Annotated in this window: 90 protein-coding genes, 1 rRNA gene and 1 pseudogene (2 of these 92 cut by a window edge); 89 read left to right on the top strand and 3 right to left on the bottom strand. The window is 46.1% G+C overall.

Features of this window, described 5'->3' with window-relative positions:
- The 38 genes from rrf to BR63_RS11835 all read left to right on the top strand — a co-directional run.
- A 5S ribosomal RNA gene (gene rrf / locus BR63_RS12020) occupies nucleotides 1-109 on the top strand; it begins 6 nt to the left of the window's first position.
- A 152-nt stretch (nucleotides 110-261) separates the two neighbouring features.
- The gene (locus BR63_RS12015; protein ID WP_034420404.1) at nucleotides 262-1,107 is read left to right on the top strand and encodes a class II fructose-bisphosphate aldolase; all 846 of its coding nucleotides are present in this window, start codon (nucleotides 262-264) and stop codon (nucleotides 1,105-1,107) included.
- A gap of 29 nt (nucleotides 1,108-1,136) precedes the next feature.
- Nucleotides 1,137-2,351: a 6-phosphofructokinase gene (locus BR63_RS12010; protein WP_034420403.1), complete on the top strand. Its 1,215-nt coding sequence runs from the start codon at nucleotides 1,137-1,139 to the stop codon at nucleotides 2,349-2,351.
- A gap of 131 nt (nucleotides 2,352-2,482) precedes the next feature.
- A complete protein-coding gene (locus tag BR63_RS12005) occupies nucleotides 2,483-2,998 on the top strand; it encodes a hypothetical protein (RefSeq protein ID WP_034420402.1) in 516 nt (171 codons plus the stop codon).
- A 159-nt stretch (nucleotides 2,999-3,157) separates the two neighbouring features.
- On the top strand, nucleotides 3,158-3,922 hold the full coding sequence (locus BR63_RS12000; RefSeq protein WP_034420401.1) for a GntR family transcriptional regulator: 765 nt from the start codon (nucleotides 3,158-3,160) through the stop codon (nucleotides 3,920-3,922).
- A gap of 344 nt (nucleotides 3,923-4,266) precedes the next feature.
- A complete protein-coding gene (locus BR63_RS11995) occupies nucleotides 4,267-5,373 on the top strand; it encodes an ABC transporter ATP-binding protein (protein WP_034420400.1) in 1,107 nt (368 codons plus the stop codon).
- A 70-nt stretch (nucleotides 5,374-5,443) separates the two neighbouring features.
- Nucleotides 5,444-6,700, top strand: a complete 1,257-nt coding sequence (locus BR63_RS11990) for an ABC transporter substrate-binding protein (RefSeq protein WP_207724718.1) — start codon at nucleotides 5,444-5,446, stop codon at nucleotides 6,698-6,700.
- Nucleotides 6,701-6,834: 134 nt separating this feature from the next.
- Nucleotides 6,835-7,710 (top strand): carbohydrate ABC transporter permease, encoded by an 876-nt coding sequence (locus BR63_RS11985; RefSeq protein WP_034420399.1) that lies wholly within the window; start codon nucleotides 6,835-6,837, stop codon nucleotides 7,708-7,710.
- A 14-nt stretch (nucleotides 7,711-7,724) separates the two neighbouring features.
- The gene (locus tag BR63_RS11980) at nucleotides 7,725-8,594 is read left to right on the top strand and encodes a carbohydrate ABC transporter permease (RefSeq protein ID WP_081908026.1); all 870 of its coding nucleotides are present in this window, start codon (nucleotides 7,725-7,727) and stop codon (nucleotides 8,592-8,594) included.
- A 218-nt stretch (nucleotides 8,595-8,812) separates the two neighbouring features.
- Nucleotides 8,813-10,153, top strand: a complete 1,341-nt coding sequence (locus tag BR63_RS11975; protein ID WP_034420398.1) for an L-fucose/L-arabinose isomerase family protein — start codon at nucleotides 8,813-8,815, stop codon at nucleotides 10,151-10,153.
- Between the two features lie 16 nt (nucleotides 10,154-10,169).
- Complete coding sequence (locus BR63_RS11970; RefSeq protein ID WP_051965443.1) at nucleotides 10,170-11,282, top strand: M24 family metallopeptidase; 1,113 nt, start codon at nucleotides 10,170-10,172, stop codon at nucleotides 11,280-11,282.
- A gap of 118 nt (nucleotides 11,283-11,400) precedes the next feature.
- A complete protein-coding gene (locus tag BR63_RS11965; protein WP_034420397.1) occupies nucleotides 11,401-11,625 on the top strand; it encodes a MoaD/ThiS family protein in 225 nt (74 codons plus the stop codon).
- Nucleotides 11,626-11,641: 16 nt separating this feature from the next.
- Nucleotides 11,642-12,124, top strand: coding sequence for a 4Fe-4S dicluster domain-containing protein (locus tag BR63_RS11960; RefSeq protein ID WP_034420396.1), 483 nt, complete (start codon nucleotides 11,642-11,644; stop codon nucleotides 12,122-12,124).
- Nucleotides 12,117-13,922, top strand: coding sequence for an aldehyde ferredoxin oxidoreductase family protein (locus BR63_RS11955; protein ID WP_051965442.1), 1,806 nt, complete (start codon nucleotides 12,117-12,119; stop codon nucleotides 13,920-13,922). The genes BR63_RS11960 and BR63_RS11955 overlap by 8 nt, the downstream gene beginning before the upstream one ends.
- Nucleotides 13,923-14,038: 116 nt before the next feature.
- Nucleotides 14,039-15,526, top strand: coding sequence for a glycerol kinase GlpK (glpK, locus tag BR63_RS11950; RefSeq protein ID WP_034420394.1), 1,488 nt, complete (start codon nucleotides 14,039-14,041; stop codon nucleotides 15,524-15,526).
- 13 nt (nucleotides 15,527-15,539) lie between these two features.
- The gene (gene glpA / locus BR63_RS11945; protein ID WP_034420393.1) at nucleotides 15,540-17,057 is read left to right on the top strand and encodes an anaerobic glycerol-3-phosphate dehydrogenase subunit GlpA; all 1,518 of its coding nucleotides are present in this window, start codon (nucleotides 15,540-15,542) and stop codon (nucleotides 17,055-17,057) included.
- Entirely contained in the window at nucleotides 17,050-18,333 is a 1,284-nt protein-coding gene (gene glpB, locus BR63_RS11940) for an anaerobic glycerol-3-phosphate dehydrogenase subunit GlpB (RefSeq protein WP_034420392.1), read from the top strand. Before glpA ends, glpB begins: the two co-directional genes overlap by 8 nt.
- Complete coding sequence (locus tag BR63_RS11935; RefSeq protein WP_034420391.1) at nucleotides 18,320-19,504, top strand: anaerobic glycerol-3-phosphate dehydrogenase subunit C; 1,185 nt, start codon at nucleotides 18,320-18,322, stop codon at nucleotides 19,502-19,504. The genes glpB and BR63_RS11935 overlap by 14 nt, the downstream gene beginning before the upstream one ends.
- A 289-nt stretch (nucleotides 19,505-19,793) precedes the next feature.
- Nucleotides 19,794-20,753 (top strand): pyruvate dehydrogenase (acetyl-transferring) E1 component subunit alpha, encoded by a 960-nt coding sequence (gene pdhA, locus BR63_RS11930; RefSeq protein ID WP_034420390.1) that lies wholly within the window; start codon nucleotides 19,794-19,796, stop codon nucleotides 20,751-20,753.
- Nucleotides 20,754-20,779: 26 nt separating this feature from the next.
- Nucleotides 20,780-21,754, top strand: coding sequence for an alpha-ketoacid dehydrogenase subunit beta (locus tag BR63_RS11925; protein WP_034420389.1), 975 nt, complete (start codon nucleotides 20,780-20,782; stop codon nucleotides 21,752-21,754).
- 11 nt (nucleotides 21,755-21,765) lie between these two features.
- A complete protein-coding gene (locus tag BR63_RS11920) occupies nucleotides 21,766-23,079 on the top strand; it encodes a dihydrolipoamide acetyltransferase family protein (RefSeq protein WP_034420388.1) in 1,314 nt (437 codons plus the stop codon).
- Between the two features lie 11 nt (nucleotides 23,080-23,090).
- A complete protein-coding gene (lpdA, locus tag BR63_RS11915; protein ID WP_034420387.1) occupies nucleotides 23,091-24,497 on the top strand; it encodes a dihydrolipoyl dehydrogenase in 1,407 nt (468 codons plus the stop codon).
- 10 nt (nucleotides 24,498-24,507) lie between these two features.
- Complete coding sequence (locus BR63_RS11910; RefSeq protein ID WP_034420386.1) at nucleotides 24,508-25,242, top strand: SDR family NAD(P)-dependent oxidoreductase; 735 nt, start codon at nucleotides 24,508-24,510, stop codon at nucleotides 25,240-25,242.
- Nucleotides 25,243-25,273: 31 nt separating this feature from the next.
- Nucleotides 25,274-26,311 carry a zinc-dependent alcohol dehydrogenase gene (locus BR63_RS11905; RefSeq protein WP_034420385.1) on the top strand — a complete coding sequence of 346 codons (1,038 nt, stop codon included), beginning with the start codon at nucleotides 25,274-25,276 and terminating at the stop codon, nucleotides 26,309-26,311.
- A 114-nt stretch (nucleotides 26,312-26,425) separates the two neighbouring features.
- Nucleotides 26,426-27,145, top strand: coding sequence for a FadR/GntR family transcriptional regulator (locus BR63_RS11900; RefSeq protein WP_034420384.1), 720 nt, complete (start codon nucleotides 26,426-26,428; stop codon nucleotides 27,143-27,145).
- 3 nt (nucleotides 27,146-27,148) lie between these two features.
- Nucleotides 27,149-27,382 carry a MoaD/ThiS family protein gene (locus tag BR63_RS11895; protein ID WP_034420383.1) on the top strand — a complete coding sequence of 78 codons (234 nt, stop codon included), beginning with the start codon at nucleotides 27,149-27,151 and terminating at the stop codon, nucleotides 27,380-27,382.
- 5 nt (nucleotides 27,383-27,387) lie between these two features.
- Nucleotides 27,388-29,277, top strand: a complete 1,890-nt coding sequence (locus BR63_RS11890; protein ID WP_034420382.1) for an aldehyde ferredoxin oxidoreductase family protein — start codon at nucleotides 27,388-27,390, stop codon at nucleotides 29,275-29,277.
- A gap of 419 nt (nucleotides 29,278-29,696) precedes the next feature.
- Nucleotides 29,697-29,987: a UxaA family hydrolase gene (locus BR63_RS11885; protein ID WP_034420381.1), complete on the top strand. Its 291-nt coding sequence runs from the start codon at nucleotides 29,697-29,699 to the stop codon at nucleotides 29,985-29,987.
- A gap of 6 nt (nucleotides 29,988-29,993) precedes the next feature.
- Nucleotides 29,994-31,154, top strand: a complete 1,161-nt coding sequence (locus BR63_RS11880; RefSeq protein WP_034420380.1) for a UxaA family hydrolase — start codon at nucleotides 29,994-29,996, stop codon at nucleotides 31,152-31,154.
- Nucleotides 31,155-31,190: 36 nt separating this feature from the next.
- Nucleotides 31,191-32,678 carry an Nramp family divalent metal transporter gene (locus BR63_RS11875; RefSeq protein WP_034420379.1) on the top strand — a complete coding sequence of 496 codons (1,488 nt, stop codon included), beginning with the start codon at nucleotides 31,191-31,193 and terminating at the stop codon, nucleotides 32,676-32,678.
- A gap of 46 nt (nucleotides 32,679-32,724) precedes the next feature.
- Nucleotides 32,725-33,180, top strand: coding sequence for a hypothetical protein (locus tag BR63_RS11870; RefSeq protein ID WP_034420378.1), 456 nt, complete (start codon nucleotides 32,725-32,727; stop codon nucleotides 33,178-33,180).
- Nucleotides 33,181-33,254: 74 nt separating this feature from the next.
- Nucleotides 33,255-34,964, top strand: a complete 1,710-nt coding sequence (gene ilvD / locus BR63_RS11865) for a dihydroxy-acid dehydratase (RefSeq protein WP_034420377.1) — start codon at nucleotides 33,255-33,257, stop codon at nucleotides 34,962-34,964.
- Nucleotides 34,965-34,967: 3 nt separating this feature from the next.
- Nucleotides 34,968-35,741, top strand: coding sequence for an HpcH/HpaI aldolase family protein (locus BR63_RS11860; protein ID WP_034420376.1), 774 nt, complete (start codon nucleotides 34,968-34,970; stop codon nucleotides 35,739-35,741).
- Between the two features lie 31 nt (nucleotides 35,742-35,772).
- On the top strand, nucleotides 35,773-37,197 hold the full coding sequence (locus BR63_RS11855; protein ID WP_051965441.1) for an FAD-binding oxidoreductase: 1,425 nt from the start codon (nucleotides 35,773-35,775) through the stop codon (nucleotides 37,195-37,197).
- The gene (locus BR63_RS11850; protein ID WP_034420375.1) at nucleotides 37,190-38,428 is read left to right on the top strand and encodes a (Fe-S)-binding protein; all 1,239 of its coding nucleotides are present in this window, start codon (nucleotides 37,190-37,192) and stop codon (nucleotides 38,426-38,428) included. Before BR63_RS11855 ends, BR63_RS11850 begins: the two co-directional genes overlap by 8 nt.
- A 28-nt stretch (nucleotides 38,429-38,456) precedes the next feature.
- On the top strand, nucleotides 38,457-39,770 hold the full coding sequence (locus BR63_RS11845; RefSeq protein ID WP_034420374.1) for a nickel pincer cofactor-dependent isomerase, group 22: 1,314 nt from the start codon (nucleotides 38,457-38,459) through the stop codon (nucleotides 39,768-39,770).
- A gap of 168 nt (nucleotides 39,771-39,938) precedes the next feature.
- Nucleotides 39,939-41,054 carry a threonine synthase gene (gene thrC / locus BR63_RS11840; protein WP_034420373.1) on the top strand — a complete coding sequence of 372 codons (1,116 nt, stop codon included), beginning with the start codon at nucleotides 39,939-39,941 and terminating at the stop codon, nucleotides 41,052-41,054.
- Between the two features lie 146 nt (nucleotides 41,055-41,200).
- A complete protein-coding gene (locus BR63_RS11835) occupies nucleotides 41,201-42,613 on the top strand; it encodes a pyruvate carboxylase subunit B (RefSeq protein ID WP_034420372.1) in 1,413 nt (470 codons plus the stop codon).
- Between the two features lie 292 nt (nucleotides 42,614-42,905).
- On the opposite strand, the gene BR63_RS11830 is transcribed toward BR63_RS11835, so the two are convergent.
- Nucleotides 42,906-43,064: a hypothetical protein gene (locus BR63_RS11830; protein WP_153802009.1), complete on the bottom strand. Its 159-nt coding sequence runs from the start codon at nucleotides 43,062-43,064 to the stop codon at nucleotides 42,906-42,908.
- A gap of 113 nt (nucleotides 43,065-43,177) precedes the next feature.
- Here BR63_RS11830 and BR63_RS11825 point away from each other — a divergent pair, with 113 nt between their 5' ends.
- From BR63_RS11825 to BR63_RS11695, 27 genes are all read left to right on the top strand, one after another.
- Nucleotides 43,178-44,323: a sensor histidine kinase gene (locus tag BR63_RS11825; RefSeq protein WP_034420371.1), complete on the top strand. Its 1,146-nt coding sequence runs from the start codon at nucleotides 43,178-43,180 to the stop codon at nucleotides 44,321-44,323.
- A 2-nt stretch (nucleotides 44,324-44,325) separates the two neighbouring features.
- Complete coding sequence (locus tag BR63_RS11820) at nucleotides 44,326-44,988, top strand: response regulator (protein WP_034420370.1); 663 nt, start codon at nucleotides 44,326-44,328, stop codon at nucleotides 44,986-44,988.
- Nucleotides 44,989-45,111: 123 nt separating this feature from the next.
- Nucleotides 45,112-45,561: a glycosyltransferase family 2 protein gene (locus BR63_RS11815; protein ID WP_034420369.1), complete on the top strand. Its 450-nt coding sequence runs from the start codon at nucleotides 45,112-45,114 to the stop codon at nucleotides 45,559-45,561.
- 193 nt (nucleotides 45,562-45,754) lie between these two features.
- Complete coding sequence (locus tag BR63_RS11810; RefSeq protein ID WP_034420368.1) at nucleotides 45,755-45,946, top strand: Flp family type IVb pilin; 192 nt, start codon at nucleotides 45,755-45,757, stop codon at nucleotides 45,944-45,946.
- Between the two features lie 95 nt (nucleotides 45,947-46,041).
- On the top strand, nucleotides 46,042-46,560 hold the full coding sequence (locus BR63_RS11805) for an A24 family peptidase (protein ID WP_161781852.1): 519 nt from the start codon (nucleotides 46,042-46,044) through the stop codon (nucleotides 46,558-46,560).
- Nucleotide 46,561: 1 nt separating this feature from the next.
- Nucleotides 46,562-46,957 (top strand): TadE/TadG family type IV pilus assembly protein, encoded by a 396-nt coding sequence (locus BR63_RS11800; protein WP_034420367.1) that lies wholly within the window; start codon nucleotides 46,562-46,564, stop codon nucleotides 46,955-46,957.
- Nucleotides 46,958-46,967: 10 nt separating this feature from the next.
- The gene (locus BR63_RS11795; protein WP_034420366.1) at nucleotides 46,968-47,912 is read left to right on the top strand and encodes a pilus assembly protein TadG-related protein; all 945 of its coding nucleotides are present in this window, start codon (nucleotides 46,968-46,970) and stop codon (nucleotides 47,910-47,912) included.
- Between the two features lie 40 nt (nucleotides 47,913-47,952).
- Nucleotides 47,953-48,666 (top strand): Flp pilus assembly protein CpaB, encoded by a 714-nt coding sequence (cpaB, locus tag BR63_RS11790; RefSeq protein ID WP_034420365.1) that lies wholly within the window; start codon nucleotides 47,953-47,955, stop codon nucleotides 48,664-48,666.
- Between the two features lie 12 nt (nucleotides 48,667-48,678).
- Entirely contained in the window at nucleotides 48,679-49,881 is a 1,203-nt protein-coding gene (locus BR63_RS11785; protein WP_034420364.1) for a CpaE/TadZ family protein, read from the top strand.
- A 14-nt stretch (nucleotides 49,882-49,895) separates the two neighbouring features.
- Complete coding sequence (locus BR63_RS11780) at nucleotides 49,896-51,260, top strand: TadA family conjugal transfer-associated ATPase (protein WP_034420363.1); 1,365 nt, start codon at nucleotides 49,896-49,898, stop codon at nucleotides 51,258-51,260.
- 28 nt (nucleotides 51,261-51,288) lie between these two features.
- Nucleotides 51,289-52,254 carry a type II secretion system F family protein gene (locus tag BR63_RS11775; protein WP_034420362.1) on the top strand — a complete coding sequence of 322 codons (966 nt, stop codon included), beginning with the start codon at nucleotides 51,289-51,291 and terminating at the stop codon, nucleotides 52,252-52,254.
- Nucleotides 52,255-52,362: 108 nt separating this feature from the next.
- Nucleotides 52,363-52,587, top strand: a complete 225-nt coding sequence (locus BR63_RS11770; protein ID WP_034420361.1) for a MerR family DNA-binding transcriptional regulator — start codon at nucleotides 52,363-52,365, stop codon at nucleotides 52,585-52,587.
- Complete coding sequence (locus BR63_RS11765; RefSeq protein WP_187142680.1) at nucleotides 52,556-54,010, top strand: IS200/IS605 family accessory protein TnpB-related protein; 1,455 nt, start codon at nucleotides 52,556-52,558, stop codon at nucleotides 54,008-54,010. The genes BR63_RS11770 and BR63_RS11765 overlap by 32 nt, the downstream gene beginning before the upstream one ends.
- A gap of 291 nt (nucleotides 54,011-54,301) precedes the next feature.
- The gene (locus tag BR63_RS11760) at nucleotides 54,302-55,231 is read left to right on the top strand and encodes a type II secretion system F family protein (protein ID WP_034420359.1); all 930 of its coding nucleotides are present in this window, start codon (nucleotides 54,302-54,304) and stop codon (nucleotides 55,229-55,231) included.
- 11 nt (nucleotides 55,232-55,242) lie between these two features.
- Nucleotides 55,243-55,584, top strand: coding sequence for a DUF192 domain-containing protein (locus tag BR63_RS11755; protein ID WP_243270119.1), 342 nt, complete (start codon nucleotides 55,243-55,245; stop codon nucleotides 55,582-55,584).
- A gap of 245 nt (nucleotides 55,585-55,829) precedes the next feature.
- Nucleotides 55,830-56,573, top strand: a complete 744-nt coding sequence (codY, locus tag BR63_RS11750; protein ID WP_081908022.1) for a GTP-sensing pleiotropic transcriptional regulator CodY — start codon at nucleotides 55,830-55,832, stop codon at nucleotides 56,571-56,573.
- Nucleotides 56,574-56,888: 315 nt separating this feature from the next.
- Nucleotides 56,889-57,647, top strand: a complete 759-nt coding sequence (locus BR63_RS11745) for a ComF family protein (RefSeq protein ID WP_161781851.1) — start codon at nucleotides 56,889-56,891, stop codon at nucleotides 57,645-57,647.
- Nucleotides 57,648-57,924: 277 nt separating this feature from the next.
- Nucleotides 57,925-58,353, top strand: coding sequence for a hypothetical protein (locus BR63_RS11740; protein ID WP_034420357.1), 429 nt, complete (start codon nucleotides 57,925-57,927; stop codon nucleotides 58,351-58,353).
- A gap of 278 nt (nucleotides 58,354-58,631) precedes the next feature.
- Complete coding sequence (gene flgM / locus BR63_RS11735; RefSeq protein WP_034420356.1) at nucleotides 58,632-58,925, top strand: flagellar biosynthesis anti-sigma factor FlgM; 294 nt, start codon at nucleotides 58,632-58,634, stop codon at nucleotides 58,923-58,925.
- Nucleotides 58,926-58,937: 12 nt separating this feature from the next.
- Nucleotides 58,938-59,426: a flagellar protein FlgN gene (locus tag BR63_RS11730; protein WP_034420355.1), complete on the top strand. Its 489-nt coding sequence runs from the start codon at nucleotides 58,938-58,940 to the stop codon at nucleotides 59,424-59,426.
- 138 nt (nucleotides 59,427-59,564) lie between these two features.
- Nucleotides 59,565-61,013 (top strand): flagellar hook-associated protein FlgK, encoded by a 1,449-nt coding sequence (flgK, locus tag BR63_RS11725; protein ID WP_034420354.1) that lies wholly within the window; start codon nucleotides 59,565-59,567, stop codon nucleotides 61,011-61,013.
- A gap of 184 nt (nucleotides 61,014-61,197) precedes the next feature.
- Nucleotides 61,198-62,100 carry a flagellar hook-associated protein FlgL gene (gene flgL / locus BR63_RS11720; protein WP_034420353.1) on the top strand — a complete coding sequence of 301 codons (903 nt, stop codon included), beginning with the start codon at nucleotides 61,198-61,200 and terminating at the stop codon, nucleotides 62,098-62,100.
- Between the two features lie 195 nt (nucleotides 62,101-62,295).
- Nucleotides 62,296-62,850: a DUF6470 family protein gene (locus BR63_RS11715; protein WP_034420352.1), complete on the top strand. Its 555-nt coding sequence runs from the start codon at nucleotides 62,296-62,298 to the stop codon at nucleotides 62,848-62,850.
- Nucleotides 62,851-62,876: 26 nt separating this feature from the next.
- Nucleotides 62,877-63,350: a flagellar assembly protein FliW gene (fliW, locus tag BR63_RS11710; protein WP_034420351.1), complete on the top strand. Its 474-nt coding sequence runs from the start codon at nucleotides 62,877-62,879 to the stop codon at nucleotides 63,348-63,350.
- Nucleotides 63,334-63,573, top strand: a complete 240-nt coding sequence (gene csrA, locus BR63_RS11705; protein WP_034420350.1) for a carbon storage regulator CsrA — start codon at nucleotides 63,334-63,336, stop codon at nucleotides 63,571-63,573. Before fliW ends, csrA begins: the two co-directional genes overlap by 17 nt.
- Nucleotides 63,574-63,743: 170 nt before the next feature.
- Nucleotides 63,744-65,207: a flagellin N-terminal helical domain-containing protein gene (locus BR63_RS11700; RefSeq protein WP_034420349.1), complete on the top strand. Its 1,464-nt coding sequence runs from the start codon at nucleotides 63,744-63,746 to the stop codon at nucleotides 65,205-65,207.
- 152 nt (nucleotides 65,208-65,359) lie between these two features.
- Entirely contained in the window at nucleotides 65,360-66,001 is a 642-nt protein-coding gene (locus tag BR63_RS11695; protein WP_051965438.1) for an acyltransferase, read from the top strand.
- Between the two features lie 237 nt (nucleotides 66,002-66,238).
- Here the strand turns inward: BR63_RS11695 and BR63_RS11690 are convergent.
- Both BR63_RS11690 and BR63_RS11685 read right to left on the bottom strand, forming a co-directional pair.
- Nucleotides 66,239-66,580, bottom strand: a pseudogene (locus BR63_RS11690) (transposase); the annotation flags it as partial.
- A 94-nt stretch (nucleotides 66,581-66,674) separates the two neighbouring features.
- On the bottom strand, nucleotides 66,675-66,791 hold the full coding sequence (locus tag BR63_RS11685; RefSeq protein ID WP_276568903.1) for a tyrosine-type recombinase/integrase: 117 nt from the start codon (nucleotides 66,789-66,791) through the stop codon (nucleotides 66,675-66,677).
- Between the two features lie 169 nt (nucleotides 66,792-66,960).
- Here BR63_RS11685 and sigI point away from each other — a divergent pair, with 169 nt between their 5' ends.
- From sigI to BR63_RS11565, 24 genes are all read left to right on the top strand, one after another.
- Nucleotides 66,961-67,740 (top strand): RNA polymerase sigma-I factor, encoded by a 780-nt coding sequence (gene sigI / locus BR63_RS11680; protein WP_051965436.1) that lies wholly within the window; start codon nucleotides 66,961-66,963, stop codon nucleotides 67,738-67,740.
- The gene (locus BR63_RS11675) at nucleotides 67,733-69,034 is read left to right on the top strand and encodes an anti-sigma-I factor RsgI family protein (RefSeq protein ID WP_034420348.1); all 1,302 of its coding nucleotides are present in this window, start codon (nucleotides 67,733-67,735) and stop codon (nucleotides 69,032-69,034) included. Before sigI ends, BR63_RS11675 begins: the two co-directional genes overlap by 8 nt.
- A gap of 133 nt (nucleotides 69,035-69,167) precedes the next feature.
- Entirely contained in the window at nucleotides 69,168-70,154 is a 987-nt protein-coding gene (locus tag BR63_RS19570; RefSeq protein WP_051965435.1) for a copper amine oxidase N-terminal domain-containing protein, read from the top strand.
- 385 nt (nucleotides 70,155-70,539) lie between these two features.
- Entirely contained in the window at nucleotides 70,540-70,941 is a 402-nt protein-coding gene (locus BR63_RS11665) for a nucleotidyltransferase substrate binding protein (RefSeq protein ID WP_034420347.1), read from the top strand.
- Nucleotides 70,938-71,246 (top strand): nucleotidyltransferase domain-containing protein, encoded by a 309-nt coding sequence (locus BR63_RS11660; RefSeq protein WP_081908020.1) that lies wholly within the window; start codon nucleotides 70,938-70,940, stop codon nucleotides 71,244-71,246. Before BR63_RS11665 ends, BR63_RS11660 begins: the two co-directional genes overlap by 4 nt.
- On the top strand, nucleotides 71,233-71,451 hold the full coding sequence (locus BR63_RS11655; protein ID WP_034420346.1) for a hypothetical protein: 219 nt from the start codon (nucleotides 71,233-71,235) through the stop codon (nucleotides 71,449-71,451). The genes BR63_RS11660 and BR63_RS11655 overlap by 14 nt, the downstream gene beginning before the upstream one ends.
- 60 nt (nucleotides 71,452-71,511) lie before the next feature.
- The gene (locus tag BR63_RS11650; RefSeq protein ID WP_034420345.1) at nucleotides 71,512-71,877 is read left to right on the top strand and encodes a flagellar protein FlaG; all 366 of its coding nucleotides are present in this window, start codon (nucleotides 71,512-71,514) and stop codon (nucleotides 71,875-71,877) included.
- 13 nt (nucleotides 71,878-71,890) lie between these two features.
- Complete coding sequence (fliD, locus tag BR63_RS11645; protein ID WP_034420344.1) at nucleotides 71,891-73,591, top strand: flagellar filament capping protein FliD; 1,701 nt, start codon at nucleotides 71,891-71,893, stop codon at nucleotides 73,589-73,591.
- A gap of 57 nt (nucleotides 73,592-73,648) precedes the next feature.
- Complete coding sequence (fliS, locus tag BR63_RS11640) at nucleotides 73,649-74,062, top strand: flagellar export chaperone FliS (protein ID WP_034420343.1); 414 nt, start codon at nucleotides 73,649-73,651, stop codon at nucleotides 74,060-74,062.
- Nucleotides 74,052-74,555 (top strand): flagellar export chaperone FlgN, encoded by a 504-nt coding sequence (flgN, locus tag BR63_RS11635; protein ID WP_034420342.1) that lies wholly within the window; start codon nucleotides 74,052-74,054, stop codon nucleotides 74,553-74,555. The genes fliS and flgN overlap by 11 nt, the downstream gene beginning before the upstream one ends.
- 429 nt (nucleotides 74,556-74,984) lie before the next feature.
- Nucleotides 74,985-75,818: a basic amino acid ABC transporter substrate-binding protein gene (locus BR63_RS11630; protein WP_034420341.1), complete on the top strand. Its 834-nt coding sequence runs from the start codon at nucleotides 74,985-74,987 to the stop codon at nucleotides 75,816-75,818.
- Between the two features lie 126 nt (nucleotides 75,819-75,944).
- Nucleotides 75,945-76,628: an amino acid ABC transporter permease gene (locus tag BR63_RS11625; RefSeq protein WP_034420431.1), complete on the top strand. Its 684-nt coding sequence runs from the start codon at nucleotides 75,945-75,947 to the stop codon at nucleotides 76,626-76,628.
- Nucleotides 76,612-77,334: an amino acid ABC transporter ATP-binding protein gene (locus tag BR63_RS11620; RefSeq protein WP_034420340.1), complete on the top strand. Its 723-nt coding sequence runs from the start codon at nucleotides 76,612-76,614 to the stop codon at nucleotides 77,332-77,334. Before BR63_RS11625 ends, BR63_RS11620 begins: the two co-directional genes overlap by 17 nt.
- 244 nt (nucleotides 77,335-77,578) lie before the next feature.
- On the top strand, nucleotides 77,579-77,776 hold the full coding sequence (locus tag BR63_RS11615; protein WP_034420339.1) for a cold shock domain-containing protein: 198 nt from the start codon (nucleotides 77,579-77,581) through the stop codon (nucleotides 77,774-77,776).
- 178 nt (nucleotides 77,777-77,954) lie between these two features.
- Entirely contained in the window at nucleotides 77,955-78,488 is a 534-nt protein-coding gene (gene hpf, locus BR63_RS11610; RefSeq protein ID WP_034420337.1) for a ribosome hibernation-promoting factor, HPF/YfiA family, read from the top strand.
- Between the two features lie 113 nt (nucleotides 78,489-78,601).
- Nucleotides 78,602-81,271: a preprotein translocase subunit SecA gene (gene secA, locus BR63_RS11605; protein ID WP_034420335.1), complete on the top strand. Its 2,670-nt coding sequence runs from the start codon at nucleotides 78,602-78,604 to the stop codon at nucleotides 81,269-81,271.
- A 12-nt stretch (nucleotides 81,272-81,283) separates the two neighbouring features.
- A protein-coding gene (prfB, locus tag BR63_RS11600; RefSeq protein ID WP_153802007.1) for a peptide chain release factor 2 occupies nucleotides 81,284-82,394 on the top strand; the annotation gives its coding sequence in 2 pieces (ribosomal slippage) (nucleotides 81,284-81,352 and nucleotides 81,354-82,394; 1,110 coding nt in all).
- A gap of 220 nt (nucleotides 82,395-82,614) precedes the next feature.
- On the top strand, nucleotides 82,615-83,436 hold the full coding sequence (locus BR63_RS11595) for a transketolase (protein WP_034420334.1): 822 nt from the start codon (nucleotides 82,615-82,617) through the stop codon (nucleotides 83,434-83,436).
- Nucleotides 83,437-83,448: 12 nt separating this feature from the next.
- Complete coding sequence (locus BR63_RS11590) at nucleotides 83,449-84,390, top strand: transketolase family protein (protein ID WP_034420333.1); 942 nt, start codon at nucleotides 83,449-83,451, stop codon at nucleotides 84,388-84,390.
- Nucleotides 84,391-84,806: 416 nt separating this feature from the next.
- Nucleotides 84,807-85,493 (top strand): cell division ATP-binding protein FtsE, encoded by a 687-nt coding sequence (ftsE, locus tag BR63_RS11585; RefSeq protein WP_034420332.1) that lies wholly within the window; start codon nucleotides 84,807-84,809, stop codon nucleotides 85,491-85,493.
- Nucleotides 85,490-86,377, top strand: a complete 888-nt coding sequence (gene ftsX, locus BR63_RS11580; RefSeq protein ID WP_034420331.1) for a permease-like cell division protein FtsX — start codon at nucleotides 85,490-85,492, stop codon at nucleotides 86,375-86,377. The genes ftsE and ftsX overlap by 4 nt, the downstream gene beginning before the upstream one ends.
- A 292-nt stretch (nucleotides 86,378-86,669) precedes the next feature.
- On the top strand, nucleotides 86,670-87,830 hold the full coding sequence (locus BR63_RS11575) for a murein hydrolase activator EnvC family protein (RefSeq protein ID WP_051965434.1): 1,161 nt from the start codon (nucleotides 86,670-86,672) through the stop codon (nucleotides 87,828-87,830).
- A gap of 330 nt (nucleotides 87,831-88,160) precedes the next feature.
- A complete protein-coding gene (locus BR63_RS11570; RefSeq protein WP_051965433.1) occupies nucleotides 88,161-89,312 on the top strand; it encodes a S41 family peptidase in 1,152 nt (383 codons plus the stop codon).
- Nucleotides 89,313-89,325: 13 nt separating this feature from the next.
- Nucleotides 89,326-89,429 carry the start of a PDZ domain-containing protein gene (locus BR63_RS11565; protein ID WP_153802006.1) on the top strand. It continues 1,159 nt past the right edge of the window, so only the first 104 of its 1,263 coding nucleotides appear in the window; the start codon lies at nucleotides 89,326-89,328; its stop codon lies beyond the right edge, outside the window.

Genomic DNA, 89,429 nt, shown 5'->3' with positions numbered 1-89,429 from the left:
GACAATAGCGAAGGGGTCACACCCGTTCCCATCCCGAACACGGCAGTTAAGCCCTTCAGCGCAGATGGTACTTGGCCACGAGGCCTGGGAGAGTATGTCGTTGCCAGGATTATTTAAAAGAGACTCGATTTTATTCGAGTCTCTTTTTTGGTTTATATAAAGATCGAAAATAAATTCTTGACGGTTATTCTATCCAGATCTAAAATAAATATATAATATTACAACATTGCAAAATATTTTATATCGCGGGGAGGATGAATTATGGCCTTAGTAACTTTAAAAGAAATCCTGCAAAAACATGACGGAGCAGTTGGTGCCTTCAGTACATATGATTTATATACTGCTCTTGGCATAATTCAGGGAGCAGAAAAAGCAAATTTGCCTGTAATTGCCATGTTAGGTGCTCCTGTCATTAGTAAGCCGGGTAATGAATATATCGGTGAACTGCTGGTGACCCTGGCCCGGAGGGCCAGGGTGCCTGTTTGTGTCTTTTTAGACCATGCCAAAGATTTTGCTACCTGTATGAAAGCTATTAAACTGGGCTTTAGTGCTGTGATGATTGACGGCTCCCATTTAAGTCTGGCAGAGAATATTGAAATAACCAACAAAGTTGCGGAAGCTGCCCACAGTGTGGGAGTCTCGGTAGAAGCTGAAGTGGGTGCTTTAGCTGGCTTAGAGGATGGCGAAGAAGTGAAGGCAGCCAAGATGACTAATCCTGAGCATGTGTCCCAGTTCCTGGCTGCAACGGAAGTGGATGCTTTAGCTGTATCCATTGGCAATGCTCATGGACTGTATAAAGGTGAACCCAAACTGGATTTTGACCTCTTGAAGAACATCGCTGGTATTTGTAACGTTCCGTTGGTGCTGCACGGCGGTACAGGACTTACTTTAGAGCAGTTTGCCAGGGGTGTCCGGCTAGGTATTAAGAAAATCAACATCGGGACAGAAGTTAAGAAGACCTATATAGAAGCTTTCATCAAGACCCATGAAAAGAATGTGGATGCGTGGGATATGGTTGGTGTGCCCCAGGCCTGCAAGAATGAAGTAGCCGCTATGGTTCAGCAGAATCTGGAGTTCTTTGCCCATAAGTGGAAAGAATTGTGTTAAGTCTTTACAGGAAATAGGAGTGACATGATATGGCAAGATTAAAAGGAAACTTGATGGTTGGCCAGTCCGGGGGACCTACGCCTGTTATCAATGCCAGTTTGGCCGGTGTGATTAGTGAAGCAAAAAAAATACCGGAAATAGAAAATATTTATGGTCTTTTTCACGGGATAGAGGGTGTGTTTACAAAACAAGCCTATAATCTATCAAAAGAGCCTGATGAGTTAATCAATAAATTGTTATATACGCCTGCCTCCATTTTAGGCAGCTGCCGCTATAAGCTGAAGGACAATGATTATCCCAAAATCCTGGAATTTTTTAAAGCTAATAATATAAGATACTTTGTCTATATTGGCGGTAATGACAGCATGGATACCTGCAACAGGATTTCTAAGCTGGCCCAGAGTGAGAATTATGAAATGCAGGTGGTGGGTATTCCAAAGACCATCGACAATGACCTGCCTTATACCGATCATTGTCCGGGTTTTGGCAGTGCGGCCAGATTTGTGGCTCTCAGTACCATTGACTCCGGCCGTGACCTGGAGTGCATGAGTACTTTTGATGATGTGGCCATTTTTGAAGTGATGGGACGCCATGCCGGCTGGCTGGCAGCCGCCAGTGCCCTGGCCAAAAAAGTGTCTGAGGATGCACCCCATCTTATCTATTTACCCGAGCGTACTTTCTCTCTGGAGAAGTTCCTGAGAGATATCAAAGAAGTCCATCAAAACCTAGGCTATGTCTATGTCATTATTTCCGAAGGCATTAGAGACGAATCTGGCGAGTTTATCGGTGCCCAGTCGGCCGTAACCGATGCCTTCGGCCATAAGGCCATCGCCACCGGAGACGGACCAGGCAATTATCTTGCCAAAATCATTAATAAAGAATTAGGCTTAAAGACACGCTGCAATAGACCGGGAACCATTCAACGCTCCCTGGCTGCGGTAGCTTCCCGCACTGATATCGATGAAGCTTTCCGGGCGGGAAGTGCCGGTGTCCGTTATCTGGCTGAAGGCATTACCGATATCATGGTAACTCTGGAGAGAGCCCAGGGAACTGAATATTACTGTGAAACAGGATACGTGCCTCTGGAAAAAGTAGCCAATATCGAAAAATTTATGCCAGACTCCTTCATTAATCAAGAGGGGAACTTTATTACGGACGAATTCCGTAAATACTGTCTGCCACTGCTCGGTGATCCATTACCCGAGTACGCAAGGCTTATAGGCAAACCTTTTAGTTTAAAATAGAATTCCTCATCCCCAACCTCCCAATTAACCGGGACTCCAGTAAGTTATATGCTTACTGGAGTCTTTGTCTTGCCAAAAGATGAAAGTTATGGGTATATTATTCTTAACCGCGAATATAAGGAGGAGAGACCATGGGGAAAGAAGGTCGGGAAAGGATTAAAGAAAAACTACAGGAATTGTTAGACGTAATTAAAGGAGAGGTTGCCGAAGAAAGCAAAGAAATTAGAAACAATGTACTCACCACGGTAAATGAGATTAAAGCCACGGTTGAAGAAAAATGGCAGGATATTGAGGATAATTCCAAAGAGTCTCTTGACAAACTGGTCGATAAACTGGATGCCAGGGCTTTGAAAACCCTTTATACCGTTCAGGATAAATACAGCGAAGGATTAAAAATGACGGAGGAATTTAAGAAGACGGTTGTAAGTAAATGGCAGGATATTGAAGAAACCGTAAATAAGATGAAACGTGAACTGGAGGTCAAAGCTTTAAAAACCCAGTATACCATTGAGGAAAAAGTATCCCAAGGCCTGGAGAAAAAAGATGAGGTTGTGGTTAAAACTGCCGATGTCCTGGTGGATACCATTGAAAAAGTAAAATGTGCCATCACCACCGGCGGGTGTGAGGAAAAGAAAAAAGAAGAATAAAGATTCGTAATTGAGAACACCACTTTCATAAGTGGTGTTTTACTCTGCTTATATAAGCGAACTCACAAAATAATTAATTTCTTGAATTAACAAGAAAAAACAAATATAATGTCATTAGGCAATGTTGTAATATTATTATTTTTAAAAGGAGGTGGGAACATGGATATGATGAATGCAAGCCCCTTGCACTATCAAATTACCCAGGAATTGCGCGAAGAGCTAAAACAGGGACGCTGGAAGGCCGGAGAGCTTTTTCCCACCGATAAACAGTTTATGGAGAAGTATGGTGTCAGCAGCACCACTGTGCGCCGCGCCATTTACGAACTCGTGAAGGAAGGCTGGCTGGAACGCAAGCCGGGTAAAGGCACTTTTGTGAAAAGTGAAATGACCGAGACTTTACAAAGACTAACGGGTTTTTTTGAAGAAATGGTGAACAAGGGGCTAACCCCGAGTGCAAAAATTATTAAGATGCAGCCCGTTATGGTCACAGCGAAACTCCTGGAACAAGTGCCGGAACTCAAAGAGTTTAACAGGGATAAGCTTTTTTGTATTACCAAAGTTCAAAAGATGAACAATTTGCCTGTAGCTTATATTCACAGCTATTGGCCCCGCGAGATTGGGGAAGAACTGGCTAAACATGATTTAACCAAACAAGGTATGTACCAGATTGTTTCAGGTATGGGCATTATACTGGAAGAAGCAAACCAGATCATCTCTGCCACTGTTGCGAAAAAGGAGATCGCTAAAGCTTTGGAAGTAACCGAGGGCTCACCTCTCCTGGAGATGCGGCGGATTGTCTATAACGATAAGAAAACCCTGGAGGTTTCAGTAAATTATTACCGGGCCGACCGTTATAAATATCATGTTAAATTGAAATGGAATGATATTTCCAGTAAAGAAGGCATGATTTTTAATATAGAATGAGGGCTTGCCATTGATGCAGGCCTTTTTTAGTTGTTAGTTGGTAGTTGTTAGTTGGTAGTGACAGACGCTCCCCGTTTCCCGATTTCCTGCCCGAATTAGCAATATATTTTCGGGTAGCTGGTAGCGGGAAGCAATTAACTTAGTCAGAAATCGGATGTCGGATAGTCGGATATCGTTTGTTAGTTCTATATTATAAAAGTATTAATTTATACTTAATTTTTATGGTTGACGGGCTAAAACCTAAAAACTATAATAAAGATGACAAATAAGTAATATTACAATATTTCCGACGATAACACACAATACAACATACATAACAGGAATGGCCGAAGGGAGTGGATTTTTTGGCTGGGGTAAAATTAGAGGGCGTAGCCAAGCACTTTAAAGGTGCTGTAGCTGTAGCAGAATTTAACCTGGATATAAAAGACGGAGAATTTCTTGTTTTGGTTGGTCCTTCCGGATGCGGAAAGAGTACCACTCTCCGTATGGTAGCGGGACTGGAAGAGCCAACATATGGCCGCATCATGATTGGTAATAAAGATGTTACCAAGCTGGAACCTAAGGACAGGGATATCGCCATGGTCTTTCAGGACTATGCCCTTTATCCCCACATGAATGTGTACCATAATTTAGCCTTTGGCCTCAAGTTAAGAAAAATGCCCAAAAACGAGATTGAGGAAAGGGTTAAGATGGCTGCCGAGATTCTAAGCATTTCTCATCTTTTGGAGCGTTATCCCCGTCAATTATCAGGGGGCCAAAGGCAGCGGGTAGCCTTAGGAAGGGCTATTGTCCGGAATCCTCAAGTGTTTCTTATGGATGAGCCCCTCAGTAACCTTGATGCCAAGCTGCGTGTGCAAATGCGGGCAGAGCTTGTAAAACTGCAAAGAAGACTAAAGACCACCACAATTTATGTCACCCATGACCAGACAGAAGCCATGACCATGGGTGACCGGATTGTTGTAATGAAAGACGGGCACATCCAGCAGGTGGGTACTCCGGAAGAAATATATCATGAGCCCGCCAATCTTTTTGTAGCTGATTTTGTAGGGTCACCCAGCATGAATTTCCTGGAGGGCGAGCTCTGTACGGAAGAAGGGTGTACCTGGTTTAAAGCTCAGGGAATCAGGGTTAATTTAAGAAATAATTTGAATTTGGCAGAACTCAATGAAAATAAAGTAGTTCTTGGCATAAGGCCGGAAGATGTGTATCTGCACAGGCCTTTTCAGGATAAAGTTTGTGAAGAACTCCTTTGCCAGACTGAACTCATCGAAGATTTAGGGTCGGAAAAGATTGTGTTCTTAAAGATAGAGGGGCAGGAACTCCAGGCACGCTTACGTGACGGTGCCGCTCCGGTTACAGTAGGCGGGAATACCCCAGCTTATCTGAACCTGAATAAGGTTCATCTCTTTAGAAAAAGTACTGGTAAGAAAATACTGTTCAGGGGGAGGTGAGCGCCGGGGGATTTAAGGGGATAGACTTTGGTCATGAACAAAGTGAAACAAGATTGAGGGAGTGGTGAGTGTGAAACTGAGAAAAGGTTTGGTAGTATTAACGATTCTAATGTTAGTCGCTGGTTTAGTCTTAGGGGGCTGTGGACAGAAGAAGCCCGAGGCTCCTAAAGAACCGGAAAAAACCGTGATTCGTTTTGCCCACTGGCGCGGTGAAGACAAGGCCGCCTTTGAATCAATCATCAAGAAATTCGAAGCTGAGAACCCTACTATTAAAGTGGAGCAGTCCATCGAGGGTTCAGAAAAACATGATACTAAGCTGCTGGCTGAATTCCAGGCTAAGAACGGCCCAGATGTCTTCGCTGTTATGCCCGGTGCCCGTTTTGCCAACGTGGTGAAGGGCGGCTGGTTCCTGGATATTTCCGGTGAAAAGTTCCTGGATGTTGTAAAGCCTCACCTTCGTTTACCTGGACAAGACGGTGGCAAACAATACGCTGTTCCCTATCAGTTAGTATTTAATGACCCTGTTTACAATAAAGGGATCTTTGAAAAATATAAACTGGAACCTCCTAAAGACTGGAAAGGTTTCCTGGCTCTTTGTGAAACCCTTAAGAAAAATGGCATAACCCCTATTATCTTTGACAGTGAAATCGGTCCTGGCCAGTTTATGAACCCCATGCTCATGAACAATATGCCTAGTGACGATGCACTGGTGAAGGTACAAAAAGGCGAACTAAAACTTACTGAAGACTGGTTTGTTACTACTTTGAAGCAGTTCAAAGAGTTAAACGATAAGGGGTATTTCCAGAAAGACGTATTGGGTACCAAGAAAGCCGGCGCTGCAGCCCTCTTTGCCCAGGAAAAAGGTGCTATGCTGGCCCAGGGTTCTTATATGATGGCTTCCAACAAGCAAGCCAACCCCAATCTCAAACAAGGTCTCCTGGCTCCCATCACCGTGTCCGCCGATAAAATGAAGTATGAAGGTATCCACACTGCTACCTTCATGATCGCTATCAACAAAGACTCCAAGAACGTGGAAGCAGCCAAGAAGTTTATGGCCTTCCTCTTTAAGCCGGAAATTGCTGCGGAATATGCTAATGCCACCGGTCAGATGTTAACTATCAGCGGTGTTCAGTACAAAACTGAAGAGTTGATGGAACAGGCTAAGTGGCTCGAGAAAAAGACTCTCTTCCAGCCGCGTTACATGATTACCGTATCTGAAGTAGAAAAAGCCATTGTTAACTCAATTATGGACGTAATCGGCGGAATGGCTCCCGAAAAGGCCGCTCTTAAAGCACAACAGGAAGTAGACCGGGTAATTAAGAAATAGCCTGAATAAGGATAGAAAAGAGAGAGGCTTGGTCCTCTCTCTTCTTTCCTCACCAAAGATCTTTTTACACTGCCAACTAACAACTACCAACTACATATTGAGAAATGAGAATCATCTCTTAGGGGGGGAATACTATGAGGAAATACTGGCCTTTATCCTTTTTTATTTTGCCTGGCCTCTTGATGTATGTAATCTTTTTTGTTTTCCCGGCCATTTCAGCATTAGGCCTTAGCCTTACTGACTGGAATGGGATTACTCCAGAGCGTAATTTTGTGGGTTTAGCCAATTACAAAGAGATGCTGACCAATGACCCAATTTTTGCCCAGGCCTTTGGCAACAACATCAAATACATGTTGTTTGTAGTATTCTTTCAGACTTTATTTTCATTAATTTTTGCCATGATGCTGGTAAAAAACAGCCGGCTTAATGTCTTTTACCGTGCCCTTTTCTTCTTACCCACGATTATTGCTTCTATTTCCGTGGCTTTCATCTGGATTTTTGTCTATGACCCCAGTATCGGTTCCCTGAATACTTTTCTTACTAAACTTAAACTTGATTTTTTGATCCAGTCTTGGCTGGGTGATAAGAACATAGCCATTTACAGCATTGCTGTGGTACAATGCTGGGCCCACATTGGGCAGGTTATGGTTATCTTTATTGCGGGGCTGCAATCAATCCCTAAGTCCCTGTATGAAGTAGCTCGCATTGAAGGGGCTACTCCCTGGCAGACCTTCCGGCATGTTACCTGGCCCCTTTTAGCTCCTTCGGCAACCATCGTGGTGGCCTATACCACCCTCCAGTCTTTCAAAGCCTTTGATCTTATCCTGGCCATGACGGACGGCGGTCCTTCGTATGCCACGGAGATCCTCTCACTGTTTTTGTACCATCAAGCCTTTAACCACTATAAATTTGGTTATGCCTCAGCTACAGCTGTTATCTTTATGCTGATTGTGGCAAGTATTACCCTGCTGCAGTTTAAAATACTGCGGGCTAACAAAGTTAGCTATTAAGGAGGGAAGTTTTCATGAGTTTACCTACTCCAAACTTGCAAGAATCCACTCACCCCGTTCCCTCGCGGAAATGGCCTGAACTTCTGCGCCATATTCCCCTTGTTTTGTATTCCTTAATCATTATCACACCCCTGTCCTTAGTTTTCTTTGCCACTTTTAAAGACCTGTCCCAGCTTTATACTAATCCCCTGGGCTTGCCCCGTTCCTGGGACCTGGCTAATTATAGCCGGCTCTTTGCCAACGAGAACATGGCAGTCTATTTTAAGAACAGTATGATTGTTACCTTTACCTCTGTGTTTTTTATCCTGTTCTTTGGTTCCATGATCTCTTATGCCATTATCCGGATGCCCAAATGGACGGGAGCCATTCTTTTCAGTTTTATCACCCTGGGGATGATGATTCCGACCCAGGTTAACATGATTCCCACTTATGTTTTCTTTGCCAAACTGGACCTGTTAAACAAACATCTTGGTTTGATTATTGTCACAGTAGCGACGCTGCTTCCTATTTGTGTGTTTATTCTGACCGGTTTTATGAAAACCCTACCCAAGGGTCTTATCGAAGCAGCTATGATTGACGGAGCCTCCCACTGGAAAATTTATACCAGGCTGGTTCTCCCTCTATCAGGTCCTGCCCTGGCTACTGCAGCAATATTCTGTTTTGTTATTGCCTGGAACGATCTCTTATACCCATTGCTCTTCATCAAATCGGCAGAACTGAAAACCTTACCCCTGGCCCTCTTGCAGTTTCAGGGTGAATATCTGACCGATTACCCCATGATCTTCTCAGGTGTTGTTGTGGCTTCCATACCTATGGTTATCATCTATACCTTCCTGCAGAAATACTTTATTGCCGGTATGACGGCAGGATCCATGAAAGGCTAAGCACGATTAGCCGTTATCCGACTTCCGATATCCGATTTATTGGTGACAGAGACCAGTGTCCAGTGACCTTTAATCGTAAACCGTGAACAGTGAACCGTTTTTGAAAAATTTCCCAGGGGGGGGGGTCCATATTTACGGTTTGCGGTTAACTGTTAACTGTTCGCGTTAAACATTACTAACAACTACCAACTAACAACTAAAACAAGGAGGCCCCGCTTGTGAAAGACTTACGTCTTGTATTTCTACCCCTGGCCCGTACCACCTTCCATATGGAAAGTGCTGCGGATTATTATGAAAAATCCCTGGCTTTGTTAAAAGAGTTGGTGCCTGGAGTTACGGCTCCGAAAGAACTTTTGACTTCTCCGGAGATGCTCTTAGATTACTTAAGAAACATCCAGGGGACTTTGCCCCATGGGGCAGTAGTCCAGTGTACTACTTTTGTTGACTCTGTGTTTATGTCCCATGTAGCCCGCAAGCTTAATTGCCCCATTATTCTCTGGGGTGTGAGAGAGCCGGTAATAGACGGAGGACGGCTAAGACTCAATTCTTTGACCGGTGTTTATGCGGCAGGCAATATACTGGTCTCCCTGGGCAGGGAATTTGCTTATGTTTTTGGCGCTCCGGGGGAAGCGAATTTACGCAATGCACTGGCTGTTCAGTTAAAAGCCATTGATATGCAGAGGAAACTCAAAGATTTAACCATTGGTGTGATTGGCCATTTCCCTCCCGGTTTCTATTTTTCCAACCTGGAAGACGTAGATGTCATGGGGCATATCGGTCCCAGAGTGGTACGTCTGGAAGCCAGGGATATCATGAAAAGAGCTGGACTCTTCCAGGAAGAAGAGGTCAAAAAGGCCTTAACTGAAGCTAAACAGATGATCACTGGTTTGGATGCCTTTGATGAGACCACACTGGATAAGCATGCAAGGCTGCGCCTGGCCTACCAGCAGGTGGTGGATGAACATGGCCTAGGAGCCCTGGCTACCCGCTGCTGGCCTGACTTCTTTGTGGAGTATGGTGCTTCCGTCTGTGCGGCTATTTCAGGATTGACGGAGAAGGGGATTGTCTCCTCCTGTGAAGCGGATATTGGTGGAGCCATTTCTATGTATATGGCCAGGGAACTGGCAGGTTCAGCGCCTTATTTCGGTGACCCAGTCTCCCTTGATGAAGATAAGAATGCCATTACTTTTTGGCATTGCGGTGCGGGAGCCTGTTCTTTAGCCCATAAAGATACAGGGGCCCGGGCCGGTGTGCATCCCAACCGCAAACTTGGTATTACCATGGAATTTGGCTTAAAGCCCGGCCGGGTTACTGTATTGCGTCTGGGTAAAACCCCCAAGGGTTACCGTATGTACCTCCTGGGCGGAGAGGCTTTGGATGAGCCCCAGCAGTTTTTGGGCACCTCAGTGGTCATAAAGACCGACAATAAGGCAGGCGAAATTGTGGCCCAAAGTGTTGAGCAGGGCTGGGAAGCCCATTTTGTAGTGGTTTATGGAGATATAAGGGCAGAAATTAGGGCTTTGTGCCGGCTTTTAAATATTCCTGTGGTGGAATTTTAAATAGGGAGGCAGGATTATGATTTCAGCCCAGGCTGTAATGAGTGAGGTTCAGGAAAAGGAACAAAAAATATTTAAGTTAATAAATGACCAGGGGTTAGACGGGCTTGGTCTTTTTCGGGCTGTGAATTTCACCTGGTTCACAGCTGGCGGCACCAACCGGGTGGCTTTCGGTACGGAACGGGGTTGTGCCTTTATCCTCATTCTTGAGGGGAAAAAATACATGTATGCCCCTGTCAATGAAATAGAACGGATCATGACAGAGCAGGTTCCCGATCAGGATTTTATTCCCGTAACTTTTGAGTGGTATGAGAATCCCCTCAGCATCATGGAAAGGACTATTAAAGGCAAAAAAATAGGTTCCGACCTGGCTATGGCCGGAATGGAGTTTGTGGGAAATGAAGTCGATGTTTTGCGCTTTACCCTTACCCCCGCGGAAATTCTGAAAGCCCGGGAAGTAGCGGATATTTGTTCAAGGGAATTAGCCAGGTTATGTGTGGATATTCACCCCGGCATGACGGAACAGGAGATGCAGGGGATGTTGAGCGGGCGTCTGCTGGCCCAAGGTATACGTACGCCTGTATTGTTAGTGGGCACTGATGAGCGGATCCTCCAACACCGTCACCCTGTGGTTACGGAGAAAAAATTAGAAAAACATGCTCTCTTCGCCATCGTGGGCGAAAAGTGGGGGATCCATATTACTTTAACCCGTTCGGTATATTTCGGAAAACTGCCGGAAGTATTTAGAGAACGGCATGAACTGGTATGCCGGGTGGATGGTGCCATGGAAGCGGCCACGGTGGCAGGTCAAACCACCAATGCTGTCCTGGAAAGGGCGAAAGAGCGTTATGCACGCTTTGGTTACCCCGACGAGTGGAAGCGCCATCACCAGGGGGGCCTTATCGCCTATGCACCCCGGGAATTTAAAGCACCCGACCGCAATGAGGTCATAGCCGTTAACCAAATGTACGGCTGGAATCCCACCTTGCAGGGGACTAAGAGTGAAGAAACGCTTTTGATTAACAGCGAAGGGCTGCCCGTTGTCTTAACCAGTGTTCCTGCCTGGTGGCCCAAGCTGGAAATGGAGATTCAGGGGAGACGTATCACGAGACCGGCAATACTGGAAACGTAAGACCCGACTAATCGACATCCGCTATCTGATTTCCGAATAATGATAACAAGATTATATCTGCCTAAAAAGTCGGAAATTCGGAAGTCGGAAGTCGAAGACGATTTCGGAGGTCGTTAAAATGGTAACTGTAGAATTCAGTTCCAGCATGATGGCCAGTTTTAAACTTGGCACCAAGGTAAGTGTTCCCTTTCGTAATTGTACGGTAAGAGAACTGTTGACCGGCCTGGGAGTTGACTTGCGGGAAGTGGGTATAGTTTTAATAAACCAAAAAAACGCTGCCCTTGACAGCGAGATCAAGGATAATGATTCAATCTATGTACTACCCATGGTTTGTGGAGGATAGAGAAAGAGGTGATCAAATGTCCAGAAAAGTCTTAATTGCAGAAGCCAGGAAATGCGTAGGCTGCCGTATCTGTGAGCAATGGTGCAGTCTTTCTCACTTTGGCACGGTAAACCCCGCCAAGGCACGCCTGAAAATAACCCGTCTGGAGGACAGGGGAGTAAATGTCCCCACCATCTGTACCCAATGCAACAAACCGGCGTGTATTGAAGCCTGTCCCCACGGTGCCCTGGAGAAAAACCAGGCTACCGGTGCCATAAAGCTTCATAAAGAGAAATGCACCCTATGCCGCAAATGTGTCTATGCCTGTCCCCAGGGAGCCGTTTTTATTCATCCTACCGATGAATATGTCTTAATTTGTGACCTCTGCCAGGGACGACCCAAGTGTGTGGAAAACTGTCCTGAGGGTGCTCTGCAGTATGTTCCTGTGGAGGTTAGCGACAGGGCTTTTAGATGCCGGATAGTAGAAGAGGTAGTAAAGGGGGATGAATGCCGTGGTTGATGTTGGTGCTGTGCAAGGGAAAATCCTCCGGGTCAATTTAACCGATGGGCAAATCACTAAAGAAACTGTGCCCGGAGAAGTTTATACGAAATACTTAGGGGGACGGGGAGCCGGAGCATACTACCTGAATAAAGAAGTGGCTCCCGGTACTGATCCCCTGGGAGAGGACAACAAGATCATCTTCTTTAACGGACCTATGGCTGGCACTATGGCTCCGGGAAATGGCAAAATCAATGTAACGTTTAAATCACCTCTTACCAATACTTACTACTATTCCTTATGTGGCGGTCATTTTGGTGCGGAATTAAAGTTTGCGGGATTCGACGGAATAATTATAGAAGGGAACGCCTCTAAGCCAGTCTACCTCTTTATTCATAACGATGAAGCAGAGCTTAAGGACGCTCAAGCCTTGTGGGGCAAAACTATCCCCGAAACCAACAAAATCCTGAAAGAGGAACTGGGCGGAGACCATTCCTTAAAAATTGCCTGTATCGGGCCGGGCGGGGAGAAGCTTAACCGCATGGCCTGTATAACCGCCGAATTGTACCGGGAATTTGGCCGGGGCGGCGGCGGAGCTGTCATGGGGGCGAAAAACCTCAAAGCCATTGTGGTGAGAGGGACCCAAGATGTTAATGTGGCCAGTCCCGGCAAATTGGCTAATTATGTAAAAGAACTTTACAAAGAGTTTAAAGCCCATCCCAAAGTCTATGCCCGCCGCTGGTACGGCTCTGTAGAGATGCTCGAGGGCATTAATAAATTAGGTTTCTGGTCAACAAAGAACTTTTCGGAAGGGTATTTTGCTCCCGGAGAAGAGATGGTCGGTCCCAAAATGCGAGAAAAGATCGTGGTTGGCGACGGTTCCTGTTACAGTTGTCCCATTGCCTGTGGAAAAATATCCCAGGTAAATTCCGCGAAGTACGGCAAGATTCTTATCGAAGGACCTGAATTTGAAACAGTGGGATTGCTGGGACCCAACTGTGGTATCAGTGATTGGGAAACTATCCTCAAAGCCACACAAATCCTGGACCACAACGGTATAGATACAATTTCCGCCGGTGCTGTCCTTTCTTTTGCCATGGAAGCCTTTGAAAAAGGAATTATCACGGAGAAAGACACAGATGGAATAGACCTTCGTTTCGGCAATGGAGACGGTTTAATCGCCATGTTGGAAAAAATGGTGAAACGGGAAGGGTTAGGCGATCTCCTGGCAGAAGGGGTTAAGCTGGCCAGTGAAAAACTGGGAGCACCGGAATTAGCCATGCATTCCAAAGGCGCAGCTCCTGCTACTTATGATCCCCGGGGTTGTAAGGGTATGGCCCTCACTTATGCCACTTCTTCCAAGGGAGCCCACCATATGTACTCGCCGACCATGGGAGTTGAACTGGCGGGGGACCGCTTTGCCGAAAAGGGTAAAGCCAATCTTGTTCGCGATATACAAATGCAGATGGCTGTAGTTGATTCCCTGGGCTACTGCTCTACCATGCGTTTTGTTTATACCGTGGATAAACAAGTGGATTTATTCAATCTGGCCACCGGCCTCAACTACAGCAAGCAAGAGCTCCTGGAAGTAGGGGAACGCATTCTTAACCTGGAAAGGCTCTTTAATGTGCGGGAGGGCTTTAGCCGTAAAGACGATACCCTTCCCAAGCGCTTCCTGGAAGAGGCCATGAAAGAGGGACCCAGCCAGGGACAGACTATCGACCTGCAGTCTATGCTCGATGAGTATTATCAGGCCATGGGCTGGAGTGAAGACGGTATTCCCAGGGAAGAGACGATCAAAAGATTAGGACTCTATTAGCTGGCAGTTGTTAGTTCGTAGTTCGCAGTATTAAGTTGCGGAAACCCCTAATTTTCACTGCGAACTGCCAACTACGATCTGCGAACTGTTGGAAATCGAAACAAGGAGGGATTTACATGGCCCAGTATTTATTAGCCCTAGATCAGGGAACGACCAGCTCCCGGGCTATTATCTTTGATCGCCTGGGTAACCCCCTTAAACAGTGCAGTAAAGAAATTCGACAGATTTATCCCCAGCCGGGCTGGGTGGAACATGACGGTGAAGAAATCTGGGAGAGCCAGGTGACAGTAGCCCGGCAGGTTCTTACGGAGGCAGGTGTGGAACCTGGTGAGATAGCTGCCATCGGCATTACCAACCAGAGGGAAACTACCCTCATCTGGGACAAAGAAACGGGCAAACCCCTTTATCATGCTTTGGTCTGGCAGTGCCGCCGCACGGCGGAACTGTGCCAGGAATTAAACAGGAAGAACTGGGCAGAACCCATTCGCCAAAAAACAGGCCTGGTAGTTGATGCCTATTTTTCAGGGACCAAAATCAAATGGCTCCTGGATAATGTGGCGGGTTTAAGAGAAAAGGCAGAACAGGGCAAGGTACTCTGTGGCACTGTTGATACCTGGCTCATCTGGAAGCTCACAGGAGGTCGGGTACATGCTACGGATTACTCTAATGCTTCCCGCACCATGTTGTTCAATATCCACACCTTAGAGTGGGACCAGGATATCCTGAAAGAATTGGGTATACCCCGGAAGATCCTCCCTGAGGTGAGACCCTCCAGCGGAACTTTTGGTGAAACGGCACCTGAAATTTTCGGTGCCAGTATCCCCATTACAGGTGTGGCCGGTGACCAGCAGGCCGCCCTGTTCGGACAGTGCTGTTTTACTCCCGGGACGGCCAAAAATACTTACGGTACGGGCTGTTTCATGCTGATGAATACGGGGGAAAAAGCCATACCCTCGCAAAACGGCCTTTTAACGACCATTGCCTGGGGACTTGATAACAAGGTTTCTTATGCCCTGGAAGGAAGTATCTTTATGGGGGGAGCTATTATCCAGTGGCTGAGGGACGAGTTAGGTATACTTCCCCATGCCGCCCAGTCCGAGGAATTTGCCCTCAAGGTAGCGGATACCGGCGGTGTTTACCTGGTTCCGGCCTTTGTGGGACTGGGTGCACCTTACTGGGATATGTATGCCCGGGGAATCATCATAGGGCTCACCAGGGGGACCAACAAGTATCACATTACTCGGGCGGCTCTCGAGGCTATTGCTTACCAGACCAAGGATGTGTTAGCGGCCATGCTGGCCGATGCTCAGATAGATTTGCAAAAATTACGCGTTGACGGCGGGGCTGTCAAAAACAATTTCCTCATGCAGTTTCAGGCTGATATTCTCCGTGTAACTGTAGAAAGACCGCGGGTAAATGAAACCACGGCACTGGGTGCGGCTTTCCTGGCGGGTTTGGGTGCAGGTTATTACGGCTCCATTCAGGAAGTGGAAACTATCTGCCAGTTAGATCGCTCTTTTGTGCCGGAAATGTCACCCTTCCGGGCCCAGGATTTATATCAGGGCTGGAAGAAAGCAGTGGAACGTTCCAAAGCCTGGCTTTAGGAAGGAGTTCTCCATGGCAGACAAATATGATGTAGTGATTATCGGAGGGGGGGCTACCGGTACAGGGATTGTCCGGGATTTGGCCATGCGGGGTTTATCCTGTTTACTGGTAGAAAAAGAGGATTTGGCCACGGGAACCAGCGGACGTTTCCATGGGCTTCTGCACAGCGGAGCCCGTTACGCCGTCAGAGACCCCCATTCCGCCCAGGAATGCGCCCAGGAAAACCGTATATTAAAGGAGATTGCCGCTAACTGCCTGGAAGATACGGGAGGCTATTTTATTGCCCTGAAAGAAGATGATCCTGAATATATACGGGTGTGGCTGGAGGCCTGCCGTCATGGGGGTATTGCGACTCAGGAAATCTCACCGGCTGAACTCTTAAAACAGGAACCTGTACTCCATAAGGATATCGCCAAAGCTTACCTGGTACCCGATGCTGCCGTAGACGGATTTACCCTGGCCGCGGCCAATGCCCTTTCCGCTGAAAAACTAGGAGCCAAGGTGAAAAACTACACCCGGGTTGTGGGCTTTAAACGGGAGGGGCAGAGAATCGCCGGAGTTTTTCTGCGTAATGTCATCACGGGTCAGGAGTGGGAAGCAAACTGCCGCCTGGTGATTAATGCGGCGGGAGCCTGGGCCGGGCAGATCGGTGAGCTGGCCGGTGTTAACCTGAATATCATCCCAGATAAAGGGGTCTTGATTGTTTTTAACCACCGGATTACCGGTAAGGTTTTAAACCGCCTCCGGCCTCCGGGCGACGGCGATATTTTCGTTCCCCACGGCAGTGTTACCATCTTTGGTACCACCTCCCGGGCTACTGATGACCCCCAGGACAACCAGGCTGCCCGGGAAGATGTCCTGCACCTCTTAAAAGAAGGGAGAAAGATGATTCCTGACCTAGAGGAGATGCGGCTTATTAGGGCCTTTGCCGGGGTGAGACCTCTCTACCAAGCGGGTGACCAGGAGGGGAGCGGGCGCCAGGCTACCCGTGACTTCTCTCTTTTGGACCATGAAAAACTTGATGGCCTTAGGGGATTTATTTCTGTGGTAGGCGGCAAACTCACCACCTATCGCCTGATGGCCCAGGCCGCCAGCGACCTGGCGGCGCAAAAGCTGGGTAATGACAAACCCTGCCGCACTCACCTGGAGCCCCTGGCGGATTTGGGGATAGAAAGGGATAAAGACAGAAAACATCTCTGTCAATGTGAAATGATCAGCAAAGGAATGCTGGAGAAAGCGGTGGAGGGCAAGGAACAGTTCAGTTTAAGCGATATCAGGCGGCTGACACGCCTGGGCATGGGGCCCTGCCAGGGTACTTTTTGCACCTACCGGGCCACCGGTTTTTACCATGAGTTAAAGAACCTTACCGCCCAGGAAGGCAATAAACTTCTCAAAGATCATGTACAGGAACGCTGGAAGGGGGCCAGGCCCGTGCTGTGGGGCGGTCAGGCCCAGGAGATAGAGATTAACAGAGGCATCTATTTAAGCCTCCTCAATCTGGATAGATTGGATAGTGGAGACTATGTATGATGTAATTGTCATCGGAGCCGGGCTGGCCGGCTTAATGGCGGCTGCGGCAGCAGCAGAACTAAATAAAAAGGTACTGGTGGTGGCCAAAGGGCGCGGGAACTTATACTCTGCTTCAGGGTATATTGATTTTTTAGGCTATTATCCCACAGATCGCCGCCAGCCCCTGGAAAATGTCACCAGAGCTTTAGAGGATATAGTGGAGAATAACCCTCAGCATCCCTATGCCCTGCTGGGGAAAGAGAAAATTGATCAGGCTTTTCGTTTTTTTCTGGAAGTGATGAACCGTGCCGGCTATCCCTACGGGGGTTCCTGGCAAAAGAACAGGATTCATCCCACGGCGGCAGGTGCTTTAGCGCCCACCTCCCTTGTGCCCCAGAGGTCTTGTCTTGATTTAGCCTCATACCAGGATATTCTCGTAGTTGGTTTTCGTGAGATGCTTGATTTTTATCCTTTTTATGCTGCCGATAATCTACGGGAACAGTTTTACTTGCAAGGAGAGAAAAAGCTGGTTCGTGCTGTCTGGCTGGATCTGGGGCTTTCTCAAGAGCGGGAGCTTAACAGTTATGATCTGGCTGTAGCCCTGGAAGACGAGGCTGTGCGTTTTCGCCTGGCCGAGCAGTTAAGGGTTAAAGTATCAGAGCATACCCTGGTAATACTGCCCGCCGTCTTAGGCGTGCGCAAGTGGAACCGGGTACAGGACCATCTGCAGAGAATGCTGGCGTGTACTTTCCTGGAGATACCCACCTTACCTCCCTCTGTTACCGGCATGCGTTTGGCAGAAAGTTTAATGGGGTATCTGGAGCAGAGAGGTGTGGAATTCCAGTTGGGTTACCCTGTGACTGGTGCTCTCCAGGAAGGGAAAAGATGTACGGGCGTGAAAATTGCCACAGCCAGTGGGAGAATACAGGTAAAAGAAGCCCGTACCTTTGTCCTGGCCACAGGAGGTATCCTGGGCGGTGGGCTAAGGGTAAAACCCTATAGTATTACGGAAGAGATTTTCAAGATTAAAATAGAGATGCCCAAGGAGATAAGCCATCAGGACTTTTTTGCCCCACAGGGGCAGCCCCTCAGCCGTACCGGTGTTAAGGTGAATTCTTTGCTCCAGCCCATCACCGCCCAGGGGGAACCAATTCTTACCAATGTTTTTGTGGCCGGGAAAAACTTGACCGGTTATGATCCCTTTGTAGAGAAGAGCGGCAACGGGGTGGCCCTGGTGAGCGGTTATGCGGCCGGATGGCTGGCAGGGAAGGGGGCGTTTTCATATGAAGCAGTATGAAAAAAGACTTGATTACTGTCTCAAATGCAGTACCTGCCATACCCAGTGTCCCGTGCTGGAGAATTTCCTGGATTTTCCGGGGCCCAAACACCTGGGGCCGGAACTGGAAAGACTGCGGATGGCCCAGGGGCATAAAATACAGCTTCACATCGACGAAAAGCTGTCCTGCTGTACCAACTGCAAACGCTGTGACCTGGCCTGCCCCCATGGAGTCAAGCCTTCTGTCTTTAACATGCATAACCGGGCCCGCGTGCGTCTTTCCCTTAAGGAGAAAGTACGGGACTGGCTGCTGGCCCATAACGGCCGGTGGGGTGGGATTGCCAGTCACATACCTGCCTTGAGCAATCTGGCCCTGCACAATCCCCTCACCAGATTAGTTTTTGATGTGATAGGATTAGCGCCCCGTGATTTGCCCAGGTATGATACAGGTAAATTAAAGACTGGTAAAGCCCTGGGCTCTCCGAAGAAAGCAGTGTATTTCCTCGGCTGTTATGCCCGCTATAACGAGCGTTCAATAGCCCAGAGTGTGATCAATATTTTCCAAGCTCTGGGATATCAACTGGAGATAGCGCCCTTAGGCTGCTGCGGCACCCCCCTCTTCAGCAATGGTTTTCTAGCAGAAGCCAGGGGACTGGCTGAGAAGAATACCCGTGTTCTTTTAGACTATATAGAAAGGGGTTATAAGGTAATTTCCAGTTGTCCCAGTTGTACCTTAACCTTAAAAGAGGAATATCGTGACCTCTTTGCTTTACCTGAAGGGGAGAAATTAGCCCAGGGAGTTTATGATGTTTGCGAACTCCTGGTGGAAGAAGGATTATCTCTAACGGGAGTGACCAGTCCTTATGCTTCAGCATATTACCATGTTCCCTGCCACCTGAAGGCCCAGGGCATTGGTACTCCTGCGGCAGAACTCCTGGGGCAGGGAATTACACGGGAATTGACTGTAAGTGACGGGTACTGCTGCGGCATGGCAGGAACTTACGGCTTTAAGAAGGAAAAATATGAACTGTCCAAGGCTATTGGCAGTCCGGTCTTTCAGGGAATCATGGATAAAGATTATGAATTAGTGCTCACGGATTGCGGTACCTGTAAACTGCAGATAGAGCAGAATACGGGCCGGAAGGTGCTTCATCCTGTGCAGGTAATGGAAAAGTTGATAGTTGGCAGTTGATAGTTGGTAGTGTGATGAAAAGGTTCAACCAGGTTGCTGGGAGAACCTTTTGTTTTTTGTAAGGATGAGTCAAGGGGACGGTTCCTTTGACTCATTAGGTTTATCTGCAATATATAAAGAAGAATTTTTTTGAAAAAAGACTTAATACTAAAAAATTTAACAAATGATGAGAAGGAAAATAAAGGGGAAGGTAGAATATTGTTTATTGGTTAGACCAACACACCATTATACAAATAAACAAATATGAAGAATTGTGTTATGCGCCAATGATGTTAGGAGGAAAAGAGGAATGGAAATCAACAAGGATTTAATTCTGCAGATGTATGACAGGATGATGGAAATCAGAAAATTCGAGGAAAGGGCGATGGATCTGTTTACCCGCGATAAAATCCGTGGTTCCATGCACCTTTATATAGGGGAGGAAGCCGTGGCCACAGGGGTTTGTTTTGCGTTGAACAAGGATGATTACATAGTCAGTACTCACCGGGGACACGGTCACTGTTTGGCTAAAGGGGCGCGTATTGATTTAACTATGGCCGAACTTTTAGGCAAAGCCACAGGTTACTGCAAAGGGAAAGGCGGCTCTATGCACATTGCCGATTTAGAAACCGGTAACTTAGGTGCTAATGGTATTGTGGGAGGAGGCCTGCCCATTGCCGTGGGTGCTGCCTTGTCCGCCAGGCTGCAGAAAAATAACAAGGTAGCCGTGGCCTTCTTTGGCGACGGTGCTTCCAACCAGGGCACATTCCATGAAAGTATGAATTTAGCTTCGGCATGGAAGCTTCCTGTACTTTTTGTTTGTGAAAACAATCTATACGGGATTACCGTTCCTTTCAGTGAAGCCTCCGCTATTAAAGACGTTGCCGTGCGAGCCCGGGCTTACAATATGCCCAGTGTGATTATAGACGGGAATGATGTTTTAGAGGTTTACAAAACAGCTAAAGAAGCGGTAGAGAAACTTCGTAAAGGAGAAGGGCCTATGCTCATTGAAGCCAAGACCTACAGGCATATGGGCCATTATACAGGGGACCCCCAGATCTACCGTACCAAAGAAGAAGTGGAAGAATGGAAGAAGAAAGACCCCATTAAGAGATTAAGATGCTATATCCTGGAAAACAACATTGCTACGGAAGAAGAGCTGGCGGTAAGAGAAAAACGGGTTGATGATGTGATCGACCAGGCCGAACAGTTTGCCTTGAATAGTCCCGAGCCCGATGCGGCTGATCTCTTAAACGATGTTTTTGCTTAAGAATTTGAGGAAACGAGGGTTGTGCGATGAGAAGTATTTTATATGTGGAAGCTGTTAGGGAAGCCATCCGTGAAGAAATGTTAAGAGATGAGAAAGTCTTTGTCATGGGCGAAGACGTGGCCCTCCACGGTGGAATTTTTGGTGCCACCAAAGGACTCTTTCAGGAGTTTGGCGGCGAGAGGGTCCGTAATACGCCTATTTCAGAATCAGCCATTATCGGCTCGGCCATCGGCGCTGCCGTTACCGGCATGAGACCTATTGCAGAGCTTATGTATGTGGATTTTGTCTGTGTGGCCATGGACCAAATTGTTAACCAGGCTGCGAAATTACGTTATATGTTTGGCGGCAAAGCAAAGTTACCTATGGTCATCAGAACACAGCAAGGCGGCGGGCGGGGTAACGCAGCCCAGCACTCCCAGAGCTTAGAAGCCTGGTTTATGCATACCCCTGGTCTCAAGGTAGTAATGCCTTCTACTCCTTACGATGCAAAAGGGCTTTTAAAGACGGCCATCAGAGACGATAACCCTGTTCTCTTCCTGGAACACAAGCTCCTGTACTGGATGAAGGGGGAAGTTCCCGAGGAAGAATACACAATTCCTTTCGGGAAAGCCGATATCAAACGACAGGGAACTGACGTAACCATCGTCGCCCTGGCCATGATGGTGCCTAAAGCCTTGGAAGCGGCTGAAATCCTGGCGAAAAAAGGCATCAGTGTAGAAATCGTTGACCCCAGGACCTTAGTGCCCTTAGATAAAGAAACTATCTTAGAGTCTGTGAAGAAAACAGGCAGAGTCGTGGTAGCCCATGAAGCGAACAAAGTTTGCGGCGTGGGTGCCGAGATTTCCGCCATGATTATGGAAGAGGCCTTTGATTACCTGGATGCTCCGGTCATGCGTGTAGCAGGGATGAATGTGCCTGTTCCCTATAACAAGAAGCTGGAAGATATCTGCCTGCCACAAGTTCAGGATATTGTGACTTGTGTAGAAAAGTTGTTAGGTTAGGGGATGTGGATATGGCAAATCAAGTTGTGATGCCCAAACTGGGCTTGACCATGACCACGGGAACCATCATGAAGTGGTTTTTCAAAGAGGGCGACCAGGTTAATAAAGGGGATATTCTCTTCGAAGTAATGACGGATAAAGCTGCGGTAGAAGTGGACAGTCCTGTTGCCGGAACTCTGTTGAAGATTCTGGCTGAAGTAGATGCTGTGGTGCCCGTTAATGCGGTAGTGGCTTACATCGGCCAGCCTGGAGAAAAAGTTGAAGAAGTAGAATCAACGGATGTAAGTGGTGCTGGAGAAGTGAAGAAAGAGGCGGTACCTGCCCTTTGTGCTAAGCTTGAAGCAGTACAAAAAAGTGAGACGGGTAGAATATTCATTTCACCCCGGGCCCGCAAACTGGCCAGGGAAAAGGATGTTGATTATACCACAATCAAGGGTACTGGACCTAACGGGCGCATTGTGGAGCGGGATATTAAAGAATACCTGGCTAAACAAACGGTCAAGGCCACACCTCTGGCCAAGAAGGTTGCTGAAATTCATGGAATTGAGCTGGAGGGTATTACCGGAACGGGTGCTAAAGGCAAAATCCTGAAACAGGATGTACTGGGAGCATTGCGTGAGGAAACTCCCGCCGGTGAAGGGCTGCCAGAAAACTACAGTCCTTACGACGCCATTATTCCCATGAAGGGAATCAGGAAAATTATTGCCGAGAGAATGGAGCTTAGTCTTAAGACCATGGCCCAGGCCAACCACAGGGCGAAAGTGGATATGACGGAATTACTGGCCCTCAGGGAGAAATTCCAGAACAAAGTCTCTTTGAATGCCCTCTTGATGAAGGTTGTGGCTAAAGCTTTAAAGGAACATAAGATGGTAAACGCTACACTTACCCCTGAAGGGATCAGGCTTTTGGAAAAAGTGAATATCGGTTTGGCTGTTGCTGTAGACAGTGGCCTGGTTGTACCTGTGGTTAAGGACGTTGCGGCTAAGTCAGTGCTGGAAATATCCGAAGAATGCAAGATGCTCGTTGATAAGGCCAGGGATGGTAAACTCCAGCCCCAGGAAATGTCCGGGGGAACTTTTACTATCTCCAACTTGGGCATGTTTGGTATTGACAGTTTCACTGCTATCATCAATCCCCCGGAAAGTGCCATTTTAGCCGTTGGAGAGATTGTGAAGACTCCTGTGGTTATTGATGACCAGATCGTTATCAGGCCCATCATGAAGCTGAGTTTAACTTACAATCACAGCATCATTGACGGCGCACCTGCCGCCAAATTCTTGCAGCGCGTTAAACAATTAATGGAAAATCCCTACTTGTTACTATAGGAGAGTTAAGTATGAACAGCGATAAATATACCATTGGGGTCATTGGGGGAGGCCCTGGAGGGTACGTGGCAGCCATCAAGGCCGCCCAACTTGGGGCTAAGGTGCTCCTGGTGGAGAAGGGCCAGTTGGGCGGCACCTGCCTAAACCGGGGGTGTATCCCTACCAAAGCCCTCTTACGCAGCGTGGAAGTAATAGAGACAGTAGCCCACGCTAAGGATTATGGAGTCCTGGTTGATAAATTTTCCCTTGACCGGTCTCTTCTGGTTAAAAGAAAAGAAAGAGTTACTGCCCAGTTAAGACAGGGGGTAGAGGGTCTCTTAAAGGCCAATAAAGTTACCGTCATAAAAGGAACAGCTTCCTTCAAGGATGTTCATACTATTATGGTCGAAGTAGCTGCCGGCGAAACAAAAGAATATAATTGTGACAACTTTATTATCGCTACTGGTTCCAAACCTGCCATTATTAATTTGCCGGGGATTCAGGGAAGAAATATCATGACCAGCGACGAGGCGCTAGAATTGACCTATATCCCCGGGCGCATAGCCATTATCGGTGGCGGCGTGATTGGCATGGAATTTGCAACCATCTATCACGCCTTGGGTTCCCGGGTTACAGTGGTGGAAGCTATGGCCAGCATTTTGCCTGCTGTGGACCAGGAAATTTCTCAGCTCCTGGCTAAGACCCTCAAACATAAAGGGATAGAGATCCTTACGGGCGCGAAAATATTGGAGATTGGCGACAATGCCCAGGGTAAAACACTTACCCTGGAGAAAGACAATGCGCGTAAAGTCATAGAGGTTGACGCTATCCTGGTGGCTGTGGGCAGGGCGGCGGAAACCACGGGTCTGAACCTAGAGGGAATAGGTGTTAAACTGAATGGTCGCAACATTGCTGTAGATAAGTATTTAATAACTAACCTGCCTAATATTTATGCCATCGGTGATGTTATTGGCGGTATCCAGCTGGCCCATGTGGCCTCCCAGGAAGGGGAAAGGGCTGTGCTTAATATCCTCGATAAACAATTGCCTATGGATTACAGCATTGTACCTTCTTGCATTTATACCATCCCTGAGGTAGCCTGTGTAGGTCTAACCGAAGATGAGGTAAAGAAGAGAGGGATAAACTACAAGGTCGGCAGATTCCCTTATGTGGCCAGCGGCAAGGCTTTAACCCATGGCGATGCAACCGGGTTTGCCAAGATCATTTGTGACAGCCAGACGGGAGAAATCCTGGGGGCCCATCTTATCGGGCATAATGCTACGGATCTGATCAGCGAGATGTCGCTAGCCATGAAACTGGAAGGAACTATCGAAGAAGTGGCTGATCTGATTCATCCCCATCCTACTATTTCCGAAATAATGAAAGAGGCGGCACTGGATGTCACGGGGCATGCCATCCATATACCGCCCAGAAAATGAGGTGAAAATTATGAATTTATTATTAGATAAAGTAGCTGTTGTCACCGGCGGAGCACGTGGTATCGGAGCGGCTACAGCCCTGGCTTGTGCCCGGGAAGGAGCTCATGTAGTTGTTGCGGACTTAAATTATGAAGGGGCAGCAGCAGTTGCATCCCAAATCGAAGGTATGGGCAGAATAGGCTTAGCTATCCAGGCTGACGTTTCTAAGAGTGAAGACCTGGCCAAAATCGTAGACCTGACTTTAGACAAGTTTGCCAGGATTGATGTTTTAATCAATAATGCCGGTATTTGCCAGAGGGTTAGTGTGGCCGACCTGACTGAAGCCGATTGGGACCGGATGCTGAATATTAATTTAAAATCAGCCTTCTTCCTTACCCAGAAAGTGTTAACGGTAATGAAAAAACAAAAGAGCGGCAAGATCATTAACCTGGCTTCTCAGGCGGGAGAAACCGGCGGCCAATTCGTCGGAGCCAATTATGCCGTTTCCAAGGCCGGCATGATAAATCTGACCAAGTCCCTAGCCAAAGATGCTGGACCTTACGGCATCAATGTGAATGCTGTAGCTCCGGGATTTATTGATACTGAGATGACGAAAGATTTCGGGGTAGATGTTAACGCTATTCCCTTAAGACGTTTAGGGACAGCGGAAGACGTAGCCGATGTTATCGTATTCCTGGCTTCTGACTTATCCAGGTATATCACGGGCTCAACCATTGATATCAACGGCGGTACAACCATGAGGTAAAATTTTTCTAAGGTACAGGAGGTATGTTGGTATGAAGGCGCTTATTAAGACGAAGAGGGGTAAGGGGAACGTTGAGCTTGTTGACAACTATCCCGAACCCCAGATAGCTGATCATGAGGTTCTCTTAAAGGTAAAAGCTATTGGTATGTGTGGTACGGACTATCATATTTACACAGACGAGTTTCCCAGTAATCCTCCTGTACTGCTGGGTCATGAATTTAGCGGTGTTGTAGTAAAACGGGGCAGTAAAGTCCAGGGATTCTCCGAAGGAACCCGGGTTGTTTCTGAACTTAGTGTAAAAGCCTGTGGAACCTGTGTATATTGTAAGACCGGTAATGCCCATATCTGTCCCCAGAAGACCTCACCGGGCCATGGCATCGACGGGGCCTGTGCTGATTACATTAAAATGCCCTATCATTTGCTGCACCAGGTTCCCGATACTGTGTCAGATGAGGAAGCAGCTTTAGTTGAACCTTCGGCTATTGTGGTTCATGCCTTGCTGGAAAGAACCAGGGTCAATGTGGGCGATTTTGTAGTGATCATGGGTCCTGGCCCCGTAGGTTTGTTGGCTTTGCAGATGGCTAAAATTGCCGGAGCCGGTAAGATTATGGTGGTAGGGACCACTGCTGACGAAGAAGTAAGACTGCCACTGGCAAAAAAGCTTGGTGCTGATTATGTAGTGAACTGCCAGAAAGAAGACCCCCTGCAGTTGGTCCAAGAGCTAACAGGGGGACTGGGAGTAGACCTGGTTGTGGAAGGAGCCGGCGCTGTGTCTGCCATCAATATGGGTATCGAGATGTTGCGGAAACATGGTAAAATGTGCGTCATCGGTATTCCGGGAGAAGAATATATTCAGGTTAAATGGAAAACTTCGGTGTTTAAGGCCATTCAGGTGATCTTCAGCTACAGTTCTTCCTCTACCAGCTGGGACCTGGTACTAAAGATGCTGGAGAAAAAAGTATTAGATGTTAAATCACTGATTTCTTATAAAGCCAAGCTCGAGGAATGGGAAGAAATCTTCCGTAAGGTATCCGAAGGAAAAGTGATCAAGGCAGTATTAGAGCCATAATCTCAACTCGAGCATCCTGGACAAAGACATGGTATGATGAGAGTAATAGATATTTCCTTGGTCGAGCTAACCAGGGGAATTCTGTAAATGTATAGAGTAAGAAGGGTGAATTAAATGCTGGAACCCATGAAAAGGACCAGACTATATGAGGGAATAGTAAAGCAGCTTAAGGACCTGATTACCCAAGGGGTTTTAAAACCGGGAGACAAATTACCTACAGAACGGGAACTTGCCGAGACCCTGAATGTCAGTAGAACTGCGGTACGGGAAGCACTGCGGGCTTTGGAAATCATGGGCTTTATCTATGGCAGGCCAGGAGAAGGTACTTTTGTCCGGGAGATCACCATTGACTCCATCATTGAACCCTTTGCTTCTATTATTCTCAAGGAAAGGAGTCATATTCTGGACCTCCTTCATGTAAGGAGTTTGCTGGAAGTGGAAACGGCCCGGTTAGCGGCTTTACATGCCACAGAGGAGGACCTCAAGGCCATTGAGGAGGGTATCACCATCATGGAGGAGGAAATCCAGTCCGGAAACATAGGTCTGCGGGGTGATGACACCTTCCATCTGGCTATTGCTACCGCCTCCCAGAATCAGGTTTTACTGAAGATCATGAACTTAATTGGGGATATGTTGAGTTCCAGCCGGGAAGCCACCCTGAAAATTCCCAATCAACCCTTAAAAACAGTAAGGGACCATCGGGAGATTTTTGAGGCCATCAAAGCAGGGGATGAGAACCTTGCCGCTCACTATATGCGAGAACACCTGGAAAAAGCTAAGCAGAACATTTTGATGGTGGAGAACATTACCCCTGAGAACAAGGCGGAGGTTTAGGGTGTGGAGATTACCGTTATCTTTGACCCGACACTTAGCAGGTATTGTCATACCGGGAGTAATAAGGTGACAATTGATTTTCCCGAGGGAACAACGATCCAGCAAGTTTTAGATCATTTCAAAATTATCCCGGGAGAAGTGGGTATTATCTTGCTTAATGCCCAGTTGGCAAACAATGAGACAATATTAAAGGATAAGGATGTGCTGCAACTATTTCAAGTTTTCGGAGGAGGCTAAGGGAGATGCCTTTTGGTTACACAGGTAAAATCATTCGTATCAATTTATCGACAGCTAAAATCAAGATTGAGGAACCCGGAGACCTGTTCTACCGGAAATATTACGGAGGGAAAGGTTTGGTTGCCTATTATTTGCTGCAAGAACTGCCTCCTCACATCGATCCTTTGGGGGAAGAAAATAAGTTGATTTTTGCCACCGGGATTCTTACGGGTGCTCCCGTAGCGGCTATGCCCCGTTTTTCTGTGGGAGCCAAATCGCCGCTTACCGGTGCTTTTGGCGAATCGGAAGCGGGTGGTTTCTGGGGGCCGGAGCTAAAAAAGGCAGGATATGACGCCCTTATCATTGAAGGGAAAGCACCGGCACCGGTATACATCTATATCCATGACGATAAGATTGAAATTAAAGATGCTAGACACCTCTGGGGGAAAGAGACGGGGGATACCCAGAATTTAATTCGCGACCAACTGAAGGATCAGAATGTTCGCATCGCCCAGATCGGCCCCGGTGGGGAAAATCTCGTAAGGTTTGCCTGCATTACCAATGAATTGAAACATTTTAACGGCAGGAATGGCCTGGGGGCCGTCATGGGTTCCAAGAACCTTAAAGCGGTAGCGGTAAGGGGTACCAAGAGAATACCCTTTGCCGATGAGGAAAAGATTAAGGAAATCGGCAAGAGATACCTGGCTAAGTATATGAACCATCCCATGAGCCGGACTTTATATGAATTTGGAACTTCCGCGGGTGTTACTAGCCTCAACGCCGGGGGAAATTTGCCCACCAAAAACTTTATTAAAGGGGAATTTGCCGGGGCTGATAAAATTAGTGGCCAAACCATGGCGGACACCATCTTGCAAAAAAGAGAAGGTTGCTATGCCTGTGCCGTCAGGTGCAAGAGGGCTGTAAAAGTAGATAAAGAACAAATGCAGGTGGATCCCAAGTTTGGAGGACCGGAGTATGAAACTATAGGCTCTTTCGGTTCCCTGTGTGAAATAGACGACCTGGAGTTAATTGCCAAGGCCAACGAACTCTGTAACCGTTATACCATTGATACCATTAGTACGGGAGCATCCATTGCCTTTGCCATGGAGTGTTTCGAAAAAGGTATTCTCAGTAAAGATGATTTGGACGGTATGGAATTGACTTTTGGCAATGGTGAAGCAGTGCTACAACTCATTGAAAAGATAGCAAAACGGGAGGGTATCGGTGACCTGCTGGCTGAAGGCTCGGCCAGTGCCGCCCGGAAAATAGGCAAAGGATCTGAAAAATTCACGTTGTGTGTGAAAGGCCAGGAACTGCCTATGCATGATCCCAGAGCCAAGTACGGGCTGGGGTTAGGTTATGCCGTATCGGAAATAGGGGCCGACCACATGGTGGCTGCTCATGATCCTTTGTTAGAGCAAAAGGGTATTATCCTGGACAGCGTTGCTCCCCTGGGAATACTGGAACCTGTAAGCCCTAGGGAATTGACACCGCGAAAGGTCCGGAACTTCAGCTATCTCCAGCAGTGGTGGTGCTTTCACAATATGGCCGGGATATGTCACTTTGGGCCTGTGCCCCGGGGTTCGCTACCCATGGACGACGTAGTAGACCTGGTGAAAGCCGCTGCGGGTTGGGATACCTCTCTCTGGGAAATCATGAAGAGTGCAGAACGGGTCATTAACATGGCCAGGATGTTTAATATACGAGAGGGTTTTACCAGGGAAGATGATACCATCCCCGAAAGGCTCTTTGAACCACTGGAAAACGGTAAATTACAGGGGCATGCCATTCCCAGGGAAGAATTTCAACAGACCGTTGAAATGTATTATGCTTTCGTGGGCTGGAATGAGGAAGGGGTCCCCTCTAAGACGAAACTGGCTGAACTGGAATTGGATTGGATTGCCGAAAAGATGTAATGATACCGGAAGAATCCACAAAAAAATGTTCTAGCCGTATATATAAAATTAAAATCTATCAATGGCGCATTGTATTATAATTATCTATTTGATATAATAAACATAGATTCATAATTATGAACAAAAAAACAGCAAAACCGGCCTCGTTGTTCAATATAATGAACGATTCCGATGGACTTGGATTTCATACAGCCGATTCTATATAATAAACAAGGCGGAAATATAGTTTTGTTACTAGAGATGTGGTTTATGACCACATCTCTAGTAACCCAGTAGCCATAAACAACAGTTCAATATAATGAACTTACGGCAAATACCAGTGAATTAACTGACGGGTATTCCTGTTTACTTTCATAAAGGACTGAATATTCATAAGTTACAAATTTTTAGCATATGGTTTCAGGAAGAGGTTGGTTCGGATGCAGGAGAAAAATGTGGTGGTAATGAGTAAACGAGATAACGTAGCCACGGTAATAAGAGACTTGGCTGAAGGTGAAACACTTATAGCCGAAACAATCATGGACGTGAAAACCCTTCAACCCATTCCCTTTGGTCATAAAGTTGCCTTGAGGGACATTCAGGCGGGGGAAGAAGTGATTAAGTACGGGGAATCCATCGGTGCAGCTTTTGCCTTTATCAAAGCAGGTGAACACGTACATATCCATAACACGGAAGGACGCAGAGGACGCGGTGATCAACAGGGGAGGTAGAAGTTTATGAAAGAACTGCTGGGTTACTGGCGGCCCGATGAGCAAGTCGGAATCAGAAACCACCTGGTAATCATGTCTTCGGTGGTGTGCGCTAATAGAGCTACAGAACTCATTGCAGCGGCAGTCCCGGGGGCCATACCTATCACTCACCAGCATGGCTGTGCTCAGATTGGTGCTGATATGGAGATGGTTTTTCGTACCTTAGAGGGTACCGGGAAAAACCCTAACGTGGGAGCTGTCCTGGTAGTAGGCCTGGGTTGCGAGAGTGTGGATGCGGCCGATCTGGCCGGTCGTATTGCGGTAAGTGGTAAACCTGTAGATTTTGTCTCTATTCAAAAGTCTGGCGGAACAGCCAGGACTGTAGAGGCAGGGACCAAAAAAGCCATTAAGATGGCAGAACGGTTGGGCCAGGCCAGGAGAGAGCCTTTTGGCTGGGAACACCTGATCCTGGGAACAGAGTGCGGAGGGTCTGATACTACCTCCGGCATTGCCGCCAATCCTGTAACTGGCGGTGTAGCCGATCGTGTTGTAAATTTGGGAGGCACGGTTATTCTATCCGAAACACCGGAAATCATCGGTGCGGAGCATATCATGGCTAAGCGCGCTGTTACGCCCGAACTGGGTCAGCAGTTTTTGGAACTGATCAAGCAAGTAGAAGCTCGTTATCTCCGGCTCGGAGCGAATTTCAGAGGAGGAAATCCTTCCCCCGGAAATGTTAAAGGCGGCCTTACTACTCTAGAAGAAAAGTCCTTGGGTGCTATTCACAAAGCGGGAACCAGCAAATTCCAGGAAATTTTAGACTATGGGGAAAGGCCTTCTAAGAAAGGACTGGTAGTCATGGATACTCCGGGTCATGACGTAGAGTCCCTGACGGGTATGGCGGCTGGTGGCAGTCAGGTGTCTATTTTCACCACCGGTCGGGGGACACCCACCGGTCATCCCATTTGCCCGATAATTAAGGTTACAGGGAACCCTCAAACCTGGGAACGGATGGGAGACGATATGGACATTAATGCTAGTACTGTAATTATGGGACGCGAAACGCTGGCTGACGTTGAAGAGCATTTGTTCCGTTACCTGGTTGAGGTCATTAACGGGCGGCTTGCCAGAGCGGAGGTGATGGGGCACAGGGAATTTGGCATTACTAGATTATCCATGTCATTATAGGGACAAAGGGAGAATTCTAGAGGAGAGGTGAATAATTTGAGTATTGAGATTGGTAAGAAAACGAATATTCCCAGTTATCCAAATATTCAGAAGGACGTATTGATTACCTATCCTGAACCGCCCAAGGATTTGACCCAAGGTAAATTCATGGATCTGATTAAGTACTTTGGCCCTGGTGCCATTTTAGCTTCGATTACCATTGGTAGTGGTGAGGTCTTCTTTGCTTCCAGGGGAGGAGCTATCTTTGGTTATGCCATTCTCTGGTGCTTTATGTTAGGTGCAGTCATGAAAGGTGTTCAAACCTATACTGCTAACCGCTATATTACCCTTACCGGCGAACATCCCATGAACCGGTGGGCATATATTTTCCCAGGGCCTAAAGGTTGGTTCCCCTTACTCATGGGTATCCTCTCTATCTTCTGTTTCCCCTTCTGGCAGGGCGGTATTTCTTCACTCCTGGGAACCTTATTGAGTAAGAACTTCGCTTTCTTTTCAACACAAATTTGGGCAAGTTTGCTGATCTTAGGTGCCTTTAGTTTATTTATGGCCGGTGGCTATGATGCCATGGAAAAAGCCCAAACTGCCATTGTCGGTACCATGGTTGTAGCTCTCTTAGTTGCCGTTGTGGCGGCTAAACCTGATTGGCTCCAAGTACTTATAGGTAGTTTTATTCCCACTATTCCTTCATATGAACCCTGGATTGCTGCTAAGTATCCAAGTATAGCTGGCCGCCCCGTTTGGGTTGAAGTCGTAACCTATCTGGGAGCTATCGGCGGCGGTACATATGACTATATCGGATACACCGGCTTAATGCGTGAAAAAGGCTGGGGCGTATTAGGCAGGGAAGACCTGGATCAAATCAGGGATTACCTTGATGGCTTACAAGAGGGACAGCGCATTCCTCTCAGTGAAGACCCTGAGGAAGTTAGAAAAGGTCTCGCCTGGGCCAAAGCGCCTTTCATGGACAACTTAGTATCCTTCGTACTCCTGGTTATCTTTACTATCGGTTTCATGGTTAACGGTGCAGTAATCCTTAACACCGCTCAATTAGTACCTGCTAACAATGACATGCTGACACATCAGGCTAAATTCTTAACCCAGATTCATCCTATGCTTGTTTACCTCTACTACCTGGCTGTATTCTGTGCACTCTTTGGTACAATTTACGGCTGCTACATGGGTTATGTTTATACTACCTATGAAACTTTTGCACCTGTATCCAGGAAGATTAAGGAATTAGGTTTCAAAGGCATCAAATTACCAGTATCCCTCTACATTGCTCTAGGTGGTCTTGTGGCTGTTTGGACCGGACTTAACCCCGTAGCCATCATTACACCTGCCTCCATCCTGGGTGGTGTGCTGACCGGTGGTATCTGGTGTCTGGCTATGTACTGGACTGACAGAAAGATGATGCCTAAGTCCTATCAACTGGGAACTGCAGCTTCTGTTCTTCTCATTATTTCTGGTATTGTAATGACCATCTTGGGTATAATTGCAGTTCTCCAGTATCTTAAAGTACTCTAATACTAGGGTAATAACTGACATGATCTAACAGATAGGAGGGAACGCTGTGAAATGGCATTATTTACTTGTTAGCGTCTGTCTTGCAGTGCTGGTTGGCCTGCGCTTGATGGACGGCAAGACTGGTGTGGCGTTGGTATTAGGAGCCATAGGCGTTGCCTACCTGTGTGGATTTTACAAATCAGCAGTGGCGGGGAGAAATCCCCGCTCTGCTTCCACAAAACCCGAAACCGGGAAGTCAGGGGAAGAACCCCCGGTGAACAAGTTTAAACCGGGCAGAAATGAACTGGAGGCTTATCTGGCTTTACAGAAAAGAAACTCCAAGAATTGGCTTATTCTTGCCTTTGTAGCTGGTGTTTGTGCTCTAGTTGGCATTATACTTTTGCACTTTCCACCTGTAAGTATCACAATGATACTTATTGGTATTTACTGTACTGTACGCTACCGCAGCGCCCAGCGCATGGTGAAAAAAGCGGCACTTGCGCTGGAAACTCTTAAGGATTAATTAACAGTGAGATAACTTAGTATCAGGTAGTGACGCAAGTTACTACCTGTTTTCTGTGAGGGAGAGATGTAGATATGGAGAAACAGGTTAAAAGCCAACGTTCGCAAAAAGCCAGGGACCTCTGGCCCCAATCCGATGCCCTGCGCATGGGCACCAACTGGTCGGAAGGTGATTTAGATAAACTGCAAATTTTAGTAGATGATGTGTGGGGAGAAAGTCATCCCGGCAGTGTCCACCTAGACCGTTTAAGCCGGGACGTAGCTATTGGCGTTTGGGAGTCGGGGGGACGACCTGTCCACTTCCATGTTACAGACATCTGTGATGGCTGGGCCCAGGGGCATGACGGTATGAACTACATACTGGCTTCCAGGGAAACCATGGCGGATATGGTTGAACTTCACGGCTCCGTCTGGCCCTGGGATGGTATGGTTCTCATTTCTTCTTGTGATAAATCCATACCGGCTCACCTGATGGCTGCCGCCCGTTTGGATCTTCCTGCGGTTCATGTACCCGGAGGGAGTATGCGGCCTGGGCCCCGTATGAGTAACTCTATTTTGGGAGATTGCTCCACACGAAAGAAAGAAGGAACGATCAGCGAGGAAGAGGTACGCTCTAGGCAACGGACAGCAGCGCCAACCTGCGGTGCTTGCCAGTTTATGGGTACCGCCAGTACCATGCAGTGTATGGCTGAGGCCCTGGGTTTGGCTCTACCGGGGAGTGCTCTGGCTCCCGCCACCATGGCAGTCATACAAAACCTGGCCCGGCAGGCCGGACAGGCCGTGATTAGGCTAGCGGAGAAGGGCATTACTGCCTCCCAAATCCTAACAGGGAAGGCCTTTGAAAATGCTGTAGCGATACATGCAGCCATTGGTGGTTCTACCAATGCCACTCTCCATCTTCCTGCGGTAGCAGCAGAATTAGGGTTGGAGTTACCTTTAGAAGTTTTTGACCGTTACAACCGCCTCATACCTCACCTGGCCTGGGTACAGCCCAGCGGTCCCTATCCCAGCGAAGCTTTCTGGTTTGCAGGTGGGATACCTCTTGTGCAGTGGTATATTAAAGATTACCTGCATCTGGATGTCATGACCGCCACGGGTAAGACTCTGGGAGAAAATCTGGCTGAGCTTGAGGCGGCCGGATATTTTGAACAATACCTTGGTTTTCTACATAATTATGGCATCAACCGCGATGATGTGATAACTCCCCCGCCAAAAGCAAAGATGAAGGGTTCCATCGCCGTCCTCTACGGTAATTTGGCTCCGGAAGGTGCAGTCATCAAGTATTCGGCAGTGGAGCCGGAAATGATGGTGCACAAAGGCCCGGCCCGTGTCTTTGACAGTGAGGAAGATTGCTGTGGGGCAGTAACGGAAGGCAAGGTACGTCCGGGAGATGTTTTAATCATTCGTTATGAAGGACCCTGTGGCAGCGGTATGCCGGAAATGCTGATGACTACTGAAGCTTTGGTAATAAAGCCGGAGCTTGCCAAGACTACGGCGCTTGTTACTGACGGGCGTTTCTCCGGAGGTACCCGTGGACCTTGCATCGGTCACGTACAGCCTGAGGCTGTGGAAGGGGGACCAATTGCCCTGGTGGAAGATGGCGATATTATTGAAATCAACATACCGGAGCGCCAGTTGAATATCGTCGGTATTGCTGGCAACGAAGTTAGTGCAGAAGAGGTAGCGAAGGTTTTAGAGGTTCGCAAACAGGGTTGGACAGCACCTGCTCCCAGATTTACCAGGGGTGTTATGGCCAAAATGATCGCAAAACAAAGGAGGCGATAAGAGATGAGGGAGAATATACTGAAGAAAAAGTTAAAGGAAGGCAAGGTGTGCATGGGGACTTTTGCCCGTTTAAATCCGGCTGCCGTAGAGATACTCGGTCTTACCGGTTGGGATTTCGTGGTTATCGATATGGAACATGGCGTATATGATTACCCTACAGTTGAAAATATGCTGCGGGCAGCCCGGAGTTCAGGGACTACCAGCCTGGTGCGGGTGGCTGAACCTAGGCCTTCCTATGTCATGCGAGCTTTGGACACCGGAGCCGAAGGGGTACAGATCCCTCAGGTAGAAACGGCTGAACAGGTAAAGATGTTGATGGAAGCGGCTCGCTACTATCCCCAGGGGAAAAGGGGTCTCTGCAGTTTTGTGCGGGCTGCCGGTTATTCCATCATTCCTCCTGCCGAACACATCCCTACCTCTAATGAGGAGGTATTAACTGTTGTTCATATCGAGGGGGCCCAGGTGGCAGAAAAAGTTGAAGAAATCATTGCTGTACCCGGTATTGACGTCATCTTCTTAGGGCCATGGGATTTGTCCCAGTCTCTGGGGGTGCCTGGAGAGGTTAAACATCCCAGGGTAGTGGAGGTAATGGAGAAGGTAACAATGGCCTGCCGGAAGAAAGGGGTAGCCATAGGAACTTTTGCCAGGGACCCCGAGGATGCCCGCTACTGGGCAGAGAGTGGTGTGCAGTACATAATGCACTCCACTGACGCCGGGATGCTGGTACAGGCCTCTAAAGATAAGCTGGCAGCCTTCAGAACAGTAATATCAGGTTAATGGTCCTGTCAAAACTAAGGGGGGATAACACTTGGAAGATAAAAAGATTGATGTAAAGGGTTTACGTAAGGATTTGGTCCACGTTTTATCAGAGGCTGCTGTATTAACAGATCCTGCTGACCTGATGGCTTATCGTAACGATGCCAGTTGGTTTTCGGGAACTCCTTTGGCGGTGGTCCTGCCCACATCTACGGAAGAAGTGAAACGGGTTCTTACCTATGGCTACCGCCAGGGTATTCCTATGATACCCCGGGGAAGCGGTACAGGTTTGTCTGGAGGTATTGTCCCCGTAGAAGAGTCCCTGGTGATTGATATGGGAAGGATGAATAAGATCCTGGAGATTGACCGGGATAATATGACGGTCAAGGTTCAGGCTGGGGTTATAACGGCTGAAATTCACCGGGCTGTAGAACGGGAAGGGCTTTTTTATCCACCCGACCCTGCCAGCCAGACGGTGTGCACCATCGGTGGTAATATTGCCACGAGAGCAGGGGGGCCCCGGGGCGTGAAATATGGTACCACCAAGGACTATATCCTGGGCTTGGAAGCCGTGCTGCCGCCCGGTGAAGTGCTGGTCTACGGTGGTAAAGTCATGAAATTATCAGTGGGGTACGAATTTGGGCGGCTGCTTGTGGGCTCTGAGGGTACCCTGGGTATCATTACTGAGGCAATCTTAAAAGTTATTCCGAAACCGAAATATAAGAAGACAATGCTGGTAAGTTTCAATGATTTAAATGCGGCAGCTACTACGGTTTCTGAGCTGGTAGCCAGGGGAGTCATTCCGACAACCCTGGAACTCATGGACCAGGAAACGGTAAGAGCCGTGGAATCTTTCCGGAATGTAGGATATCCTACTAGTGCTGAAGGTGTTCTTTTAATAGAATGTGACGGGGCCGAAGAAGATAATGTAACGAAACAAATGCAGGAAGTTACTGATGTTTGCCGGATGATGGGCGCACAAAATATTGTGGTGGCCGCCAATGAGGAACAGGTAGCCCGCTTATGGCTTGGCCGCCGCTCTATGTTTGCAGCCTTTGCCCAGGCTGCACCCACAGTAGTGACGGAAGATGTGACAGTGCCCCGGAGACGGGTGCCCGATATTGTGCGGGTCATTAAAGAAACCAGTGCCCGCTATAATATCAGGGTTGGTGTGGGAGGCCATGCCGGCGATGGCAACATGCATCCCAACTTTATGGTGGACAAAAGGGACAGTGCCCAGATGGAAGCTGTGGAACATGTGATGAGTGAGGTGGCTAAAGCGGCCCTGGAGATGGGCGGTGTACTTTCCGGGGAACATGGTGTGGGCCTGGCCAAGGCACCCTTTGTTTCCTGGCAGTTAGGACCCCAGGGCATTCGCTATATGCAGGCCATCAAAAAAGTACTTGATCCGGCCAATTTGATGAATCCAGGTAAGCTATGGACAGTCAAAGGTGAGGGAGGGGTTAGTGGTGGGTGAGGTAATGATTGGGTTAGAAGAATATCGACGTAACCTCACCTACTGCCTCCAGTGCGGTTTGTGTCTGGGTGAATGCCCTGTGTTTCGCTCAAGCCGCTTGGCTTCCCTGACGTCCCGAGGCCGCATGCGTATCTTATATGCTCTTGTAGAGGGGGAACTAACAGTTACAGGGCGGTTGAGTGAAATCCTGGACCAGTGCCTCATGTGTGAAGCCTGTTCTTCCCTCTGTCCTTCCGGTATGCCCGTGGCCCAGATCATGGCTGTAGCTCGTCATCTGATAAAGACCAGGGAAGGCCTTCCTTTCACAAAAAAAATAACCTTATGGGCATTAAGCGATCTGGAAAGAGCAGGGAAACTGGCGCAATTGGCAGACCCTTTTTGCAGCTTGGCTACTGATAGAGTTTCTGATGGGTTAATCCCCAAGGGCCTCTTCAAAAAGTTTATGCCTTTACACCAGTTGCCCAAGTTTGGGGAACAAAGCTTTTTAGAAAGGTATGGAGGAATCCATCGACCTGGACAAAAACCTGTCAAACGTGTAGGCTATTTCGTGGGATGTATGACTAATCTGTGCTACCAGTCCACGGGTAAGGCTGTTTTACAGCATCTCCTGGACGGCGGATACGAGGTGGTCATCCCCCGGGACCAGCAGTGCTGCGGCTTACCGGCTTTTACCTATGGGGACCTGGAGGAGGCCCGGAAAAAAGCCCGGGAGAATCTACAAATCTTCAGAGCTGCCAAGGTTGATATGGTTGTGGCTGACTGTGCTTCCTGTGCCAATATGTGGAAAGAAAATGTGGGAATGGTTTTAGCCAAAGATAAGCCTGAAGAGATTCTACCTGTTATGGAGGTTATGGGTTTTTTGGCTAGGGAGAACAGTTTACCAAAAAAATTGTCCCAAACCGGCGGGCTAAAAGTAGCCTATCATGCGCCCTGTCATACCCGGCGTGAAGAGATATCTAGACAGGCATTACGGCAAGTATTATATTATAATGAAGGAGCACAGTACATCGCTATGGAGACTGAAACCAAGTGCTGTGGTGGCGGGGGCAGTTTTGGGCTGCTGCACCCTGAGCTGTTGAAGGGCATTCAGAGAGAAAAAATAGAGGAAATACAGGAGAAAAAGCCAGATATCCTCATTACCACTTGCCCTTCCTGCCGCATGTATTTGACGTCGGGAGTACGGGGAGCCGGACTTTCCACCCAAATCTGTCATCCCCTGGAATTGGTGTAGATCTGTCAGAAAATGGAGGAATGAGAAGATGGTTAGTGGTCTAATTAAGGAATGGAGTAAAATGGAACTTCCCAGTATGGTGCGTGTCCGGCAAAAATTTGAACGGCCCCGGGTGAAAGACATTGCCCAGACTATTCGAGAGCAGTTTGAAAACCAAGGTTTGGAAGAGCGCCTGCAGCCAGGTGCCAGGATTGCTGTAGGTGTAGGCAGCCGGGGTATCCACTGTATTGCCGAGGTTACCAAAGCGGTTATTGATTTATTGAAAGACAAGGGGTTTAACCCCTTTATCATACCGACAATGGGAAGCCATGGCGGGGCCACGCCTGAAGGGCAAAAACATATCCTGGAGGAGTATGGTATAACTGAAGAAACCATGGGTGTAGAAATCCTTTCTTCTTTGGATGTTACTGAGGTAGGAACGGTCACTATACCTTCCTCCCCTGAAGCTTTTCCTGTCTATGTAGATAACTACGCTTTAAAGGCCGATGGCATTGTAGTGATTAACAGGGTCAAGCCTCACACTTTATTTAGAGGTGACGTGGAGAGCGGTCTGATGAAAATGCTGACCATTGGCCTGGGCAAGCACCAGGGAGCCAGTATGGTGCATCGCCAGGGCACGGAGTATTTTCATGAGTTAATCCCGGCGGTGGGTGAAAAAATCCTGGAAAAGGCCCCCATCTATTTTGGGGTGGGTATTGTGGAAAATGCCTACGAAGAGCCTGCAGATATCCGTGTAGTCCCCAAAGAAAATTTTCGGCAGGTGGACAGAGAACTCCTGGCTAAAGCTAAGGCCATTATGGGGAAAATCAAGATTCCTGAAATAGATGTCCTCATTCTTCAGGAAATTGGCAAGGATGTCAGCGGTGATGGAATGGATCCCAACGTGGTAGGGAGATATCTGGTCCCCGGAATCAAAGGTGATATTCAGGTACAGAAGATTGTTGTGCTTGACCTCACGGAGAAAACAGAGGGTAACGCCAATGGGACCGGCCTGGCTGATGTGATTACCAAACGTCTCTTTGACAAAATTGATTATATGAAGAGTTATATTAACTCTTTTACCGCCACTATGCTTAATTCGGTGAAAATCCCCATGATCATTGATACTGATGAGGAAGCTATCCAGGTGGCGGTCGGCGCCTGTGCCCGTGTGAAACCCGATAAGCTGAAAGTTGTTTATGTTCGGAATACCCTGTTCCTAGACGAGATTTATGTCTCGGAATACCTGGCTAAAGAGTTAGCAGGACTGCAGGGCTTTGAAATTATCGGTGAACCTGAACCTTTTGTTTTTGACGAAAAGGGTAATTTAGTCATACCAAGTTGGAGCCCAGCCCACAATTAAAGAATCATCTTCTACACCTCCGGCCATTCTATAGCTGGAGGTGTTATTTTATGCCACATTCGCGACACCGGTGTCGCGCAAGCGCAAGTAACTGGCTTGCCTTATTGCTTTTCTTTGGCTTATTGCGTACAATGCAGCTAGAGAAAAATTACTGGAGAGGGAGTATTTATGTTACAGTGCTATGACTGTGGTAAGACTTACCCGGAAGAAAAGGCTCTTTGGCAGTGTGATTGCGGAAGCTATCTCCTCTACACTACCCCGGAGCTAAAACTGAATAAAGAAAAGATTCAAAAAGGACCTTTTTCCCTGTGGCGTTATCAGGAAGTTCTACCGGTTTCAGAAGAATACCGCGTCACCATGGGTGAAGGGTTAACACCTCTGTTACCGGTGACCTATGAAGGAAGAGAGGTATTCTTAAAACTGGATTTCTTACAGCCTACGGGCTCCTACAAGGATAGGGGCACTTCTGTCCTGATTAGTAAATTAAAAGAATGGGGAGTAAATAGAGTGGCAGAAGATTCCTCGGGCAATGCCGGTGCCTCTATGGCTGCTTACTGTGCCCGTGCTGGAATTGAGTGCGAAATATTTGTTCCAGCATATACTTCGGCGGGAAAACTGGTACAGATCCAGTATTATGGGGCGGACATGGTCAAGGTGCCAGGGACCCGGGAAGATACTACGCTGGCGGCTATAAGGCGGGCCGAGGAAGTTTTTTATGCCAGCCACAACTGGAGTCCCTATTTTATTGAAGGAACTAAAACCCTGGCCTTTGAATGCTGGGAACAGCTTGAGTGGCAGGCGCCTGATGCAGTGATTGTCCCTGCAGGGAACGGTAGCCTTGTTCTAGGCCTGTATAAGGGCTTTACTGAATTAAAAGAAATGGGTTATATTAACCGTCTGCCCCGCATTATTGCTGTACAGGCTGCCAACTGCAGCCCTGTCTACAGGGCTTTTCACCAGGGCCTGGATGTTGTGCCGGCGGTAAAAAAGCAACCTACCCTGGCGGAAGGAATTGCTTCGGCAGCGCCGGTGAAAGGTGCATATATCCTGGAGGCTATACGGGAAAGCGATGGTACTGTAGTGATAGTCCAGGAAGAAGAGATTAAAAGGGCCCTTCTTGAACTGGGCAGGCTGGGTGTTTTTGTAGAACCCACCTCCGCTACGGTCTGGGCGGCCTGGCGAGCCCTCCGGCAGCAGGAAGAATGGACTGCAGGGCAAAAAATAATTCTGGAATTGACGGGTTCGGGCTTAAAAGCAACGGATAAATTGCAAGAATTAACATAGTGATGTATAATGTATACAATTAGCAAGATTTCTATTAATTTCAGGAGACTAGTGTTAATATATATAGTAATTTTTATGTTTAGAGTGCTACAAAGCGAGATGGGTTCTCGTTAAATAAATATATTTATAATAATGGGGGTAGGCACATGGCAGAGAAAAAGCATCGTGTCGGTATAACTGACACAACCTTGCGGGATGGACACCAGTCACTCCTGGCCACCCGTATGAAAACAGAACACATGCTTCCAATTGCGGAGAAAATGGATGAGATTGGTTTTTATTCCATGGAAGTCTGGGGTGGGGCTACTTTTGATACCTGTATGAGATTTTTAAATGAAGACCCCTGGGAACGCCTGGATAAAATCAGAAAAGCATTAAAAAAGACAAAAATCCAAATGCTGCTTCGCGGACAAAATCTTGTGGGTTATAAACATTATGCCGATGATGTAGTGGAAGAATTCGTCAAAAAAGCTGCAGCCCATGGCATGGATATCTTCCGGATTTTCGATGCTATGAACGATGTGCGCAACCTGGCTAAAGCCATGGAAGTGGCCAAAAAAGAAGGAGCCCATGTCCAGGCTACGATCTGCTATACGACCAGTCCTGTACACAACATGGAGTATTTCTTGAAGATGGCGCAAGACCTCGTGGATTTGGGGGCGGACTCTTTCTGTATTAAAGACATGGCTGGAATTCTCCAGCCCTATGCCGCCTTTGAACTGGTCAGCGCCTTAAAGAAGAAGTTTGACCTGCCCGTCCAGATGCATACCCACTATACCAGCGGGATGGCAGCCATGATGTATATGAAAGCCGTAGAAGCCGGTGCTGATGTCATAGATACAGCCATCTCCACTCTGGCTTTAGGTACATCGCAGCCGGCTACAGAGACCATGGTAGCCACTTTTGCCGATACACCTTATGATACAGGACTTAACCTGGTAGCTTTGTCTGAGATTGCCGAATACTTTAAGGAGATCCGTAAGAAATACAAAGAGTTTGACGTTTATACCGGCGGTGTAGATACTAACGTCTTGATTTATCAGATTCCCGGTGGTATGCTGTCTAACTTCATTTCCCAGCTGCAGCAGCAGAATGCTTTACACCGGCTGCCCGAGGTGCTGGCGGAACTTCCCCGGGTTAGAGAAGATATGGGTTATCCTCCCCTGGTTACTCCCACCAGTCAGATTGTGGGGGCCCAGGCCGTGCTCAATGTCCTCATGGGCCGTTATAAAATGGTTACTAACGAGGTTCGTGCTTATATGAAGGGGCTTTATGGTGCTACTCCCGGTCCTGTTAACGAGGAAATCAGGAAACAGATTATCGGTGAGGAGAAACCCATCACGGGCAGACCTGCAGACCATATCGAACCCCAGTTGGAACAGGCCCGGAAAGAAATTGGGATTTACCTGCAGAAAGAGGAAGATGTTCTGTCTTATGTGCTCTTTCCCCAGGTAGCGAAAAAGTTTTTAGAAGAACGCTATGCTGCCAAATGCAATGTGGATTTTAATATGGCCCAGGAAAATGAAGCCAACATGGGAGCCAAGGTCTACCCGGCGTAAACTTAAGTAAAACGATATCCGACATCCGCTATCCGAATTCCAAATAGAATATTTAAATTTAAGCCACGTTTGACATCCGTTATCCGAAATCCCAATAGAATTCAAAAAATCCAGGAAAATTTTCCTGGATTTTTTAAACGTATAGGAAAGTATAAAAATTTTTGTGGTTCTCAGCCCTTGCTAAGCAAGGGTTTTTCATTAGTACCGTCGCAAATACAAATTACCTTTCACATTTTATAATAATATGGTGTTACATAGCGGACGTCGGAAATCGGTAATCGGGAAGTCGAAGTTAATACAAATGCTCCCTTTGCCGTTCTACGAGGTCTAAATAACAGCTGGGACAATACTCACCCAGGTTCCGCCAGGTAGCGACCTTGTCTTCAGCCCAGGCCTCATCAATTAGGTTTAAAGGCTGACCACAACGAGCACAACAATTTGTTTCTTGCATCAACTATCACCTTCATCAAAAGATCCTCTTTTCGGATATTCTCTCCTGCTTTGCAGGAGATATACAGGTATTACTAGAATTAATAAAATAAATATAATAGGTGTGGGGGATATATGAGTATTGCCAGTTTAGACAAGATTATTAACGAAACCATGACGGTTATCGAGAATAATAAAAACCAGATTTACGATATTGCCGAAAATGCCCGGACCGAAAGTGAAAGGGTTAAAAGAGAGATGCTGGAGGTCCAGCGGCAAGTCATGGCTACTATTGAGAGAGTTGATAGTTTAGAGAAACTGGAGAAAGCGGCCCGTATCCGCCTGATGGAGGTTAGCCGTAATTTTAAGAGATATACGGAAGATGATATACGCGTTGCTTATGAGAAAGCCCGTGAACTACAAATGGAACTAGGTACTTTACGGGAAAGGGAATTCCAACTAAGAATCCGGCGTAATGAGCTGGAAAGGAGTTTGCGTAAACTCCAGGTGACAGTAGAAAAGGCCGAATCTCTAATTACCCAAGTCGGTGTAGTCCTCGATTATTTAGGCGGTAATCTTAAAAGTATTAATGACCAGTTGGAAGTTTTCCAGCAAAAACAGCAGCTGGCGCCCAAGATTATTCAGGCCCAGGAAGAAGAAAGAAAGCGTGTGGCTCGAGAAATCCACGATGGTCCGGCTCAGTCTATGGCCAATGTTGTATTACGTACTGAGGTCTGCGAAAAGCTCATGGATATTGATCAGGCGGCAGCCCGTAAGGAACTGCGGGAACTGCGGCAGGCCGTAAAAAACAGCCTGCAGGATGTACGGCGGATTATCTTTGACTTGAGGCCCATGGCCCTGGATGATTTGGGTTTAGCGCCCGCCCTCTCTCGTTATATGGAAAAACTCAAGGAAAATCATGATATTTCCGTGCAGGTTATTTGTACAGGACAGCCCCGGCGTATTGGCGCTACCCAGGAGGTTGCGATTTTCCGTATTATACAGGAAGCCGTACAAAATACGATTAAGCATGCCAGGGCTCGTAATATCCATGTTTTCTTAGATATGGGTCCCCACCGGATTGCCGTAATTATTAAGGATGACGGCATAGGTTTTGATTATGAGGCTTATCTTAAGGAGCCAAGACCCGGAAGTTATGGTATCCTGGGTATGAAGGAAAGATTAGATATTCTAGGTGGAGAGCTTAGTATTAAATCTAAACCGGGAGAAGGCACAGAACTTCTGGTCATTCTTCCCTTGGATTTAGAAGGAGAGAGGTAAAGATGCAGGAAAAAATCAGAGTGATTATCGTTGACGATCATCCCCTGGTGAGAGAGGGACTAAGAAAAGTTTTGACCCTGGACGATGAGATTGAGGTCATAGACGAAGCGGGGGATGGACAGGGAGCTATTAATTTGGCCCGCAGGCTGAGACCTGATGTTGTGTTGATGGATATCAATATGCCCGGAACTAACGGTATTGAGGCAACACGGGTAATCAAACGGGAAATTCCCTCTACCGGCATTATTGCCTTGACCATCCATGAAGAGGAGGAGTATGTCTTGGAGTTAGTGCGGGCAGGGGTATCGGGCTACGTATTGAAGGATATTGCACCCGCCAAACTGTTGGAGACCATTAAAACCGTAGCCAAAGGCCCGTCCGTAATCGATCCTGGCATTACCAATAAACTTTTTGGCGAGTTAAATCGCCTCAGTAAACGCCGTAAAGAAAAAGAGGAGTGGGAAACCCTTACTGACAGGGAGATGGATGTACTCCAGCTGATGTCCCAAGGGTGCAGCAATAAAGAAATCGCCCGGAGTCTGACTATCAGCGAGAAGACTGTAAAAAACCATGTTACCAATATATTCCGTAAACTTCAGGTGGAGGACAGAACTCAGGCTGTACTCTTTGCCATCAAACACCGTCTTGTTGATTTAAATTCATAGGATATCTCATGTAAATTAATCTCTCCCCCTTGCATATATTTAAGTTGGCTGTTTAGTTACCCGTTAGAAGTTTTACTACCAACTATCAACTAACAACTAACAACTGTAATGGGGAGAAGCATTATGGGATTATGGCTGCTGGGCCTCTTTACAGTGGGCCTGCTTTTTTATGGTACGTATCTGATCATAAAGACAAAAAAAGAGCGATTTTTGCCTGTATTGTATATTGTGGTCAACAATCAGGCAGACACCATCGAAGGCATCCTGCGGCTGCTGGTGAAAGGCATAAGACGAAGGGGTTTTCCCGGACCGGTTGTTATTATTGATGATTTTTCCCAGGATGAAACCATCGAGATTTTAAAACGCCTGGAGCAGGAGCTTGACTTCATCGTACACCAGGCTTATGGTGTACCGGAAGGGAAAAAGTACGGGCTGGGGAATGATAGGGCCGGTGTATATTATTTGCTGCTGGGACCCCAGTCCTCTTACAGGACAGCGCTTAAAGAGGTTAAGGGATTTTTGCGGCACTATAAGACGGACAATAATAAGTCAAAAGTAATATCAAAAGCCTAGGTGACAGGGCTCAAGTCTCAGACTTGAGCCCTGTATACAATTTAGGACATAATACGGCTTAGAGATAGGAGAAAATTCTGAAAAAAATGAGCTTATGGCCGGATGGCAGGAGACAAGCCAGCTTGTACAATAAAGACAAGATGGTGATATATCCCCATTAAATAACCAAGAAATTAAGAAAGGAGTGTTTCTTATGTTAGCAATGGTAAAGCGCCTTCTTGTGGAAGAAAAAGGTCAAGGTATGGCCGAATACGGGTTAATCCTCGCTTTAGTTGCTTTGGTAGTAGTTGCGGGGCTATCAATGCTAGGTGGTGGATTAGATACCCTGTTTAAAGATGTAAACAGTAAATTGGGAACTTCTACCGGCGGCGGGACAAGTCCCTAATTTCTATTTGGTGTTATAACCCCGACGGCCCTACTTAAGTCCCCTTAGGTAGGGCCCCTTTGTCCCGGGAGACCGTAGAAAAGGGAGGCTTTCCTGTGATTTGGCTTGATACTCTTCTTTTCCTGGTATTAATTATCTGTGCTTATACGGATTTAAGGTATCACAGGATACCCAATATGGTGCTGCTGCCTGTTGCAGTTTTATCCCTTGTTTTACACCTCTGGCAGGAAGGATTGCAGGGAGGTTTCACCTGGCTTCAGGGTTTAGGATTAGGTATAGCTCTCTTTATTCTTCCTTTTCTTGCAGGGGGAATCGGTGCGGGGGATGTAAAACTCCTAGGTGTCATAGGAGCGCTGAAAGGACCCTATTTTGTATTTAGTAGTTTTCTCATGACAGTTCTGGCAGGGGGCTTGCTTTCAGTATTCATACTTCTCTACAGGGGGCGATTGGCTCAAACCCTCAGACGTATAGGGATGGGGTTCAAAGTATTGGTTTATTCCCGTTTGACCGTCTGGAATTTGCCACGCCTTGAGGAAGACGACGGAAACAGTATCATTTTCCCCTATGGGGTTGCCATTGTTTTAGGTACGATTACGACTTACTGGGTGATTTAAAATGTGGAAAAAGATTGCACAGAAAGAAAAAGGCCAGGCTCTTGTAGAGATGGCTCTTATTCTCCCGCTTTTATTGCTCTTAGTGTTTGGCATTATCGAATTCGGCCGCATCTTTAGCGCTGGTCTGGTGGTAAACCACGGGGCCAGGGAGGGAGCCCGTTTGGGCGCTGTAGGGGCTCTCGATAGTGCCATTGTCACACGGGTCCAGAATACGGCTGTTACTCTTGACACTTCCCAGCTCTCAGTTACCGTTACACCCACAGAAACCGACCGGAAGAGGGGCGGGGAGGTAAGGGTAAGGGTCCGTTATCCGGTGGTAGTCTTTGCGCCTTTCATCTCAGTCTTCACTGGCGAGACCGTAACTGTAGAAGGTATTAGCGTCATGCGGGTAGAGTAGGAGGGTCACCATGAAAAGAAATGCCTTGAGGTTATCCCAACTATTTAGAAAGATGATAGGGGAGGAAAGGGGTTCGGCACTTGTCCTTATAGCTTTAGCTTTAACAGTCCTCTTATCTTCCGTGGCCCTTGTCACCGATGTAGGCATCATTTTTCTTAACAGGATTCAGGTAGCCAATGCCGCTGATGCGGCCGCCCTGGCCGGGGTGCAGGCTTTACCGGACGATAAAACACGGGCTGAACTGTTAGCGGAGGAATACGGGGTTAAAAACAATGTACCGGATATTGTGGTGGAGGTTACGGAAGACAGACGGGAGATCAAAGTGACAGCCCAGCGCACTACTAACTTGCTTTTTGCCCGGGTTATGGGGCATAACAGTACTTTAGCTCAAGCCCAGGCCCGGGTTAAACTAGAGCCTTTGACGGGGGTTAAGGGAATAGTACCCCTGGGTATAGAGGAGCAGGTCCTGATTTTCGGTGAGACGTATATCTTAAAGTATGCCGCAGGGTCTGAACCTGGTGGGGAATACCATTCGGGATGGCTTGGGATCCTGGCCTTACAAGGTCCTGGGGCTAAACTCTACGAGGAGGATTTAATGTATGGTTTTGACCAGGAAGTAAAAGTAGGAGACTTGCTGAACATCCAAACCGGTAATATTTCAGGAAAAACCCAATCCGGGGTGCAGTACAGAATTGATCGATGTAAGCATACTCCTGCCTGTACACCCGACCATTACGAAAAAGATTGTCCAAAGATTCTTTTGGTTCCCATGATCAAACCTTATAACAGCAAACAAGTCCAGGTCATGGGCTTTGCCGCCTTTTTAGTGGAGGCAGTGGCCGGGATGGGGAATGAAAACTATATTACGGGACAGTTTCTTTATCATACCATTTCCGGTGCCAGTTCTCCTACAGGGCCGGATAACGGGATTTATGCACCAAGGCTTATTCAATAAAATACTCTAACAATACTTGTAGGGGCGGAGGGAACAATCCTTGAAAAACAAGGTGATCATTATACTTTCTATAGTTTTTGGTCTGCTCACCAGTTATCTTATTTATGATTACCTGACTAAAGTGGAACAAAGTATGACAAATATGCAGTACGGTGAGGTGGTAGTAGCGGCCGGGGATGTCACGGGGAAAACCCTTCTCACCGCTGAAATGCTGGAGATAAAAAAAATGCCTGTTGACTATATTCACCCCCAGGCTGCCCGGAAAAAGGAAGAGGTGACAGGTAGTATCACCCTTGCACCCCTTACCCAGGGTGAACAGGTTTTGAAAAAGAAGATTGCCAAACAGAGTGATATGAAGAACGGCTTGGCTTATATAGTACCCGTTGGCAAGAGGGCGTTAACTCTGGCTGTCGATGAAGTAAGTGGGATTGCGGGACTGATTAAGCCGGGTGACCATGTTGACGTGGTGGCTACTGTTAATATACCCGACCCTTCGGGTTTAAAAGAAACCCCTCATTCCCTGGTGGTACTCCAGGACCTCCAGGTTTTGGCTGTGGGCAGGACCTTAGATGATAAAGGCGACGGTAAGTCTACAGTGGAGAACAAGACGGTTACCGTCGCCGTAACGGTGGAACAATCCCGTCCTCTGGTCCTGGCCAGCCAAAAGGGTACTATCCGGCTCATGCTTCGTTCGCCGGTAGATACGGGTGTGGTGAATACTACGCCGTATAGAGCCGCTAATTTCCTGCAGTAAGGAAGTGAGATTATGGAACCGATTCGTGTCCTGCTTGTGGATGATACTGATGAAACCAGAGATAACGTACGCCGTATCCTCTCTTTTGACAGGGAAGTTGCCGTTATAGGCGAGGCCCGGGATGGCTTAGAGGCTTTACAGAAAGTGCAGGCTTTAAATCCTGATGTAGTGTTAATGGATGTGAACATGCCCAAACTGGACGGTATTGCGGCCACAGAACGAATTTCCCTGGAATACCCGGGCTGTGCGGTAATATTCTTAAGCGTCCAGGGGGAACCGGAATACCTGAGAAAGGCTATGATGGCCGGAGCCCGTGATTACCTGGTCAAGCCCTTTAGCGGCGATGAACTCATGGATACTATTAAGCGGGCTTATCAATTAGAGACTAAGAGGGTTGCTCCAGGGAAGGAAAATAAACTCAGTAAAGTAAAGCCCCAGGTGGTTACCATCTTCGGCACCAAGGGCGGGGTGGGTAAAACCACCATTGCCGTGAACCTGGCTGTTCTCCTGGCTAATACCAAGAAAAAAGTGGTGATTGTAGATTTAGACCTGCAGTTTGGGGATGTTTCCGTTTTTCTCAATCTCCTGCCCAAAAGGACCATGGCGGAACTGGCCCAGGAAGGAAATAACCTGGATATTGAATTGGTGGAGTCCTATATGATTCCCCATTTATCGGGGATTAAAATTCTGCCTGCCCCGGGGAGGCCTGAATATGCGGAGTTAATCGCACCGGTCCAGATGGAAAAAGTGATTAGCATTTTGAAACAGCACTATGATTATGTTGTGATTGATACACCGCCCTTGTTTAATGAAACCAATCTTGTTGCGCTGGACCTTTCTACCCAGGTCTTCTTGGCTTTGTCTTTAGACTTGGCCACGATTAAAAATGTCAAATTAAGTCTGGAACTTCTCGATTCCTTGCATCACCGCGGCAAGACCAAATTAATTCTCAACAGGGCTTCCGAAGACATGGGTATAAAAATCAGTAACGCCGAAGAGACTTTGGACTTCCTGATTGCCGCCCAAATCCCCAGTGACGGTAAATTGTGCGTTTCTGCCCTCAACAAGGGAATACCTTTTGTCCTCTCCGACCCCAACGCCAGGGTGAGCCAGGCTATTCGTAATATCGCTGACCTGGTCATTAAAGATAAGGGCTACCAGGAAGATTTAAAGGAACAGCGGCGAGGCAGTTTTTTAGTGAGACTCTTTAAGTAGCGGGGGGATGAATGATGTCGCTGCTGCAGCGCCTGGAAAAAGAAAAAGGTACGAAAATAGGGTCCGGAGCAGTTGAGAACAAATTCCAGGCCCTTAAGACGGCTGATCCTTACCGGGACTTAAAAGTAAAAGTCCATAAAGAAGTTATCGAGTTGATGGATACGGAACTCCTGGAACAAAAAGACCAGGCAGCCCATTTTCTGTCCCCGGAGGAACTGAGTCTAAAGGTAGAGGAAATGGTTAATGTTATTGTGGACCGGGATGCTTCTCATCTTACCAGGATGGAGCGGCAAAAAATTATTACAGAGATACTGGATGAAGTAATTGGGTTAGGACCTATTGAACAGTTAATCAAAGACCCTGAAATCTCTGAAATCATGGTGAACGGTCCCAACCAGATTTTTGTGGAACGCAAAGGAAAGCTGGAAAAGGTGCCCTTTACCTTCCGCAATAATGAGCATGTGCTGCACATTATTGATAAAATAGTTTCCCCTCTGGGGCGCCGGATTGATGAGTCGATGCCTATGGTGGATGCCCGCCTGCCTGATGGTTCCCGGGTCAATGCCATCATCCCTCCCCTGGCCATCACCGGTCCTACCATCACCATTAGAAAGTTTTCCCGTGATCCTTTAACCATTCATGATTTAATTCGTTTTGGTACTTTAACCCCTAAAATGGCTACTTTTCTGGAGGCCTGTGTAAAAGCGCGCTTAAACATTGTTATTTCCGGGGGAACCGGCAGCGGGAAAACCAGTACCTTAAATGTCTTATCTTCCTTTATTCCCGAAAATGAGCGGATTGTAACCATTGAGGATGCGGCTGAATTACAGTTGCGGCAGGAACATGTAATTACCCTGGAGAGCCGTCCCCCTAATATTGAGGGGAAGGGGGCCGTGACCATCCGTGATCTGGTCCGCAACTCTTTACGGATGCGCCCTGATCGTATTGTCATTGGTGAGGTTCGCTCGGGCGAGGCTTTAGACATGCTGCAGGCCATGAATACGGGTCATGATGGATCACTGACTACCGGCCATGCCAATTCACCCCGGGACATTCTATCCCGTTTGGAAACCATGGTCTTAATGGCCGGCATGGAATTACCCATGCGGGCTATCCGGGAACAGATGGCCTCTGCCATTGATCTCATTGTTCAGCAAGCCCGCCTGCGGGACGGCAGCCGTAAGATTACCCATATTACCGAGGTAGTGGGCATGGAGGGAGATGTGATAACCCTCCAGGATATCTTCCGTTATGAGAATGAAGGTTATGATGACAGGGGAAGGTTGAAGGGGCGCTTCGTGGCCACAGGGGTAAGGCCTAAGTTTATGGACAAGCTCCTGGTGGCGGGAGTCAGTGTACCCGAGGATTTATTTTTGTAGCAAATCACCCTAAGTAGGAGCATTGAAGATGAGACTTATCATAATCAGCATAACTTCATTTGTTTCCATCTTTTTAGCTTTACTCTGGTTCTATTACCGGGTCACCAGGGGAAAACGAAACATAAGTGTACGGCTGGAAAAGTTTACGGATACTTCCCGTAAGGCTCGAACAGAAGAGGAAGGTAAAGAACGTAGTTTTAGCTTAAAGACTCTCTTAGGTAGGGCTGGCCAAATCTTTGTCCGGCGGGGAATGACCAAACAGCTGGAGTATCACTTAATTAAAGCCGATATCCCTCTCCGCGGCGAAGAATTTTTGATAACCTGGATGTTTACGGCCCTGGCGCCGGGGACCTTAATTTACATACTTAGCCGTAAGGTGGCATTGAGCCTCTTACTATACATGGCAGGCATTATCTTGCCTCCTTTAATGATTAGTACAGCCCAGCAGAAACGCTTAAAGAAATTCGACCAGCAGATCGGTGACTCCCTTGCCATCATGTCCAACGCTCTGCGGGCGGGGTTTAGTTTTATGCAGACCCTGGAGCTGGTGAGCCGGGAGATGCCGAACCCCATCGCCAAAGAATTTGCCCGTACTTTCCGGGAGATGAACCTGGGGGCTCCTATGGAACAGGCCCTGCACAATCTTACCAAAAGAGTGGCCAGTTCCGACCTGGACCTGGTAGTGACGGCTGTGCTTATCCAAAGGCAGGTAGGGGGAAACCTGGCAGAGGTTCTTGATAATATCTCTTTTACCATTCGCGAAAGAGTAAGAATACAGGGTGAAATAAAGACACTAACGGCCCAGGGTAAAATCTCAGGAATCATCATCGGCCTCATTCCTCCCTTTTTGATTGTCATTCTTTTCTTAATTAATCCTACTTATCTCAAACCCTTGTTCCAGTCTACTGCTGGTCTGGTGATGCTGGCAGGAGGGGTAATAAGCGAATTGATGGGGCTCTTAATCATTAAGAAAATCATCACCATTGACATATAAGGAGGTTTGAAGCAGCTACAGATTAATTAAATAAAAATAAACAAAAAGCAACAAACCATTGACATCAAACATATGTTCTACTTATAGTATTGATAAAAGGTGGTGTTAATGGAAAAGTTGCTAACATCTCACCAAGTCGCAAAGCTATTAAACGTGTGGCCACATACGTTGCGTCGCTGGGAAAAAGAAGGAAAATTAAAACCTTTACACACACCCGGCGGCCATAGACGCTATAAAGAATCACAGATAATGGCATTAATTGGCGAAGAGATAACTGTCATTGAAAGCGAGGTGGCTGCCGGTGAAAACGACGGTAATGGGAGTAATTCTTGAACTCACCGAAACCCAACAAGCCTACCTCGATAACCTCATGGCCCGTTACTGTGCAGCAGTCAGGTGGAGCTTTAAAAGATTACTGGAAGGCAAAGGAGTCCAGGACATCCGCCAAGGCGTGCAGGTCAAGTTTAACCTCAACTCCCGCCAGGCCAACGATGCGGTATACGATGCCCAGAGCACCATCAAAAGCCAGCATGAATTGGTTAAGTTATACTGCGAAAATGCCCGGGCCAAAGTAGAGTTTACCCAAAAGCGAATAGCTAAAGCCAAATCGTCCAAGCAAAAAGCCAACCTGCAAAAACGGCTGGAGAAAGAACAAAGAAAGCTGTCATACTGGCAAAAACACCTGGAGGGCAAGACCTTTCCGACAGTTGTTTTCGGCGGCAAGAAACTTTTTCTGGAAAGATGTAAGGGCAATATCACCCGGGCAGAGTGGCAGGAAGCCAGAAACAACCGTTACCTGTCCCGGGGAGACAAAACCAAGGGCGGCAACTTAAATACAAGATTATACGAAGTTGATGGTCAAATCTATCTTGATATAGCAGCGGAACAGGTGCAGACGGAGAAATCTGTCAGATATAACCGGATCACAGTGCCGGTTTACCTGGCCCATAAACCTTCCCAAAAGACAGGTAAAATCAATGGTCGCAACTACCGGCAGATGGTTTTGGATTACCTCAAAACAGGTGCCGCCTACCAGGTGGAAATAATCCGTAAGGATGGCAGGTACTATATCCATGTCACCATCGAAGAAGATATGCCGGTTCCCTATCATGCCCAGGGTGCTGTCGGGGTAGATACCAACCCTGACGGCTTAGGGGTGGCCCTGACAGACTATCTGGGGCAGTACCGGGGCAGCCAGTGGTTAAGACAGGGAGAATGGACTTATGCCAGAAGCAACCGGAGGGATAACCTTATTGGAGAAACGGTAAAGAAAGTAGTAGCTCTGGCAAAAGAAACAGGCAGTGCCCTGGTGATAGAGGACTTAAAGTTCAAACACGACAAGTCCGTAACGACCAAATTTAACCGTATGAGCCACGGTTTTGTCTGGTCAAAGTTTTTGGCAGATGCAGAACGGAGGGCTTTCCGGGAAGGGGTGCCGGTGTTCAAAGCAAAGCCGGCCTTTACCTCGGTAATAGGAATTCTGAAATACCAGCACCAGTACGGATTATCAAACCACCAGGCAGCAGCCTTGGTGATAGCCAGGAGGGGACTGGGGTTTGACTATGAAAGAGTTCCCAAATTACTGGCAGACAGGTTTATCAAAGCAAAAGAAGGCTTTAGTAAGATAAACAACTGGCAGCAGTGGGCTGCTGTCAAAAAAGCAATACTAAAACAGCTAAAGAAGAAAGAGAAGAAAGGGGTGAACAGCCTGGTTTCCTGGCAGGTTCACCGGAAACAACTGTTAGGTGCAGGGTAAAACCCTATGCTCATAAGTTTGCGTTATGGCAGCAGTACACGCAGAGAAAGGCTGCTGTCATAAGTTAACTACCGAGGCAAGGGTAACACCCTTTCCGGGCAGGACGGACAGCCTAAGCTGACGGCGGGGAACCCTGCGGGGTAAACCACCCGGAACATAAGCGAAAGCTTATGGCCCAGCAGTTGAATCCTGTGACACTGCCTCTCGTTAGTCGGCGGGAGAGAAAGCTAAATAAATCTGGATTATTCTGTATAAATCAGATATGTTTAGCTTTCAGAAATCAGGGACTTTATGTTACCAGTATTGATTATAACCTTTCTCTTTGCCTGTACGCTGGTGATTGCCTTTTTCCAGTCCCTCTTCCGGGAACAGGATGAACTGGCGAGACGATTAAAAAAATTTACTGCCAGTCAGGTCCGGCAAAAACAGCAGGAGGAAGACGAGTTAAGCAAACCTTTTTCTGAACGGGTGATCTGGCCTTTTATCGGCTGGTTTTCTACCCTGGTTACCCGCTTTACCCCTGGTCACAGCCGGGAAAAGCTGCAGCAGGCTTTACAGTTTGCCGGTAACCCTGGTAATCTGAAGGCCTCTGAATATCAGGCCCTACATTTCTTATTAATCGCGGTTTTGTTACTTTTGGGCTGGGGTCTGGCCTGGGTGACACGGAAAGGTTTTTTAGAACAGGTTGCTATGGCTTTTCTTTTAGGGTTAATCGGTTATTTGCTGGGGAAAGTCTACCTCTCTACGAGGACCAGGCAGCGGCAAATGGCCATGCAAAAGGAACTACCCGATGTGCTGGACCTTTTAACCGTGAGCGTGGAAGCCGGTTTAGGTTTTGATGCGGCCATCTTACGGGTTGTCGAGAAGTCCAAAGGTGTTCTGGCCAAGGAATTCGTGACCACCCTGCAGGAACTGCAGATGGGGAAATCCCGCCGCGAAGCCCTGCGGGATCTTGGTAAGCGGACGGGAGTTGACGATATCCTGACCTTCGTAGGGGCTATGATTCAGGCCGATCAACTGGGAGTCTCCATCACCAAGATACTGCGAACCCAGGCTGATCAGGTGCGAATAAAAAGGCGGCAAAGAGTAGAGGAAAAAGCGATGAAAGCACCTATCAAGATGCTGATTCCCCTGGTCTTCTTTATTTTTCCCAGTATTTTCATAGTGTTACTGGGTCCGGCCGCCATTCAGATCTATAAACAGTTTCTGGGGGGAAGATAAATTTGGAGATTGTGATTGCTAAGGAAGGACAAGTGATAGGCAACAGGATTAGGCTTGCCGTTACATTTTGGCAGCGCTTAAAGGGACTTCTCGGTACCAAATCCTTAGCAGAGGGCCAAGGCTTGCTTTTGCGCCCCTGTAGTCAGGTGCATACCTGGCTTATGGGCTATACTATAGATGTTGTATTTCTCGACGAATATAACCGGATTGTTGGTTTAGAACAGAATATGAAGGCGGGTCAGGTTAGTCCCAAATATCATAAGTCCTGGCAGGTCTTAGAGCTTCCTTCCGGCAGTGTAGAAAAATATAACTTAAGAAGAGGTGATTTTCTGGAAATCCTATATTCCAGTTAGAGGAGTACTTCTATCAAACCATATTAGAACCGCCAGGCCTGACGTATCACAACATGTAAAGTACGGCCGGGGGAGAAAGAGGGTATAAGCCCATGCTGTTAAAACGGATGTATTACGAGGAAAAAGGCCAGGGCTTAACTAGAGTAGCAAAAAATATTATTTGAATATGACAATTTAAGTATATATTACTAAATGGTGGAAATAATACTAACAACAGCTCAAAATTACAATTAGGAGGCAATTTTATGGAAATGCAGTTGTTGTTAGAAAAAACCAGAATCCTGCACCAATTACTACAAAAATCAGCAAGCCAGACCCTCAATTTTAACACCATTGCTGACGAATTATCCCGGGGAGTTGAAGCCAGTGTTTATGTAATTGGCAGGAAAGGTAAGCTCTTGGGTAAGACTGAAATCAGTTCAACCCATGGCGGTTTATTCAGTGCTGAGGAGTTAGCCAATGGACAGGTCTCCGAGAGCAATCTCCAGTGGGTCTTTGGTTATACCCATACAGAGGTAAATTTCATGCCAAAGGACACCAATTTTTACTGTATCCTGGCTCCCGTATTCGGAAGCGGCGAAAGAATGGGAACAGTGGTTTACGCCCGCGAGGACCGTCCCTACACCCCTGCCGAGATCATTCTGGCGGAATACGGTGCCAGCGTAGCCGGGATGCAAATCCTCAGGAGCGCCAACGAGAAAATGGAGAATGAGGCTCGCAAGAAGACAGTGGTCCAGCTGGCCCTGGAGGTTCTTTCTTACTCAGAGCTGGAGGCTGTCAAGTACATCTTCAGTGAAATCGAAGGCAGCGAGGGCTTCCTGGTAGCCAGCAAACTGGCGGAGGAGTACAAGCTTACCCGCTCAGTCATCGTCAATGCCCTGCGGAAACTGGAAAGTGCCGGTGTTATTGATGCCAGGTCACTGGGGATGAAAGGGACTTATATTAAAGTCTTAAACGACTACCTCTACGAACAATTAGCTAATATTTAGTCATAAACAAAGCGGTTGGTTTTAAACCAGCCGCTTTGTTTATGACTACGATATCTGCTTTCCAATATCCGACCTTCGATAGTTTACAGTTGGCAGTTCGCAGGAACTTTACAGTGACCGGTAACCCGTGACCGGTAACCGGTTTTTATCTCCACTGGTTACTGGACACTGGTCTCTGGTCACTAATGCACCACAGGCACAAGTCTCGCTACGTTGCTAACGCACCTAGTCTCACTATGTCGGAAGTCGGAAGTCGTATTTATTTTAGCAGGGTTCGCTATTTTCGTGGCGAAAAGAATGATAATAGGAGATATTATGATGGAGGGTGAAGGCATGGAGTGGCGGAACTGGTGGGAGGCTATCCTGGAGCTGGTTTTCCCGGGAGGGAATTTGTGTCCTTTTTGTGGTCAAAATGAGATACAGGGCCAGGACGGCGTGATTTGTACAACCTGCCTAAAGGGGGTTCTGAGCTTAAAAGACACTATCCCAACATGTCCGCGCTGCGGCCATTTTTATGCTGCTATCGACTGTACCAACTGCCTGGAATGGGATAACAGTTTAAGAAAAGTACTGGGGGTAGTGCCTTACGAAGGTGTCTACCGGGAATTGATTCATAACCTGAAATACTCGGGCAGGCAGGAATTGTCTAAGCCCCTGGGGTATTTGCTGGGGGAGACGGTGAAAAAATCGGGTCTTTTAGGAAAAGTGCACTTAATCATACCCGTGCCGTTACACCCCTCCCGGCATAAGGAGAGGGGTTATAACCAGAGTGAGTGGTTGGCGCGGGAGGCGGCCAGAGTTCTGCACCTGCCCCTGGATGGACAAAGCATGATCCGGGAACATTTTACCAAACCCCAGACGGGTTTAGGGCGGCAGGAAAGATTAAAGAATATGGAGGGGGCTTTTCGGCTTCGGGATAACAGTAAGGTATTAGGGCGGAATATTCTCCTGGTGGATGATATTATGACAACAGGCTCAACGCTCCTGGCCTGTGCCCATACACTGGCTGAGGGAGGGGCTGGTAAAATCTATGGGGTTGTCTGGGCGGCAGGTGGAACAAAAGCACGTACGTGATTTGCCGGCAATATATGGAATATTTTAGCAAATATTTGGCCATACTCTAATTAAGAGTTTTTCAACTTAATTAGGAGGGTTAAGATGGCTGAGAAGATGACAGCGAAAGATATGCAGAAGAGGCTGGAACTGTGGCGGAAGTGCCGGCAGATTGCGGATTATATGAATAGTAAATCCCCTAAGTAAAGAGAATTTGGGAATTTAGGAAATAATTGCAGGAAAGAAGACATATTTTGGCGAATAAAGACATAAAGTGCTATGAAGGGGGAAGGCTATCATGGAGTTAAGGAATTGCCCCGAATGTGGCAAGGTCTTTACGTATGTTCGCACAAATTTATGCCCTGCCTGTCAACAAAAGGACGAAGAGGAATTTAAAGCGGTTCGGAAGTTTATTGCCCAAAACCCCGGCTGTGATCTTATCACTGTGAGTGAAGGTACAGGGGTAAGTGAGGCCAAGATTATCCGTTACCTGCGGGAGGGCAGGATTACAGCGAATAATACTGCCGGTACCAATATTAAGATAAATTGTGAGGTCTGCGGAACCCTTATTTCAGGAGGACGTTTCTGCAAGGAATGCAGCGAGAAATTAGTCTCCGGTTTAAAGAAGAGCATCCAGGAGGAAAATAAGAAAACCCTGGAAGAGATGGAAAAGAAAAAAGCAGGAGTTCGCATGCATACCGCTGATTTCTGGAAAGACAGACGTTAGGATATGTAAGAAAGAGTAATATTGAAAGAAAACGTGTAAGCAGCGAATAAATGGACTAAATAGTCCTAAAAAGAACATTACACCTATCCGATAAAAAGGTAGGTGTATTTTTGCGTAACCGCGATGGGGCTAGTATTAAGAGTCACGAGTATTTAGTGACCAGAGCCCAGTGTCCAGAGTCCGGTGAATATACTGGTCACTGGTCACCGGTTATCGGTCACTGAAAAATGTTTGCTCGGTAATCGGTGCTCGCAACTAGTAGTGTGAGGTGTGTCAATATGCGGATATTTAATCAGCATATTCCGGGAATTATCAAAGCCTATAACCAGAATAAGAATACCACGGGCAAAGTAGAGGATAAGCAGAAAGTAAGCAAAAATGACGGAGTGGAGTTATCTTCTGAAGCCAGGTATTATGCCATAGCCAGGCAGGCCCTGCAGGAATTGCCTGAAATAGATGAAGCTAAGGTAGCGGAATTAAAGCAAGCGGTTAAATCAGGAACTTACCGGGTAAATCATGAAGAGGTGGCCGAAAAAATTCTGGAGGAAAATATTTTCGATAAACTCGTTTAAGGCGGTGTTGACATGAGCACAGTACTGGCAGAACTGACCCGTCTCCTTAACCAGCAGAAGGTACTCTACGAAGAACTGCTGGAATTAGCGAAAGAGAAACAAAAAGTATTAGTGAAGGGCTCTCTGGAAGCTTTAGATGCGCTTACCAAGAAGGAGGAGGCCCTTATTTTTCAAGCGGGAAAACTGGAAGAGCAGCGTTACCAATGTGGGCGCCAGGTCACATCTTTGTTGGGACTGAAAGAAGATGCTCCCTTAAGTGAGATTTTGGAGAAGGTGCCGTCCGAGCATAAAAAACCTCTGGAATCCGTATTCCAGGAACTCACTGGGCTCTTCCAGGACTTGACCAGGCTGAACGAGGAAAACACCAACCTTATTCAACAATCTTTGCGCTTCGTTAATTTTACTATGGAAGTTATCAGCCAGCAGAGCAAGCCTACTTATACACCGGATAAAGAAGTAAAGACAGACCAGATTAGCAGGCTCTTGGATAAGAAAGTATAGCCAGAACGTTGATCGTTAACCGTGAACCGATACAGTTATGGCTATGCTGAAAGGTTTGATTGATTCTTTGGAAAATAGAACGGTTAACGGTTAACGTATCACGGTTAACGAAACTGAGGTTTAGCAGGAGATGATAACATGAGGTCAACCTTTTTCGGCATAAACATAGGTTACAAGGCATTGCAGGCGCAACAGAGAGCTCTGGATGTGACCAGCCACAATATCGCCAACGCCAACACCCAGGGCTATACCAGGCAGGATGTAATCATGTCTGCAAGTCAACCCATTAAGGTGCTGCAGGGCTATGTGGGCACAGGTGTAGACATTGTAGAATTCCGGCGGATCCGGGACGGCTTCCTGGATAACCAGATTAGAACAGAAAACAAGGCCCTGGGGGAATGGGAAGTAAGGAGCGATATTCTCTCCAAGCTTGAAGTAGTTTTTAACGAGCCCTCTGAAGAAGCGGGGCTGCGTTCCGTGATGGACCAGTACTGGGAGGCCTGGCAGCAGTTGACCAAGAACCCCGAAAGTTCTGCGGTAAGAGCCAATGTGGTACAGAGGGGTATTACTCTGGTAGACACCTTCAACCATATGGACAGGCTTTTTCATGAACTCCAGGTTGATATCAATAAGAGTATCAGTATCAGGGCAGATGAAGTAAATTCTATAGGCAGGCAGGTTCGTGACCTCAATGAGCAGATCATTAAAGCGGAAGCTGCCGGGCAAAAAGCCAATGATTTGAGAGATAAGCGGGATTTACTGGTGGAACAGCTTTCCAAGATCGTGGATGTGGATGTGGTGGAGGATGAATTCGGCGCTGTCAATGTGTCTGTAGGCGGGTATACCCTGGTATCCCGCGGCTATCTTGCCGAGTTAAGGTTTACCGATGATGATATTAATCCGACCAATGCCAAACTGGAATGGGTCGATCCCATGAGCGGCAATGTTTTGGGGCCGGCGCGGGTAAAGAGCGGTATGCTGAAGGGCTTTATCGATATGCGGGATGAAGTTATCGGCGGGTCAAACGGATATATCAGTAAAATAGGAGAATTAGCTGCAGGTATCGCCCAAGAGGTGAACACTCTGCATCGTCAGGGCAGGGACTTGAATGGCGATTTGGGGGAAGAATTCTTTGTGACAAAGGACCCGCTTAATCCTACGTTTAGTGCCGGTAATATAGCTGTTAATCAGAATATCGTTAACGATACAAATAAAATCGCCGCCTCAAAAAATAATTTACCCGACCCTGTTATCGAAGGTGACAACACAAATGCCCTGGCCATTGCCCAGCTCAAAAACAAAAAGACCATGAACGGCGGTGTAGCCAGTTTTGACGATTTCTATCGCTCAGCAGTAGGTAAGCTTGGCGTACAGTCCCAGGAAGCGGAACGTATGGTAAACAACCAGTCCCTACTGGTGGACCAGCTGCAAAACAAGCGGGAAGGCATCTCCGGTGTTTCCCTGGATGAAGAAATGACCAACATGATCAAGTTCCAGCATGCTTACAGCGCCGCTGCGAGAATTATCAACACCATGGACGAAATGCTTGAGGTAATTGTGAACAGGCTGGGAATGGTGGGACGGTAGATATAAACGTGAACCGTGAACTTTTTGGCGAATACGGCTTCGCCTCCCGATATCCGATATCCGATTTACGAGTTTAATTACTTCCTAGTCCATGTTCTAGCACAGCATTGTCGGTAGTCGAATATCGGAAGTCGGATAGTCGGTTCACGGTTTACGGTAATCGTTTGGAGAGAGGTGATCATTCATGAGAGTAACCAATAATGTCCTGATCAATAACATGAAACGTAATCTAACCATAAACATTCGCAATATGGAAAAAAGCCAGATGCAGCTGGCTACAGGGAGGAGAATCAACAAGCCTTCCGATGACCCCACGGGTATTGTGGACAGCCTGCACTACAAGACACGGATAAAGGAGAACCAGCAGTTTCAGGAAAACGTTAAAGATGCCATTAGCTGGCTGGAGACTACTGAATCTGCGTTGAATAATTTAAGCAAAATATTAAATCGTGTTTATGAGTTAACTACCTATGGGGCCAATGGATCTCTGGCTACTGAAGATAGAAGTGCCTTGGCTGATGAAGTTGGGCAACTTATAGATGAAGTAGAGTCTATTGCCAACACTGCCTATGGTGACCGTTATGTTTTTGGTGGAAGCAACACCACGGAGCCTCCGTATGATAAAAATGCAGGAGTTTGGAATGCAAACGCTAATAATGACGTTATTAAATTTGAAATCGGGGTGGGAATTGAAATTCCTGTTAATCTGACCGCAGATGATGTTTTTCAAAAGGATGCCAGTGATCCTAGCAAACGGTTGTTACAGACTTTAAAAGATATTTATGATCATCTCCGGGGTGATAATACGGTGGCTCTGGGGAGTAGTGATATTGAGCGAATAAAGAATAATATAAACCAGGTACTTTCTTCCCGGGCCCAGGTTGGGGCCAGAATTAACCGTTTGGAGATGACGGCCAATCGTCTTGCTGAACAGGAACTGAACTTTACTGGTCTCCAGTCGGAAATAGAAGGGGCTGACCCTGCCAAGGTAATCATGGACCTGAAGAACCAGGAGAACGTATATAGATCGGCTCTTGCTGTGGGTGCCCGGGTGATGATGCCGACGCTCATGGATTTTATACGGTAGCATAAGCGTTAACCGTTAACCGTAAACCGTGAACCGCATTTCTAGCACTGTGAGATATTTACGTGTAACTGTTAATGTTAACGGTTCTCGTGAGGGATTGCTGCGAACTGTTATATATACAAAGTAATGATAGTCAGGGATCTCCGCTGCCGGGAGGTCCTTCGCTTTATGTCAAAAGAAAGGGGGCTGTAGTAAATGAGGTTACAAATCCATACTACTTGGGCGAAAATTGGAATTAATAATATTAAGCCTGTGCAGAGTATCCGGCGGCCCCGGGGTGAGCAGAGTATACAACAAATCAAGGCGGAGATGATCATAGACCAGGAACTGCCGAAAGTACTGATAGACCAGCGGCAGTGCTTTTCCGAAGCTGGATTAAAAAGCCCCCAGGAATTATCAGATGAGTATGCTCAATTAGGTCGAAAGTTAGTCCTGGAGGGAACTGCCAGGCGTGCTGAAGAAGGTGACAGGTTAGGACGTATCGAGGATCCTATACCATTTCGAACTCTGATTGCCGATATGGCTGAGGAAAATGCCTGGCCGGTAATTGACTTTAACATAGATTTTATTCCCAAAAGCAGGCCTAAAATCGAAGTAACTGGATATCTTAAAATTGACTGGCGCCTGGGTGGGGCGGTTACAGAATATAAGCCGCGCAAGGCCATTACCCAGTACCAGCCAGGTAAAGTAGAGATCTATTTGAGACAAAGAGGGCAAATCCAGATTAGTGTAATTGATGAAAAAGCCTAAATAAAACTCAATGGGGGAGATAAATAATGAAACTACAAACCAAACATTTTGGTGAAATCGAAGTAGTGGGAGATAAGGTGATTACTTTTCCCCATGGTATTATTGCATTTGAAGATAAGAAGCGTTTTGTCCTCATAGATAGTGAAGATAAAAAATTGCCTTTGTCGTGGCTGCAGTCCATTGATGACCCAAGCCTGGCTTTTGTCGTAATGAATCCTTTTGTCTTCAAAAAAGATTATGAATTCGATATCCCCCAGGATGCAGTAGCTGAGTTAGCAATAAACAAACATAATGATGTACATATCCTTGTGATTCTGGTAATTCCGGAGGATATCACTAAAATGACAGCCAATCTCCTGGCTCCCTTGGTGATTAATATAGAGAATAGGAAGGGAAAACAGGTTATCTTAGATGATACACGGTATGCTACCAAGCACTTGATCATGGAAGAGCTGCGGAAAAGTACCCGGGGAGGGATTAAAGATGCTGGTTCTGACTAGAAAAAAGGAAGAGAGCATTATGATCGGGGATAATATAGAGATTGTGGTAGTAGAGATAAGCCCAAACCAGGTGAGACTGGGTGTGAAAGCACCTAAAAATGTGAGTATTTACAGGAAAGAAATATTTGAGGTCATCGGAGAAGAAAACAGGAAGTCAGTTGAGAGTGCTTTAGACACAGCATTAATAAAAGAGCAAATTAAGGCTTTTTTTGAGCATGAGTAGGTTTGTGTATAAAAAATATTTATGGAACTTTTATCTAAAAAGTATGCAAAAGTCCTAAACTTTTTCTAGTTTTTGTCGATATAAGTAATGAAAGAAATTTCATACTAGGGCCCAGTATGATTTTCTGATATCAAGGATGATATGAAAAATGATTTCAAGGAGGAGAAAAAATGAGAATTAACAACAACTTGATGGCACTCAACACCAATCGTCAGTTGGGAATCACCAATAGTGCAACTGCAAAATCTATTGAAAAGCTGTCTTCCGGTTTCAGAATCAACAGAGCAGGTGACGATGCGGCCGGTCTGGCCATCTCCGAAAAAATGAGAGGCCAAATCAGAGGTCTAACCCAGGCTTCCCGAAATGCCCAAGATGGTATCTCCCTTATCCAAACTGCTGAAGGTGCTTTAAACGAAACTCACGCTATTCTCCAGAGAATGAGAGAACTGGCTGTTCAGGCAGCTACAGGCACCAACACCTCTGATGAAAGAACTAAGATTCAGGATGAGATGAACCAGTTGCGTCAGGAAGTTGACAGAATTGCTAATAATACTGAGTTTAACACCAAGAAGTTACTGAACGGCGATATTGCTAAAACGGTAACTGACAGCGGAACTAACGCAGCTTCATTTGATGACAATGCTTACAGAACAACTGGCAGTACTCAAGCTGGTGTTTACACTTTAACCTTTACAACAGCAGCTACTCAGGCTGTAGTTGGAGGAACTGGGGCAGCCAATGCTTATGCAACAACTACCGTAAACGGTGGTGCTACTCAAGTTCATGCTGATGCTGCAGGTACATTGACAATTAATAATAAATCAGTAACGATTGCAGCAACTGATACGTTAAATAATGTTCTCGAAAAGATTAATAATTTAACTGCAGAAACAGGTGTTACTGCTTCATTAGTCGCTGTAACTGATACTGCTTCTGCAGCAAAAAGTGCGATTCAACTTAAGAGTACAGCATATGGTTCAGATGCAACAATACAAGTCTCAGGTGCGTTGAACCAGTTAAAAGCTTTAGGTATTGCCGTTAACGCTGATACCAATACAGTTTACTCCGATGCAGGTACTGATGCTGTCGCAACCCTTTCTGGTGGTGCGACTGTAGTTGAATCAGTTGGTAATAAGGTTACATTTAGCAATGGATTAACAGTAAAAGGCATTGATGGTACAGTAGCTGACGGGCATACTGCCACAGTAACAGTGAGCAGTAATAACACTTTAGATTTCCAAATCGGTGCCAATGAGAACCAAAACATCAACTTCTCTATTAACAAGATGGATGCCATAGCCTTGGGTATTAATGGTGCTACTTCTACAGAAGCTATCTCTGTTGCAACGTATGCAAGTGCTAAGGCAGCCATCACAATCTTAGATCAAGCCATTAGCGATGTTTCCAATGAACGGGCCAAACTAGGTGCTGTGCAGAACAGGTTAGAGTATACTATTAAGAACCTGGATACCTCCGCTGAGAACTTACAAGCTTCCGAATCCCGTATCAGAGACGTAGACATGGCCAGGGAAATGATGGAATTCACCAAGAACAATATTCTCCAGCAGGCAGCTCAGGCTATGTTAGCTCAAGCTAACCAGGCTCCTCAGGGAGTACTTCAGTTATTGAGATAATTGAGCTAAAGGGTCAGAGAAATTTCCTCTCTGACCCTTTTGATTTTACAAGTATTTTGATATAGGCTGGAGGGAGTCAATTAAAAATATTAATAAGCCCTAATGTTAAGATAAATTATCAGGTATAATTTTGTTCTTGGGGTGATTGAAAAGTGTTAAAGACTAATGAACAATTTTTGTTTTTGGGGAAAAATGTTAAAGTTGAAACTGGAATTAACATAGCGTTGCCCTCAAAAACATGGATAGGAAACAATGTTGAAATTAAAAGGGATGTTTTATTTGGGATACATCCCTTCGGTAATGCCAAGCAAAAGATGAGAATTAAGGTCGATGACAGAACATTTATTGGTCAAAGAGTAATAATAGAATCTTATAATCAGGTTATTATTGAGGAAGATGTTATGATAGCGTCAGGAGTTTATATATCAGACTCACAGCATGAATACAGAAATCCGCAGGTACCACCTATATATCAAGGAACGCAAAGCATTAATAATGTTTTAGTTATTCAACGAGGGGTTTGGATAGGGCATTCAGCTACTGTTTTGGGTAATATAGTCCTTGGTTACGGTAGTGTAATAGGTGCCAATTGTGTAGTAACAACGGACATTCCTTCTCACTGTGTGGTTTATGGAAACCCTGCAAGGATACTTAAGATTTACCATTATCAAAAACAAGAGTGGATAAAACCACAATATGATGAAGAATTAATTGAGATTCTTCAGGAGAGAGGCGAATTCAGGGGATACAATGATAAATTAATATTGCAATCGTTAAGCCGATCTGAGCGCTAAACCAAAAGGCTAGAGGCAAACCCTCGGTTTTTTTTATCAGGCTTTTAACAAATGTCGAAAAGAAAATCTTTCACCTTGACAGCGGGGATGGTTCTTGAAGGGGTCAATCGGAGGTTTTGCGTGTAAAAAAGGCTCAACAATCATATATAGCTAATTGATGAGCCATCATTATACCGATATTCCTACTGACAAAATTTTCGATTGACCCAGAAGAACGAAGTCGCGGTGTTAGGATTCCGTGTTCTCATCCATGGAAACAATCCTGGTATTGGATATGGCTATACGGTGTGTGTATCTCCCAAGGTATTGGACTACCGCCAGGGGGCCTGAAAAGGTCCTTTTTGTATAAGTATACCAGTTTTGGGCATAGCATTGGTCTAGCAAACGGGAGAAAGATTTGGGATTGCGGTATTCTTCTGCATTGCCATAAAATTTAAGCAAGTTTTGGCGGTAGTACTGTTTTAGGTAGTGCAGATATTTGCCACGGAACTTTTTTGCCAATACCTTCACAGGAATAAAGAACTTTTTGCTGCTATTGCGCCACTGATTGTTCTCTGATAATCCCCCTGCCAATACCATCGTATACTGAGGGTAAAATCTAAGGAAAACATCCTGCACCGTAGTCATTTCGTGTCATCAATGTCCAGGGACTCTTGATACCCATAAGACTCTTTCACATCATGTGAAGGTATGTCAATGTAGTTTGAAGGTTCTTATGACCCAGCATTTGCTGGATGAACACAGGGTCGATTCCGCTTTCCAAGGCATGTGTAGCAAAACAGTGCCGCAATGTATGTGCAGAGCTACAGGAATATGTATTGACTGAAAAGAATTACAATAATATGACTGACAAAGAAATCATTTGTCGACAAATAGAGCATTTTCCCCTTACATAGCCCCTAAAAAAGGATAATTACCCGTATAAAGTTTATCCAGGTAATAAAGTGGCAGGTGAGGTTATGAGACAAGAAGGAATGGAAAATATCATCAGAAGGATACAATCAGGCAATCAGGCACTTCGCGAAGAACTGATATATTACTACCGTTCCAACATTTTAGAAATTGCTGCAGGGGTTTGCGGCAGAAAACTGGAGTGGGAAAATGATGATGAACTGAGTATCAGTTTACTGGCTTTCAACGAAGCCATTGATACTTACAATCCTTCTTATGGTAAGGAATTTCATAATTATGCCCGGCTGGTTATTAAAAGCCGCCTGATTGACCACTTTCGTAAAGAAGCCCGGCATAAGCATCTCCCCCTGGAAGAATTAAATGAAGACAATATAGTTGTGCAAAAATGGGAAGTGGAAAGTGCCTGGAAGAAGTATAATGAGGAACAATTGGCTTTAGAGCGGGCTGAAGAAATGGCACTTTTTCAAAAGATGTTACAGTCCTTTGGCATATCATTCTGCCAATTAGAAATTTCCTGTCCCAAACACCAGGATACTCGTGAAATTTTAATAGAAATTGCAGAGCTTATAGCCAGCCGTAAGGATTTTATAGAATATGTCAACAGGAATAAACAGCTTCCTTTAAAAGAGCTTTCTCTAGTAAGCGGTATAAGCAAAAAAGTAATTAAACGAGGCCGACAGTATATTATTGCAGTTTTTTTAATTATTTCTAATATGGAATTTAAACATTTACGTTCATTCTTCTCGTTACCGTGTAAAAATTACAGCAACACAGAGAGCGCCAAAAAACAAGTTAGCGGTTGGAAAGGAGGTGTCCGGGATGAATAAAATTAAGGGATTAATAGTAAAAACAGAAGGTTCCTGGATGTGGGTAGCTACGGAAGATCGCCGGTTTAGGCGTTTCCCTCTTCCATCCAGTAGTATTAAACCGGGAATGGAAGTGTTGGTAGACTCTAACCAGGTCAATACTTCAAGATCACATCTTCCCAAGGTACTTGCCGCCAGTATAGTATTTCTTTTACTCCTGGGCACGGTAATCAATATTGTTTTCGATAAAACAACAATTGCCTATGTAGCTATAGACATAAATCCCAGTTTGGAGTTGGCCATAAATTCAGAAAATAAAGTAGCAAAAGCCATCCCTTTAAACGAAGATGCCAAGTTATTTCTCCATAGTATCTCCTTGAAAGGCAAGGATGTATGGGAATCTCTAAATATTATCATGGAAAAAGCCCAGAAGGATGGCTTCATTTCCCCTGAGAAAGATAATACAGTTTTAATCACCGTGATCAATATAAAAGGAGACACAAGTTCATTACCACCTTCAGGCATAAAAAATCTTATATCAAATCGAATGAATGAAGAAAACTTACCGGGTAGTGCAGGAATAATGAAAGCTTCCCTAGAAGACAGAGAAAAAGCCCGCCAGGAAGGTCTCTCGCTAAACATTTATCTGATTAGAGAAAAAGCTGCAAGGAGAGGCATCCCCGGATTTTCCAATATATCGCAAAAAGAAACGGCAGATATGGTCAATATTTTAATAAAAGAAGGCATGCTTAATGACTTATTTGATGAAATTGAAACCATACCCAAAAAAGAAAGAGAAAATTTGTCCGCGGGTCTATATCCATTCCCTGAAAATGAAATGGCTAATTCTATAAAAGAAGATCTTAATGTGCCCCATGCAACCAATAAACAAAACCAAACACGGACTACAAATGGAGAAACACCACCGAAACCTGTAAAGCCTAAAATCATTAATAATCCCCCTCCCATTGAGTTAAATCCGAAAAACACGGACCAAAAAAGTAGTCCTGGTTCTGTTATAAATAAACCGGCAACCGTTGATACTACACTTCCAGAGCCCAATAAACAGGATGTAGTAAATACACCAGCTATTAATAACGGACAAGAGAAAAGTGAAATAGATCTACAAGACGAAAAAATGCAAAATAACAGTGAGCAAGAGGATAGTACACCTCCTCTGAAGCCACCTGCTAACGAAAATGACTATGTTGTTAATCAAGGAGCAAATAGTATTGGAGCCGAGGAGAAAGAAGACACTGCCCAGGCCAATGGGCAAACCGGCGGCAGTATTAGCGGAGGAAGTAACATGAGGTAAAAAATAAAAAACAAATGAAATCGAAAAAAGTTTCGGGGGAGAGACCCCGAATCTTTTTCTATTCTACGTAATAAATAATACAAGGATATTTGGGACCATATCCCTAATTTTAAAAACAAGGAGGAGATGTACAATGATTAAAAAACTTGGAGTATTAACACTGGTTCTGATTTTCACCCTGTCCTTAAATAATATGGTCTTGGCGACAGGGAATCCGGTTAGTCCAGGCATTGAGCAAATTAAGGATAACCCGGGAAATACGGAAACGGAGGAAGAAACTGCAGATTATGACGCTAATACAACACCCGGCACCGGGGAAAATGAGCCTAAGCCTGTAACAGGCCCAGTACCCAGTCAAAAATTGTTTGGTATGGGAATACCGGGATTACACATTGCTTTAGACAGAGTTAAAGCTAACGGCTCACCCGTAGCTCAGAAGGTTTTAGAAAAACTGATTGAATCTCAAGGTGACATGCAATCAGTTGCCCAAACTTTAGGGGATATGGCCCAGGAAGAACTTGAAGACATCGATGAGAAAACCAGAGAAGAATTGGAGAAAGTTGCTGAAGAATTGGAAGAAAAAATAGAGCAAGAAAAGGAACAAATGGAAAATGAAGATAAAAAGCAAGTTTTAGCCAAGATTGCCGAATTCTATAATAATATGGGTTCTAGAGAAAAGGCTCTGGCTAACTTAGAAGAAATACTTAAATTTATGCCTCAAGATTTAGCTACGTACCAAGAGATAGGACAAATCTATAAGAAAATGGGAAATGAAGAGCTTAAAGCCTTTGTTAATGGCCAACAGCCTGTCTTTGATGTAAAGCCTAGAGTGCAAAACGGTAGAACCCTCGTGCCATTCAGAGCATTAGGTGAAGCCCTGGGCGCTACTATTAACTGGGATCCCTCTACCCAAACAGTGTCTTTCAAAAAAGGTGATAATGTAGTACAGCTTCCCGTAGGTGAAAAGTCAGCGCTAGTAAATGGCCGGCAATATACCCTTGATATTCCGGCATTCATCGAAAACGGACGCACATTAGTGCCCCTACGGTTTATCAGCGAAGCCCTTAAAGCCAAAGTTCAATATTTACCCGATACCCAAATGGTAATAGTCACTGAATAGAGTAGATTTTATTACCGATTGGTCTGATAAAAAAAGAATACAACAGACTAAAAGCTGGCATGTTACAGCCAGCTTGAATTAGGGCCAGTTCTTGACTTGATTCCTATTCAAGTCAAGAACTGGCCTCGACATATCGCACAAAAAGACCCGCATAAAGCGGGTTTTTTTGTGCGACAGCGGGGACGGTTCTCGCTGTCGCATTTGTCCGGCAAAACAGGTGATTTATTGTTCTTTGTTGCTTATATAGTTTCCTATTTGTATTAGATTCTCAATGGTGTAAAATTATTGTAGGAAAAGACAGAAAGAGAATAACGCTAAATAATATTATGACTTGTTATGAATAAACAGAGGACTTTCCAGTCAGTGGGGAAAGGAGCAAAAAAGGATGAATGAGAAAGATATCAGATGGAGACAGAGATTTGTAAATTTTAAAAAAGCATATAATCAGTTTAATTCGGCAATTATAGATTTTGAAATTTTGAGTGACCTGGAGAAGGAAGGGCTTATTCAAAGGTTTGAGTATACATTTGAATTAGCCTGGAAAACAATGAAGGATTACCTGGAATCTCAAGAGGTTGCAGTGAACTTCCCAAGAGAAGTTATCAAAGCAGCTTTTCACTATGGATTAATAGAAGATGGAGATGTCTGGATGGATATGCTGGATAAGCGAAACCTCCTGGCTCATGCATACGATGAGGAGCGTTTTAAATTAGCTGTGGCAAAAATTAAAAATAATTATCACAAAGCAATAACTCAGGTATATAAAGAATTGGGAGAAAAGCTATGAGGTTTGGCATATCGCAGGAAAGTTTTAATTTAATTATGCACACACTATCTTTGTGGCCAGAAATTGAAAAGGCTGCAGTTTTTGGCAGTCGAGCCATGGGAAATTATAAAAGAGGGTCGGATGTGGACATAGTTCTATACGGTTCCAATATAACGACAGACATAATAGACGCTTTAAGTGTTATGCTTAACGAGAAGCTGCCGTTACCTTATTATTTTGACATAATTCATTATGAATCTTTAAAAAATGCTTCTTTAAAGGAGCATATAGACATATACGGCAGGTTATTTTATGGGCCACAGTGAAGGAAGAGCAAATGCGACAGTGGGGACGGTTCCTGCTGTTGCATTATTTTTTAGACTGCCAGATATTTTGGCAGTTGAAGCGGCAAGAATTTTACTCGGTAGACTGGCGGAAATATTGCAAAAGATTTATCAGCTTGTGATGGAAAAGCAGGATGCATGGATGGAAGTAAGAAGTTTTTACAATAAAAATGATCTAAACATCTAAACTTTTTAGTTTAACATCCGATATATATATTAAGGAATTGAAGTAGAAGGGTGGATCTATATGCGTGTGGACGGTATAAGTGTGGTTGGAACAAACCAAAACACACAACAAAACATAAACAGGGAAGTTCAGGAGCCAAGAGTAAAAGATAAGCCTGTGGATAATCCTGCTCCTGTTCAGAATGGTGGAGAGAATAAATATGCGGAAGAGGAACTAATCAGTGCTATTGAAAAGGCCAATCAAAAGTTTGAGTTATATGAGAAGAGGCTAGAGTTTTCCATCCATGAAGAGACGAAGCAAATCATGATAAAAGTCATTAATACTCAAACTGAGGAGGTTATAAAAGAAATTCCTCCCGAGAAAATCCTGGATATGGTGGCAAAAATGATGGAAATGGCTGGCCTGTTAGTAGACGAGAAAGCATAAGGTGGTGGTTTAAATGGTCTTTAGAATAGGCGGTCTATCTTCAGGATTAGATATTGACAAAATTGTAGGCGATTTGATGAGAGCCGAAAGAACAAGGTTAGACAAGCTTGAACAGAACAGGCAAATAATCTTGTGGCGCCAGGAGAATTATCACCAGGTAAATAAGGATTTTGCTAACTTTATCTTAGATACCAAAAAAGAATTTGGTCTCACAACTACTACCTCAACAGGAACCTTGTTAAACAAGTCTGTCAGTAGTTTAGACTGGGTGAAAAGTACTACTGTTTCCGATACAACTATAGCCGAAGTAACGGCGAGAGCCGATGCTGTGAAGGGTACCTATACGGTCAATGTAAAAAGCTTGGCTACCAACTGGTCCGCAGCCAGTGAGAGTAATATTTCTGTAGGGGATAAGGGTAACCTTAGTACCCAATTCGGTTTAAATAATAATGATACCATCAACTTTACCATTACTAACAAAGACGGAAAATCAGTGACAATTAATAAAACCAATCTTACCAATGTTACAATAAATGATATAGTAAATGAAATAAACAACGCTAACCTGGGTATTACAGCTTCCTACGACAGTACCATTGATCGCTTTTTCCTGCAGGTTAATAAGACAGGTGCGGAAAATACTATTACCATTACCGACAACAGTACCTTAAGTGATGGTTCTACCAGATTTGATTTCATTACTGGAAATACCTCTTTGTTAAAAATGAAGTATATAGATAACAATGGTGTTAGTCAAACAGTTTTAAATGGTACCTATGCAGGCACCAATGCGGTAATCGATCTGGGGGCTGCTACAGGGATTGTGCAGAGTTCCAATCAATTTACCATTAATGGTTTAGGTTTTAATCTAAAAAAAGTAGGAGGCCCGATTACCGTTGATGTGGCCACTAACGTTACCAGTGTTTATGAAAAGATAGAGAAATTTGTAGAAAAATACAATGAGCTAATGGATAAAATCGGGACTGAATTAGCTGAGGAAAGATACAGGGATTATTTACCACTTACTAAAGAACAAAAAGAAGCCATGTCGGAAAAAGAAATTGAACTCTGGGAAGAAAAGGCTAAAAGTGGTCTTTTAAAAAATGATCAGATAATGGAGAGAACCTTACAATCAATAAGAAGCGGTATGTATCAGGAAGTAAGCGGGGTTACCGGTATATACGACCAGTTGACTGAAATTGGGATTACCACAGAAGGTTATACCAGTGGGTCTCGGGGTGGTAAACTTGTTATTGACAAAGACAAATTAACGAAGGCTATTGAAGACAATGTTGACAGTGTTCTGGAACTTTTATTTAAGGAACCTAGTGAAGCTTTAAAATATAAATCAGAAAGCAGCATGACCAGTTCTGAAATAAGCCAAAAAAGAAGTGAAAGCGGGCTTATAACAAGACTCTACGATAATATCATCACAGGAATGAAGGACGTGATAAACAAGGCTGGAACTGGTGATAACTCTGAGCTATACAGAAGCGTAAGTGCCAATATCTTAATAGACTTTGTGACTATATACGGTAGTATAAGCTACCTGGATAAAGATGTTACGGAATTAGATGGCAAAATTGAGAATATGAACGACTACCTGGTAACAATTGAAGACCGTTACTGGCAGAAATTCACGGCTATGGAAAAGGCTTTAAGCCAGATGAATGCCCAGAGTGCCTGGTTGGCTCAGCAGTTTAGCCAGCGTTAACCGTGAACAGTGAACGTTAACCGTTCACCGTATAATAAAATCTTGGAGGTATGATATATGGCCTTACCGAACCCATATCAGCAGTACAGGCAGCAGCAGGTGAATACCGCGACACCGGACAAGCTTTTAATTATGCTTTACGATGGCGCGATTCGTTTTTGCAGTCAAGCTAAAATAGCCATTGAGAGTAGAAATCTGGAACAAGCCCATGTCAATCTAACGAAGGCGCAAAACATTATTATCGAATTCATGACCACCTTAAATATGGACTACGAGATCTCAAGGAATCTCTATTCCCTTTATGACTATCTCTATAACCGTCTAGTCGAGGCTAATATGAAAAAAGATACGGCAATTATTGACGAATTAATAGGTTTCCTCACAGATTTACGGAAAACCTGGGCAGAAGCGGCAACAAAACTAAAAGCGGAGAATGGACCCCTGACAGGGGGTGTCTCCCTTGAAGGATAGCATCATCAATCTCATCCTGGAACGGATAGCCCAGAACTACGAGGAGCAGATTCCTTATTACGAAGAGATGTACAGGATCGCCCGCGAACAGCAAGCACTCCTCCAGCAGGCCGAGATAGATACGGATTTACTGCTTGGTCTTATCAACCAACGTCAGGAGTTGATAGAGAACCTTGAGGGTAGAAACAGGGAAATTTCCCTGATTAGGGACGAGGTATGCCAGGCTCTGGAGATTAAGGAGTTTAATATTACGAATATCCAAAACCGTGTTAATGGACCGGGCACTCATGCTTTGACTACTGTTCTGGCCGAATTGAGTACCGTCCTTACCAAAATAAAAGAACTGGATAAAAAGAATGAAGAGCTGCTGCGTGAGGGAATTACTAAAGTAAAGGATAAACTCAGGCAGATGCAGGATGCCAAGAAGGCTACGAAAGCCTATCAGCCGGCTGCTCCCTTACGTGACGGCGTGTTTATCGATTATAATAGATGATCTATGGAGGACCTCCGCGAACGGGGGTCTTCTGTTTCTCAAGGCTTTACGGAATATTACAAGTTTCCGGATAATTTTTACGCATACTGTTAAAATTGTATAAAAAAAGTGTATTTCGACAAAAATAAACATAAGCAATTGTGTCAATAGGGCTTATCGACTAATTCGGATTTAATTCGTGGTGTGAAACCTAAGTTATCCACAGCATGCACCTGTTGTATTTAGAGTTACTAACAGAGTTATACACATTATCCACAGGTTTTGTGTAAAAAGAAGGATTGTCAAAGAAACCCTATCCGGGCAATTTGTTGCCCAATAGTGTATTTGCAGGACGGACTGTAAGATATTTCCCCTACTATTGATAATATATACAGGGGCATGTATAATTATTTTGGCTAGCAAAGAAAAGTATGTAGGGAGGCACGTAAGATGAATAAGTATGGCAAAATAATGCTGGTGATTCTCCTGGCCTTAGGGCTTGTGCTATCAGCTGCGGCTTGTGGGAAACCTGCCCCTGCTCCACAACCACCTAAGCAAGAACTCCCCAAGGAACAACCCAAACCGGAAGTAGTTTACAAAGTCGGAACAGAACCAACTTTTCCACCCTTTGAATTTTTAGATAAGAACACCAATCAAATTACCGGTTTTGACATTGAATTGATTAAAGCCATTGCTCAGGAAGAAGGTTTCAAAGTAGAAATAATAAATTTGGGTTTTGAAGGACTGATTCCTGCTTTACAAGCCGGCACCATTAACATTATTGCATCAGGCATGACCATCACAGACAAGCGTAAAGAACAGATCGACTTTTCTAATCCCTATGTTAACTCCGGTCTTGCTATTGCCGTTGCAAAAAACAACGATACAATCAAATCCGAAGCTGACCTCAAAGGTAAAAAGGTTGCTGTTCAGATCGGTACAACCGGTGCCAACAAGGCTGATGAGCTGAAGAAGAAAGGCATCATTAAAACCATTAAAACTTACAACACTGTTGATGTAGTGATGGCTGAAGTGGCTAAGGGTACTGTGGATGCGGCCATAAACGATGCCCCTGTGACCCAGGACTTCATCAGCAAAGGCCATTCGGAAATTAAGATTGTTGGCGATCTCTTAGACAGTGAACAGTATGGCTTTGCTGTGGCCAAAGGTAAAAAAGAACTTCTGGATAAGATCAATTCCGGTCTTAAAAAAGTTATTGAGAAAGGAAAATATGAGGAACTCCGGAAGAAATATAACTTGCCTGAAACTGCATTACCTAAGTAGTTCCGGATTAGTTTCCAGTTAAAAGAATGCCTGGAATATTCAAGGGATAATAATACTAAAGGATTATGCGGCGTAACATTTCTATGTTACGCCGCGCTTATATGGATAAGAGGTGAGGATGTGACTATCAACTTTACAGAAATATTTATTGAAGCATTACCCAATCTCTTTGAGGGTGCATTAACTACTATATGGATTACTGCTTTTGCCGTTTTTATAGGGGTAATGATTGGCCTTTTTATGGGGTTGGCCCGTTTATCACACAACGTGATTATTAAAACACTGGCTATCATGTATATAGATTTTATCCGGGGAACACCCCTGTTGGTTCAAATATTTATCATTTATTTTGGTATTCCCAATTTACTATATATGCTTACACACCAGCAGCATCCTATCGACGCCTACGTAGCAGCTATTGCTGCCTGCGGCATTAACTCCGGGGCTTATGTGGCGGAGATTGTCAGAGCAGGCATCCAGTCCATCGACCGGGGACAGATGGAAGCAGCCCGTTCCTTAGGTATGACGCATAATCAAGCCATGAAATATATTATTCTTCCCCAGGCCTTTAAACGTATCATTCCTCCTCTGGGCAACGAGTTTATTGCCATGTTGAAGGACACCTCCCTATTATCAGCCATAGGTATTACTGAATTGACCCGCCAGGGCCAGCTGTATATTGCTATTACCGCGGCACCTTTTCCTGTTTATGCCGGGGTTTTGCTGATGTATTTAGTGATGACCCTGAGTATTTCCCGTCTGGTAGCTTTCACAGAAAGGAGGTTGGCTAAGAGTGATCGTCGTGCGTAATCTTTACAAAAGCTTTGGCAAACTTGAAGTCCTCAAAGATATTACCAATTCCGTAAAAGAACGGGAAGTGGTGGTGGTGATCGGACCTTCCGGCTCGGGCAAGAGCACTTTCCTTCGCTGTTTAAACCTCCTGGAAAAGCCTACCTCCGGGGAAATCATTATTGATAATATACCGGTAACAGACCCCAGGACCGACATTAATAAACTAAGGGCTGAGGTGGGCATGGTTTTCCAGCGTTTCAACCTTTTCCCCCATATGACGGCCCTGGAAAATATTACACTGGCCACCATGAAGGTAAGGGGCATCAGCAAAGGGGAAGCGGAAGAGAGGGCTTATACCCTGTTAGGTAAAGTTGGCTTGACGGATAAAGCCCATGTCTATCCTGATTCTCTTTCCGGCGGTCAGCAGCAGCGGGTGGCCATTGCCCGGGCTCTGGCCATGCAGCCTAAAGTCATGCTTTTTGATGAACCTACATCTGCCCTGGACCCGGAAATGGTTGGTGAGGTTTTAAGTGTTATGAAGGACCTGGCCAAAGAAGGTATGACTATGGTGGTGGTGACCCACGAGATGGGCTTTGCCCGGGAAGTGGGCGACCGGGTGCTGTTTATGGATGAGGGGCGGATAGTGGAAGAAGGAACACCGGAACAAATCTTTAACCGGGCCCAAAATGAGAGGACACAGGCGTTCTTGAGTAAAATACTCTAAGGCGTTAACAGTGAACCGTGCAGACGTTAACCGTGCTTAATTAAATGGTGTGTCGACTCTTTTAAGTACTTTAAGACTTGCATTCAAGGTTCATAATCTAGATATACGGTTGACGGTTAACGTGGTACACAGTTACGTCACTCACACAGTTCGTCGACTAAACTTGACTTTGCGTTATAACAATGTTAAAATCTTCAACGTGGGTAAAAACCCATGGTATTTATTTTTAGGAGGAATGTTTTTAATGCAAGGCAAAGTAAAATGGTTCAACCAGGAAAAAGGTTTCGGTTTCATCGAAAGAGAAGGCGGCAGTGACGTATTCGTGCACTTCTCTGCTATTCAGGAAGATGGGTTCAAAAGCTTGCAGGAAGGTCAAATGGTAGAATTTGATATCGTGGAAGGTCCCAAAGGTTTACAAGCAGCTAATGTAACAAAACTTTAATATCTTTCAGAGAATAGTACCCTGGTATGAAAATACCAGGGTTTTTAGTTTTCCTTTAATTTACCAGGCATAAAGAAATGTTATTCACGTAAAAGTAAGATAAAGTGGATGTTAAAAGCAGGATTTTTTTTGGAGAAGGGGAATACTTAATATAAGAACCTAGAGAGGAGCTGATGGCATGAAATTCCAGATCAGGGGAAAAAATATTCCAGTTACAAACTCACTGAAGGAATACGTTGAAAAAAGGCTAGGGAAGTTAGACAAGTATTTTGAAAATAACCCCGAAGCTATCGTCACTCTCGTGATCGAAAAGGAACAGCACCGTGTAGAAGTAACCATTCCCATAAACGGACTTATCTTACGCGGGGAAGAAGAGTCCATTGATATGTACTCTTCCATTGACCTGGTTGTAGAAAAATTGGAAAAGCAGATTAATAAATACAAAACACGTTTAAGTAAGAAAGTAAAAGCAGTGAGTATCAAAGACATTGCACCTGATCCTTGCGGGGAAAAAATTTCCGAAGATGAAGCGCCTAAAGTCCTGCGGACCAAGCGTTTTGCCATCAAGCCCATGCCCGTTGATGAAGCCATTTTACAGATGAACCTTTTGGGTCACAGCTTCTTTGTTTTCTCCAATGCCGAGACGGAGGAAGTAAATGTGGTTTACAAGCGTAAAGATGGAAACTATGGTCTTATTGAACCGGAGTTCTAAAAGTGCTAAAATTATATGGTGTTAGAAAATGGAACCTTATATAGGTTCCATTTTTTCTAGCCGGAAATGAATATTCGTGATTCGGGAAAATATAAGGAAGCAGGTGTGGCCCTATGGTATTAGGTTTTCTTAAAAACCTGTTAGACGATAACGCCAAAGAAATCAAACGATTAAGTAAAAAAGCAGACATTATTAATAAACTGGAACCTCAAATGCAAATCTTAAGTGACAAAGAACTGGCGGGTAAGACCCAGGAGTTTAAAAAGCGCCTGGAAAGGGGCGAAACCCTGGATGATCTTTTGCCCGAAGCTTTTGCCGTAGTGAGGGAAGCTTCCCGCCGGGTGTTGGGCTTAAGGCATTTTGATGTCCAGCTCATAGGCGGGATGGTCCTCCACGAAGGGAATATTGCGGAAATGAAAACCGGTGAAGGTAAGACCCTGGTGGCTACTCTTCCTGCCTATCTCAATGCCCTTACCGGCAAAGGTGTCCATGTGGTTACGGTGAACGATTACCTGGCCAAGCGGGACAGCGAATGGATGGGCCAGATCTACAAATTTTTAGGGCTATCCGTAGGCTTAATTGTCCATGGCCTGGATTTCGAAGAGCGCAAGGCAGCATATAGAGCCGATATCACTTACGGGACAAACAACGAGTTTGGTTTTGATTACCTGCGGGACAACATGGTTTTCCATGCTGACCATATGGTCCAGCGGGAGCTTCATTATGCCATTGTGGACGAAGTGGACAGTATCCTCATAGATGAAGCCCGGACACCGCTGATTATCTCAGGTCAGGGAGATAAGCCTAAAGATTTATACCAGAAGGTAGCCAAGATCATCCCCCGCCTGCGTAATGTAGAGGATTATACCATTGACGAGAAAGCTAAAGTGGTTACTCTTACCGAGCAGGGTGTAGATAAGGTAGAGAAGCTCTTAGGTGTGGAGAACCTTTATGATGATATCAATATCGAATTAAGTCACCACGTCAACCAGGCCCTGCGGGCCCATACCCTCATGAAAAGAGATGTGGACTATGTGGTCAAAGACGGGGAAATCATCATTGTTGATGAATTTACCGGGCGTTTAATGTTTGGCCGCCGCTACAGTGAGGGTCTGCACCAGGCCATTGAAGCCAAAGAAGGCGTGAAAATAGAAAAAGAATCCCAGACCCTGGCCACCATTACCTTCCAAAACTATTTCCGTATGTATAAGAAGCTGGCCGGTATGACGGGTACGGCCGTTACAGAAGAAGAGGAATTCAGGAAAATCTATGGGCTCGATGTTTATGTGATTCCCACCAATAAACCCATGATCCGCCGGGATCTGCCCGATGTGGTTTACCGTACGGAACAGGGTAAATTTAACGCCGTGGTGGAGGAAATTGCCCATCGTTACGAGAAGGGGCAGCCTGTCCTGGTGGGTACCATTTCCATCGAGAAATCAGAACTTTTAAGCAAGCTCCTCACCCAAAAAGGCGTTCCTCACCAGGTCTTAAACGCCAAGCACCATGAAAAAGAAGCTTTAATTGTCTCCCAGGCCGGTAGGAAGGGGGCCGTTACTGTCTCTACCAATATGGCCGGTCGTGGTACCGACATCCTGCTGGGCGGCAATCCCGGCTTTCTGGCCCGCCAGGAAATGGCGGGGCAGGGCTTTCCCCCTGAAATCATTGAAGAGGCGGTCAGCCACGGTGCCACGGAAGACCCGGACATCTTAAGACTCAGAGAACATTACCGCAAGATATATGAAGCAAAGAAAGAAAAGACGGATAAAGAACATGAAGAAGTAGTAGCTTTAGGCGGTCTTCATATTATCGGTACGGAGCGTCATGAAAGCCGCCGTATTGACAACCAGCTGCGGGGCCGGGCAGGGCGTCAAGGCGACCCTGGCTCCAGCCAGTTTTATATCTCCCTGGAAGACGATTTAATGAGGCTTTTCGGGGCGGAAAACATCATGGGTCTCATGGATAAACTGGGCATGGACGATGAGATGCCCATCGAAAATGCCCTCATTACCCGGGCCATTGAGAATGCCCAGCGCCGGGTGGAAGCCCGCAACTTTGATATCCGTAAACACGTCCTGGAGTATGACGATGTCATGAACCAGCAGCGGGAGGTCATCTATGCCCAGCGCCGCAAGGTTCTCCTGGGAGAGGATATTAAAGAGAATATCGTTGACATGATTGAAAAAGTGGTGGACAAAACCATTGCCCAGTTTTCCGGGGAAAGCCAATATCCCGAAGAATGGGATCTAAAAGGACTTTTGGATCAGGCTGAACAGTTGTTTTTGCCGCACCATACTCTTTCACCTCAGGAGCTAGCTAAGCTTGAGAAAGAAGAGGTAAGGGAACTCCTCCTGGAAAAAGCTATGGAAGCCTACACCAAACGTGAGGCGGAGCTGGGCGCCGCCCAGATGCGGGAACTGGAGCGCCTGGTAACCTTAAAAATTGTGGATCAGAAATGGATGGACCACCTGGACGCCATGGACCAGCTCCGTAACGGCATTGGTTTACGGGCCTACGGCCAGAAGGATCCCCTGGTGGAATACAAGTATGAAGCCTATGACATGTTTAGCCAGATGATTGAAGAAATACAACAGGAGATCATCCGTTATATTTATCGCGTTACCTTTATTGAAGAGCCCCAGGAGCGCCAGGATATCGTTGAAAACAAGTATGAGGAAGAAGAACGAAAAACGCCTGCCCAGAGCAGCAAGATTGGACGTAACGAGTCCTGTCCCTGCGGCAGCGGGAAAAAGTATAAGAAATGCTGTGGCAGAGGAAAATAGGAGGTATGAAGCTTGTCTATAGAAATTAAAAGAGAACTGGAACGAACCCAAATACGTTTAGATGAACTCAGGGGGTCTCTTTGACATTGCCGGCAAAGAAAAAACGGTAAAAGAACTGGAAGAAAAGATGTCTGACCCTCATTTTTGGGATGACCTGGAGGAAGCCCAAAAAGTTACGCAAAAGACGACAGTTTTAAAAAATAAGCTACAAGAATTTGGAAAACTAATAACTGACTTCGAAGAGGCCCAGCTCCTTTATGAACTGGGACAGGAGGAAGAGGCTTACCTGGCAGAGGCGGAAAAAGCGTTGGAAAAACTCCGAAACGAGCTGGAGGAGATGGAACTGCAGTTGCTTTTCCGCGATAAATATGACCATAGCAATGCCATTATTTCCTTGCATCCGGGGGCAGGCGGTACGGAATCCCAGGATTGGACGGAAATGCTCTTAAGAATGTACACCCGCTGGGCGGAACGCCGGGGCTTTGAAGTGGAGATGCTGGACTATCTCCCCGGTGATGAGGCCGGAGTGAAAAGTGCCACCCTCTTAATCAAAGGTGAAAACGCTTATGGCTATCTCAAGGCGGAGAAGGGGGTCCACCGTTTGGTGCGTATTTCTCCCTTCGACGCTTCGGGGCGGCGGCATACCTCTTTCGCCGCCATGGATGTGCTGCCGGAAGTAGGGGATGATGCTGCCGATGACATTGTCCTGGACTACTCCCAGATCAAAGTGGATACTTACCGTGCGGGCGGGGCCGGAGGCCAGCACGTGAATAAGACTGACTCGGCCGTGCGGATGACCCACCTGCCTACGGGTATTGTGGTACAGTGCCAGAATGAACGCTCCCAGATTTCCAACCGGTTAGCGGCGGAGAAAATTCTCAAAGCCAAGCTTTTGGAATTGAAACGCCAGGAACAGGAGAAAGAACTGGCCAGCATTAGAGGAGAACAGCAGGATATTGGCTGGGGCAGTCAGATTCGCTCCTATGTTTTCCACCCTTACAGTCTGGTGAAGGACCACCGGACCAACACGGAGGTAGGTAACGTCCATGCTGTAATGGACGGGGAAATAGACGTGTTTATCAATGCCTATCTCAAGATGCAAGCGGGGAAAGCTACGGAGTAGCTTGTTAGTTGATAGTTGGTAGTTGGCAGTTCGCAGTTGGTAGTTAATACGATATTTCGACTGCCGACCGCCGACTTCCGACAATGCTGTACTAGAACATGGACTAGGAAGCAATTAAACTCGGAAATCGGATATCGGATATCGGGAGGCGAAGCCGTATTCGCCTAAAAGGACGTCGGATATCGGAAGACGAAATTCGTTTCAAAGGAGGGTTACCAAAATGGAACAAATAAGCAATGAAAAGAAACTGCAGGAAATAGCGCGGCAGATTCGCAGGAACATTATCACCATGTTGGCGGAAGCCGGTTCGGGTCACCCCGGGGGTTCATTATCAGCGGTGGAAATATTAACTGCCCTGTATTTTCAGGAAATGCGTGTAGATCCTGCCAATCCCCAGTGGCCCGAGCGTGACCGTTTTGTTTTGGGTAAAGGCCATGCCGCCCCTGTACTCTATGCAACTCTGGCAGAAAAGGGTTTTTTCCCACGGGAGGAGCTGTTAACTCTGAGAAAGATCAACAGCCGGCTCCAGGGACACCCTGATATGAGAAAAGTTCCGGGCGTTGATATGTCTACCGGTTCTTTGGGACAGGGATTTTCCGCCTCAGTAGGTATGGCTTTGGCCGGGAAAATGGATAAAAAAGATTATCGCGTTTACCTGTTGTTAGGCGATGGAGAAATCCAGGAAGGGCAGGTTTGGGAAGGGGCTATGGCAGCTGCCCATTATAAGCTGGACAATCTCACGGCCTTTTTAGACCACAACGGGCTTCAGATAGATGGACCGGTCCAAGAGGTGATGTCCCCTGAGCCTGTGGTGGACAAGTTTAAAGCCTTTGGCTGGCATGTGGAACAAATCGACGGACATTCCTTTACCCAGATTACAAGGGCCTTGGAAATTGCCAAAAGCATCAAGGATAAACCCACCATGATTATAGCCGAAACCGTAAAGGGTAAAGGGGTATCCTTTATGGAGAATGAAGCGGGCTGGCACGGTACTGCCCCTAAAAAGGACCAGGCTGCCCAGGCCCTGGAAGAACTGGCATAGGAGGGTAACGAGATGGAAAAAGTAGCAACGCGGGATGCATACGGCAAAGCCCTGGTCAAACTGGGGGAGCAAATGCCCCAGGTGGTGGTACTGGATGCTGATCTTTCCAAATCAACGAAAACCCACGATTTTAAGAAAGTATTTCCCGAAAGATTTATTAACGTAGGGATTGCTGAACAAAATCTCTTAGGGATTGCTGCAGGGATGGCCGCATCGGGTAAAATTGCTTTTGCCAGTACCTTTGCAGTCTTCGCTACCGGGAGAGCCTTTGAACAGATTCGTAATTCTATTGCTTACACAGAGCTGAATGTGAAGATAGCGGCTACCCATGCCGGGCTGACGGTAGGGGAAGACGGGGCTTCCCACCAGGCCATTGTAGATATAGCGGTGATGCGTGCTCTGCCCAATATGACGGTGATTGTTCCTGCCGACGGTACGGAGACGGAGAAGGCTGTGTTTGCTGCCGCGACTCATGATGGACCTGTCTACATAAGGTTAGGCCGGGCGCCGGTGCCGGTTCTTTTTGGCGAAGACTACAAGTTTCAAATAGGAAAAGCTGTTGTTTTAAGGGATGGTAAGGATGTTTCACTGCTGGCCTGCGGCATCATGGTAAATGAAGCGATGAAGGCAGCGGAAGAACTGGCCCGGGAGGGGGTATCCGCCAGGGTCATTAATGTTTCCACACTGAAACCAATGGATAAGGACACTATTATCAAGGCGGCCCTGGAGACAAGGGCCCTGGTTACTGCCGAAGAACACAACATCATCGGCGGCCTGGGCAGCGCTGTGGCCGAAGTTATTGTGGAGAACGCCCCCGTGCCCCTGGAAAGAGTAGGTGTAAGGGATACCTTCGGCGAATCGGGTAAGCCTGAGGAACTCCTGGAAAAATACGGTCTTACCGTGAAAGATATTAAAGAAGCGGCATATAAGGTAATAAAGAGGAAGAAGGGCTGACCATAGAACGGATTCCCTGACGCTTCCCCCTTCCCGCCTACCAACATCCGATATCCGCTTTCCGATATCCGATTAATGTGTATTATCTTTGGAGTATTTGTTATTACTATCGGGGTCGGTAGTCGGCGGTCGGAAGTCGGCAATTGGAATTCGGTTCACGGTTAACAGTTAACGTTCCACATTCAACAGGTGCGGGGATCGGGTAACGGGTAGTAATAAAAATAAGTGACTGGGTTTAGTACCCGGTCATTTTTTTTACGGGAAGCGGGTAGCCGGAGACGGGCGGCGTGCTGGAAAATTCTACTTTTTTATTAATTTGCTAGTGTTTTCCAGCAGGATTTCCTCAGGAATTGTCGAACAAAGAGAGAGTTAGGGAAAAAAGGAGACTATTCGCAGTCTAGAATGAGGTGATTTTGATGATACAGTTGTTTAATGTCTCTAAGACATATGAGGGAGAGGTCAAGGTTGAAGCCCTGCGCGATATCAATTTACATATAAAAAGAGGGGAATTTGTTTTTCTCGTGGGACCCAGCGGTGCCGGAAAATCAACATTGACACGATTAATGATCCGGGAGGAACTGCCGAGTAAAGGGCAGATTCTTGTCGATAACAGGAGTTTATTAAGGATGAAGGAGAGGGAAGTTCCTTATTTTCGCCGTAAAATAGGTTTTATTTTTCAGGATTTTCGCCTGCTTATGGAGAGAACTGTTTACGAAAACGTCGCTTTTGCCATGGAGGCCATTGAAGCCCCCAGCAGTGAAGTGAGAGAAAGGGTTCCTGCTGTCTTAGAACTGGTGGGCTTAAAGGACAAGCTCTCTGCTTATCCTCATCAACTTTCCGGCGGGCAGCAGCAGCGGGTCTGCATTGCCCGGGCTATTGTCAATAATCCCCTGCTGATTATTGCCGATGAACCTACCGGTAACCTTGACCCTGATACGTCCTGGGAGATCATGAATTTACTTTTGGCCATTAATAAGCGAGGCACAACGATTGTTACCGCCACCCACGATAAAGAAATGGTGGACCGCATCAAACGCCGTGTTATTGCTCTGCAAAACGGGAGAATTGTGCGGGACGAGGAAAGGGGTGGCTATCAGGCGTGAGGTTGAGCAGTTTACAATACGCTGTCCGTGACGCTTTTCGTTCTTTAAAACGGAATAAGGTTATGAGTATGGCTTCTATGGCTACGGTGGCCATATCCTTGCTAATTCTGGGCTGTGCCTGGCTCCTGGTGCTGAATACCCAGTATCTGGCCACAACCATGGAATCTGAATTAGAGATTAATGCTTATTTACAGCTGGATGTACCCCGTGACAAAGCCCTGGCCATGAAGAAACAGTTGGAAAGTCTGACAGGCGTAGACCAGGTAACCTTTGTGCCTAAAGAAGAGGGACTTAAGCTCTTGGAAGAGCGTTTTGGCAAAGATACCGACCTTTTAAAGGCCCTGGGTGGGAATAACCCTTTACCGGACATGTATCGTTTAAAAACGAAAGAAGCCCCGCAGGTGCCGCTGGTAGCCGAGGAAGTGGCTAAGATTCAGGAGATTGAAAAAGTTCGTTACGGACAGGGTATGGTGGAAAAACTGCTGGCCCTGACCAACTGGCTTCGTTCCGTGGGAATAGTGGTGATTATTGCCGTAGGGTTGGCTGCTGTTTTCTTAATTGCCACAACCATCAGGCTAACTGTGTTTGCCCGCCGCCGGGAAATCGGCATTATGAAACTGGTAGGAGCCACCAACTGGTATATTCGCTGGCCTTTCTTCCTGGAAGGGATGTTCATCGGTCTTACCGGCGCCCTCATTGCTGTGGGTACATTACACTTTTTCTATAGTGAACTTGTGAAAAATGTAGCCCTCACCATTAACTTCCTGCCGATCATGACGGATAAGGCTGTGCTCTATGAGGTTTATCAATACCTATTCATCATTGGAACTGCTCTGGGGGCTATGGGCAGTGCTATCAGCCTGCACAGGTTTCTGAAGGTGTAAACTAGTTGTTAGTTGTTAGTTGATAGTTGTTAGTTGATAGTTGGTAGTTGGTAGCGGACGATTTCCGTTTTCCGATATCCGACGTCTTTTTTGGCGAATACGGCTTCGCCTCCCGATATTCGATATCCGACGTTATGTAACCGATATTCAAAGATTTTATTAAAAAATTTACTAGCAAGCTGTTAAAATTTATTGTCGGTAGTCGGCAGTCGGTAGTCGGAGAGCGGAAGTTGGCAGTCGGAATTCGGCAATCGGAGTGCGGTTCACGTTAAAGGGAGAGGGGGTAAGAGCGTTGGTACCTTTTTTCAGGCAGAACAAATATCTGGTAAGTGTTCTATTGCTCCTTACCTTTCTTTTGGTAATGGTCCTACCTGTTTCGGCTCTTTCCGACTATGAGCGGAAATTAAAGGAACTAGAGGAAATAAACGAAGCTATTTCCAAGTATGAAAACCTATATAATCAAAAGAAAAAAGAGGAACGCCGGGTCCTGGGTGAGATTCGTACCTTAGAATCGAACATTGACGTGCTGGAGGGCCATATTAGTACTCTCAAAAAACAAATCCTTAATACAGAAACACTCATTAATTATACCCAGCAGGATATCAACAAAACCAATAAACTGGTGGAAGAGAGGACAAGCTATTTCAACAAGAGGCTCAATGATATCTACCAGCAGGGTAATGTAAGCTACCTGGAGGTACTCCTGCAGTCCACCAGCATTACAGACTTTTTAACCCGTTTTGACCTTTTGGAGAAAATCGCTGCTAACGATGTAAAACTCTTAAAAGAATTAGAACAGGCCAGAGAGGTCCTGGAAGAGAAGAAGGCCCAGTTAGAAGAAAAGTCGGCCCAGCTTAACTCCATAAAAGGCCAAAAGGAAGAAAAACAGCAGCAACTGGAAATCCAGTCGAAACAAAAAGGTGTCCTTCTAAAATCTATCCAGGAACAAAAAGAAGAATATATTCGTGCCCTTGATGAATTGGAAGAAAGCCAGAAAGAGATAGAAGAATTTATCAAAGAATGGCAGGCCAAACACCAGCAGGCTTATATGGGTTCCGGCAAAATGGGCTGGCCTGTCCCCGGTTACAGCAGGGTCTCCTCAGGTTTTGGTTACCGGACCCATCCAATTTTTAAAGTTAAAAGGTTCCACCCTGCCATTGATATCCCTGCTCCTGCCGGCACCCCTGTTGTAGCTTCTGAGAGAGGCAAAGTTCTTTATGTGGGAATCAAAGGGGGCTATGGCAGGGCCATTATCCTCGATCACGGCGGCGGTTATTCTACCCAGTATTCCCATCTTTTGTCCTATGTCGTAAAGCCCGGTGACACGGTGGAAAAAGGCCAGAAAATAGGCACGGTGGGCAGTACGGGGTGGAGTACAGGACCTCATTTAGACTTTATTGTACGTATCGGTGGAGTGCCCCAGAACCCTCTGGCCTATGTGAGCCCGAGGTGAGTTTACTAGTTACTAGTTGCTAGTTACTTGTTCTTAGTTTTTAATTACTAGTGCCTTAGGGATAAATAGCGTGTTCACAAATACCCGGGGATAACGGGTATTTTTTCTTATATTGGTTATTCAGATGTGGGCAGTCGGTAGTAGGAAAGCAGAGGTCGGTTATCATTAAGATAATTCCTTTCATTGTTTTATGGGGCTTAATATTGTAATATGATATTGCATATTAATAGTAGAGTAATATGCAGCAAAAAATATAAGGTCGGGGAGCGGGAGTCGGCAGTCGGAAATCGACGCTTACAGGAGGCATAACTAGACAGGCAGGTGGAGAGATTGACAGAGGGTCGCAAAATTCTTAAAAACATCATCACTATTCTTACGATTATCAGTTTTACAGTAACGACAGTGGTAGGTTTTGTTCTTATTACGAATTACCAGGAAATTGGCCGCATGGCCCAGGTAGCCATCATGATCAAAACCCAGTACCTTGAGGAAGTTCCCATGAAACAAATTATGCAGGGCGCGGTTAGGGGGATGGTCACCTCTTTGGGGGATCCCTATTCAGCCTTTATGGATGCCAAACAGTTTCAGGAACTGCAGCGCCATATCCAGGGTTCTATCGGAGGTATTGGCATCTATGTGGGAGAAAAAGACAAAAAACTTACTGTAATGTCTACCATAGAAGGTACCCCTGCCTCTAAAGCAGGTATCAAAAGCGGGGACATCATCATTAAAATTGATGATAAGTTCACCAATGAACTGGAAATGGATGAGGCCGTGGCCATGATGCGCGGCAATCCCGGTACTCAGGTTACGGTAGGGATTATGCGTGAGGGAGTGGCCAAACTCCTTGAGTTTACTTTAACCCGGGAAATTATCGATATACCCACAGTAGAAAGCCAGGTACTCCCCAAAAACAAGAACATCGGTTATATTCGCCTGAAAATGTTTGCCAGCAATTCTGATGAGGCCATGGGCAAAGAACTGGAAAAGCTCTTGAATTCAGGGGTTAAAGGTTTAATCCTGGATCTCCGGGATGACCCGGGGGGAGACTTGGATGCCGCGGTAAATATTGCCCGGTATTTTGTTCCAAAAGGTCCCATAGTCTATACGGTAGATAAAAGTGGGCGTACTTCCACTTATGCAGACGCTACAGGTGATAATTTAAAACTCCCGCTGGTGGTGTTAATTAACGAAGGCAGCGCCAGCGCCTCCGAGGTACTGGCGGGGGCTATTAAAGATACTAAATCAGGTATATTGGTGGGTGAGAAGACTTTCGGTAAAGGGATTGTGCAAATGGTCTTCCCGCTGGGGGGAGGAGACGGGCTTAAGCTTACCACCTCAAAATACCTGACACCCAATAAAGTCGATATCCATAAGAAGGGTATTGAACCGGACATCAAAGTTATACTTTCGCCAAAAGATAAGGAAGATGTACAATTAAATAAGGCCATCGAGGTATTGGAAAGTAAAATTGGCAAATAAGGGGGGGAAATAAGTGGCAACCTTTCTGAAGCTCGTCCCCTTAATGGTTACAAGCATTATCTCCTTGTTAACTTCGCCTCTTTTCTGGATGATTGTAATTTTAGTGGGTTTCCAGTA

Origin of the sequence: Thermanaerosceptrum fracticalcis (assembly GCF_000746025.2) — a bacterium.
Lineage (GTDB): Bacteria > Bacillota > Peptococcia > DRI-13 > DRI-13 > Thermanaerosceptrum > Thermanaerosceptrum fracticalcis.
Note: the sequence above shows the minus strand (reverse complement) of the source record. Positions and strands in the feature narration are given on the sequence as shown.

Bases quoted from the DNA above. Each gene is read 5' to 3' on its own strand.
- BR63_RS12015 (WP_034420404.1), top strand. From the start codon at position 262: ATGGCCTTAGTAACTTTAAAAGAAATCCTGCAAAAACATGACGGAGCA.
- BR63_RS12010 (WP_034420403.1), top strand. From the start codon at position 1,137: ATGGCAAGATTAAAAGGAAACTTGATGGTTGGCCAGTCCGGGGGACCT.
- BR63_RS12005 (WP_034420402.1), top strand. From the start codon at position 2,483: ATGGGGAAAGAAGGTCGGGAAAGGATTAAAGAAAAACTACAGGAATTG.
- BR63_RS12000 (WP_034420401.1), top strand. From the start codon at position 3,158: ATGGATATGATGAATGCAAGCCCCTTGCACTATCAAATTACCCAGGAA.
- BR63_RS11985 (WP_034420399.1), top strand. From the start codon at position 6,835: ATGAGGAAATACTGGCCTTTATCCTTTTTTATTTTGCCTGGCCTCTTG.
- BR63_RS11980 (WP_081908026.1), top strand. From the start codon at position 7,725: ATGAGTTTACCTACTCCAAACTTGCAAGAATCCACTCACCCCGTTCCC.
- BR63_RS11970 (WP_051965443.1), top strand. From the start codon at position 10,170: ATGATTTCAGCCCAGGCTGTAATGAGTGAGGTTCAGGAAAAGGAACAA.
- BR63_RS11965 (WP_034420397.1), top strand. From the start codon at position 11,401: ATGGTAACTGTAGAATTCAGTTCCAGCATGATGGCCAGTTTTAAACTT.
- BR63_RS11960 (WP_034420396.1), top strand. From the start codon at position 11,642: ATGTCCAGAAAAGTCTTAATTGCAGAAGCCAGGAAATGCGTAGGCTGC.
- glpK (WP_034420394.1), top strand. From the start codon at position 14,039: ATGGCCCAGTATTTATTAGCCCTAGATCAGGGAACGACCAGCTCCCGG.
- glpA (WP_034420393.1), top strand. From the start codon at position 15,540: ATGGCAGACAAATATGATGTAGTGATTATCGGAGGGGGGGCTACCGGT.
- glpB (WP_034420392.1), top strand. From the start codon at position 17,050: ATGTATGATGTAATTGTCATCGGAGCCGGGCTGGCCGGCTTAATGGCG.
- BR63_RS11935 (WP_034420391.1), top strand. From the start codon at position 18,320: ATGAAGCAGTATGAAAAAAGACTTGATTACTGTCTCAAATGCAGTACC.
- pdhA (WP_034420390.1), top strand. From the start codon at position 19,794: ATGGAAATCAACAAGGATTTAATTCTGCAGATGTATGACAGGATGATG.
- BR63_RS11925 (WP_034420389.1), top strand. From the start codon at position 20,780: ATGAGAAGTATTTTATATGTGGAAGCTGTTAGGGAAGCCATCCGTGAA.
- BR63_RS11920 (WP_034420388.1), top strand. From the start codon at position 21,766: ATGGCAAATCAAGTTGTGATGCCCAAACTGGGCTTGACCATGACCACG.
- lpdA (WP_034420387.1), top strand. From the start codon at position 23,091: ATGAACAGCGATAAATATACCATTGGGGTCATTGGGGGAGGCCCTGGA.
- BR63_RS11910 (WP_034420386.1), top strand. From the start codon at position 24,508: ATGAATTTATTATTAGATAAAGTAGCTGTTGTCACCGGCGGAGCACGT.
- BR63_RS11905 (WP_034420385.1), top strand. From the start codon at position 25,274: ATGAAGGCGCTTATTAAGACGAAGAGGGGTAAGGGGAACGTTGAGCTT.
- BR63_RS11900 (WP_034420384.1), top strand. From the start codon at position 26,426: ATGCTGGAACCCATGAAAAGGACCAGACTATATGAGGGAATAGTAAAG.
- BR63_RS11890 (WP_034420382.1), top strand. From the start codon at position 27,388: ATGCCTTTTGGTTACACAGGTAAAATCATTCGTATCAATTTATCGACA.
- BR63_RS11885 (WP_034420381.1), top strand. From the start codon at position 29,697: ATGCAGGAGAAAAATGTGGTGGTAATGAGTAAACGAGATAACGTAGCC.
- BR63_RS11880 (WP_034420380.1), top strand. From the start codon at position 29,994: ATGAAAGAACTGCTGGGTTACTGGCGGCCCGATGAGCAAGTCGGAATC.
- ilvD (WP_034420377.1), top strand. From the start codon at position 33,255: ATGGAGAAACAGGTTAAAAGCCAACGTTCGCAAAAAGCCAGGGACCTC.
- BR63_RS11860 (WP_034420376.1), top strand. From the start codon at position 34,968: ATGAGGGAGAATATACTGAAGAAAAAGTTAAAGGAAGGCAAGGTGTGC.
- BR63_RS11845 (WP_034420374.1), top strand. From the start codon at position 38,457: ATGGTTAGTGGTCTAATTAAGGAATGGAGTAAAATGGAACTTCCCAGT.
- thrC (WP_034420373.1), top strand. From the start codon at position 39,939: ATGTTACAGTGCTATGACTGTGGTAAGACTTACCCGGAAGAAAAGGCT.
- BR63_RS11835 (WP_034420372.1), top strand. From the start codon at position 41,201: ATGGCAGAGAAAAAGCATCGTGTCGGTATAACTGACACAACCTTGCGG.
- BR63_RS11830 (WP_153802009.1), bottom strand. From the start codon at position 43,064: ATGCAAGAAACAAATTGTTGTGCTCGTTGTGGTCAGCCTTTAAACCTA.
- BR63_RS11825 (WP_034420371.1), top strand. From the start codon at position 43,178: ATGAGTATTGCCAGTTTAGACAAGATTATTAACGAAACCATGACGGTT.
- BR63_RS11820 (WP_034420370.1), top strand. From the start codon at position 44,326: ATGCAGGAAAAAATCAGAGTGATTATCGTTGACGATCATCCCCTGGTG.
- BR63_RS11815 (WP_034420369.1), top strand. From the start codon at position 45,112: ATGGGATTATGGCTGCTGGGCCTCTTTACAGTGGGCCTGCTTTTTTAT.
- BR63_RS11810 (WP_034420368.1), top strand. From the start codon at position 45,755: ATGTTAGCAATGGTAAAGCGCCTTCTTGTGGAAGAAAAAGGTCAAGGT.
- BR63_RS11800 (WP_034420367.1), top strand. From the start codon at position 46,562: ATGTGGAAAAAGATTGCACAGAAAGAAAAAGGCCAGGCTCTTGTAGAG.
- BR63_RS11795 (WP_034420366.1), top strand. From the start codon at position 46,968: ATGAAAAGAAATGCCTTGAGGTTATCCCAACTATTTAGAAAGATGATA.
- BR63_RS11785 (WP_034420364.1), top strand. From the start codon at position 48,679: ATGGAACCGATTCGTGTCCTGCTTGTGGATGATACTGATGAAACCAGA.
- BR63_RS11780 (WP_034420363.1), top strand. From the start codon at position 49,896: ATGTCGCTGCTGCAGCGCCTGGAAAAAGAAAAAGGTACGAAAATAGGG.
- BR63_RS11775 (WP_034420362.1), top strand. From the start codon at position 51,289: ATGAGACTTATCATAATCAGCATAACTTCATTTGTTTCCATCTTTTTA.
- BR63_RS11770 (WP_034420361.1), top strand. From the start codon at position 52,363: ATGGAAAAGTTGCTAACATCTCACCAAGTCGCAAAGCTATTAAACGTG.
- BR63_RS11760 (WP_034420359.1), top strand. From the start codon at position 54,302: ATGTTACCAGTATTGATTATAACCTTTCTCTTTGCCTGTACGCTGGTG.
- codY (WP_081908022.1), top strand. From the start codon at position 55,830: ATGGAAATGCAGTTGTTGTTAGAAAAAACCAGAATCCTGCACCAATTA.
- BR63_RS11745 (WP_161781851.1), top strand. From the start codon at position 56,889: ATGATGGAGGGTGAAGGCATGGAGTGGCGGAACTGGTGGGAGGCTATC.
- BR63_RS11740 (WP_034420357.1), top strand. From the start codon at position 57,925: ATGGAGTTAAGGAATTGCCCCGAATGTGGCAAGGTCTTTACGTATGTT.
- flgM (WP_034420356.1), top strand. From the start codon at position 58,632: ATGCGGATATTTAATCAGCATATTCCGGGAATTATCAAAGCCTATAAC.
- BR63_RS11730 (WP_034420355.1), top strand. From the start codon at position 58,938: ATGAGCACAGTACTGGCAGAACTGACCCGTCTCCTTAACCAGCAGAAG.
- flgK (WP_034420354.1), top strand. From the start codon at position 59,565: ATGAGGTCAACCTTTTTCGGCATAAACATAGGTTACAAGGCATTGCAG.
- flgL (WP_034420353.1), top strand. From the start codon at position 61,198: ATGAGAGTAACCAATAATGTCCTGATCAATAACATGAAACGTAATCTA.
- BR63_RS11715 (WP_034420352.1), top strand. From the start codon at position 62,296: ATGAGGTTACAAATCCATACTACTTGGGCGAAAATTGGAATTAATAAT.
- fliW (WP_034420351.1), top strand. From the start codon at position 62,877: ATGAAACTACAAACCAAACATTTTGGTGAAATCGAAGTAGTGGGAGAT.
- csrA (WP_034420350.1), top strand. From the start codon at position 63,334: ATGCTGGTTCTGACTAGAAAAAAGGAAGAGAGCATTATGATCGGGGAT.
- BR63_RS11700 (WP_034420349.1), top strand. From the start codon at position 63,744: ATGAGAATTAACAACAACTTGATGGCACTCAACACCAATCGTCAGTTG.
- sigI (WP_051965436.1), top strand. From the start codon at position 66,961: ATGAGACAAGAAGGAATGGAAAATATCATCAGAAGGATACAATCAGGC.
- BR63_RS11675 (WP_034420348.1), top strand. From the start codon at position 67,733: ATGAATAAAATTAAGGGATTAATAGTAAAAACAGAAGGTTCCTGGATG.
- BR63_RS19570 (WP_051965435.1), top strand. From the start codon at position 69,168: ATGATTAAAAAACTTGGAGTATTAACACTGGTTCTGATTTTCACCCTG.
- BR63_RS11665 (WP_034420347.1), top strand. From the start codon at position 70,540: ATGAATGAGAAAGATATCAGATGGAGACAGAGATTTGTAAATTTTAAA.
- BR63_RS11660 (WP_081908020.1), top strand. From the start codon at position 70,938: ATGAGGTTTGGCATATCGCAGGAAAGTTTTAATTTAATTATGCACACA.
- BR63_RS11655 (WP_034420346.1), top strand. From the start codon at position 71,233: ATGGGCCACAGTGAAGGAAGAGCAAATGCGACAGTGGGGACGGTTCCT.
- BR63_RS11650 (WP_034420345.1), top strand. From the start codon at position 71,512: ATGCGTGTGGACGGTATAAGTGTGGTTGGAACAAACCAAAACACACAA.
- fliD (WP_034420344.1), top strand. From the start codon at position 71,891: ATGGTCTTTAGAATAGGCGGTCTATCTTCAGGATTAGATATTGACAAA.
- fliS (WP_034420343.1), top strand. From the start codon at position 73,649: ATGGCCTTACCGAACCCATATCAGCAGTACAGGCAGCAGCAGGTGAAT.
- BR63_RS11630 (WP_034420341.1), top strand. From the start codon at position 74,985: ATGAATAAGTATGGCAAAATAATGCTGGTGATTCTCCTGGCCTTAGGG.
- BR63_RS11615 (WP_034420339.1), top strand. From the start codon at position 77,579: ATGCAAGGCAAAGTAAAATGGTTCAACCAGGAAAAAGGTTTCGGTTTC.
- hpf (WP_034420337.1), top strand. From the start codon at position 77,955: ATGAAATTCCAGATCAGGGGAAAAAATATTCCAGTTACAAACTCACTG.
- secA (WP_034420335.1), top strand. From the start codon at position 78,602: ATGGTATTAGGTTTTCTTAAAAACCTGTTAGACGATAACGCCAAAGAA.
- BR63_RS11595 (WP_034420334.1), top strand. From the start codon at position 82,615: ATGGAACAAATAAGCAATGAAAAGAAACTGCAGGAAATAGCGCGGCAG.
- BR63_RS11590 (WP_034420333.1), top strand. From the start codon at position 83,449: ATGGAAAAAGTAGCAACGCGGGATGCATACGGCAAAGCCCTGGTCAAA.
- ftsE (WP_034420332.1), top strand. From the start codon at position 84,807: ATGATACAGTTGTTTAATGTCTCTAAGACATATGAGGGAGAGGTCAAG.